Genomic DNA, 103,052 nt, shown 5'->3' with positions numbered 1-103,052 from the left:
CGCCCGCCCGGCGCAGCAGCACCGCGCACCCGGGCGCCGCCGCGATCATCAGCACCGCGAGCGGCAGGCTGAGCAGGGCGCTGCGGAGCGGGTCGAGGCCGAGGGCGCGCTGCAGGACGTAGGTGCCGACGAAGAGCGTGCCCGACAGGGCGGCGGACGCGGCGGTGAGCACACCGAGCGCGGCGGCGACGGGGGTGGAACCGATGACGTCCGGTGGGACGAGGGGTTGTGCGGTACGGCGCTCATGGCCGGCGAACGCCACGGCGGCGAGGGCCGCAACGACCGAGGTCGAGGGCGTCCGGGTGACCAGGGCGTGCACCAAGCAGGCCAGCGTCAGCGCGAGCAGCAGCGCGCCCGGAAGGTCCAGGCGGATGGCCGATGTGCGCTGTTCCTGCCCGCTCCCCTTGAGCGCGAGTACGCCGAGGACCAGCGCCGGGACGACGTTGACGAAGAACACGGCCCGCCAGCCGAAGGAGTGCACCAGCGCCCCGCCCACGACCGGACCCGCGGCGGCCGCGAGCCCGATGGCTGCCGTCCGCGCTGCGAGGGGTCTGCCCAGCCGGTCCGGCGGGAACGCGGCACGCAGCATGCCGAGCGTGGCGGGCTGGAGCAGCGCGCCGAATACACCCTGCGCGAGGCGCGACCCGATCACCCAGTCGACGTCGGCCGCCCCACCGATTCCGGCCGACGTGGCGCCGAAGCCGAGCATGCCGAGGGCGAACAGGCGCCGGTGGCCGTACCGGTCGCCGAGGCGTCCGGCGAACACCAGCAGTGCGGCCACCGCGATCAGATAGCCGGTGCTGGTCCACTGGACCTGCGCGTAGGACGCGTCCAGGTCCCGTTGCAGGGTGGGCTGCGCGATGGTGAGCACGGTGCCGTCGAGCGCGACGACCACGGCACCGGCCACGCTGCTCGTCAGGGTCAGCCGGTGGTTCACCGCCCGCCCTCGGGGCCTAGGTGGGCGTCGAGCGCGGTGTGCAGGAGGGGAGTGAAGTCGTCGGCGCCGGTGGCGAGTTGGAGGCTGCCCCAGGTCCACAGCTGGGCGATGCCGTGCAGCTGCGCCCAGAGGGCCCCGGCGAGGGCCCGGGCGTCGGTGTCGGGGCGGACCTGGCCGACCAGCTCCACCAGGACGCCGAAGAGGGGGAGGCTGGTGTTCCGCAGCCCCAAGTGGCCGCTCTCCAGCAGGTCGTGGCGGAACATCAGCTCGTACATGCCGGGGTTGTCCAGGGCGAACTCCAGGTAGATCCTGGCCAGTCGGCTGATCCGTGTGCGAGGGGTGTCGCCGGTCGCCGTCGCCGTCCGGGCGGCCAGTTCGGCGAAGCCGCGCCGCGCGATGGCCGACAGCAGCTCCAGGTGGGTGGGGAAGTAGCGGCGCGGGGCCCCGTGCGAGACGCCGGCCCGGCGGGCGATCTCGCGCAGGGTGAGCGCCTGGGCGCCCTCGCGGGTCACCAGGTCGACGCCGACGTCGATGAGGCGGTCGCGCAGGCCGGTCGCGGGTTCACTGGTCTCGGGTTCTCGCATAGACAGTGTCTACCAGCTAGCCGTAGACACTGTCTACTCCCGCCGGTACGGGAATGTAACGACATCAGGCAGAGGTTGAGCGAGTCATGAGCGACGACGCACTGCTGAAGCTGCTCTCCCAAACCCACAGCGGGGTGCTGGTCACCCTCCGGCGCGACGGCCGACCTCAGCTGTCGAACGTCATGCACGCCTACTACCCCGACGAGCGGACCATCCGGATCTCCGTCACCGACGACCGCGCCAAGACCCGCAACCTGCGCCGCGACCCCCGCGCCTCGTACCACGTCACCACCGCCGACCGCTGGGCCTACACCGTCGTCGACGGCACGGCCGACCTCACACCGGTGGCCGCGGACCCGCACGACGACACGGTCGAGGAACTCGTCCGCCTCTATCGCGACATCAGCGGTGAACACTCCGACTGGGACGACTACCGCGCCGCCATGGTCCGCGACCGCCGCGTCGTGGTCCGGCTACGGGTGGAGCGGGCGTACGGCGCCCCGCAGAGCTAGTTTTCGGGGAGCGGCACGTCTCAGCCCTGCCCGGCGTGCGTGGGGCTGTGCGCGACCTCATCGGGGCAGCCCCGTCCGTCGCGCTCGCGGTCGCGCAGCCAGTCGCGCACGGCCAGTACGAGCGCGCCCAGCACCGGCAGGATGCCGCAGCCCACGGCGAGTGCGACGGCGGAACGGTAGTGGGTGTGGTCGCCGCCGCCGAGAGCCATGTAGAAGAGGCCGGGCAGCGCCGCCGTGCCCACGGCACCACCCAGGCGCTGACCTGTCTGCAGGGCACCCCCTGCTGCGCCCGCCATCCGCACCGGGACGTCCCGCAGGGTCATGGTGATGTTGGGCGAGATGACACAGCCGCTGCCGAGACCGCCGAGGAGCAGCGCCGGGGTCTGGAGCCACACCGCGATGTCGTCGGGCGCCCACCGAAGGGTGAGGACGGTCCCACCCAGGCCCGCGGCGACGGCGGCCAGCCCGCACACCGTCAGCAGCCGTCCCAGCCGCTCCACCAGCCGTCCGGCCACCGCCGCGGCCACGGCGGAACCGATGGCGAACGGCGTCACGGCGAGCCCGGAACTCAGGGGTGAGTAACCCAGCCCGTTCTGGAAGAACAGCGCGAACACCAGCCACACCCCGCTGAAGCCCACGAAGTACAGCGTGGCGATGGCGGCGCCCGTGACGTACCCGCGCGTCGACGTGACCAGCCGGGGATCGAGGAGCGGCTGACCGTGCCGCGCGGCGACACGCCGTTCCCAGCGGGCGAAGACCACAAGGAGGGCCGCCCCAACGGCGAACAGCCACCACAGCGCGCCTACCCCGCCCGATTCCGCCAGCACCAGGGGAAGCATCAGAGCCAGTACGCCCGCGCCGAGCAGTGCGACGCCGGGAAGGTCCAGCCGCCGGCCGTCGGAGGGCGCCGTCCTGGGCAGCAGGCGTATGCCGAGCGCCAGCGCGATCAGTCCGACCGGCACGTTGACGTAGAAGATCCAGCGCCAGCCCTCGGGGCCGTCCGCGAGGGTCAGGATCAGTCCGCCGACCACCGGGCCGACGGCGCTGGAGACGCCGACCGTGGCACCGAACAGACCGAAGGCCCGGCCTCGCTCGGCGCCCCGGAACATCTGCTGGATGAGAGCGGAGTTCTGCGGCGCCAGGCAGCCCGCGCACACGCCCTGCGCGATGCGGGCCACGACGAGCGGCACGATGGACGGCGCCGCTCCGGCGCAGGCGCTGCAGAGCACGAAGCCGCCGAGAGCGATCAGGAAGATGCGTCGTCTGCCGATCGTGTCACCGAGGCGGCCCGCCGTGACCAGGACCAGGGCGAAGGCGAGGGCGTATCCGGAGACGACCCACTGGATCGCGGGAGCGGACGTGTGCAGGTCGCGCTGCATGGACGGCAGCGCGACCGCGACGATCGTGACGTCGAGCAGGCTCATGAAGCCGGCCACCAACGTGACCCAGAGCGCGCTCCATCGCCTCGGATCGGCTTCGCCGACCGCCCCTGCGGACGGTCCGCCGCTCCCCTCGCGCCGCGCCTGCGCCGACATCACCACTCCCTCCTGTTTCCGGACTGCGGGTCGGGCACACCGTCCATGGTCCGGTGATCGGCCAGGTGGCGGCTAGCCCTGACTGACACCCGGGGCCGATGCGAGTGACGCAGATCACATCCTCGGCGGGGAACTCACCCGCGCCACTCTCCGACTCCCTGAGGAAACCGCTCCTGTCACCCGTCGCCTCCCGCACCCACCACCACTCGGAGTCCGTTGTGCACCGTCCCGGCAGAGCGCGCCTCGCGCGCCGTCTCACCACCGTCAGTGCGACCCTCGCGGCGGCCGTCCTCCTCGTCGCCGGTCCAGCCTTCGCACACACCGAGGTCGAGGCGGACAACGCCCGGGCTCTCGCCCAGAACGTCACCCTGACCTTCTCCGCGGCGTCCGAGTCCTCCTCCGCCGGCATCACCGGCCTGGAGGTGTTCCTCCCCGACGGGATCACCCCCACCGACGTCACCTATGAAGACGGGCCGAAGGACTGGAAGTTCGCCACCACCGGCCGCGGCTACAAGGTGTCGGGCCCCCAGCTCGCCGTCGGTGAGGACGCCGAATTCTCCGTCACCGTCCGCCAGTTGCCGGACGCCGAGGAACTCGTCTTCAAGACCCTCCAGAGCTACAGCGACGGCCGTGTCGACCGCTGGATCGAACTTGAGGACTCGGGCGACGGGCACGGCCACGGGCACCCGGCGCCGAAGCTGGAGCTGGGGCCCGCCGAGCCGGGCGCGAAGCCCGTGAGCCCGACCCCCACCGAGACCGCCACGCCCGAGGCCCCGCCCAGCACCGCATCGGCCGACGCGGCGGCGGAGCCGACGGCCACCCCGTCGCCGAAGGAGGCCGCCGACGAGGACGACGGGATCTCCCCGGTCGTGCTGACCGCCGGGGGTGCCGTCGTGCTGCTGGGTGTCGGCGCCGGCGTGTGGTGGTTCAGACGCCGTACGAACGCCTGACGCGGGTGCCCCTACGACGAAAGCCCCCGGAGCCTCGGCATCCGGGGGCAGGGCGTGTGGGTCAGGCCGTCACCGTCTCCCGCTGGGCGGCCTCGTGGGGGTTCCGTACGCCCAACGCCTCGGTCGGCACCTTGTGCGTCTCCCGGGCCGACAGCGCCGCGATGACCGGCGGGACGCACAGCGCCGCGGTGAACAGGGCCACCGAGGACCAGTCGTCGCCGTTCGGCCCGGCGATCTGCGCGGCGAAGGTCACCGCGAAACCGGCGACCGCGAACCCGATCTGTGTGCCGATCGCCATGCCGGACAGCCTGACGCGGGTGGAGAACATCTCGCCGTAGAAGGCGGGCCACACCCCGTTCGCGGCGCTGTAGACGACACCAAAGGCGAGGATGCCCAGCAGCAGGGTCAGCGGGTAGGAGCCGGCGGAGATCGACCACAGGTACAGGAACATCGTCACCGCGCTGCCGGTCGCGCCGATCAGAAATACCGGGCGGCGGCCGATGCGGTCCGACAGCGTCGCCCACAGCGGGATCGCGGCCAGCGCGACGAGGTTCGCGAGGGCGCCCACCCACAGCATGGACGAGCGGCTCATGCCGACCGAGTCGCTGGTGGCGTACGACAGCGCCCACACCGTGAAGATCGTGCTGACCGAGGCGATCAGCGCGCCCGCGATCACCCGCAGGACGTCCGCCCAGTGCTCCCGCACCAGCACTGCCAGCGGCAGCTTCACGACCCCCTCGGTGGCGGCCTGCTGCTCGAACGCCGGGGTCTCCTCCAGCTTGCGGCGGATGACATAGCCGACGACCGCGACGGCGACGCTCAGCCAGAACGGCACGCGCCAGCCCCAGGACATCAGCTGCTCCTCGGGCAGCGCGGCGACCGGGATGAAGACCAGCGTGGCCAGCAGCTGGCCGCCCTGTGTGCCGCTGAGGGTGAAGCTGGTGAAGAAGCCCCGCCGGTGCGGTGGCGCGTGTTCCAGCGTCATGGAGTTGGCGCTGGCCTGCTCACCGGCCGCCGAGATGCCCTGCAACACACGGCACAGCACCAGCAGGACGGGCGCGAGCGTGCCGACCTGGGCGCGGCTGGGCAGACAGCCGATGAGGAACGTCGAGATGCCCATCAGCATCAGCGTGAACACCATGATCTTCTTACGGCCGACCCGGTCGCCGAAGTGGCCCAGGAACAGCGCGCCGATCGGGCGGGCGGCGTAGGCGACGCCGAAGGTGGCCAGCGACAGCAGGGTCGCCGTGGCCGGGTCGGACTCGTCGAAGAACACCTCGGGGAAGATCAGCGCGGCCGCGCTGCCGTAGATGAAGAAGTCGTAGTACTCCAGGGCGCTGCCGATCCAGGCGGCGGTCGCGGCTTTCTTCGGCTGCCCGGGCGGGGCGGCGGGGGCGGGGACGGACACGGCGGCTCCTTTGAGGGAACTCCAACTTAGGTGGAGTGAGCGGCGGGGAGAAGGGCCGGATCTTCGGCTAATTAACCCACTGGATAGTTAGTCCGGTGGGTAGGGATGTTGCGCGCGCGTTTCCCCGCTGTCAAGGGGTTGTGCCGTGCTGCGTTCAGTTAGCCGCGCGGTCCGCCGTGAGGTAGGCGATCACCATGTCGCCGAGCATCGTCCGGTAGTGCTCGCGCTGTGCGGGGTCGACCAGGTCGCGGCCGAACAGGGCGCCGAAGGTGTGCCGGTTGGCCACCCGGAAGAAGCAGAACGAGCTGATCATCGCGTGCAGGTCGACCGCGTCCACGTCGGCCGTGAACAGGCCGGACTTCTGGCCCGCTTGGAGGATCCGGCGGATCACCTCCAGCGCCGGTGAGCCGATCCTCCCCAGCTTCTCGGAGGCCGCGATGTGCTCGGCGCCGTGGATGTTCTCGATGCTGACCAGGCGGATGAAGTCGGGGTGCGCCTCATGGTGGTCGAAGGTCAGCTCGGCCAGCCGACGGATCGCCGCGACCGGGTCCAGATGCTCGACGTCCAGCTGCTGCTCGGCCTCGCGGATCACGCCGTACGCCCGCTCCAGCACGGCCGTGAACAGCTGCTCCTTGCCGCCGAAGTAGTAGTAGATCATCCGCTTGGTGGTGCGGGTGCGGGCGGCGATCTCGTCGACCCGGGCGCCGTCGTAGCCGGCCCGGGCGAACTCCTGCGTCGCCACGTCGAGGATCTCGGCCTGGGTGCGGGCGGCGTCACGGATGCGCCCGTTCGGTCGTGCCGGTTCGTCGACGCTGGTCATCGGGCTCCTTCGGGCGATGGGCAGGTGCCGAGATTGTAGAGCGGGCGGTCATGAAAGCGGTTCGGAAGCCTTCCGCTGCTCGACGCGACCTGCTATGACTAACGTACTAGTTCGTACATTAGCTTCCTGGAGGTCCCTGGTGGCCAAGGACTCGTATCTCGTCGGACTGATCGGCTCCGGCATCGGACCCTCGCTCAGTCCGGCCCTGCACGAGCGGGAGGCCGACCGCCAGGGACTGCGCTACCTGTACCGGCTGATCGACATCGACACCCTCGGCGTCCCACCGGAGGCGGTCGGCGATCTCGTGCGGGCCGCCCGGGATCTGGGCTTCGACGGGCTGAACATCACCCACCCCTGCAAGCAGCTCGTCATCGGGCACCTCGACGCGCTCGCCCCGCAGGCCGAGGCGCTCGGCGCGGTCAACACCGTGGTCTTCGACGACGGCCGGGCCGTCGGCCACAACACGGACGCCACCGGTTTCGCCGCCTCCTTCGCGCGCGGCCTGCCGGACGCCCCGCTGGACCGGGTCGTACAGCTCGGCGCCGGAGGGGCGGGCGCGGCCGTCGCGCACGCCACGCTCACCCTCGGCGCCGGACGGGTCACCCTCGTCGACGCGCTGCCCGACCGGGCCGCCGCCCTCGCCGGATCGCTGAACCGGCACTTCGGCGACGGCCGCGCCACCACGGCCGCCCTCGCCGAGCTGCCCGGCCTGCTGAAGCGGGCCCACGGCCTGGTCCACGCCACCCCCACCGGCATGGCCGCCCACCCCGGCATGCCCCTCCCCGCCGAGCTGCTGCACCCGGGACTGTGGATCGCCGAGGTGGTCTACCGCCCGCTTCAGACCGAACTGCTGCGCACCGCACGCGAGTTGGGTTGCGCCACCCTCGACGGCGGCGGCATGGCCGTCTTCCAGGCCGCGGACGCGTTCCGCCTGTTCACCGGCCGGGAACCCGACAGCGCGCGGATGCTCGCGGACATCGCCGAGTTGGCCGACACCGTTCCGGCCGCAAACGTGAAGCAGGAAGTGCGGACATGAGGACCTCCATCGCCACCGTCTCCCTCAGCGGATCCCTCACCGAGAAGCTCACGGCCGCCTCCCGGGCCGGTTTCGACGGCGTCGAGATCTTCGAGAACGACCTGCTCGCCAGCCCCCTCACCCCCGAGGAGATCCGCACCCGCTGCGCCGACCTCGGCCTGCGGATCGACCTCTACCAGCCGATGCGGGACATCGAGGCCGTACCGGCGGACGAGTTCGCCCGCAATCTGCGCCGCGCCCGGCACAAGTTGGAGCTGATGCGCAGGCTCGGCGCCGACACGGTCCTCGTCTGCTCCAGCGTCTCCCCGCTCGCCGTGGACGACGACGCCCTCGCCGCCCAGCAGCTGAGCCGACTCGCCGATCTCGCCCAGGACTTCGGCATCCGCGTCGCCTACGAGGCGCTCGCCTGGGGACGGCACGTCAATACCTACGACCACGCCTGGCGCATCGTCGAGACAGCGGACCACCCCGCTCTCGGCACCTGCCTGGACAGCTTCCACATCCTCTCCCGCGGCTCGGACCCCAAGGGCATCGAGGACATCCCCGGCGAGAAGATCTTCTACCTTCAGCTCGCCGACGCCCCGTTGCTGGCCATGGACGTCCTGCAGTGGAGCCGCCACTACCGCTGCTTCCCGGGGCAGGGTGGTTTCGACGTCACCGGGCTGGTCCGTCATGTGCTGCGCACCGGGTACGACGGTCCGCTCTCCCTCGAAGTCTTCAACGACGTCTTCCGGCAGGCCGAGGCCGGCCCGACCGCCGTCGACGCCCGCCGCTCCCTGCTGGTGCTCCAGGAGGCCGTCGGCGCGGCCGAGCTGCCCGCCCCCGTCGTGCCCACCGGCGTCGCCTTCGCCGAGCTGGTCACACCCGACACCGAACCCGTCTCCGCCCTGCTCGCCGCACTCGGCTTCGCCCGGGCCGCACGCCACCGCACCAAGCCGGTCGACCTCTGGCAGCAGGGCGAGGCCCGGATCCTGGTCAACACCGGACCGGCCGTCCGCCGCGGCGGCACCCAGCTCGCCGCCATCGGCCTTCAGTCACCCGACCCGGCGGCCGCGGCCGACCGCGCCGAGGCGCTCCTCGCCCCCGTACTGCCCCGCCGCCGCGCCCCGCAGGACGCCCCGCTGGACGCGGTCGCCGCCCCCGACGGCACCGAACTCTTCTTCTGCGGAGCCGACGGCTGGCGCGCCGACTTCGAACACGTCGCCCACACCCCCGCCGCCACCCATGTCCGCCACATCGACCACCTCGCCCTCACCCAGCCCTGGCACCACTTCGACGAGGCGACCCTCTTCCACCGCAGCGTGCTCGGTCTGCACGCGCAGGAGAGCGTCGACGTCGCCGACCCCTACGGGCTGCTGCGCAGCCGCGCCGTCACCAACGCCGACGGCAGTGTCCGCATCGCGCTCACCGTCGGCGCGGCGCCCATCGACGACACGGTCCGCGCCCAGCACATCGCGCTGGCCACCGACGACGTGGTGGCCGCCGCCCGGCGTTTCCGGGAGGCCGGGGGCCGCCTGCTCCCCGTCCCCGCGAACTACTACGACGACCTCGCGGCCCGGTACGACCTCACGGACGAGGAGCTGGCGACGTACCGCGAGCTCGGCATCCTCTACGACCGTGACCCGCACGGCGTCTTCCGCCACTGCTACACGCGGACCGTCGGCCGGGTCTTCTTCGAGCTGGTCCAGCGCGACGACGGCTACCGCGGCTACGGCGCCCAGAACGCCCCGGTGCGGCTGGCCGCGCAGCACGCCGTGCAGGCGGTCACTGGCGGCTGATCATCCGGGTCACGCCCGCGGCCACCGTCGTCGCCAGGATCCAGCCGGTGAGGACAAGGACGTAGGCCAGCGCCTGGTACCAGCCCTTCGGGGCGAACGCGGGCTCCTGGCCGAAGGAGATCACCGGCAGCAGCAGGTCCAGTGTGTAGAACACCGGGTTGAAGTCGGGCGCCTCGGAGGGCTTCAGCGCGGGCGGGTGGCGCAGGGCGTACACGACGGAGCCGACGCAGAGCAGCGACAGCAGCCAGCCCGCCGCCCGCAGCGGGCGGTAGCCGTAGCCGACCGTGGCGTCCTGGAGGTGGCCCCACAGCCGGCCGATGCCGGAGAGCGTGCTGCGGTGGCGGCGCTGTTTGGCGAGCTGGACCTGCCGGGCGGCACGGTCGTCGCCGATGCGCTGGTAGGCGGCGGTCAACTGCTCGTAGGCGTGCGGGACATAGCCGTCGCCGTCGCGTTCCAGCATGGGCAGGCGGCGTTCGGCGGGCTCGTGCGGGGTGAGCGAGGTGTAGGTGAGGCTGTTGAGGAGGACCCGGTCCGGCACTGTCTCCGGTTCCAGGAAGAGGACTTCGAGCTGTGCGCGCCGCAGGTTGAGGGTGCCCTCCATGGGCGGGCTCCTGCGCAGCCAGAGTTCGCCGATCGCGCTGCTGCTCACCCGCAGCGCCGACTTGCCGGGGTTCGACAGGTGGGAGTACGACAGGTCGAGGCGCCCCGCGACCCGGGCGCCGCGCAGTCCGATCCAGCCCTGTACGTGCGCGTGCCGCACGAGGAGATGGCCGCCGACGCTGAGCGTCTCCGCGTCGAGGGCGGGGAGTTGGGGATGGCTGAGCCGGGCCTCGTTGAGGTTGACCGTCCCGCCGACGTCCGCGCCGTTGAGCCGGATCTCACCCTGGACGCGTAGCCCGGGCGCCCACAGGTCGTCGCCCACGGTGACCTGGTTGAGCTGGAGCGCCGGTTCCGTCGCGTCCGGCGCGCTGATGTCCGCGCCCTCCAGGTACAGGCTCCCGGCGATCTGCGCCCCGCCGAGCCGTACCACGCCCCGGAACCGGGCGCGTGTCATGCGCAGTACGCCCTCCACGTGCACGCCGTGGGAGACCAGCCCGGGCAGCACGGATTCGCTGAGGTTCAGCTCGCGCAGCCGGCAGCCGTAGAAGCGGGGCACCTCGTCGAAGTAGCAGTGCCGCAGCCGGGCGGGGTGGTCGAAGGTGGCGTACTGGAGATCGAGCATTCCCGTGACGCGGGCGCCCGCCAGGCTGAGGGAGGCTATCTCGCCGTCCTCCTGGGGGCCGTTGAGGAGCAGCGACCGCAACACGGTGGCGCGGACGGTGCGTTCCGGCCCCCAGTCGGCCCCGGCTGTCGGGTCCTCGTCCTGCGTGGTGCGGAATTCCACGGACTCCCCGCGCGCAAAGGCCTGCCACACCCGAAGTTCGGCCGGTGTCAGATCGTTGATCTCCATCGCGGGCGACTCTGACCCGACCGAACCCCGAGTGTCAACACAGGCCTTACGGCCGTACGTTCCACGCTGCGACGACCGGCCGGCCGTGCTCCGTCGACAACCGGCTCACCGTCCCCGTCGCCAGCTGGAACAACCGCCCGTCGGCGGGCGCCAGCCCGAGCCGACGGGCCGTCAGAACGCGCAGGAAGTGGGCGTGCGCCACCAGGATCACATCACCGTCGGCGAGCGCGTCCCCGACCCGGGCGAGGACCCGGTCGGCGCGGGCGCCGACCTCGGCCGGGGACTCGCCCGGATGTCCCTCCGTGCCCGGCGGCACGCCGTCCGTCCACAGGTTCCAGTCGGGACGGGTGCGGTGGATCTCGCGGGTGGTGACACCCTCGTAGCCGCCGTAGTCCCATTCGTGCAGGTCGGGGTCGGGTATGAGCCCGGTCAGGCCCGCCAGTTCGGCGGTGCGGATCGCGCGGGCCAGCGGGCTGGTCAGCGCGAGAGCGAAGGTCCGGCCGGTCAGGAGTGGAGCGAGGGACTTGGCCTGTTCCTCGCCGTGCCCGGTCAGGGGCAGGTCGGTCCAGCTGGTGTGCTGTCCCGTGACGCTCCACTCCGTCTCACCGTGCCGGACCAGCAGGAGATCCCCCATGGCCCGTTACTTCTCCGCCGCCTCGACGGCGTGCCCGCCGAACTGGTTGCGCAGGGCGGCGACCATCTTCATCTGCGGCGAGTCCTCCTGCCGGGACGCGAACCGGGCGAAGAGCGAGGCCGTGATCGCGGGCAGCGGCACGGCGTTGTCGATCGCCGCCTCCACCGTCCAGCGGCCCTCGCCGGAGTCCTCCGCGTACCCGCGCAGCTTCTGCAGGTGCTCGTCCGCGTCGAGCGCGTGGACCGCGAGGTCCAGCAGCCAGGAGCGGATGACCGTGCCCTCCTGCCAGGAGCGGAAGACCTCCCGGACGTCGGTCACGGAGTCGACCTTCTCCAGCAGCTCCCAGCCCTCGGCGTAGGCCTGCATCATGGCGTACTCGATGCCGTTGTGGACCATCTTCGCGAAGTGCCCGGCGCCCACCTTGCCCGCGTGGACATAGCCGTAGGGGCCCTCCGGCTTGAGCGCGTCGAAGATCGGCTTCAGGGGGTCGACGTGCTCCTTCTCGCCGCCGACCATCAGCGCGTAGCCGTTCTGCAGGCCCCACACGCCGCCCGAGACGCCGGCGTCGACGAACCGGATGCCGTGCTTGCCGAGTTCCTCGGCGTGCTTCTCGTCGTCCGTCCAGCGGGAGTTGCCGCCGTCGATGACCGTGTCGCCGGGCTTGAGCACGCTCGTCAGCTGGTCGATGACGCTCTGCGTGACGGCACCGGCCGGGACCATGACCCACACCACGCGCGGCGCGGCGAGCCGGTCGGCGAGCTCGACCAGGTTCTTGACGTCGGAGAGTTCGGGGTTGGTGTCGTACCCGACGACCTCGTGGCCGGCATTGCGCAGGCGCTCGCGCATGTTGCCGCCCATCTTGCCGAGACCAACAAGACCGATCTGCATGTCAGCTCACTTTCCTCAGTACGCGGTAGGCGGCCACCAGCGCGGCCGTGGAGGGGTCCAGACCGGGGACTTCGGTGCCCTCGGTCAGGGCGGGTTCTACGCGCTTGGCGAGGACCTTGCCGAGTTCCACGCCCCATTGGTCGAAGGAGTCGATGTTCCAGACGGCGCCCTGGACGAAGACCTTGTGCTCGTAGAGGGCGATCAGCTGGCCGAGGACCGAGGGGGTCAGCTCGGGCGCCAGGACGGTCGTGGTGGGGTGGTTGCCGCGGAAGGTGCGGTGCGGGACCTGCTCCTCGGGCACGCCCTCGGCCCGCACCTCCTCGGCCGTCCTGCCGAAGGCGAGCGCCTGGCCCTGCGCGAACAGGTTGGCCATCAGCAGGTCGTGCTGCGCCTTCAGCCGGTCGTCCAGCTCGTCGACGGGGCGGGCGAAGCCGATCAGGTCGGCCGGGATCAGCTTGGTGCCCTGGTGGATGAGCTGGTAGTAGGCGTGCTGCCCATTGGTGCCGGGCGTGCCCCACACCACCGGCCCGGTCTGCCACTCCACCGGCCGGCCCTCGCGGTCCACCGACTTGCCGTTGGACTCCATGTCCAGCTGCTGCAGATACGCGGTGAACTTCGACAGGTAGTGGCTGTACGGCAGCACCGCGTGCGACTGGGCGTCGAAGAAGTCGCCGTACCAGATGCCCAGCAGGCCCAGGAGCAGCGGGGCGTTGGACTCGGCGGGGGCGCTTTTGAAGTGCTCGTCGACGATCCGGAAACCGTCGAGCATCTCCCTGAACCGCTCCGGGCCGATGGCGATCATCAGGGACAGGCCGATCGCCGAGTCGTAGGAGTAGCGGCCGCCGACCCAGTCCCAGAACTCGAACATGTTCTCGGGGTCGATACCGAACTCGGTGACCTTCCCGGCGTTCGTGGACAGGGCGACGAAGTGCTTCGCGACCGCCTTCTCCTCGCCGCCGAGACCGGCGAGCAGCCAGGTGCGGGCCGAGGTGGCGTTCGTGATCGTCTCGATGGTGGTGAAGGTCTTGGAGGCGACGATGAACAGGGTCTCCGCCGGGTCCAGGTCGCGCGTCGCCTCGTGCAGGTCGGCGCCGTCCACGTTCGACACGAAACGGAACGCCAGATCCCGTGCCGTGTACGGCCGCAGCGTCTCGTACGCCATCGCCGGGCCGAGGTCGGAGCCGCCGATGCCGATGTTGACGACGGTGCGGATCCGCTTGCCGGTGTGGCCGGTCCACTCGCCGGAGCGGACGCGGTCGGCGAAGGCGCTCATCTTGTCGAGCACGGCGTGCACCTGGGGCACCACGTTCTCGCCGTCCACCTCGATCACCGCGTCCCGTGGTGCGCGCAGCGCGGTGTGCAGGACGGCGCGGTCCTCGGTGAGGTTGATGCGCTCCCCGCGGAACATGGCGTCGCGCAGCCCGAACACATCGGTGGCGGTGGCCAGTTCCTGGAGCAGGGCGAGGGTCTCATCGGTGATCAGATGCTTGGAGTAGTCGATGCGCAGATCGCCGACGGTGACGACGTACCGCTCCGCACGCCCCGGATCCGCCGCGAACAGCTCACGCAGGTGCGCCCTCCACTGGGCGCGATGATCCTCCAGCGCGGTCCATTCCGGCCGCCGCGTGAGCAGCGGAGTGTCAGACATGAGACACCCCCTCGCCCCGCAGGGCGACGGCGTACATCTCGTCCGCGTCGAGGCGCCTGAGCTCCTCGGCGATGAGCTCGGAGGTGGGGCGCACCTTCAGCGCGAGGGTGCGGGGCGGCTGGCCCGGGAGGGACAGCGTGGCCAGCGGGCCCTCGGGGCGGTCGATGACGATCTCGCCGTTCTCCGTACCCAGCCGGACGCCGGTCACGACCGGGCCCGCGGTCTCCACCCGGTCGACCGTGACGTGCAGCCGGGCCTGAAGCCAGCGGGCCAGCAGCTCTGCGCTGGGGTTGTCGGCCTCGCTCTCCACGGCCGCCGTGGTGATCCGCATCCTGGCCTGGTCCAGGGCCGCCGCCAGCATCGAGCGCCAGGGGGTCAGGCGGGTCCAGGCGAGGTCGGTGTCGCCGGGCGCGTAGGACCTTGCGCGGGTCTCCAGCGCGGCCAGCGGTGCCTCCACGGCGTACATGTCGGTGATCCGGCGCTGGGCGAGCGCCCCGAGCGGGTCCTTGGCAGGCACCTCGGGCGCGTCCACCGGCCACCACACGACGACCGGCGCGTCCGGCAGCAGCAGCGGCAGCACCACGGAGTCGGCGTGGTCGGACACCTCGCCGTAGGTGCGCAGCACGACCGTCTCGCCGGTGCCGGCGTCGGCGCCCACCCGGACCTCGGCGTCCAGGCGGGACTGCTGGCGGTCGCGCGGGGTGCGGGCGTGCCGCTTGATGACGACCAGGGTGCGCGAGGGGTGCTCGTGCGAGGCCTCCTCGGCCGCCTTGATCGAGTCGTAGGCGTTCTCCTCGTCCGTGACGATGACCATCGTCAGGACCATGCCCACGGCGGGTGTGCCGATGGCGCGGCGACCCTGCACCAGCGCCTTGTTGATCTTGCTTGCCGTGGTGTCGGTCAGGTCGATCTTCATGGCCTGCGCCAGCTCCGTCCGTCTCGTGCGAGCATCTCGTCGGCTTCCGCGGGACCCCAGCTGCCCGCGACGTATTGCGCGGGCCTGCCGTGGGCGGCCCAGTACTCCTCGATCGGGTCGAGGATCTTCCAGGACTCTTCCACTTCCTGGTGACGGGGGAACAAATTGGCGTCCCCGAGGAGGACGTCCAGGATCAGCCGCTCGTACGCCTCCGGACTCGACTCCGTGAAGGACTCGCCGTAGGCGAAGTCCATCGTCACGTCCCGGATCTCCATCGACGTGCCCGGCACCTTGGAGCCGAACCGCACGGTCATGCCCTCGTCGGGCTGGACGCGGATGACGATCGCGTTCTGGCCGAGCTCCTCGGTGGCCGTCGAGTCGAAGGGGGAGTGCGGCGCCCGCTGGAAGACCACCGCGATCTCCGTGACCCGGCGGCCGAGCCGCTTGCCGGTGCGCAGATAGAAGGGCACGCCCGCCCAGCGGCGGTTGTCGACGTTCAGCTTGATCGCGGCGTAGGTGTCCGTGGTGGACGCCGGATCGATGCCGTCCTCCTCCAGATAGCCGCGCACCTTCTCGCCGCCCTGCCAGGCGGCCCCGTACTGGGCGCGCACGGTGTGCTTGCCGAGGTCCTCGGGCAGCTTCACCGCCTTCAGCACCTTCAGCTTCTCCATCAGCAGCGAGGACGCGTCGAAGGAGGCGGGTTCCTCCATCGCGGTGAGCGCCATCAGCTGAAGGAGGTGGTTCTGGATGACGTCACGCGCCGAGCCGATGCCGTCGTAGTAACCGGCGCGGCCGCCGATGCCGATGTCCTCTGCCATCGTGATCTGCACATGGTCGACGTACGACCGGTTCCAGATCGGCTCGAACATCTGGTTGGCGAAGCGCAGCGCCAGGATGTTCTGCACGGTCTCCTTGCCGAGGTAGTGGTCGATCCGGAACACCTGCTCCGGGTCGAACACGTCGTGCACGATCGCGTTGAGCTCCACGGCCGACTTCAGGTCGTGGCCGAACGGCTTCTCGATCACCGCGCGCCGCCAGGAGCCCTCCGGAGCGTCGGTCAGCCCGTGCTTCTTCAGCTGCTGGACGACCTTCGGGAAGAACTTCGGCGGGACGGACAGGTAGAAGGCGTAGTTGCCGCTGGTGCCCCGGGAGGCGTCCAGCTCCTCGACGGCCGACCTGAGCTGCTTGAACGCGTCGTCGTCGTCGAAGTCGCCGGGGACGAACCGCATGCCCTCGGCGAGCTGCTGCCAGACCTCCTCACGGAACGGCGTCCGCGCGTGCTCGCGCACCGCCTCGTGCACGACCTGCGCGAAGTCCTGGTCCTCCCAGTCCCGGCGGGCGAACCCGACCAGCGAGAAGCCCGGCGGCAGCAGGCCACGGTTGGCCAGGTCGTACACGGCCGGCATCAGCTTCTTGCGGGACAGGTCGCCGGTGACGCCGAAGATGACCAGCCCGGAGGGGCCTGCGATCCGGGGCAGGCGACGGTCCCGGGCGTCGCGCAGCGGGTTGCTCCAGTCGGGGGAGGGGGCGACGGCCGCGGACGCCTCCTCGGCGGCCCGTTCCTCAGTGGTCGGCTTGCTGCTCATTCCCCGTCAACTCCCTTGCCGGTCAGCGACTTCGTCACGGCGTCCAGCAGCTCCTGCCAGGCCACCTCGAACTTGGCGACGCCCTCGTCCTCCAGCTGCCGCACCACCTCGTCGTAGGAGATCCCCAGCCGCTCCACGGCGGCCAGGTCGGCCCGCGCCTGCGCGTAGCCGCCGCTGACCGTGTCGCCGTGGATGTTCCCGTGGTCGGCGGTGGCGTTCAGCGTGGCCTCCGGCATCGTGTTGACCGTGCCGGGCGCCACCAGGTCCTCTACATACAGGGTGTCCTTGTACGCCGGATCCTTCACGCCGGTCGAGGCCCACAGCGGGCGCTGCTTGTTCGCCCGCGACCCGGCCAGGGCGGTCCACCGGTCACCGGAGAAGACCTCCTCGTACGCCTCGTAGGCGAGCCGCGCGTTGGCGAGCGCCGCCCGGCCCTTCAGCGCGAGGGCCTCGTCCGTGCCCAGCACCGACAGCCGCTTGTCGATCTCGGTGTCGACGCGGGAGACGAAGAAGGACGCCACGGAGTGGATGCCGGCCGGCTCGATCCCCGCCGCCTGCGCCTTCTCCAGGCCGGCCAGGTAGGCGTCCATGACCTCGCGGTACCGCTCCAGCGAGAAGATCAGCGTGACGTTGACGCTGATACCGGCGCCGATCACCTCGGTGATCGCCGGGAGGCCCGCCTTCGTCGCCGGAATCTTGATCATCACGTTGGGCCGGTCGACGAGCCAGGCCAGCTGCCGGGCCTCGGCGATCGTGGCCGCCGTGTGGTGGGCGAGGCGCGGGTCGACCTCGATGGAGACCCGGCCGTCCCGGCCGCCGGTGGTGTCGTACACCGGCCGCAGGATGTCCGCGGCGGCCCGGACATCGGCGGTGGTCATCATGCGCACGGCCTCGTCGACCGTGACGCCCCGCACGGCCAGGTCGGCGAGCTGCTCCTCGTAGCCCTCGCCGGAGCCGATGGCCGCCTGGAAGATGGACGGATTGGTGGTGACGCCGACGACGTTCTTGGTGGCGATGAGTTCGGCGAGATTGCCGGACGTGATCCGCCCCCGCGACAGGTCGTCCAGCCAGATCGACACGCCCTCGTCGGACAGGCGCTTGAGTGCTCCCGCGGTGGCGGATGCTTCGGTCACAGTGATCATCTTCTTTCTGGCGATCGGATCAACCACGCGCGGCAGCCAGCGATTCCCTGGCGGCTGCGACGACGTTCTCGGCGGTGAAGCCGAACTCGGCGAACAGGGTCTTCGCGTCGGCGGAGGCCCCGAAGTGTTCGAGGGAGACGATGCGTCCTGCGTCACCTACGAAGCGGTACCACGTCAGACCCACCCCCGCCTCGACAGCGACACGCGCCTTCACGGACGGCGGAAGCACCCGCTCGCGGTACTCGCGCGGCTGCTCCTCGAACCACTCCACGGACAGCATCGACACCACCCGGGTCGGCACCCCGGCCTCCTGGAGCCGCTCGCGCGCCTCGACGGCCAGATGCACCTCGGAACCGGTGGCGATGAGGACGACCTGGGGCGTGCCGCCCTCGGCCTCGAACATCACGTAACCGCCGCGCGCCGCGTCCTCGTTCGGCTCGTACGTCGGCACGCCCTGCCGGGTGAGGGCGAGGCCGTGCGGGGCGGGGTTCGTGGTGTGCCGGCGGAGGATCTCGCGCCAGGCGACGGCGGTCTCGTTGGCGTCGGCCGGACGGACGATGTTCAGCCCCGGGATGGCGCGCAGGGCGGCGAGGTGCTCGACGGGCTGGTGGGTGGGACCGTCCTCGCCGAGGCCGATGGAGTCGTGCGTCCAGACGTACGTCACCGGCAGCTGCATCAGCGCGGACATGCGCACGGCGTTGCGCATGTAGTCGGAGAACACCAGGAACGTGCCGCCGTAGACACGGGTGTTGCCGTGCAGGGCGATGCCGTTCATCTCCGCGGCCATCGAGAACTCGCGGATGCCGAAGTGGATCGTACGGCCGTACGGGTCGGCCTCCGGCAGCGGATTGCCCTTCGGCAGGAACGACGAGGTCTTGTCGATGGTGGTGTTGTTCGAGCCGGCCAGGTCGGCGGAGCCGCCCCACAGCTCGGGGATCACCGGGCCGAGCGCCTGGAGCACCTTGCCGGACGCGGCCCGCGTGGCGACTGCCTTGCCCGCCTCGAAGACCGGGATCTTCTCCTCCCAGCCGGTGGGCAGCTCGCCCTTGCTGATCCGGTCGAACTCGGCGGCCCGCTCCGGGCTCGCGTCCCGCCAGGCGGCGATCCGCTTGTCCCACGCGGCGTGCGCCTCGGCGCCCCGGTCCAGGGCCTGGCGGGCGTGGGCGAGCACCTCGTCGGCGACCTCGAAGGTCCGCTCCGGGTCGAAGCCCAGCACCCGCTTGGTGGCGGCGACCTCGTCCTCGCCCAGCGCGGAGCCGTGCGAGGCCTCGGTGTTCCGGGCGTTGGGCGCGGGCCAGGCGATGATCGTGCGCAGCGCGATGATGGACGGGCGCTCGGTCTCGGCCTGCGCCGCCTTCAGCGCCGAGTACAGCGCGTGGACGTCGATGTCGCCGCTCTCGGCGGGCTCGACGCGCTGGGTGTGCCAGCCGTAGGCCTCGTACCGCTTCAGCACGTCCTCGGAGAAGGCGGTCGCGGTGTCGCCCTCGATGGAGATGTGGTTGTCGTCGTAGAGGAAGACGAGGTTGCCGAGCTTCTGATGGCCCGCCAGGGAGGAGGCCTCGGCGGAGACGCCCTCCTCCAGATCGCCGTCGGAGACGATCGCCCAGACGGTGTGGTCGAAGGGCGAAGTGCCCTCGGGGGCGTCCGGGTCGAACAGGCCGCGCTCGTAACGGGCGGCCATCGCCATGCCGACGGCATTGGCGACGCCCTGACCCAGCGGCCCGGTCGTGGTTTCCACGCCAGCCGTGTGCCCGTACTCGGGGTGACCCGGCGTCTTGGACGCGTGTGTGCGGAAGGCCTTCAGATCGTCGAGCTCCAGCTCGTACCCGGCGAGGTACAGCTGGGTGTAGAGGGTGAGCGAGGTGTGGCCGGGGGAGAGGACGAAGCGGTCCCGGCCGGTCCACTCCGGGTCGGCCGGGTCGTGCCGCATCACCTTCTGAAAGATCGTGTAGGCCGCCGGGGCGAGGCTCATCGCGGTGCCGGGGTGGCCGTTGCCGACCTGTTGTACGGCATCGGCCGCCAGCAGGCGGGCGGTGTCGACGGCACGCCGGTCGAGGTCGGTCCACTCGAAGCTGCCGGTGCCGTCGGGCGTCTGCGTGCTCATCTGTAGGCAGTCCTCTTCAAAAGGTCATTGAAACCAGCGTTGTTGCTGGTCCGACGCGTTCGACCTTAAAAGTCTGACTTTTTCGCCGGAAGGTTGGGGTGTGCCAGCCTGTGGTGAAAGTGGGACACGCCCACGCACGTCAAGGCGGTATGAGAAGGACATGGCGGACAGAACCATCCAAGGTGGCGACAGTCGGGACGGCATCCGGACGTTCGCCTTCCCGGTCGAGCTCAGCGTCTGCGGCGTCGGCATGCAGGTCGGCCCGATGGACCCCGACCACGTCTGGCACTCCGACGCTCCGCTGGACCGCATCCACCGCATCGACTTCCATGTCGTGATGGTTTTCAGCGGCGGACCCGTACGGCACATGATCGACTTCACCGAGTACGAGGCGAAGGCCGGCGATGTGCTGTGGATCCGCCCGGGACAGGTGCACCGCTTCACGGCCATGAGCGAGTACCGCGGAACCGTCCTGACCATGCAGCCCGGCTTCCTGCCCCGCGCCACGGTCGAGGCCACCGGCCTGTACCGCTACGACCTGCCGCCCCTGCTCCACCCCGACCCCGCCCAGCTCGCGGCCCTGAGGGCGTCCCTGTCCCATCTCCAGCGCGAGTACGAGGACGCGGCGACGCTGCCCCTGAGCCTGCACACCGCGGTACTGCGCCACTCCCTCAGCGCGTTCCTGCTGCGCCTCGCCCATCTGGCGGCCAGCTCGGCAGAGGCGGCGGAGCAGCAGGCGGACACCACCTTCACCCTCTTCCGGGACGCGGTCGAGCGGGACTTCGCGACCAACCACAGCGTCAGCGCCTACGCCGATGCCCTCGGCTACTCCCGCCGCACCCTTGTCCGCGCGGTCCGCGCCGCCACCGGCGACACTCCCAAGGCCTTCATCGACAAACGCGTCGTGCTGGAGGCCAAACGCCTCCTCGCCCACACCGACCTGCCCATCGGCCGCGTCGGCGCGGCGGTCGGCTTCCCGGACGCGGCCAACTTCTCCAAGTTCTTCCACCAGCACACGGAGATGACGCCGGCGGCGTTCCGTGCGGAGCTGCGCTGATACGGCGGACCGTGACACGGCAACGGGGCCCACGCGCGCGTGGGCCCCGCTCAGGTTGAAAGAACCGCTCAAGCAGTCACTCAGCGACCGAAGTTGAACCAATTCACATTCACGAAGTCGGCCGGCTGGCCGCTGGTGAAGGTCAGATAGACGTCGTGGGTGCCCGTGACGGAGGAGATATTGGCCGGAACCGTCCGCCAGGACTGCCAGCCGCCCGTGTTGCCGATCGCGAAGCTCCCGATGGGCGCGCTGCTACGGCTGTCCAGGCGCACCTCGACCAGCCCGCTCACGCCCGATCCGGCGCCGCTCGCGACCCGGGCGTAGAACTGCCTGGCGGGCGTGGAGCCGAAGTTGACGCCCCGATAGAGCGCCCAGTCGCCATTGGCGAGGGCGCCGATGTTCTGGCCGCCGCCCGTGTCGGAGGTCGACTCGGTCATCGTGCCGGACTGGCCGTCGTGCGACTCGGCCTGGATGGCGCTGTAGGCGTCCCGGTTGCCGGTCGGCGGAGGTGTGGTACCGCTCCCACCGGCCGACAGCACCTGGACGTAGTCGACGACCATCGGGTGACCCGGCACCGTGGCCGCGTCCGGGCCGCCGCCGAAGGCGTCCACGAAGCCGCCGCCCATCGCCACGTTGAGGATGATGAAGAAGCCGTGGTCCGTGGCGTTCGCCCACGTGGTCGCGTCGACCTGGTTCTCCCGCACGGTGTGGAAGTGGGTGCTGTCGACGTAGAAGCGGATCTCCTCGACGTCGGTCGAGCGGTCCCACTCCATGCGGTACGTGTGGAAGCCGGACTGGCAGGTGGCGCCGGGGCAGGCGGTGGAACCGCCGATGCCGGTGGTCTCGTTGCACGGGCCGCCGGGAGAGGTGCCGCAGTGCATCGTCGCCCAGACGGTGTTGAGGCCCTGGACGTTCTCCATGATGTCCAGCTCGCCGACGCCCGGCCAGTTCCAGTAGTTGCCGCGGTACGGGGCGCCCAGCATCCAGAAGGCGGGCCAGTAGCCGCGGGCGGCGGCGCCGGTGACGTTCGGCATCTGGATGCGCGCCTCGACGCGCAGCTTGCCGCCGGCCGGGGGCTGGAAGTCGGTGCGGTTGGTCTCGATCCGGCCCGACGTCCAGTTGCCGGCCGCGTCGCGGCGCGGGGTGATACGGAGGTTGCCGCTGCCGTCGAGGGCGACGTTGCTGGTGCTGGACGTCATCGTCTCGACCTCGCCGGTGCCCCAGTTGGCGGGGCCGCCCGGGTAGCCCTTCCCGGTCGCGTACTGCCAGTTGGCCGTGTTGACGCCGGAGCCGGCGGCGCCGTTGAAGTCGTCGACGAAGACCTGCGTCCAGCCCGACGGGGGCGGTGGCGCGGCCGCGGTCGCGGTCGGCGTCACGGTCGTGGCGGCGAGCGCGGCGAGGCCCAGCGTGCTCAGCACGGCGACGAGGGCCCGCCGGTAGGGCCGGCGTCTGCCGGGGGTGCCGGAGGTTTCACTCATGGGTTGCCTCTCGGTACGGAGTGGGGATGCGCGGGTGCCTGTCGGAGAGCGCCCGTGGGGGGTTCTTGAGAGCGCTCTCAGACAGTGGCTGCGCGGCCAATGTGCTCCCGGGCACTCCAGCCGTCAAGAGGTGCAACCGAGAAAGTCCTTGGGCAGCCGGGGAGTTCAAGTGATGAAGGCGGACATGCTCGGCATCTCCGCCCGGTGCGGGGGAATTCGGGACCGGTCCCGCACGGGCCGGGCTAGCGTGCGCGTCATCGGCACGGCCGTCGGGATAGGAGGGGGAGGCATGGATCCGGTGATGGTGCACCGCCTGGTTGTCGCCGTCGTGGTGCTGGCGGGTGTCGTCGTCGCGGTCCGTGCCTGGCGACGCCGCCGGTCCGGCGGTGCTGTCGGCGTGCCGCGGCAGCGGACCGCCGACACCCGCGTGCGGTCGGGGAAGGGTTTCTCCATCACGTTCTTCGACCGGGCGACCGGCGCCCGGGTGGCGAGCGACCCCGGACTGGTCGAGGCGTTGCTGGCCAAGCACGGCCGGTACGACCTGGTGGGCGCCCGCTACTACGGACGCCCGACCGAGGACGGCTACGAGATCAGGTTCGACTGACCGGCCCCGCGACCTCGGAGCCGCTACCGGTGACGTCCGTCCCCGGGGTGGCCGAGGTCGTACGGTCGTGGATACGGCGTCGGCCGATACGTCACGTACCGCGGCCGCGTCGTCGGTTCCTCCTGTCGTGCACGGGCGTTGAGGGCTCCCGCCGAGGTGTCCCAGTGGCCGGTGGTCAGGCGGTGCTCCAGGGTGTGCAGGGCGGCGAGCATCTCGCCGGTGGTGAAGGTGCAGTGGCCGGGGCCGTCGACGTACGCCTGGGCGAGGCGGCGGTCCGGGCCGGTGGCCCGGCGGTAGGCGCTCTCCGCCTGCACCGGGATCAGCGCGTCGCCCGTGGTGTGGATGTTCAGCTGTGGGTCGGTCAGGCGGCCGGTGAGGACGCTGGTGTCGCGCATCCACCGTACGGCGGCGGGGTCGGCGGAGATGCGGGGTGCGCGGTTCAGCGCCGCGAGGTCGGCGCGCAGGGAAGCTCCCGCCTCCTTGTAGAGCTCGGTGACCTCCTTGTAGAGCGGCGAGCGGCGCAGCATCGCCGTGTAGTCGACGCCGGTGTTCCACGACGGGTTGCCGCCCGCCCGTTGCTCGGCCTCCTGGCGCCAGCTGAAGGCGGGCAGTTGGAGGAGCCCGGTGACGGCGGCGTACTGGTTGGCCTGCTGGGCGTCCCAGTCGGTCGGCGCCGGTTCCGGCTGGGCGGGGTCGTTGTGGCCGGGGATGTTGTGCAGGGCGGCGGCGAGGGCGATCCGGGCGCGGCCCTCGGGGGTCTGCTGGGCGGCGGTGACCTTCGCGGTGAGCGCCTGAGCGGCGTTCTGCGCGGCCGCCTGGTCGGCGAAGCCGGTGAGCGGGATGTCCGCCCCGGGAGCGAGCAGCGTCCTGAGCGCGAACACCGGGTCCAGCGTGCTGTTCCAGTTGGCGATCCCGCCCTGCACCAGCCCGCACATCGACAGCGACCCGTCGAACCGGTCCGCGTGCCGCTCGGCGAGGGTCGTGGTGACGAGCCCGCCGTAGGAGGTGCCCCAGGCGAGGGTGCGCCGGGCGGTGCCGAAGCGGGACGTGAACAGGTCCAGGGTGGCCAGTTGGTCGGGGACGGCGTCCGTGACGGCCCAGCCGGTCGTCGCGTACGAGGAGCCGATGAGGGCGTAGCCGTCGGCGAGGAGTTCGGCCCGGGTCTCGGAACTGGGCGCGTTCTCGGCCGGGTTGGGCCAGCCGGAGGCGCGGTAGCCGTGGCTGTAGAGGAGGACGGTGCCGTTCCAGTCGGCGGGTACGTCCATCAAGTACGTGGCGCCGGAGGGGAGTCGGCCCTCGATGTGCGCGTCCGTGGCGGCCTGTGCGGGCAGTGCGGTCACCGCACACAGGGACACGGCCAGTAGTGCGATCCGGGTCCTCAACGGGGCATCCCTTCCGGGGTCGGCGCGGCGGCTCGGGCGGTGGGGGACTCCAGGGCGTCGGCGTGCGTCTCGCGCAGCCGCCACACCGTGAGCGCGGTGATCGCCGCGCCCGCGCACAGCAGCAGCGACACCGGGGCGCTGCCGCCGCCGAAGGAGGCGAGGAGGCTGCCCGCGATCAGTGGGGAGAATCCGGCGCCGATCAGGGTCGCTCCCTGGTAGCCGAGGGAGGCGCCGGTGTAGCGGACGCGGGTGCCGAACATCTCGGTGAGCAGGGCGCCGAGCGGCCCGTACATCGTGGACTGGGCGACGCCGTGGCCGAGGGCGAGGGCGAGGATGAGCAGGCCGGGCGAGCCGGAGTCGACCAGGGCGAGCACGGGGAAGGCGAGCGCCGCCGAGGCGATCGCACCGGCGAGCACGACGGGTCGGCGGCCGACCCGGTCGGACAGCGCGGACGCGGCGGGCAGCACGGCGAGGGCCACGCAGGAGGCGACGGTCACCGCGGTCAGCACCTGCGGGCGGGTGTACCCCTGGTCGACGGCGTAGGAGATCATGAAGCTCGTCAGCAGCGACTGGGCGGTGAACGCGCCGATGCCGACACAGGCGGCCAGCAGCACGGGCTTCGGGCGGCGCAGCACCTCCAGGATCGGCGGCTTGTCCACCGGCTCCCGCTTGACCTGCGCGAACAGCGGGCTCTCCGCGACCTTCAGACGCACGAACAGGCCGACGGCCAGCAGCACGATGCTCAGCAGGAACGGCACCCGCCAGCCCCAGCTGCGGAACTCGTCGTCCGGCAGGGCGGCGACGAGCGTGACCACACCGGCCGACAGTACGGAGCCGAGCGGGGCGCCGAGCTGGGTGAAGCTGGACCACAGGCCGCGCCGGGAGCCCTGCGCGTGCTCGGCGTGCTCGACGACCATCAGCATGGCGCCGCCCCACTCGCCGCCGATCGCGAGGCCCTGCACGACGCGCAGGGCGACGAGCAGCACGGGCGCCCAGACCCCGATCGCGTCGTACGTCGGCAGCAGGCCGATGAGGAAGCTGCCGCAGCCCATCAGGACCATGGTCAGCAACATCATCGACTTGCGGCCGAGCCGGTCGCCGAAGTGCCCGAAGACGATGCCGCCGAGCGGACGGGCGACATAGCCGGCGGCGAACGTGCCGAACGCCGCGATGGTGCCGACCGCCGGGTCGGCCTGCGGGAAGAACAGGTCACCGAAGACGAGCGCGGCGACCGTGCCGTAGACGAGGAAGTCGTAGAACTCGACGGTGGTGCCGAGCAGGCCGGACACGGCGACGCGGCGCAACTGCCGGGAATCGGGGGAGGGTTGGGCGACTGAGGGGGACGGCTGCACGGTGAGCTCCCTGGGGACGGGGCGCGGCTGGTGCCGTGAAGTTAGGCAGTCATCGTGCGGCCGTCAATCCTTTGCACAACATCAGTTCAGGCCGTCCTCGGCGATCCGTAGCAGCAGCGCGTGCAGCGACTCCCGCTCGGCCGGGTCCAGCGGGCCGAGCAACTCGCTGGTCACGCGCAGGCCGGCCTCGTCGGTGTCGCGCAGGAACGCCCGGCCGCTCTCGGTGAGGACGACGATCCGGCTGCGGCGGTCGTCCGGGGAGGGGCGGCGCTCGGCGAAGCCCAGCTTCTCCAGGTCGTCGACCAGGCCGACGATCGCGCTCGGGTCATAGCCGAGCCGGGCGCTCAGCTCGCGCTGGAGGGCGCCCTCCGTGGTGGCGAGGAAGCGCAGCACCGCGTAGTGGCGCAGGCGCAGGCCCGACTCCTGCAGGCAGGCGTTGAACAGCTGACCCGAGCGCAGGCCCAGGCGGTACAGCAGGTAGCCCGTGTCGGCGTGCAGCCCTCGCATCCACGGCTCGTCCGCGTCGATGGGCTTCGGGGTGACGTTCTGGCGTGTGATGGCTGGCTCCCTGTGCTCGGTGCGTCCTGGAGATTCCAGCATCCCGCACCCGTGGGTCACAACAACTATTGACGCCAACAATTATTGCTCTTAGCTTCGATCTCGAAGTCGCACCCCCATACGACTCGAAGTCGAACCCGTGCGACTCGAAGTCGAACCCGTGTGAAGGGACCCACCCGTGCCCAGCATCGATCTCTCCGGCAAGGTCGCCGTCGTCACCGGCAGCGGCCGGGGCCTCGGCCTCGCCTACGCGCACGCCCTGGCCGCCCACGGCGCGTCCGTAGTGGTCAACGACGTCGACGAGGCCGTGGCCGAGGCGGCCGTGAAGTCCATCAAGGAAGCGGGCGGCAGGGCCGTGGCCGAGGTGGTCCCGGTCGGTACGTCCGAGGCGGCGGACCGGCTCGTCAACCGCGCGGTCGAGGAGTTCGGGCGGCTCGACGTCCTGGTCACCAACGCGGGCATCCTGCGCGACAAGGTGCTGTGGAAGATGACCGACGACGACTTCGACGCCGTGCTCACCACGCACCTGAAGGGCACGTTCACCTGCGCCCGAGCCGCCGCCGTCCGGATGCGCGAGCAGGGCGAGGGCGGCAGCCTGATCCTGGTCGGCTCCCCGGCCGGACAGCGCGGCAACTTCGGGCAGACCAACTACGCCGCCGCCAAGGCCGGCATCGCCGCCATGGCCCGCACCTGGTCCATGGAGCTGGGCCGGGCGAACATCACCGTCAACGCCATCGTGCCGGTCGCCGCGACCGCGATGACCGAGACCATCCCCGCCTTCGCCCCGTACATCGAGGCGATGCGCAACGGCGAGCCGCTGCCGGACTTCCTGCGCAAGGGCGAGGGCTTCGGCACCCCCGAGGACTGCGCGGCCCTGGTCCCGTTCCTGGCCTCCGAGGCCGCGCGCGGCGTGACCGGTCAGTGCATCGGCATCGGCGGCGACAAGGTGGCACTCTGGTCGCATCCGCAGGAGATCAGGACGGCGTACGCCGACGGCGGCTGGACCCCCGACACCCTGGCCGACGTCTGGCCCACCTCGGTCGGCGCCGAACTCCAGTCGGTCGGCATTCCGGCGCCCAAGTTCCCGGAGGCGTGATGGACCTGGACGAGCTGGTCGCGATCGACGTCCACACCCACGCGGAGGTGTCCTCCAAGGGCCACTCCTCCCTGGACGACGACCTGCACGACGCCTCCTCCGCCTACTTCAAGGTCGAGGGCAAGCGGAAACCGACCCTGGAGGAGACCGCCCAGTACTACCGCGAGCGGAAGATGGCCGCCGTGATCTTCACGGTCGACGCCGAATCCGCCACCGGCACCCCGCCGGTCCCCAACGAGGAGGTCGCCGAGGCCGCCGCCGCCAACTCGGACGTCCTCATCCCCTTCGCCTCCATCGACCCCTACCGGGGAAAGGCGGGCGTGCGGCAGGCCCGGCGCCTGGTCGAGGAGTACGGGGTGAAGGGCTTCAAGTTTCACCCCAGCATCCAGGGCTTCTTCCCCAACGACCGCTCGGTGGCGTACGAGTTGTACGAGGTGATCGAGGAGACCGGCACCATCGCGCTGTTCCACACAGGCCAGACCGGCATCGGCGCCGGTGTGCCCGGTGGCGGCGGGATCCGCCTGAAGTACTCGAACCCCCTCCACGTCGACGACGTGGCCGCCGACTTCCCGCATCTGAAGATCATCCTGGCGCACCCGTCCTTCCCCTGGCAGGACGAGGCCCTGGCCGTCGCCACGCACAAGCCGGGCGTGCACATCGACCTGTCCGGCTGGTCGCCGAAGTACTTCCCGCCGCAGCTGGTGCAGTACGCCAACACGCTGCTGAAGGACAAGGTCCTGTTCGGCTCCGACTTCCCCGTCCTCACCCCCGACCGCTGGCTCGCCGACTTCGCCAAGCTGTCGATCAAGGACGAGGTCAGGCCGAAGATCCTCAAGGAGAACGCCGCCCGCCTGCTCGGGCTGACGAAACCGTAAAGGGGCGTGCCGATGCGCAACGAGGGACTGGGGTCGTGGCCCGCACGCCGGGCCCGCAAGACACCCCACCGCACCGCCCTGATCCACGGCGAGACGTCGACCGACTACCGCACGCTGTACGTACGTGTCACCCGCCTCGCCCACGCCCTGCGCGCCCGCGGCGTCCGGCGCGGCGACCGCATCGCCTACCTCGGCCCGAACCACCCCTCCTACCTGGAGACACTGTTCGCGGCGGGCACGCTCGGCGCGGTCTTCGTCCCCCTCAACATTCGCCTGGCCGGTCCCGAGCTCGCCTACCAACTCGCCGACTCCGGGGCCAAGGCGCTGGTCTACGGTCCCTCCTACGCGGGGCTCGTCGCAGGGTTGCCCGGCAGCACGGACGTACGCGCGTACGTCGAGGTGGGCGCCGAGTACGAGGCCGCGGTCGCGGAGGCGTGCGAGGACCCGATCGACGAACCGGTCGGCGCCGACGACACCTGCATCATCATGTACACCTCGGGGACGACCGGCCGCCCCAAGGGCGCGATGCTCACCCACGGCAATCTGACCTGGAACGCGCTCAACGTCCTGGTCGACACCGACCTGATCGCCGACGAACGCGCCCTGGTCTCCGCCCCGTTGTTCCACACCGCCGGCCTGAACATGCTGACCCTGCCGGTGCTGCTCAAGGGCGGCACCTGCGTGCTGGTCGAGGCCTTCGACCCGGCGGCCACCTTCGACCTGATCGAACGGCACCGGATCACCTTCATGTTCGGGGTGCCGACGATGTTCGACCAGGTGGCCCGGCATCCGCGCTGGCCGGACGCCGACCTGTCCTCCCTGCGCATCCTGACCTGCGGCGGCTCCCCGGTCCCGACCCCGCTGATCGCGGCGTACCAAGAGCGCGGTCTGACCTTCCTCCAGGGCTACGGCATGACCGAGGCCGCCCCCGGCACGCTCTTCCTCGACGCCGAGCACGCCGTCGGCAAGGCCGGTTCGGCCGGGGTGCCGCACTTCTTCAGCGACGTACGGGTGGTACGGCCCGACCTCGCGCCGGTGGACGTCGGCGAGGTGGGCGAGATCGTGGTGCGCGGGCCGCATGTCATGCCCGGCTACTGGGGGCTGCCCGAAGAGACGGCCGCGTCCTTCGCCGACGGCTGGTTCCGCAGCGGCGACGCCGCCCAGGTCGACGAGGACGGTTACGTGTTCATCGTCGACCGCATCAAGGACATGATCATCTCCGGTGGGGAGAACATCTACCCCGCCGAGATCGAGGACCAGCTGCTCGCCCACCCGGACATCGTCGAGTGCGCGGTGATAGGCATAGCGGACGACAAGTGGGGCGAGGTGCCGCGCGCGGTCGTCGTCCCGCGCGAGGGCGCCGCGCTGGACCCCGACGAGGTGCTGGCGTCCCTGGCCGGACGGCTCGCCAAGTACAAGATCCCCAAGTCCGTGGTGATCGCGGACGAACTGCCGCGCACCGCCTCCGGAAAGCTCCTGAAGTCCCGGGTCCGCAAGGCCTACGGCAACTCCTAGTGAAGGGCAGCTACATGAGCATCACCGTCAACGGCCTCGACGAACTGAAGAAGCTCGCGGGCAGCGACCTGGGCACCAGTGAGTGGATCGAGGTCACCCAGGAGCGGATCGACACCTTCGCCGACGCGACCGGCGACCACCAGTGGATCCATGTGGACCCCGAGCGCGCCAAGGACGGCCCCTTCGGCGCCCCCATCGCCCACGGCTACCTCACCCTCTCCCTCTTCATCCCGCTGTTCACCGAGCTGCTGGACGTCCAGGGCGTCACCACCAAGGTCAACTACGGCCTGAACAAGGTGCGCTTCCCGGCACCCGTGAAGGTCGGGTCGCGGATCCGGCTGGTGGGCAAGCTGGCGGAGGTGGAAGAGGTGCCGGGTGGGGTGCAGATCACCGTCGACGGCACGATCGAGATCGAGGGCGGTGCCAAGCCCGCCGCCGTGCTGCAGAGCCTGTCGCGGTTCTACGCCTGATCGGGGCGGACCGGCAGGAGGTCGAGCAGGCGTTCCGCCGAGGCGTCCGCGAGCGGGGTGAGCCGCTCGTGCACCCTCCGGAACGTCTTCTCGGCTCCCTCCGCCGGCCAGTCGTCCGGCAGATGCACGACCGGCAGCCGGGGATCGCGCCGGATGATCCGCAGCCACTCGGCCTGCAACAGCAGCCGCAGCGCGAGCGCGTCGTCCGCGTCCGGCAGTTCCGTCTCCCACGGCTGCCAGCGCCGGACGAATGCCTCGTAGCGCGCCGCCAGTTCGGTGAGCTCCCAGGTCTCCTCGATCATCGCGGCGATGTCCGTGCCGGTGTCGGCGTGCGCCCGGAACACCTTCACATGGGCGGCCAGGCCCAACTCGGCCACCAGCTCGGACACGTCGACCTCGCCGGGCGCGATCCACAGCCCGCTGAACAGCGGGCCGAAGCCGCTCCAGGTGAGTTTGGAGCGCAGGTCGTGGCGCTGGCGCTGCCAGGACTCCGGCAGCGAGAACCCGAGCAGCGTCCAGGTGCCGTCCCACTGCCGGTTGACCGCGCCGGTCTGCCAGATGCGCCGCTCGCCGTCGCGCAGCACGGCCGCCGAGTGCTCGGTCAGCCCGAAGTACATCCGGCGGCCCTCACGCTGGCGGCGCAGCAGACCGCGCTGCACCATCCGGGTCAGCGTCGACCGCGTCGCCTGCTCGCCGACACCGGCGCGGGCGAAGACGTCGATGACGCTGCCCGAGTACACGCACACGTCCCGGCCGAGCACCTGGTCGCCCAGGAACGTCAGCATCAGGGACTGGGGCCGCAGCGACTCTTCCATGGTCACGCGGCCCACCGTACGCCCCCGCGGGGCGAGGTGATCAGGCCCCTGCCACGTCCACGAAGATCGGGTTCGAGTAGAACCACGTGTCCGCCCACGGGTCGCCGTCGCCCGGCGCGTGGGTGATCGGCCCGTGCGGGTCGACGGACGTGCCGAGGTAGCCGGCGCCGTGCCGGTTGCCGTCGCTGCCGCGCAGCCGGACGTAGAACGACTCGTCCCCGGCGATGAGCGGAATGCGCAGGGTGTACGTCCCCTTGCGGCCGCCCACGTCCCGGCTGTGCACGACCTTGGTGTCGGGGGCGCGCCAGTTGTCCCGGTCGGCGGCCGGGCCGCGCACCGCGCCGCGGATGACGTCGACGTGTGCCAGCTCGGGCAGGATCCCGGCGGGGTTGCGGCGCGAGGCGGTCGTCACCGTGACGTACAGCGTGAGCCGCTCGCCCTTGCGGACCCGCAGCCGGCCGCCCAGCGTGACGCCCCGGGAGTGGTCGCGGTCGCGCTTCAGGCGCACCTCCAGGCCGTCGAGCAGATGCCCGTGGTCCAGCCAGACGCGGCCCGCGCGCAGGCCCGCCATCACCGCGCGGTAGCCGTAGCGGGTGACGCCGACGTGGGTGCGGCTGAACTGGCCGGGCCAGAAGTCGCTGCCGGGCTGCGGGGTGTCGGTGTTCACCGGGTCGGGCAGCCTGCCGGTGTTGTCGAAGGTCTGGCCCGGCTTCCAGTCGCCGTTCTTCCAGGTGTCGAAGACGATCCGGTGGGCGTCGGAGTTGGTGGTGACCGAGAACAGCTTGCCCTCGGAGAGCATCGCGTCCCACAGGCCGCCGACCGTCGCGGTCGCCCAGTCGAAGCCGCCGTAGGTGAGGTAGGCGTCCGCCGGGTAGCCCGGCCAGGACTGGTCGGACGGCTTGTTCTCGTACTCACCCCGGATTGAGTTGGTACCGCGCCAGCCGGGGATCGCCGCGCCCTGGGCGCCGGGCGCGCCCTCCATGCCGATCATGACCTCGGGGGCGGCGTCCCGCCAGGCGCGTATCTCGTGCGGGGAGTCGATGCCGAGGCGCATCGGGTGGTTGGCGAGCACGAGCACGTCGTCGACGTAGCCGGTGCGGCGCTGCTCGGCCAGCCACTGGATGGCCCTGACCGCGTGCCGCTCGTTGCGGGCGGTGTCGGCGTCGGCGGCGCCGCCCTTGTCGTAGCCGAGCAGCTTGCCGTCGTAGGCGCGCTCGAAGCGGGTGAGCAGGTCGACCTCGTTCGGGCCGGGCGCGGTGAACACCGTGCAGTGCTCGGCGGCCGGGATGTACCACTCCAGGCCCTGGAAGATCAGCCGGCGCGGGTTCTCGGCGCGGGCCCTGCGGATCTCCTCGTGCTCCAACGTGGCGCCGAAGTCGGCGTGCCCGAAGTTGGAGTGCTCGGTGAACACCATCCAGTCCAGGCCGTACTGGGCGCCCGCCTTGGCCAGCTGCGAGAAGGTGTACTTCGCGTCGTGGCTGTAGACGGTGTGGATGTGGTGGTCGCCGACGAGGTAGGCGAGGCGGGGGTCGCTGCCGCCGAGGCGGCGCTCACCGGCGGCCGCGGGGGAGGCGGCGGCCCCCAGGGCGAAGGTCGTGCCGAACAGACCTGCGGTCGCGAGGAGTTGGCGGCGGGACAGACCCTGCGGGTCGAGGTCGGCGGGCGGGACGGACGGGTCGGCCCACTCGGGCAGCTGCTGCTCGGTCATGACGTTCCTCAGGAGTCTCAGTGGTTCATGAACTGGGAGACGGGCAGAGCGCGTTCGACGATCCGGACATCGCCGAGCCACCCGTTGTGGATCTGGTCGATCCGGCCCCCGTACTCGTAGCCGCCGAGCAGCCAGGGCAGCCCGAGCGAGGTCAGCCCGACCGAGCGGGCGGTGGGGTTGCGCACGACGGGGCAGCCCTCGACGTACATCGTGGTGTGCCGCCCGTCGTTGACGACGGCGACATGCCACCAGGTCTCCCGGGCCGTCTCGTGGCCCCAGTTGGTGGCGATGCCCTGCTGGTTGACCGGCCGCACGGCCCACTGCGGGCCGGGCCCGTCGGACAGCGACAGCGTGGCGAGCGGCTCGTCCGGGTCGCCCTCGGTCTTGCCCGCGGCACCGCCCGTGCCGGTCCGGCTCACCAGCCCGCCCCAGGCGTTGCGGGAGGCGGTCCAGGTGCTCGGCACCTTGTAGAAGGCCTCGACGGTGTAACCGCGCTCGAAGGTCGCCGAGTTGAGCGGCGCGCCGTCCACCGTGCGCAGATATGCGCCCACCAGCGGCGACTTGTCCCCACGGAACCGCAGGCTGCCGTGCCCCGGCTGGTCCGGGTGGTGGTCGGCCGACCAGGTGAGGGTGCCGGCGCCCACCCGTACCACGGTCAGGTCGTTGCCCCGCCCGGACAGATCACGGACCGTGCCGTCGACGGCCGCACCCTCGCCGTGTCCGTCGAAGCGCCAGTACGCGACCGTGCCCCGCACCAGCAGCTCCGACGCCGGGCGCGCGGGCCGTGCGGGCACCGGGGCGAAGCCCGCGAAACGCCGCTCGAAGTCGATCGCCACCGAGAACCGGTCCTCCGGGCCGGTCAGTTCGATCTCCTGCCGCTCCAGCGCGTTGAGCCCCTTGGCGGCCCGGCCCAGGATCCACGGGGAGATCGTCTCCACGTCGATGGTGTTCCGGTCGAGATCGAAACGGTAGAGGCGGATCATCGCCGCGCCGCCGTAGTAGCGGTTCTGGTAGTTCGTCAGGTGCAGGTGTACGTCGTTCCCGGCGGCGTTCTTGCGGGTGGCGCGGGCGGCGGGCCAGAAGTGGCCGTTCAGGGTCAGGAAGATCTGGTCGTGGTCCTCGATCAGCTGGTCCCAGAGCTTCTGCCCGTACGAGGAGAGCGCGTCGTCGCCGTACACCAGTTCGTGCGTGGTGAGGATGACGGGCGCCTTCGGGTGCCGGGCGATGACCTCCTTCGCCCAGGCGAATCCTTTCGCCGACAGCCGCCAGTCCAGGGAGAGCACCAGCCACTCCCGCCCGGCCGCCTCGAAGAGGTGGAAGGTGTTGTAGCCGTCGGGCGAGGCCCCGCCGAAGGTGCCCTTGCCCTCGAAACGCTCCGGCCCGAAGGCCTCCAGATACGGCGTCGGCCCGCGCTGGTCGTCCGTGGACGAGCGGACGTCGTGGTTGCCGGCCAGCACGCTGTACCCGACGCCGTACCGGTCCAGGATCCGGAACGCCCGGCTCGCCGCTTCGACCTCGGCCGCGGTGCCGTTCTCGGTGAGGTCGCCCAGGTGGGACAGGAAAACGATGTTCTCCTCCCGGCCCTGCTCCAGCAGATAACGCAGCGAGGCCTCGATCGGCTTCGGATCGATGCTGGGCCCGTCGAACAGGTACTGCGTGTCCGGCATCACGACGAACGTGAAGCGCCGGCTCTCCCGATCCGGCCGCCACCCGCCCTGCCCGGCGGCCTCGGCGGCGGTGGCCGGGAGCGCGACCCCGGCGGTGGCGGCGGCGCCGATCAGCGCGGTGGCACGCAGAAAGGTGCGTCTGCCGGCGTCGGCCTGCGGGGCCTCGCCCCGGTCGTGGTCATGCGAAGTGCACACGGGAGCTCCGTAAAGGGGAAACGAGGGGGAAAGAGGGGTTCAGAGAACGCGCAGGATCCAGCCCCAACGGTGGGTGCCGGTCGGGACGAGGTACGCCGGTGAGGTGTCGGGCCCGCAGGAGGCGGTGCCCAGGCCGCGGTGGGCGGCGTCGATGTGCACGACGCAGCCGGCGCGCGGGACGAGTTCGTCGTGGTGGGCGGCCGCGGCGAGGTCCGCGGCACGGTAACGGGTGACGGAGATCTGGCTGGGCCGCCCCAGCTCCACCGCGAGACCGGTGGCGTCCGGCGCGGACAGCGTGAAGTGCCGTACGCCGTGCCGACCACCGCTCTCCTGCGGCCGCAGATACGGAGTGAACAGCTCGTCGACGGGGAGCGCGTGATGTCCGACGGGAGCGCCCGCACTGCGGTCCGGGTACGACTCCCAGGGACCCGGCCCGAACCACTCCAGCAGGTTCAGCCCGGCCACCGTCTCGAACACCGACCCCACCCGGGCCACGTCGTTCAGCGTCTCGGGCAGCTGAGCCGACTCCTCGACGCGGATGCCGCCCTCGACGGCCGTGAACACCTGCTCGTGCCGGACCACCCCGGCGTCACAGACGTACTCGGCGAGCACGCCGACACTCGCGCCCGCCCGGCGTACGGCGACCAGCTTGCGGACGGGCGCGTCGAGCCCCCACTCCCGCCAGCGGTCCGCCATGCCGCCCAGCTCGTCGTTGTCGGTGGGCGCCCGCCACAGCGACAGCGTGGGAGCGGCGATCAGCAGCGGGTGGACCAGCAGTCCGTCCGCGTCGACCTCGACGGTGCGGTCGGCCACCGGGAGGGTCCGCTGCACGGGAGTCGCCCGGAGCCGCACCTGCGGCAGGCACACGACCGTGCCGCGCGGCGCCCACGGCTCGTCCCGCGCGGTCATCACCTTCAGCGTCAGCCAGGCCTCACCCCCGCCCTCCGGCAGCTCGAACGGCAACGGCACCGCCGCCGTCTCACCCGGCCGCAGCTCGGGCAGCTCGGCCGGGGCGGTCAGCGTCCGGCCGTCCGCGAGCGACAGCTGCCACTCGGCGGTCAGCCAGTCCAGGCCCCGGAAGTGCTGGTGGTTGGCGATGACCGGCCCCTCGTGCCGGAGGCACTCCAGCCGCACCGGCGCCGCGATCTCCCGGTGCTCGTACAGCACCGGCTTGGGCGTCCGGTCCGGAAAGACCACACCGTCCGCGATGAAGGCGCCGTCGTGGGGCACCTCGCCGAAGTCGCCGCCGTACGCCCAGCGGTGGCCGGGCCCGGCGACGCCTCGCTCGTACAGCCCGGCGCCCGCGCGCCCGGCCGGTCTTCCGTCACTCACGCGCTGGAGAATGCCGTGGTCCCAGAACTCCCAGATGAAGCCACCCTGAAGACCCGGGGTGGCCTCGATGGCGGCCCAGTGGTCGGCCAGCGTGCCATTGCTGTTGCCCATGGCGTGCGAGTACTCGCACTGGATGAGCGGCTTCGTCTGCTTCCCCGACAGTGCGTGCGCAACGCACTCCTCGATCGGCGCGTACATCGGGCAGGCGATGTCGGAGGCCACCTCCGGATCCGCCCAGCCCCGCTTGGCCGCGCCCTCGTACTGCACCGGCCGCGTCGGATCGTGCCGCCGCACCCAGCCCGCCGCCGCGTCATGGTTCGCCCCGTAGTCCGACTCGTTGCCCAGCGACCAGATGATGACCGACGGGTGGTTCTTGTCGCGGAGCACCATGCGGGAGACCCGGTCCACGAAGGCGTTCAGATAGCGCGGGTCGTCGGCGATCTCGTGGGCGTGGTCGTGCGACTCGATGTCCGCCTCGTCGACGACGTAGAAGCCGAGCTCGTCGGCGAGGTCGTACAACGCGGGATCATTGGGGTAGTGGGCGGTGCGGATCGCGTTGAAGCCGAACCGCTTCAGCAGCACGAGGTCCGCGCGCATGTCGTCGTACGACACCGTGCGCCCGGTCAGCGGATGGAAGTCGTGCCGGTTCACGCCCCGGATGAACACCCGCTCGCCGTTGATCAGCAGATCCCGGCCGACGATCTCGACGTCACGGAAGCCGACGCGGTGGTACGAGGTGTCGGCGACCGTTCCGTCGGGGCGGTGCAGCCGGACGGTCAGGCCGTACAGCTCCGGTGTCTCGGCGGTCCAGGCGCGCACATCGGGGACTCTTGCCAGCAGCCGCGCCTCGCCCAGGAACTCGGACACCCGCTCGTCCTCGGCGTTGGCCCGGTCGAACTCCGTGTCCTGCGCGAGGAGCTGCCCGTCGAGGTCGCCGGTGACATACCAGCCCTCGGGGAGCGGGCCTCGTACCTGGCAATCAACGCGCAGCTCACCGCTGCGCCGCGCCTGCACGGTCACGTCCGCCAGATGCAGCGGGTCCGTGGCGTACAGCAGCACCGACCGGGTGATCCCGCCGTGCCACCACTGGTCCTGGTCCTCGATGTGCGAGGCGTCCGACCACTTCACGACGGTCAGCCGTACGACGGCCCGCGCACCGGCGCGCACCACATCCGTCAGATCGAACTCGGCCGCCAGATGCGAGTCCTTGGAGATCCCCACCGGCCGCCCGTCCACCTGCACGAGCAGCACGCTCTCGGCCGCCCCCACCTGGAGCACGATGCGCCGCCCGGCCCACTCGCCCGGCACGTCCACCGCACGCTCGTACACCCCGGTGGGGTTGGCGGCGGGCACGTGGGGCGGGAACTCGGGGAACGGCATCTGGACATTCGTGTACTGCGGGGGGTCGTCGGTGTCCTGGAGGGTCCAGGCGCCGGGGACGTACGACGATCCCCACTCGTCGGTCGCAGCCGCCTCCGGCGACGGCAGGAGCTGGAAGCGCCACTCGCCGTCCAGACAGACGGCCTGGTGACGCCGGTCCACGGCACACATCGGCAGCCGCCCCCAGGAGGTCACCTCGGGTGCCTCCCAGGGGCGGAGCCAGGCAAAGGGCGCGGTCATCCGCGGACGGCCCCCTTGGCGAGGTCGCCGATGATCTGCCGGGCGCCGATCGCGAAGACGATCAGGAGCGGGACGAGGGCGAGCAGGGCGCCGGTCATCACCATGCCGTAGTCGGTGGTGCCGTGGTTGCCGTTGAGCTGGGAGAGGGCGACCTGGAGGGTCACGTTGTCGGGGTTGGTGAGGGCGATCAGGGGCCAGGCGTAGTCGTTCCACTGGGCCATGAACGTGAAGATGCCCAGGAAGGCCAGTCCGGGCCGGACCACGGGGAGCGCCACGTGCCAGTACTGGCGCAGGAATCCGGCGCCGTCCAGCTTGGCGGCGTCCAGCAGCTCGTCGTGGATCGCGCCCTTCATGTACTGGCGCATCCAGAAGATGCCGAAGGCGTTGGCCGCCGCCGGGACGATCAGGGCGGTCATCGAGCCGATCCAGCCGAGCTTCGCCATGATCACGAACTGGGGGATGGCTGCCAGCTGCGCCGGCACCATGAAGATGGCCATCAGCAGCGCGAACAGCAGCTTGCGGCCCGGGAACTCGAACTTCGCGAAGACGAACGCCGCCAGCGAGTCGAAGAACAGCACCAGCACCGTCACCGAGACGGCGACAAGGAGCGAGTTGAGCATCGACCCGAAGAAGTCGATGTTGTCGAAGAGATGGCGGACGTTCTCGAAGAAGTGCGAGCCGGGCAGCAGCTTCGGCGGGTAGGAGAAGATCTCGGTCGACGTGTGCGTCGACATGATCACGGCCCAGTAGAAGGGGAAGGCCGACAGCAGCAGGCCGATGACGAGGACCGCGTGGAGGGCGATGCCCCGGCGCCGGGAGCCCTTGATGGTGGATGCCATGGTGACCGGCCTCCCTATGCTTCGCCCCGGCGCTGCACCAGGCGCCAGTTGATGATCGAGAAGAGGACGACGACCAGGAAGATGCCCCACGCGACGGCGGCGCCGTAACCGAAGTCGTTGTTGTCGAAGGTCTGCTGGAAGAAGTAGAGGACCATGGTCCGGCCGGCGTGGTCGGGGCCGCCCGAGAACGTCGACTCGTTCGCAGTGGTCTGGAGGAGCACCTGCGGCTCGGCGAAGCTCTGCAGTCCGGTCACCGTCGAGACGACCAGCACGAACAGCAGTACCGGCCGCATCAGCGGCAGCGTGATCCGGAAGAACGTCTGCACCGGCCCGGCGCCGTCGATGCGCGCCGCCTCGTACAGATCGCTCGGGATGGTCTGGAGCCCGGCGAGGAAGATGATCGCGTTGTAGCCGGTCCACTGCCAGGTCATCAGCGTGGCGATGGCGACCTTGATGCCCCACGGCGTGTTCAGCCACGCCACCTGGTCCAGGCCGACCGCCTGCAACAGGGCATTCATCAGGCCGAAGTTGGTGGAGAAGACCGAACCGAAGATGATCGCGATCGCGACGATGGACGTCACGTTCGGCAGGAAGTACGCGAAACGGTAGACGTTCTTGAAGCGCACCGCCGAGTTGAGCATCACGGCCGTCACCATGGCGAGGAAGATCATGGGGAACGTGGCCAGCGCCCAGATGATGATCGTGTTCCCGATCGACTGCCAGAAGTCGCTGTCGGTCAGCAGGTACTGGTACTGCGCCAGGCCCGCCCACTCCATCGAGCCCAGGCCGTCCCAGCGGTGGAAGGAGAGGTAGAGCGAGAAGCCGACCGGGATCAGCCCGAAGGCGAGGAAGAGGAGATAGAAGGGGGAGATCGCGGCGTAGAGGTGCCAGTACCTGCGGAAGCCGGTCTTCGGCCGGGCGGCGGGTGTGTCCTGAAGCACCGTCGGGGGCTTCTCCACTGCGGGGAGGGTGGTCATCAGTAGCTCACCCCCAGGTGCTCGGCGATGCGTCGGCACTTGCTCATGGCGTCACTCCAGGCTTTCTCCGGGTCCTTGCCGAGGACGCCGACGTTCTTGATCTCGTCCCGGATCGGCTGCCCGAGCGCGATGTCGTACGGGCTGTTGAAGGCGACCGGGATCTTCTCGGCGGCCGGACCGAAGACGTCCATCGTGATCTGGTCGCCGAAGAACGGGTCGGGCTCGCGCAGCTTCTTCATCTCGTACGAGGCCGGGGTGGACGGGAAGAGCCCCGCCTCGACGAAGCCCTGCGCCTGGTTGTCGGCGTTGAGCATCCAGGTGATGATCTCGAAGGCGCGCTCGGGCTCCCGGCACGCCTTGGTGATCGACAGGAACGAGCCGCCCACGTTCGAGGGGCCGCCGGGGCAGTTCGCGACCCGCCACTTGCCCTCGGTCTTCGGATACTGCAGCTTGAGGTCGCCGGCCGCCCAGGAGGCGTTCAGCTGGCTGGGCAGTTGCCCCTTCTCGGTGGCCGAGATCGAGTCGGGCGTGCCGGTCACGATGTCCGACACGATCCCGCGCCGCTTGGCCTCCACGGCCCGGTCCCAGCAGGCGCGGACATGCTCGCCGTCGCCGATGAAGTGGCGGTCCCTGTCGACGAAGCGGGTGGTGCCCTGGCCGATCGACATCTCGAAGACGCTGCCGACGTCGGTCAGGATGTACGTCCCCGGTATTCGCCTCTTGAGCTGCTCGCCCGCCGCGAAGAACTTCTCCCAGGTGTCCAGCTCCTTCGAGACGTCGTCCGGCTCGTACGGCAGCCCGGCCTTCTCGAAGACCGCCTGCTGGTAGTAGTGCACGACCGGTCCCACGTCGATCGGGAACCCGATGAGGCTGCCGTCCGGGGCGACCGCCTGCTGCCACTTCCAGTCCAGGTACTGGCTCTTGAGCTTGTCCGCGCCGAGCGTGCGCAGATCCACGAACTGGCCGGCGTTCGGCAGGTACGAGGCCATGTCCTCGCCCTTGAGCCCCGCGATGTCGGGGATGTGGGCGCGGCCGGCCATGGTGGTGATCAGCTTGGACCGGTAGTAGCCGCCGATCTGCTGGGCCTTGAGACTGACGACGTTGTCATAGCGGGCCTTGGCCTCCTTGACGACGGTGTCACTCAGACCGCCGCTCCAGTACCACAGGACCATGTTCCGGCCGGTCGAACCGGTCGGAACGGCGCAGCCGGACGTCAGGCCGCCGAGCGCCGTGGCGGCCGTACCGGCCAGGCCCGCGCGCAGCAGGCCTCTTCGTGAGAGCCGCACAGCTCCCACCGCCTTTCGGATCTGTTCGGGACTTCGCATACGAGGGGCATGTGGGGGGTCAGTGTTGCCGTGCGGGCGGGGTCACGGGGGCGTACCGCACGGGCGGGCCGACGTCCGCCGGGATGCGGTCGGCGAGGAAGCCGTACGCCCGCCTGAGCTCGGGGTCGGTCAGCGAGCGCCACCAGCGCTCGACCCCGTACCAGCCGGGGGCGGCCAGGGCCCCGCCGTGGTGCCGTACGGACAGCCCGGCGGCCACCACCGCGAACCGCAGCCGCTCCTGAAGCGGCCAGCCACCGAGCGACGCGGCGACGAAGCTCGCCGCGAAGACGTCCCCGGCGCCGGTGGCGTCCAGGACTTCGATGTCCAGGGCGGGGACCTCGGCGTACTCGCCGGTGGTCTGGTCGACGGCGACGGCGCCGTCGCCTCCCCGGGTCACCACGGCCACCGGCACCAGCTCGGAGAGGATCCCGAGGGCCGCGACCGCGCTGTCGGTACGGGTGTAGGCCATCGCCTCGGTCTCGTTGGGGAGGAAGGCGTGGCACAGGGAGAGCTGGTCCAGGAGGTCCGCGGACCACTCCTGGGTGGGGTCCCAGCCCACGTCGGCGTAGATCTGCGTGCCGTTCGCGGCGGCCTTGGCGAGCCACGCGCGGGGCTGGGCCTCGATGTGCACGAGGGCCGTGCGCGCCTCGGGCGGGTCGCCCATCAGCACGTCCTGCGAGTACGGGGGCTCCTGGCCGTGGGTGACGAGGGCCCGGTCGGTGCCGTGCGCGAGCGAGACGGTGACGGGGGTGGCCCAGCCGTCCGCCGTACGCGAGAGGGACAGGTCGACGCCCTCCTGGCCCGCGAGGACGTCACGGCAGTGGGCACCGTAGAAGTCGTCGCCGAAGACGGTGGCCAGGGAGGTCTTCAGGCCGAAGCGGGACGCGGCGACCGCGAGGTTGGCGATGCCGCCGGGGCCGCAGCCCATGCCGGCGGTCCAGATCTCCTCGCCCGGCGTCGGCGGCTTCCCGAGCCCCGTGAGGACGAGGTCGTAGAAGAGCAGCCCGGTCAGCAGCACCTCGGGCCGGTCGTCGTCCACGGAAGCGTCCTCTCGTCAAAAGTCTTCATTTCGGTGAGCGGAATCGTGCGCCGCCTCGCGAGTTTGGTCAATAGCGCAGCAGAAGTGAGCATAGAAATGATTGAAGATGACGAGTACTGTTCACGACGTGCTGGCAGAACGACGACACCAACTCATCCTGCGGGCCCTGCGCTCCGGCGGCCCCGCGGCCGTGACCGATCTCTCCGAGCAGCTGGGCGTGAGCCCCGCCACCATCCGGCGTGACCTGGTGAAACTCGAAGAGGACGGCCTGCTCACGCGTGTGCACGGCGGCGCCGTGGTCGACGAGGGCGACCAGCCCTTCGCCGAGGTCGCGGAGGTGCGGGTGCCCGAGAAGGACGCCATAGCGGTGTGCGCGGCCGCGATGATCGAGGACGGTCAGTCGGTGCTCCTCGACATCGGCACCACCGCCTTCCGGCTGGCCCGCCAGCTGCACGGCCGCCGCCTCACGGTGATCACCAGCAACCTCGTGGTGTACGAGGAACTCGCCGACGACGAGGGCATCGAGCTGGTGCTGCTCGGCGGCATGGTCCGCCGCGAGTACCGCTCCCTGGTCGGCTTCCTCACCGAGGACAACCTGCGCCAGCTGCACGCCGACTGGCTCTTCCTCGGCACCAGCGGGGTGCGGCCGGGCGGGCAGGTGATGGACACGACCGTCGTCGAGGTACCGGTCAAGCGGGCCATGATCAAGGCCGGTGACAAGGTCGTCCTGCTCGCGGACGCGGCGAAGTTCCCGGGTACGGGCATGGCGAAGGTCTGCGGTCCCGAGGACCTGGACGTGGTGGTGACGAACGCGCCGGTGAACGCGGCGACGCGGTCCTCCCTGGAGGAGGCGGGCGTCGAGGTGGTCGTGGCGGGAAAGGTGCAAGCGTGAAGCTGACGATTCTGGGCGGCGGCGGATTCCGGGTGCCGCTCGTGTACGGGGCGCTCCTCGGGGACCATGCCGAGGGCCGGGTGACGCATGTCGTGCTGCATGATCTGGACGCCGGTCGTCTGAACGCGGTCACCCGTGTCCTGGCCGAACAGGCCGCCGGTGTCCCCGACGCGCCCGAGGTCACCGCCACCACCGACCTCGACGAGGCCCTGCGCGGCGCCGACTTCGTGTTCTCCGCGATCCGGGTCGGCGGCCTTCAGGGACGCGCCGACGACGAGCGGGTGGCGCTCGCGGAGGGTGTCCTGGGCCAGGAGACGGTCGGCGCGGGCGGCATCGCCTACGGTCTGCGGACCGTGCCGGTCGCGGTCGACATCGCCCGGCGTGTGGCCCGGCTCGCCCCCGACGCCTGGGTCATCAACTTCACCAACCCGGCCGGACTGGTCACCGAGGCCATGTCCCGCCACCTCGGCGACCGCGTCATCGGCATCTGCGACTCGCCGGTGGGCCTCGGCCGCCGTATCGCCCGCGTGCTCGGCGTGAAGAACCCGGGCGAGGCGTGGATCGACTACGTCGGCCTCAACCACCTCGGCTGGGTGCGCGGCCTGCGCGTGGCCGGACGCGACGAACTCCCGCGCCTGCTCGCGGACCCCGACCTGCTCGGCTCCTTCGAGGAGGGCAAGCTCTTCGGCGTCGACTGGCTGCAGTCGCTGGGCGCGATCCCCAACGAGTACCTGCACTACTACTACTTCAATCGGGAAGCCGTCCGCGCCTACCAGCAGGCCGAGCAGACCCGCGGCGCCTTCCTGCGCGACCAGCAGGCCCGTTTCTACGAGGAGATGCGCAACCCGGACGCCGCCGCGCTCCGGGCCTGGGACACCACCCGCGCCGAGCGCGAGGCCACGTACATGGCGGAGAACCGTCAGACGGCGGGCGCCGGTGAGCGCGACGCCGACGACCTGTCCGGCGGCTACGAGAAGGTGGCGCTGGCGCTGATGCGGGCCATCGCGCGGGACGAGCGCACGACGCTGATCCTCAACGTGCGCAACCGCAGCACGCTGTCGGTGCTCGACTCCGAGGCGGTGATCGAGGTCCCGTGCCTGGTCGACGCCAACGGCGCGCACCCCGTCGCCGTGAGCCCGCTGCCGAACCACGCGACCGGCCTGGTCTGCGCGGTGAAGGCGGTCGAACGTGAGGTGCTGTCGGCGGCGGAGTCCGGATCCCGGCGCACCGCCGTGAAGGCCTTCGCACTGCACCCGCTGGTTGACTCGGTCAACGTGGCCCGACGGCTCGTCGACGGTTACACGGCCGTCCACCCCGGCCTTTCGTACCTCAAGTAGCGCCCCGAGGAGAGCAGTTCCATGCACGACGAACGCCGCCGGATCGAGGAGCGCGTCGAGCGCGTCCACAACCAGCGCATCAAGCCCGCGATCTACGCGGCCACCGTCCCCCTCACCGTCGAGTCCTGGCAGGCACCGGGCGAGCCGGTCCCGTTCGCCGAGGCCGCAGCCGCAACGTACGAGCCCTTCGCCATGAACACCCCCTGGGGCCCGCCCTGGGGCACCACCTGGTTCCGCATGCGCGGCCAGGTCCCCACCGACTGGGCGGGCCGCCGCGTCGAGGCGGTCATCGACCTCGGTTTCGTCGGCGACTGGCCCGGCAACCAGGCCGAGGCCCTGGTCCACCTCGCGGACGGCACCCCGCTGAAGGCGGTCAACCCGCAGAACCAGTACGTGCCGATCGCGCACCCCGCCGCGGGCGGGGAGCCGGTCGACTATCTGGTCGAGGCGGCGTCGAACCCCGACATCCTGGCCAACGACTTCGCGGCGCCGACTCCCCTCGGCGACGTGCTCACCGCCGGGGACCAGCCCCTCTACACCTTCCGACGCGCCGATCTCGCGATCCTCGACGAGGAGGTCTGGCACCTCTCCCTCGACGTGCAGGTGCTGCGCGAACTGATGCTGGAGCTGGGCGAACACGACCCGCGCCGCCACGAGATCATGCACGCGCTGGACCGCGCGATGGACGCCCTGGACCTCGACGACATCTCGGGAACGGCGGCCGACGCCCGAGCGGTCCTCGCCCCCGTCCTGTCCAAGCCCGCGCACGCCAGCGCGCACACCCTCTCCGCCGTGGGTCACGCACACATCGACTCCGCCTGGCTGTGGCCGGTCCGCGAGACCAAGCGCAAGACCTCCCGCACCTTCTCCAACGTCACCGCGCTCGCCGAGGAGTACGAGGAGTTCGTCTTCGCCTGCTCACAGGCCCAGCAGTACGAGTGGGTGCGTGACAACTACCCGCAGGTGTGGGACCGGATCAAGAAGGCCGTCGCCGACGGCAGCTGGGCGCCGGTCGGCGGCATGTGGGTGGAGGCCGACGGCAATCTGCCCGGCGGTGAGGCCATGGCCCGCCAGCTGATCCACGGCAAGCGCTTCTTCATGGAGCACTTCGGCATCGAGACCAAGGGCGTGTGGCTGCCCGACTCCTTCGGCTACACCGCCGCCTACCCGCAGCTCGCCAAGCTCGCCGGCAACGAGTGGTTCCTCACCCAGAAGATCTCCTGGAACCAGACCAACAAGTTCCCGCACCACACCTTCTGGTGGGAGGGCATCGACGGCACCCGGATCTTCACCCACTTCCCGCCCGTCGACACCTACAACGCCGAGTTCTCCGGCAAGGAGATGGCCCACGCCGTCCGCAACTACCAGGACAAGGGCCGCGGTACGACATCCCTGGCGCCCTTCGGCCACGGCGACGGTGGCGGCGGTCCCACCCGCGAGATGCTGGAGCGCGCCCGGCGCCTGGCCGACCTGGAGGGCTCGGCGAAGGTCCGCATCGAACACCCGGACGCCTTCTTCGCCGCCGCCCGCGCCGAGTACCCGGACGCCCCGGTCTGGGTCGGCGAGCTCTACCTGGAGCTGCACCGCGCCACGTACACCACCCAGGCCCGCACCAAGCAGGGCAACCGGCGCAGCGAACACCGGTTGCGCGAGGCGGAGTTGTGGGCGACGACAGCGGCCCTGCACGCGCCGGGCTACTCCTACCCGTACGAGCGGCTCGACCGCCTGTGGAAGACGGTCCTGCTCCACCAGTTCCACGACATCCTGCCGGGCTCGTCGATCGCGTGGGTGCACCGGGAGGCGGAGGCGGAGTACGCGCGGGTGGCTGAGGAACTGGAGGCGCTGACGCGGGAGGCGTTGGCGGCGCTGGGGACGGGCGAGGCACGGGCCTTCAACACCAGCCCGTTCGACCGGCACGAGGTGGTCCGGAGTGCCGACGGCGAGGCCACCGTCGTGCAGGTCCCGGCGGGCGGCAGCGCGCCCCTGGACAACACCCCGACCCCCGACAGGGTGATCGTCACCGACCGCACCCTCGACAACGGCCTGGTCCGCGTGACCGTCGGAGACGACGGCACCCTCGCCTCCGTCTACGACCTCCGAGCGAACCGCGAGGTCCTCGCGGGCCCCGGCAACCTGCTCCGCCTCCACACGGACCTGCCCAACTACTGGGACGCCTGGGACATCGACAAGCACTACAGGAACCGCTACACCGACCTGCTGGACGCCGACTCCATCACCGTCGTGGAGCGTGACCCGCTGCTCGGCGCCCTGAAGGTCGAGCGTTCCTTCGGCCGGGGCTCGAAGATCACCCAGACGATCACCCTCCGCTCCGGCAGCCCCCGCATCGACATCGAGACCGAGATCGACTGGCACGAGGCCGAGAAGATCCTCAAGGCGGCCTTCCCCGTGGACCTCCGCGCACCCCACTCCTCCGCCGAGATCCAGTTCGGCCACGTCCAGCGCCCCACGCACACCAACACCAGCTGGGAGTCGGCCCGCTTCGAGGTCTCCGGCCACCGCTGGGTGCACATCGCCGAACCCGGCTACGGCGTCGCCGTCCTCAACGACTCGACCTACGGCCACGACGTCACCCGCACGGTCCGCGAGGACGGCGGTACGACCACCACCGTCGCCCTCAGCCTCGTCCGCGCCCCACGTGTCCCCGACCCCGAGGCCGACCAGGGCCGCCACCGCTTCACCTACGCCCTGCTGCCCGGAGCGACCGTCGAGGACGCGATCGCCGAGGGGTACGCCCTCAACCTCCCGCTGCGCGTGGCGGATTCCGCGGGCGCCCCGGAGCCCGTGCTCTCCGTGGACGGCGAGGGCGTCACCGTCGAGGCCGTGAAGCTCGCCGACGACCGCTCCGGTGACGTCGTCGTACGCCTCTACGAGTCCCGCGGCGGCCGCGCCACCGGCGTCCTGCGCACCGGCTTCCCCCTCGCAGGCGCCCAGGTGACGGACCTGCTGGAACGGCCGCTCCAGGACACGGAAATCAACGGTGACGGCGGCATCCCTGTCTCACTGCGGCCCTTTGAGATCCTGACCCTTCGACTGACCCGGAGCTAGCGTGCCCATGCAGCAGTGGTTCACCGACGCCAAGCTGGGGATCTTCATCCACTGGGGCATCTACGCCGTCGACGGCGTGCAGGAGTCCTGGTCGTTCTACGACGACATCGTGCCGTACGACCAGTACATGTCCCAGTTGGACCGCTTCACGGCCGCCCACTACGCCCCGCGTGACTGGGCGAAGCTCTTCGCGAGCGCCGGCGCCCGGTACGCCGTGCTGACCAGCCGCCACCACGACGGCGTCGCCCTGTGGGACACCGCCCACGGCGACCTGAACGTGGGTCGCGACCTGATCGGCGGGTACGCCGACGCACTGCGCGAGCAGGGCCTCAAGGTCGGCCTGTACTACTCGCACTCCGACTGGAGCCACCCCGACTACGCCTCCACCCGCAAGCCGGGGCGTCCTCCGGAGCTGGAGGACAACCGCTACTCGGAGGTCGCGGCCGAGGACGAGGACCTGGAGGCCTGGGAACGCTTCCTGGCCTACCGGGACGGTCAGATACGGGAGTTGACGTCACGCTACAAGCCGGACCTGATGTGGTTCGACGGCGAGTGGGACCGCAGCGAGGAGCAGTGGCGCATCCCCGAGCTGGCCGCGCTGATCCGCTCCGAGGTGCCGGACGTCGTCTTCAACGCCCGCATGCTCAGCGAGGGCGACTACGCCACGCCCGAACAGGGCGCCCCGGTCGTCCCGCCCGAGGGTCCCTGGGAGCTGTGCCTGACCATCAACGACTCCTGGGGCCATCAGCATCACGACCACAACCACAAGTCGGTCGACCAGCTGGTCCGCTACTTCACCGAGACGATCGGCGGCGGGGGCAATCTGCTGCTCAGCGTCGGCCCGCGCGAGGACGGCACCATACCCGTCGAACAGGCTGAACGGCTTCAGGGGCTCGGGGCCTGGATCCGCCGACACGCGGAGGCCGTGTACGGGACCGTGCGGGGCCTGCCCGCCGGGCACCACTACGGCCCGAGCACCCTCTCCCCGGACCGCCGCACCCTGTACCTGACCCTCTTCGACGCCCCGCGCGCCGAGATCAACGTGCGCGGACTGCTCAGCCGGGTGCGCCGGGTGACGGTGCTCGGCGCCGGCACCGAGCTGTCCCACCACGTCACCGGCGGCCTGCACGAGACCCCCGGGGTGCTGTGGATCGAGCCGCCCGCCGAGGCAGACCTCGACCCGCACGCCACCGTGCTCGCCGTCGAACTGGACGGCGAACTGGAGCTGTACCGCGGGTCGGGGCGGTTCTGACCCCCCGAACGCCCAGCCAGTTGACAGGAACTCCCAGGAAGTTTTAATGAAGCGGTAAAGCGCCAGGTCATGGGCGGAAAACGGGCGTCTGTGACCCCGGCGCTTTGCCCTTTGGACACCTGGAGTTCGCCTGCTGCCCCTGACATTCGGAGGCACGGCGGCAAGAGAGAGGTGTCAAGGTGCGAGACCCGCGTAAGTCTTCGATAGGCAAGGGGCTGAGGCGCCGAGGGAGGCTGATGATGCAGGCGGTGAGCCCGCCGCGCCGCACCCTCAACGCCATTCCCTCACCCCGGAGTGCCGGGCAGGAGCAGTCGTCGTACACCGCCCCGCGCGCCCCCCGGCTGGTGGACTCGCCGGTCTTCGTGCTCTCCTCGGTGCGCTCCGGCTCGACCCTCCTGCGGGTCCTGCTCAACAGCCACAGCCGCATCCGGGCCCCGCACGAGATGCACCTGCGCACGCTCCATGTGCAACTGACCCGCAGCTTCACCGCGGCCGCCATGCAGGAACTCCGGCTCGACAAGGAGGAGTTGGAGCACGTCCTGTGGGACCGCATCCTGCACCTGGAGCTGACCCGCAGCGGCAAGGACGTCATCGTCGACAAGACGCCGCCCAACACCCTCATCTGGCCCCGGCTGGAGCGATGCTGGCCGAACGCCCGCTACGTCCTCCTGCTGCGACACCCGGCCGCGATCATCGCGTCCCTGGCCGACCGCCGGGAGAACCCCGACCTCGATGCCATCCACGAAGAGGTGCTCGGGTACGCGGAGAAGCTGGAGGAGGCGCGCCGGAACCTCGACAGCGTGCACGTGATCACATACGAGGAACTCACCGCCGAGCCCGAGAAGACGACGCGCGGCGTGTGCGAGTACCTCGGCGTCGAGTGGGAGAGCAGCATGCTCGACTACGGCAGCCGCGACCACGGCACGTTCCGCCCCCAACTCGGCGACTGGAGCAGCACCATCAAGTCGGGCCGCATCCAACCGGCCCGCCCCGCCGACCCCACGGCCGAACTTCCCCCACAGCTGGCGGAGTTGGCAAAGACATGGGGCTACCCGACCTAGCCACTGAAGCAGTCGGCAAGGGCAGCGCCGGGTCAGGGGCGCGGGGAACTGCGCGACCAGCCCCCACACCCCCGCACCCGGCACACAACCTAAAGCGGCAGTACCTCCGCCGCAGCCTGAACCGGCGCCGACTCCGCAACGGCCTTTGGCAACACCGCGGCCTCCTCCACCCGCTGCGCCGGAACGGACACCCCCCGCAGCGGCCGCGGAGCGGACACCACCGTGTAGTCCTGGCCGAGGAACGGCGGCTCGATCACCCCCGGGTCATCGCCCAGCGCCAACCGCACAGCGGCCCAAGGCGCATTGACCCCGCACAGCGACAGCTGATGCAACCCACCGGCCGGACGCGCATTGACATCCATCAGCACCGGCTGCTCACCGAACATCCGGAACTGGATGTTGGACAGATGGTGCAGCCCGAACCCCTCGGCGATCCGCCGCGCCGGCTCCACGAACCGCTCGTCCAGCGTGAACCCGCGACGACGCCCGCACTTCGTCCGCCCGACGGCCAGCCGGACCACGTTGTCGCGCCCGGTGAGGCAGTCGACGGACACCTCCGGCTGCTCCAGCCGCGGCATCACCAGCCAGTCCACCGGCTCCTCGGCCTCGCGCAGCGCCCGCAGCACCAGATCGAGCTGGACGTACGGCGTCGGGAACCCGTTGAGGTGCAGCAGCGAGAAGGGGGCGCGCGTGATCACGCGGAAGCCCACCCCACCCGCACCGGACGCCGGCTTGAAGCAGGCCTTGTGCCCACCCGCCTCCAACTCCTCGACGGCGGCGAGGAGTTCGTCGGCGCTGCGCACCCGCCACCACGGCGGCACCGGCACGCCGATCGCCTGGACCGCCTCGTAGGCGATCACCTTGTCCCGGAAGACGGCCACGGCCTCCGGCGGCGGCGCCAGCAGCGCCGTACCGACCGCCTCGAAGTCGGCGCGGTGCGCCACGATCGCCGCCTGGTGCAGACGCGGCACGAACACGTCGATCGAGCGCTTGGCGCACACCGCCAGGGCGAACTCGACGTACGCGGCGGGGGACAGGCCCTCGGGCTCCAGATCGGCGGTGTCGGCGGCGGCGAGGACGGGCGAGTCGGGGTCGCCGTGGGTGGCATGGATCTCGACGGCCCGGTCGCTGGGATTTCTCCGCAGCTGATCCATGAAGAACACGTTCTCCGCGTACGTGCGGTTGAGCCAGACGCGTACGCGAGAGACCATGCAGGCCGCCTTTCACGGTTCGCGGGCACGGCGGAGCGGGGCCGGCCCGGCCTGGGGGTGGTTGGAGGGACACCGAACCGCCCCGTGTGAAGGGAGGTAGTGGGCGGTGGTGTTGGGGCGATCATACGGCTTCACCGGGCCGCCGCGTGCAACGCGCGTGTTACGGAATTCACGATCACACCCACCTGTTGCGGGGGTTCCTGATATCCCCCGGTACACTCCGGTCGCGCTTGCCGACCGAGGCGCGCATGTGTTCTCGTGGTCCCGACCGTGTGATCGTGAGGGGGCGACAGGTGACATCGACGGCCGGTGGTGCCGGACAGCTGCTGGCCATCAGCGACCTGCACATCGGGTACGCGGAGAACCGCGAACTGGTCGAGAAGATGCGCCCCGAGACCGATTACGACTGGCTGCTGGTGGCCGGGGACGTGGCGGAGAGCGTGTCCCGCATCCGCTGGGCGCTTGAGACCCTCGCGGGCCGCTTCCGCAAGGTGATCTGGGCCCCCGGCAACCACGAGCTGTGGACCCACCCGTCCGACCCCGTCACCCTGCGCGGCGTCGCCCGCTACGAGCACCTGGTCGAGATGTGCCGTGAGCTGGGCGTGACGACACCCGAGGACCCGTACCCCATCTGGGAGGGCCCCGGCGGCCCGGTGGCCGTGGCGCCACTGTTCCTGCTGTACGACTACTCGTTCCTGCCGACCGGCTGTACGACCAAGGACGAGGGCCTGGCGTACGCGCACTCGACCGGGATCGTGTGCAACGACGAGCATCTGCTGCACCCCGACCCCTATCCCACGCGCGAGGCCTGGTGCCGGGCGCGGGTCGCGGAGACCGAGCGGCGGCTCGCCGAGATCCCGGAGGACCTGCCGACCGTGCTGGTCAACCACTATCCGCTGGACCGTCACCCGACCGAGGTCCTGTGGTACCCGGAGTTCGCCATGTGGTGCGGCACTCGGCTGACCGCCGACTGGCACCGCCGGTTCCGGGTCGAGACGATGGTCTACGGCCATCTGCACATCCCACGCACCACGTACCACGAGGGTGTCCGCTTCGAGGAGGTGTCGGTGGGCTATCCGCGCGAGTGGCGCAAGCGCAAGGAGCCGCCGGGTCGGCTGCGCCGTATTCTGCCGAGCGAGGTCACCACGCCGTGATCGAGGAGCTGCTGCCCGATCCGGTGGTGTCCGTCGAGGTGCACGGCAGCGACGGGACGGAGCCCGCGCCGCTGTACCCCGAGGAGGCGGCGATCGTCGCGCAGGCCGTCGCCAAACGGCAGCGCGAGTTCGCCGTCGTACGCGCCTGTGCCCGCCGCGCCATGGAGAAGCTCGGCGTGCCCCCGCAGGCCGTCCTGCCCGGCGAGCGCGGCGCGCCCGGCTGGCCGGCCGGGCTGGTCGGCAGCATGACCCACTGCGACGGCTACGCCGCCGCCGCTCTGGTCCGCGCCACCGACCTGGCCTCCCTCGGCATCGACGCCGAACCGCACGCGCCGCTCCCGGCCGGTGTGCTGGAGGCCGTGGCCCTGCCGAGCGAGCAGGACCGGCTGCGGGGGCTCACCGCGCGCCACCCGGGCGTCCATTGGGAGCGCCTGCTGTTCAGCGCCAAGGAGTCCGTCTACAAGGCGTGGTTCCCGCTCACCCGGAAGTGGCTGGACTTCGCGGAGGCCGACATAGAGATCGTCGTCGGCCCCGACGGGGCGCAGCACGGCCGGTTCCATGCCGAACTGCTCGTGCCCGGGCCCGTGGTCGACGGCCGCCGCCTCGGCTCCTTCGACGGCCGCTGGACGGTCCAGCGGGGGCTGGTGGCCACGTCGGTGACGGTGCCGCACGCCTGACGGCGTGCGGCGGTCGTCCCCTCCCTCAGCGCTCCGGGCACCAGCTCTGCAGCAGACGGAAGAACGCCTCCTCATTGCCCGTCAGGCCCGCCTCCGCCAGGGCCTGTTCCGCCTCGGCGAGGACGGCGGGCGCGACCACGGGTGGTCGACGGGCGTCCGGCGGGCCGGCCGCGATGTCGAACGCCGCTCGTACGGTGTGCAGCAGGCGCAGATAGGCCTGTACGGCGGTGCGTTCCCGGTCGGTCAGTACGGCAGTGGGCATCGGTCGGCTCTCCCGCCCTCGTCGTCGCAACACGTGCCCGGACGGCACGTACGCCCCCACATTCGACGGCGCACTTCCAGCTTGCCGTCCACCACTGACAATCCGGCTCGGCCGCGCCTCGGTTCGCCCGCTCGGCGGACGTTAGTGCTGCGGTCCGACGTACCCCAGCGACGCCTCGATCCGCCCCGCCAGATGATCCCGCTGCACCGGCCCGCGCAGCGCCGAACCGGCCAGCCACGTGCGGCACTTGCTGGCGAGCAGCAGTCCGAAGCTCTCCGCCTCCTTCTCGTCGGCGAGGTCGAAGCGGGTGCGGGCCGCGACCTTCAGGACGGTCGCCTGGAGGTCGGCGTTGTCGTCGAGTAAGCGGGCCGCGACCGCGGCGCCCTCGACGTGATGGCTGCAGTGCCCGGCCTTCATGTGCCACAGCTCGTGCCCGAGGATCACCAACTGGTGGTCGGGGGCGGTGCGTTCCTCGATGACCACGAGGTCCTGGTCGGCCATGTCGAGCCACAGCCCGCTGGCCGTGCCGGGCGGGAAGGCGGCCGTGCGGAAGTGGACGGGGCGGCCGCGGCGCCTGCTCATCGCGTCGCACAGCGCGGCGTACAGATCGGCGGGCCGGGCCGGCGCGGGCAGCGCCAGCTCCGTGACCAGCTCGCCGCACAGGCGGCGCATTTCCTTACCGATGCCCACAGTTCTCTCCCGGATCACGACTCGGGCCGCTTGACGCTCTCCAGGAGCATGTCCAGCCACTCGGCGACCTTGTCGCGGTGCTGGTCGGTGGGCAGTTGGGCGGCCCGCCAGGCGATCCCGCGCACCCCGTGGTCCTGGAGCAGCCGCTCCAGCGGGTCGTCGGCCGCCGCGGCCGCCTCCCGCTCGCGGTCGGCGAGCTTCTGCAGCAGCTCCTGCTCGGTGCGCTGGAGGGTGTCCGCGAGCGCCTCGGGGTCCTCGGCCGTGAGGAAACCGGCGCGCACCCGGAAGAAACGCTGGATGGCGTCGCAGTGCTCCATGGTGGGGCGCCGGTCGCCGTTGATGAGGGCACCGGCCTGCTGCCGCGACATCCCGGCGCCGTCGGCGATCTCCTGCTGGGTGTACTTGCGCCCGTTGGGTTTCAGCCGAGTGCGGCGCAACAGGTCCAGGCGTTGCAAGAACCGTGCCTGCACATCGGGCTCGCCGGCGGGGCGGCCGCGCAGCAGGTCCTTGACGACGGGCTCGGGGACACCGCAGGCAACGGAGAGCCGGGCGGTGTCGAAGACCTCCGCGTGCGGCACGCCGAGCCGGTCGGCGAGCGCGGTGACGCGGGCGATCACGGCCGGCAGGGTGGCCGTCGCCGTGGCGCCGGGAACCTCGTAGCCATCCGTCACCGACAGGTCTCCTACGTCTCTCACGTACTTCTCGCGAGCGGTTGCCGTGAACTTCCCGGAGAGTAGCCGGTGCTTCGAACTCACATCCAGGTCTCGCCACAACTGTGGCCAATTTCAGCCGTCAACCGGCACGAAATGCCACGATAGTTGACACAGAAAGCTTCGGGGCAGCAGGATCGGGGCGCCGCGTGAAGGCCGCATAGGCAAGAGGGGTGACCTCCCGATGGCACAGCAGGCAGGAGGGCAGCGGTCCGCGTTGCGGTCCGTCCCCGAGGATCCCGAGGCCCAGTCGTATCTCCAGGACTACGCCACCTTCATGGAGGCCGTGCCCTTTCCGTCCGTGGTCGTCGACCACCGCTGGGACGTCGTCCTGGCCAACAGCGCTTTCGCGTCACTCTTCCGCGGCATCGCGCCGCATCCGACGGCCATGCCGGGCGACAACTTCCTGAGGTTCGTGCTGTTCCACCCGGACGCCTCCAGTGTGCTCGGCGAGCACGAGTCGCGCTGGTGTCTGCCGATGCTTGCGCACTTCGCCGCCGCCGTGGAGCGGCACGGCCACGACCACGGCTTGCAGGCCATCCGTCGGGAGATCGCACAGGACCCAATCATGGAGGCCGCCTACCGGCACGGGCTGCCGCACTGGGTGCGCGCGGTCGGCGAGGCGGCCGTCGAGCACGACGGGGCCGTCCGTCCGCTGCTGCACCCCGACCCGCGCTGGGGCGCCACCGACTGCCGGATCGTCGCCGAGACGCCCAGGACCCTGCAGGGCATGGGCTGCACCCGGCTCACGATGGTGCTGCGCGAGCCCCGTCGGCCCGCCCCCGCCCCGCGCCGCCGCTCCCGCGACCGCAGTACCGCGAGCCATCTCACGGTGGTACCCACCCCCGAGGCCTGACCGGGCACCGTCGGCGTTCAGGTCGCCGACGGCGCCACGGTCGGGCCGGGGTGCGACTGCCGACGGGACCTCTCCCGTACGCAAGCCAGTTGTGTGACTTGACGCAAGCCACTTGCATCGCTTGCGCTATTCTTGCGCGCATGACACGACGACTTGCGGAAGTGGCGAAGAAGGTCGGGGTCAGCGAGGCCACAGTCAGCCGGGTGCTCAACGGCAAGCCCGGGGTCTCCGAAGCCACCCGGCAGGCCGTGCTGTCCGCGCTCGACGTCCTCGGCTACGAGCGCCCCACCCAGCTGCGCGGCGAACGCGCCCGCCTCGTCGGCCTGGTCCTGCCCGAGCTGCAGAACCCCATCTTCCCGGCGTTCGCCGAGGTCATCGGCGGTGCGCTCGCCCAGCTCGGCCTGACGCCGGTGCTGTGCACGCAGACCAAGGGCGGTGTCTCCGAGGCCGACTACGTGGCGCTGCTGCTGCAACAGCAGGTTTCCGGCGTCGTGTTCGCCGGCGGCCTGTACGCCCAGGCCGACGCCCCGCACGACCACTACCGGCTGCTCGCCGACCGCAACATCCCGGTCGTCCTGGTGAACGCCGCCATCGAGCACCTCGGCTTCCCCGGTGTCTCCTGCGACGACGCGGTCGCCGTCGAACAGGCCTGGCGGCATCTGGCCTCCCTCGGCCACGAGCGGATCGGCCTGGTCCTGGGCCCCGGCGACCATGTGCCGTCGGCGCGCAAACTGGCCGCCGCCCGGGCGATCGCCGGTGACCTGCCGGACGAGCACGTGGCGCGGGCCATCTTCTCCATCGAGGGCGGCCACGCCGCCGCCGCCCGGCTCATCGACCGCGGGGTCACGGGCTTCATCTGCGCCAGCGACCCCCTCGCGCTCGGCGTCGTACGCGCCGCCCGTCGCAAGGGACTCGACGTACCGTCACAGATCTCCGTCGTCGGCTACGACGACTCCGCGCTGATGAACTGCACCGAGCCGCCGCTGACCACCGTGCGCCAGCCCATCGAGTCCATGGGGCGGGCGGTCGTGGAGCTGCTGAACGCGCAGATCGGTGGTAGTGCCGTAGCGGCCGAAGAGCTGCTGTTCGAGCCGGAGTTGGTGGTGCGGGGCTCGACCGCGCAAGCGCCACGTGACTGAGATCCAGTCTGCTGTCGAATAATTGCAATCTCTGCGCGACATCTTGCGTGGCGATGTCGGCGGTGCTTGAGTGTGCGGCGCCCACCGCTCCTGCCCGAAGGGGTCCACCGATGAGACGCACCGGGTTCCGCCGTACCCTGCTCACGCTCCTGGCCTGTTCCTCCCTCGCCCTGTCTGCCTGCGGATCGGGCGGCGAGGACGACTCGGCGAGCGGCAAGACCCGCATCACGGTCAACTGCATGCCGCCCAAGAGCGCCAAGGTCGACCGGCAGTTCTTCGAGGAGGACGTCGCCGCGTTCGAGAAACGGAACCCGGACATCGACGTCGTCCCGCACGACGCGTTCCCCTGCCAGGACCCCAAGACGTTCGACGCCAAGCTCGCCGGCGGGCAGATGGAGGACGTCTTCTACACGTACTTCACCGACGCCAGGCACGTCGTCGACATCAACCAGGCGGCCGATCTCACGCCGTACGTCAAGGAGCTGAAGAGCTACGAGACCATCCAGCAGCAGCTGCGCGACATCTACACCGTCGACGGGAAGATCTACGGCATCCCGCGCACCGGCTACTCGATGGGCCTGATCTACCACCGCGAGCTCTTCGAGAAGGCGGGCCTCGACCCCGACCAGCCGCCCACCACCTGGGACGAGGTGCGGACAGCCGCCAAGAAGATCGCCGCCCTCGGCGACGGCATCGTCGGCTACGCCGACTACAGCGCGCAGAACCAGGGCGGCTGGCACTTCACCGCCGAGCTGTACTCCCAGGGCGGCGACGTCGTCAGCGCCGACGGCAAGAAGGCCACCGTCGACACCCCCGAGGGCCGCGCGGTCCTCACGACCCTGCACGACATGCGCTGGGAGGACGACTCGATGGGCAGCAAGCAGTTGCTCGTCATCAACGACGTCCAGCAGATGATGGGCTCCGGCAAGCTCGGCATGTACCTCGCCGCCCCCGACAACATCCCCATCCTGGTCAAGGAGAAGGGCGCCGACTACGAGGACATCGCCATCGCGCCCATGCCCGGCGGCCGGGCCACCCTCATCGGCGGTGACGGCTACATGTTCAACAAGAGGGCCACGCCCGAGCAGATCCGAGCGGGTCTGAAGTGGCTCGACCACATGTTCCTCACCCCCGGCGACGGCTTCCTAGGCGACTACGCCCGCGCCAAGCAGCACGACGCGCCGGTCGGCCTGCCCGAGCCGCGCCTGTTCACCGGCGCCGCCGACGAGAAGGACCAGCAGGTCAAGCAGGCCAACGCCAATGTGCCCGTGGAGAACTACGAGGCCTTCCTCGACGGCAACCAGAGCCTGGAGATGAAGATCGAGCCGCCGAACGCCCAGCAGATCTACTCCGTCCTCGACGGCGTGGTCTCGGCCGTCCTCACCAACGAGGACGCCGACATCGACCAACTCCTCAAGGACGCCTCCGGCAAGATCGACGGCATCCTGGCCCGGGGCTGACCGGCGATGACGCGCCGCCTGGCCGACCAGGCCCGCGCCTACGCCTTCCTGCTCGGCGGCCTGATCTGCTTCGGCCTGTTCTCCTGGTACCCGGCGATCCGCGCCATCGTGATCGCCTTCCAGAAGTACACGCCCGGCGCCCCGCCCGAGTGGGTCGGCACCGCCAACTTCACCCGCGTCCTCGACGACCCGGAGTTCGCCGCCGCCTGGCGCAACACCCTCACCTTCACCCTGCTCGCGCTGCTGATCGGCTTCGCGATCCCGTTCGTACTGGCCCTGGTGCTCAACGAGTTGAGGCACGCGAAGTCGTTCTTCCGGATCGTCGTCTACCTGCCGGTGATGATCCCGCCGGTGGTCAGCGCCCTGCTGTGGAAGTGGTTCTACGACCCCGGCACCGGCCTCGCCAACGAGGTGCTGCGCTTTGCGCACCTGCCCACCTCGAACTGGTCCAACGGCGCCGACACCGCCCTGGTCTCCCTCGTCATCGTCGCCACCTGGGCCAACATGGGCGGCACCGTCCTGATCTACCTGGCCGCCCTGCAGTCCATCCCCGGCGAGCTGTACGAGGCGGCCGAACTGGACGGCGCCAACCTGCTGCAACGCGTCCGGCACGTCACGATCCCGCAGACCCGGTTCGTGATCCTGATGCTGATGCTCCTCCAGGTCATCGCCACCATGCAGGTCTTCACCGAGCCGTTCGTCATCACCGGCGGCGGCCCGGAGAACGCCACGGTCACCGTCCTCTACCTCATCTACAAGTACGCCTTCCTCTACAACGACTTCGGCGGCGCCTGCGCCCTCAGCGTGATGCTGCTCGTCGTCCTCGGTCTCTTCTCCGCGCTCTATCTGCGGCTCACCCGCTCCGAAGGGGAGGACGCATGAGCAGCACCCGCACCCTTGTCTCCCCGGCCGCCCTGGCCCGCCCGCGCGGCAGGGCCGTCTACTGGACCGTCTTCACCTCCGTCGTACTGCTCTTCGCGCTCGCCTTCCTGTTCCCCGTCTACTGGATGGTGACCGGCGCGATGAAGTCACCGGACGAGGTGGCGCAGACCCCGCCCACCCTCGTCCCGAAGCAGTGGCAGCTCAGCGGCTACACCGACGCCTGGGACCTGATGCAGCTGCCGACCCACCTGTGGAACACGGTCGTCCAGGCGGCCGGCGCCTGGCTGTTCCAGCTGGTGCTGTGCACGGCCGCCGCCTACGCCCTGTCCAGGCTGAGGCCGGTCTTCGGCAAGGTGATCCTCGGCGGCATCCTGGCCACCCTGATGGTCCCGGCCCAGGCCCTCGTCGTACCGAAGTACCTGACGGTCGCCGACCTGGGCCTGCTCAACGACCCGCTCGCCATCTGGCTGCCGGCGGTCGCCAACGCCTTCAACCTCTACCTCCTCAAACGGTTCTTCGACCAGATCCCGCCTGACGTGCTGGAGGCCGCCGAGATCGACGGCGCCGGGAAGCTGCGCATCCTGTGGTCGATCGTGCTGCCCATGTCGCGGCCGGTGCTCGGCGTCGTGTCGATCTTCGCGCTGGTCGCGGTCTGGCAGGACTTCCTGTGGCCGCTGATGGTCTTCTCGGACACCGACAGGATGCCGATCAGCGTGGCGCTCGTGCAGCTGTCGCAGAACATCCAGCTGACCGTGCTCATCGCCGCGATGGTCATCGCCAGCATCCCGATGGTCGCGATGTTCCTGATCTTCCAGCGGCACATCATCGCCGGCATCAGCGCGGGCAGCACGAAGGGCTGACACCGCCCCTCACCGACATACGAAAGGCAGGCACCGTGGGACAACCCACCCATGCCCTCCCGCAGACCGACTGGTGGCGGACGGCCGTCATCTACCAGGTGTACGTCCGCAGCTTCGCGGACGGCGACGGCGACGGCACCGGCGACCTCGCGGGCGTCCGCGCCCGGCTGCCGTACCTCGCCGAACTCGGCGTGGACGCCCTGTGGTTCACGCCCTGGTATCTGTCACCGCTCAAGGACGGCGGCTACGACGTCGCCGACTATCGCGCCATCGACCCCGCCTTCGGCACCCTCGCGGAGGCGGAGAAGTTGATCGCCGAGGCCCGCTCGTACGGCATCCGCACCCTCGTCGACATCGTGCCCAACCATGTCTCGGACCAGCACCCGTGGTTCCGGGCGGCCCTCAGGGGCGGCTCCGAGCGGGAGCTGTTCCACTTCCGTGCAGGCCGGGGCGACCTGGCGCCCAATGACTGGCGCTCCCAGTTCGGCGGACCCGCCTGGACCCGGCTGCCCGACGGCGACTGGTACCTCCACCTCTTCGCCCCCGAACAGCCCGACCTCAACTGGTCCCACCCGGCCGTCCGCCAGGAACATGAGGACATCCTGCGCTTCTGGTTCGAGCGCGGGGTCGCCGGCGTCCGTATCGACTCCGCCGCCCTCCTCGTCAAGGACCCCCGGCTGCCGAACTTCGTCGAGGGCCGCGACCGGCACCCGTACGTCGACCGCGACGAACTCCACGACGTCTACCGCTCCTGGCGGCGGATCGCCGACGAGTACGACGGCATCTTCGTCGGCGAGGTCTGGCTCCCCGACACCGAACGCTTCGCCCGCTATCTGCGCCCCGACGAACTCCACACCGCCTTCAACTTCTCCTTCATGACCTGCCCCTGGGACGCCGACCGCCTCCGCACGTCGATCGACGAGACGCTCGCCGAGCACGCGCCGGTCGGCGCGCCCGCCACCTGGGTGCTGTGCAACCACGACGTCACCCGCACGGTCACCCGCTACGGCCGCGAGGACACCGCCTTCGACTTCGCCACCAAGGCCTTCGGCACCCCCACCGACCTGTCCCTCGGCACCCGCCGCGCCCGCGCCGCCGCCCTGCTCTCGCTGGCGCTGCCCGGCGCTGTCTACGTCTACCAGGGCGAGGAACTGGGCCTGCCCGAGGCCGACATCCCGCGCGACAGCATCGAGGACCCGATGCACTTCCGCTCCGGCGGCACCGACCCGGGTCGGGACGGCTGCCGGGTGCCGCTGCCGTGGGTCGCCGAGGCACCGCACGCCGGTTTCGGCGGAGAACCCTGGCTGCCCCAGCCCGCGGACTGGCCGTCGTACGCCGCCGACCGCCAGGCCCAGGACCCCGCCTCGATGCTCACCCTCTACCGCCAAGCGATCCGCATCCGCCCCGTCTTCGGCGACGGCCCCCTGGCCTGGCTGCCCGCCCCGGACGGCGTCCTCGCCTTCACCCGCGCGGACGGCGTGATGTGCCTGGTGAACCTCGCCGACACCCCCGGGGACCTGCCCGCGCACACAGAACTCCTGCTCGGCAGCGGCCCGCTGGACGACCGGGGCCGACTGCCGAAGGACACCGCGGTGTGGCTGCGCGCCTGACACCGCGAGGCGCTATCCCCGAAACCCCCACCGAGAAGGGATCAGCACATGCACAGGCACACCCTGAGATCACCGGCCATCGCGACGACCGTCGCCCTGGCCGCCGGCATGCTCGTCGCCCTCGGCGCACCCACCGCCCACGCCGCCGCGGGCGCCACCCTGCCGTTCACCTCCGTCGAGGCCGAGTCCGCCACCACCACCGGCGCGAAGATCGGCCCCGACTACACCCAGGGCACCCTCGCCTCCGAGGCCTCCGGCCGCCAGGCGGTACGCCTCGACGCGGGCCAGCGCGTCGAGTTCACCGTGCCCCGTGCGGCCAACGCCGTGAACGTCGCCTACAGCGTCCCCGACGGCCAGTCCGGCACACTGAACGTCTACGTCAACGGCACCCGGCTCGCGAAGACCATCGCCGTCACCTCCAAGTACTCGTACGTCGACACCCCCTGGATCCCCGGCGCCAAGACCCACCACTTCTACGACAACGCCCGGCTGTTGCTCGGCCAGAACGTGCAGGCGGGCGACAAGGTGGCCGTCGAGGCGACCGGCACACAGGTCACCGTCGACGTCGCCGACTTCGAGCAGGCGGACGGGCCCGCCGCGCAGCCCGCCGGGTCGGTGTCCGTCGTATCGCACGGCGCCGACCCGACCGGCGAGGGCGACTCCACCCAGGCCTTCCGCAACGCCATCGCCGCCGCACAGGGCGGGGTCGTGTGGATCCCGCCGGGCGAGTACCGGCTGACGTCGTCCCTGAACGGCGTACAGAACGTCACCCTCCAGGGCGCCGGTCACTGGCACTCGGTGGTGCGCACCTCCCGCTTCATCGACCAGTCGAGCAGCTCCGGCAACGTGCACATCAAGAACTTCGCGGTCATCGGTGAGGTGACGGAGCGCGTCGACTCCAACCCGGACAACTTCGTCAACGGGTCGCTCGGCCCGGGGAGTTCCGTCTCGGGGATGTGGCTGCAGCACCTCAAGGTCGGCCTGTGGCTGATGGGCAACAACGACAACCTGGTCGTCGAGAACAACCGCTTCCTCGACATGACCGCCGACGGCCTCAACCTCAACGGCAACGCGCGCGGGGTCACCGTCCGCAACAACTTCCTGCGCAACCAGGGCGACGACGCGCTCGCCATGTGGTCGTTGTACTCGCCCGACACCAACAGCAGCTTCGAGAACAACACCATCACCCAGCCGAACCTCGCCAACGGCATCGCGATCTACGGCGGCACCGACATCAGCGTGAAGAACAACCTGATCTCGGACACCAACGCCCTCGGCAGCGGCATCGCGATCTCCAACCAGAAGTTCCTCGACCCCTTCCACCCGCTGGCCGGCACCATCGCGGTCGACGGCAACACGCTCGTCCGCACCGGCGCGATGAACCCCAACTGGAACCATCCGATGGGCGCGCTGCGCGTCGACTCGTACGACAGCGCCATCGAGGCGAACGTCCGTATCACCGACACGACGATCACCGACAGCCCGTACAGCGCCTTCGAGTTCGTCTCGGGCAGCGGGCGCGGCTACGCGGCGAAGAACATCACCGTCGACGGCGCCACCGTGCACAACACCGGCACGGTCGTCGTCCAGGCCGAGACCCAGGGCGCCGCCACCTTCCGCAACGTCACCGCCACCCAAGTCGGCGCGGCCGGTATCTACAACTGCCCCTACCCGAGCGGCTCCGGCACCTTCACCCTCACCGACGGCGGCGGCAACTCCGGCTGGAGCAGCACCTGGTCGGACTGCTCCACCTGGCCCCAGCCCGACCAGGGCAACCCGGACCCCGACCCCACCCGCAACCTCGCCAAGGGCCGCCCGGTCACCGCGACCGGCCACCAGGACGTGTACACGCCCGGCAAGGCGGTCGACGGCGACGCGAACAGCTACTGGGAGTCGGCGAACCACGCCTTCCCGCAGTCGCTGACGGTCGACCTCGGCTCCACGCAGGCCGTCCGCCGACTCGTCCTCAAGCTGCCGCCTTCCTCGGCCTGGGGCGCCCGCACCCAGACGTTCTCCGTGCAGGGCAGCACCGACGGCTCGTCGTACTCCACGGTGGTCGGCTCGCAAGGCCACCGCTTCGACCCGGCGACCGGCAACACGGTCACCGTCTCCCTGCCGGACGGCACGAACCTGCGCTATCTGCGGCTGCACGTGACCGCCAACACCGGCTGGCCGGCGGGCCAGTTCAGTGAAGTGGAGGCGTATCTGTCTTGAGTACGGTCTCCCCGCGCTTCGCCGCCTGGATCTGCTCGTACACCTGGGTGCGCAGGTCGGCGAAGCGCGGGGACACCCGTGTGTGCACCTGGTCGCGGGCGTCCGGCAAGTCGACCTTCAGCTGGTCCTGTACGACGGTGGGGGAGGCGGACAGGACGATCACCCGTTGGCCGAGGTACACGGCCTCGTCGATGTCGTGGGTGACGAACAGGATCGTCATCGCGCGCTCCCGCCACAGCCGCCGTACCAGATCCTCCAGGTCGGCGCGGGTCTGCGCGTCCACCGCGGCGAACGGCTCGTCCATCAGCAGCACGTCCGGCTCGTAGGCCAGCGCCCGGGCGATGGCCACCCGCTGCTGCATGCCGCCGGACAGCTGCCAGGGGTACGCCCCGGCCGCGTCCGTGAGCCCGACCGCGTCGAGCGCGTCCGCGACCAGGGCGCGACGGTGCTGCTTGCTCAAGCCCTTCTGTTTCAGGGGCAGTTCGACGTTGTCACCGACCCGCATCCAGGGGAACAGGCTCCGCCCGTACTCCTGGAACACGAACGCCATCCCGGGCGGCGGCCCGCTCACCGCCCGCCCCGCCAGCCGCACCTCACCGGCCGTCGGCCTGAGCAGCCCGCCGACGCACTTCAGTAGGGTCGTCTTGCCGCAGCCGGACGGGCCGACCAGGCAGACCAGTTCCCTGGCCTCGACGGTGAAGGTGAGGTCGCGCACCGCCTCCGTCCGCCGACCGGACCCCTCGTACACCTTCTTCAGGCCGCGTACGTCGAGCATGGCCCGCCCTTTCGGATACGTCACCGGGACCGCCGGGTGGATGCGCGCAGCCCGTGGTACCAGCCGAGCGCCCGCCGCTCGACCAGCCGGAACACCACGGAGAGCACAAAGCCGAGCAGCCCGAGCAGCAGGATCCCGGTCCACATGTCGGGGATCGCGAAGCCGCGCTGGAACTGCACGATGGTGAAGCCGAGCCCGTTGCTGGCGGCGAACATCTCGCTGATCACCATCAGGATGATCCCGATGGACAGCGCCTGCCGCAGTCCCGCGAAGATCTGCGGGCTCGCCGAGCGCAGCACCACGTGCCGCAGCCGGGCGACACCGGTGATGCCGTACGAGCGGGCCGTCTCCGCCATCACCGCGTCCACCGCCCGCACGCCCTCCACCGTGTTGAGCAGCACCGGCCAGACACAGCCGCTCGCGATGACCGCGACCTTCATGGTGTCGCCGATGCCCGCGAACAGCATGATCACCGGCACGAGCACGGGCGGCGGCACCGCCCGCAGAAACTCCAGGACCGGCTCGCACACCGCCCGCACCCGCGGGGACGAACCGATCAGCGTGCCGAGCGCCACGCCGACCACGGCCGCCATGGCGTAACCGCCAGCCAGCCGCAGCAGGCTGGGCAGTACGTCGGAGCGCAGGCGGTCGGCGGTCCACACGTCCGGGAACGCCTGAAGGATCGTGCGCAGCGGCGGCCAGTACACGTTCGTACTCCCGGCCGAGGCCAGCCACCACACCGTGACGAGGACGGCGGGCAGGGCGAGCAGCAGGACCAGCCGCAGCAGGACACGGCTCACACCGCCACCTCCCCGCGCACCGACTGGTGCCAGGACAGCGCCCGTCGCTCGATCGTCCGCGCGCCCACGTTGATCAGCAGCCCGAGCAGACCGGTGACCACGATCAGCGCGTACATCTCGGGCACGGCCTGCGAAGTCTGGGCGATCGCGATGCGCGCGCCCAGCCCCGGGGCGCCGATGACGAGTTCGGCGGTGACGGCGAGGATCAGCGCGACGGCCGCGGCAAGGCGTACGCCGGTCATGACGTACGGCAGTGCGCTCGGCCACAGCACGTGCCGGACGCGGGCCCAGGTGCCGAGGCCGTACGACCGTGCCGTCTCGTCGGCGACGGGGTCGACGTCCTGGACGCCGTACAGGACCTGGATCAGTACCTGCCAGAAGGCGGCGTAGACGACGAGGAGGAGGACCGAGCGGAGTTCCGTGCCGTAGAGCAGGACGGCGAGCGGGATCAGGGCGACGGACGGGATCGGGCGCAGGAACTCGATCGTCGAGGCCGTCGCCTCGCGGAGATACGGCACGATCGAGATCACCACCCCGGCCAGGATTCCGGCGCTCACCGCGATCGCGAGGCCGAGCGCCCAGCCGGTGAGGGTGTCGCCGAGGGCGGTCCAGAAGGCGGCCTGAGCGAGTTCCGCGCCGAGGGCGTCGGCGATGCGGCTGGTGGGCGGGAAGTAGGCGTCGTCGACCAGGCCGAGGCGCGGCACCGCCTCGCCCAGGGCGAGGAAGGCGGCGAGCCCGGCCGCGCCGAGTGCGGCGTTCACGCCCTTCACGGCAGCAGTTGCTCCAGGTTGGGCGAGGTCTTGAACAGGCCGTCCTCGTAGCCCAGCTTCATCAGGTCCATGATGGAGTCGCGGTTTGCCTCGGCGGGCCACTTCGGCAGGGTCACCTGCTCCAGCACGTCCGGCGAGATCTTGGTGTACGTGGTGACGATCTCGCGGACCTCGTCCGGGTGGGAGTCGGCGTACGCAAGGGACTCCTCGGTGGCGTCCCGGAACTTCTTCACCACGTCCGGGTTCTGCTCCGCGTACCGCGTGGACGTGAAGTACATCGCGATGGTGAGGCCCGGGGCGATGTCGACGAACGGCGAGGCGATCTCCCGGCCGCCCTGGCTCTTGACGGTGGCGAGCGCGGGCTCGACCACCATGGCGGCGTCGATCCGCCCGCCGTCGAGGGCGGCGGGCATCTGGTCGAAGGCCAGCTCGACGAACTCCACCTGGTCCGGGTCGCCGCCCGCCTTGCTCACCGAGGCCCGCACCGCGGTCTCGTTGATGTTCTTCAGGGTGTTGATGGCGACCTTCTTGCCCTCCAGGTCCTTCGCCGTCCTGACGGCGCTGTCCTCCTTGACCGTGAGGGCGCCGAAGTCCTTGCCCTGCACGCCGGTCGAGGCGATGCCGTTGACGACGGCCTGCACGGGCACGTTGTTGGTCTCGGCGATCATCAAGGAGGTCACGTTGGAGAACCCGAACTGGAACTGGCCGCTGACCACCCCGGGCACGATCGCGGCACCGCCCTGCGCCGGGCTCATCTCCAGTTTCAGGCCGTGCTTGGCGAAGATGCCCTTGCGCTGGCCGAGGTAGAGCGGGGCCACGTCGACGATGGGGATCAGCCCCACCTTGACCGTGGTGGTGCCGCCGGAGCCCGAACCCCCGGGGGACGCGGAGTTGCCGGACGAGTCACAGGCCGCCGTGACGAGCAGCAGGACGCCGGTGATGAGACCGGCGAGGGGACGACGCAAGGCTCCTCCTGTACGGGCAACGCACGGACAACGGTGTTCCGACAGGCTGTGCGTACGGCGCACAGTGGTGCTCATTCGGTGCTCAGCCGGAACCTAGAACCCCCCGACCGCCGGGTCAATGCCCATACCGGGCAAGGCGGTTGACCATCCAGCCCGCGCCGTCAGCGAGACCACCCGCGCTGCGGACCGACCCGGGGGCGCACCCCCCGTACTCGCGACTTTCACAACGGCGCCACCAGACCCTTCCCTGACGTTTGGTGCTCTTGGAACACTCCTTTCGCGCGCATTCCGTCATCACCCGGCCGGTAGAACTCCCTCAGGACGAGAGGTCCCTCACTCATGCCCGAAGTCAACCGGCGCAGATTCCTCCAGATAGCGGGGGCCACCACGGCCTTCACCGCACTGGCGAGCAGCATCGAGCGGGCCGCCGCACTGCCGGCCAACCACCGCAAGGGGACGATCGAGGACGTCGAGCACATCGTCGTCCTGATGCAGGAGAACCGCTCCTTCGACCACTACTTCGGCAAGCTGCGCGGCGTCCGCGGCTTCGGCGACCCGCGGCCGGTGACGCTCGACAACGGCAAGTCGATCTGGCACCAGGCGGACGGCGGCAAGGAAGTGCTGCCCTTCCACCCGGACGCCGACGACCTCGGCATGCAGTTCCTGGAGGGCCTGCCGCACGGCTGGAACGACGGGCAGCAGGCCTACAACGGGGGCAAGTACGACCAGTGGCTGCCCGCCAAGGGCACCACGACCATGGCGTACCTGACCCGCGAGGACATCCCGTTCCACTACGCCCTCGCCGACGCCTTCACGGTCTGCGACGCCTACCACTGCTCGTTCATCGGCTCCACCGACCCGAACCGCTACTACATGTGGTCCGGCTACACGGGCAACGACGGCAAGGGCGGCGGCCCGGTCCTCGGCAACGACGAACTGGGCTACGACTGGACGACGTACCCCGAGCGCCTGGAGCAGGCCGGCGTCTCCTGGAAGATCTACCAGGACATCGGCGACGGCCTGGACGCGGCGGGCTCGTGGGGCTGGATCAACGACGCCTATCGCGGCAACTACGGCGACAACTCGCTGCTGTACTTCAACAAGTACCGCAACGCCAAGCCCGGCGAGCCCTGGTACGACAAGGCCCGCACCGGCACCGACGTCAAGAACGGCGACGGCTACTTCGACAAGCTGAAGGCCGACGTCCAGGCCGACCGGCTGCCGCAGATCTCCTGGATCGCCGCCCCCGAGGCCTTCTCCGAGCACTCCAACTGGCCCTCGAACTACGGTGCCTGGTACATCGCGCAGGTCCTGGACGCCCTCACCTCCAACCCCGAGGTCTGGTCGAAGACGGCCCTGTTCATCACCTACGACGAGAACGACGGCTTCTTCGACCACGTGGTGCCGCCGCTGCCGCCGAAGTCCGCCGCGCAGGGCAAGTCCACGGTCGACGTCTCCTTGGACCTCTACCCGGGCGACAGCAACCGCCCGGCCGGTCCGTACGGCCTCGGCCCGCGCGTGCCGATGCTGGTCGTCTCGCCGTGGAGCAAGGGCGGCTACGTCTGCTCGGAGACCCTCGACCACACCTCGATCCTCCAGTTCATGGAGCGCCGCTTCGGCGTCGAGGAGCCGAACATCTCGCCCTGGCGCCGCGCCATCTGCGGTGACCTGACCTCGGCGTTCGACTTCTCCCGCAAGGACACCAAGCCGGCCGCGCTGCCCGACACCGACGGCTATGAGCCGCCGGACCGCGAGCGTCACCCCGACTACCGTCCGACGCCGCCGGCCGACCCGGACATGCCGAAGCAGGAGCGGGGCCTGCGCCCGGCCCGCCCGCTGAAGTACGCCCCGCTGGTGGACGGCTCGGTGGACGCGGCCGCCGGGAAGTTCACGCTGACCTTCGCCTCCGGCGCCAAGGCCGGTGCCGCGTTCCTGGTCACCTCCGGCAACCGCACCGACGGACCGTGGCAGTACACCACCGAGGCCGGGAAGAGCGTCTCCGACACCTGGAACTCGGTGTACTCGAACGGCTCCTACGACCTGACCGTGCACGGCCCCAACGGCTTTGTGCGCGTCTTCCATGGCCCGAACAAGGTGACCGGCCCTGAGGTCACCGCCCGGCACTTCGGTGACGACATCGTGCTGAGCTTCACCAACAACGGCTCCGGCACCGCGCACCTGAAGCTGGCCAACGCCTACACGGGCCGGACGAAGACCCTGAAGGTGCGGCCCGGTTCGACGGTGAAGCACGTCGTCGACCTGTCGGCGAGCCGTCGCTGGTACGACCTGACGGTCACGTCCGACCCCGACCCGGCGTACCTGCGGCGCTTCGCGGGGCACGTCGAGAACGGGCGTCCGGGTGTGAGCGACCCGGCGATCGTCACCGAGTAGCTCTCACAGCGGCGTGAGGTGCCCCGGCTGTCGCTGCCGGGGCACCAGCCTTTCCGGGTCGGGCATCGCCGGGCGGTTCTCCGGTGCCGTCCGGGACAGCAACACCACGCCCCAGGACGCCAGCAGCGCCCCCGCGAGCGCCACCAGCACCCCCGCCAGTCCGCCCTGCAGCCGTTCGCCCAGCAGGGAGAGACCGATCACCCCGGCCGCCACCGGATTGCTGAGGGTGACCACCGCGAGCGGGGCGCCGAGGCCACCCCGGTAGGCGGTCTGGGACAGCAGCAGGCCGCCGGTGGCGAACACCGCGACCAGTAGCGCCACGCCGACGACCTGGCCGCTGAGCAACGGCCCCGAGTCGTCCGTCGCGGCCACCGTCACCGTCTGGGTGAGGGCGGAGCCGACGCCGGAGGCGACGCCGGACGCGGTGGCGTGCCGCAGGCCGGGCCGGGTGCCGGGCCAGGCCAGCGCGCCGATCAGCACGGCCGCCGATCCCGCCACCGCCAGCGCCTCTGTTACGCCGAGCACGTCGTCGGGCGCGGGCCCGGACGCCGTCACGAGCAGCGCGCCCAACCCGACCAGGGTGAAGGCGGTGCCGCGCCACTCCACAGCGCTGACCCGTCGCCCCGCGAGCCGCGCCCCCATCGGCACCGCCGCGACCAGCGTCAGCGCCCCCAGCGGCTGCACCACCGTCAACGGCCCGTACTTCAGGGCGACGACATGCAGCAGCGCCCCGGAGGCGTTCAGCGCTACCGACACCCACCACGCCGCGCGGCCCAGCAGCCGCACCATGCCCGAGCCGGAGGTACGGGCGGCGAGCCGTTCCTGGGCGACGGCGGCGGCCGCGTAGGCGACGGCGGAGAACAGCGACAGGACGACGGCGAGCATCGCGCTCATCGACCCGCCTCCACGAGCGCCGGTTCCTGCGCCGGGACGTCCTTGGCCGGTGCTTCCCTCGCCAGTACTTCCTTCCCCGGTACGACGGCCTTGGCGTCCGGAGCGGACGCGCGCACCGTCGGCCGGATCGCCGCGAGCGCCACGCCCAGCAGCGCGGCCACGGCGATCGAGTCGAGCCAGTAGTGGTTCGCCGTCCCCACGATCACCAGCAGGGTCAGCAGCGGGTGCAGCAGCCACAGCCACCGCCAACGCGAACGGGTCGTCACGATCAGGCCGATCGCCACCATCAGGGCCCAGCCGAAGTGCAGCGAGGGCATCGCCGCGAACTGGTTCGACAACTGGTCCGTCTGCGGGGAGCCGTACACCGACGGCCCGTACACCCGCCCGGTGTCCACGAGCCCCGTCGCCGCGAGCATCCGCGGCGGCGCCAGCGGGAACGCCAGATGCAGCACCAGCGCGGCGGCGGTGACCGCGGCGAGCACCCGGCGGGCCCAGACGTAGTGGCCCGGGCGCCGTAGGTACAGCCAGACGAGGAAGGCCGCCGTCGCCGGGAAGTGGACGGTGGCGTAGTAGGTGTTGGCGAGGTGCACCAAGCCCTCGCTGTGCAGCAGCAGGGACTGCACCACGCCTTCGCCGGGGAGGCGGAGGGTCCGTTCCAGGTCCCACACCTGGTGTGCGTTGCGGAACGCCTCGTGGGTGTGGTCGGTCGCCAGCAGCCGGCCGAACTTGTAGACGAGGAAGAGTCCCGCGACCAGCAGGAACTCCCGGACGAGAGGGGGCCGCGCTATCGCGGCGTCCTCCTCGGCAGGCTCGGTGCGGGCATTCATCCCCCGGCCCCTTCGCTGACGGTGGTGCACAAGCTACTCATCGATACGGTGTCGTACCGATACGCCAGTGTACCGATACGTGCGAGTACCGGTACACTGGCGTATCGATTGCGTACGACACACTGGACTGCGGGCCCTTTGGCCGCCGGACGGGAACGAGGAGACGGACCGATGACGTCGCAGGCCGCGGACCGACCGGAGACGGTCGGCGCCTCGCGCCGCTCCAAGCTGACGCGCCAGCGTGAGCAGGAGTTCTTCGACGCGGTGATCGAGCAGATCCGCGAGTGCGGCTATGACGCCGTGACCATGGACGGCGTCGCCACCAGCACGCGGTGCAGCAAGTCCACGCTGTACCGGCAGTGGAAGACCAAGCCGCAGTTCGTAGCGGCGGCACTGCGCTCCCGGCGCCGGGTGAGCTTCGCCGGGATCGACTCCGGTTCGCTGGCCGAGGACCTGCGGCAGGCCGCGCGGGCGGTGGGGGAGTGGTCCGGCCGGGACAACCGGCTGGTCCAGGCGCTCGGTCACGCGGTCATGGAGGACAAGGAGCTGGCGCAGGCGCTGCGTGAGGCGCTCGTCGAGCCGGAGATCGCCGCGATCGAGGAGATCCTGCGGCGCGGGGTGGAGCGCGGGGAACTCGCCGCCGACCATCCGGCGCTGCCGTACGTGGCCGCGCAGATGTTCGGCGTACTGCGGGTGCGGCCCATGCTGGAGGGCCGGGACGCCGACCCGGACTATCTGCTGAAGTTCGTCGAGGCCGCGGTGCTGCCGGCACTAGGGCTTGTCCGGCGGATCAGGTCGCAGGAAAGTGACGGTGTCTGATCAGTGCCGGTGAGCGGGGTCTGGCGCGTGCAGCTGCAAGGCGGAGGAGGGAGTCGACGCGGCGCGTCGGCGACCGACGACAACGCGGCAGATGCGCGTGCCAGACCCCGCGTCTGCGGCATGATCCGCCGGACAAGCCCTAGGTCTCAAGTGAAGACCCAGGCCGCGCCGTCCCAGGGATGACGGGGCGACCGGCCTGCTCGCGCCGCACCGTGGGGACGGGGGCGGCGCGCACCCCGGCCGGGTGGGGTACCTCTGGAGCGGAGAGGCACCCCACCCGGCCGCACCTCAGACGTTCTGCCCGTTGCCGCCGCCGGACGAGGCCTTGATGCCCTTGGTGATCTCGTCGATGAGGGACGCCTTCTGGTCGGCGTCGATGCCGAAGCGGACCACGACCAGTCGGTCGGAGTTGGCGGGCGAGGGGAAGACGAGCGACTCGACCAGGCCGTCGGCGCCCTTGCTGGTGATCGCCTTCCAGCGGACCATGTAGCCCTTCTGTCCGGCCACCGTCACCGCCTTGGACGCCAGCACCTCGTGCGAGGTGATCTTTCCGTAGCTGTTGCCGCCGTACGACTCCTCGGCGTTCGCCGCGATGTCCGCCTTGGCGACCTCCTCCGGCGTGCTGCCCTCGGTGCCCACCAGCTCGACGGGCGCCGAGTACGCGCCGCCCTTCGTGCACGACTTGGACGTGTCGCCCGGGCACTTGTAGCTGTCGTCGGACGTCATCTGCGCGCCAACGTTGAAGGACTGACCGGTCCAGCCCTCCGGCACCGGCATGCTGATCCCGTTCACCGGGTCGGACAGCGTGCCGCCGCCCTCGACCTCCGGCGCCTGAGGTGCCTCGGGCGCGGCAGACTCCCCGCCGGACCCGCCAGACCCACCGGACCCGCCCGAGTCGCCGAACGGCCCGCCCTGCCCGCCGCCGGGACCGCCGTCCTGCCCGCCCTGCCCCTGCTGCGAGTCGGCGCGGCTCGCACCGCCGCCGTCGTCCTTGGTCAGCGCGTACACGCCGATGCCGATGCTGGCGAGGACCGCGGCCGCCACCGCGACGGCTATCCCGTTCCGCAGCGCACGTCGCCGCCCGCCCGGCGGCTGGACCGGATACCCGGGGTACCCCGGATGCCCCGGAAACGCCTGGTACCCCGGCTGGGCCGGAGCTCCCGCTCCCCCCGGATACGCGGGATACACCGGCTGGGCCTGCTGCGCGTCGGCGACCGGCGGAGGTCCCGCCGGGGGACCCCAGCCCGCGGCCGACCCCGCCGGACGGGTCTGGTCCGTCCATGCCTTGCCGTCCCACCAGCGCTCGGTGGCGGGACCGTCACTTGTCTGCCCGGGGTCGGGGTACCACCCGGGAGGAGTCACCTGCGTCATGCCCCCACCGTATGAGGCCTCGGTGAAAGCGGGATGAGAGGGCTCCCTCCCACACCCGATCATTTCAGCACCAGCCGCACCGAACCCTCCCGGGCAGCCGCAGCCCGTGCTGCCCTGGCATCACCGACCGCAGATGCTCGGATGTCGGGCCCCCTGCTCGCCGGGACCGTGCTGGGCAGGCGGTGCACATGCGTGACACAGTCTGATGCCGGTTATTCCAGAACCAGCCGCACCGGACCCTCCCCGGGGGGCCGTGGGCAGCCGCAGCCCGTGCCGCCCCGGCGTCACCGATCCCAGCATGCTCGGGTGCCGGACCGCCGTGCTCGTCGGGATTGTGCGGGGCAGGCGGTGCACATGCGCGACGCAGTCTGATGCCGGTTTACTCCAGGACCAGTCGCGTGGGGCCCTTGCGGGCCGCCGTGGGCAGCCGCAGCCCGTGCCGCCCCGGCGTCACCGACCCCAGCACGCTCGGATGCCGGGCCCCCGTGCTCGTCGGGACCGTGCCGGGCAGGCTGTGCGCCGTCAGGAAGCCCAGCACCGCGAACGCGTACGCCTCCTTCGCGTCCGACGGCAGCCCGAGTTCGTCGGAGCGGCGCACGGGCACGCCCGGCAACAGCTCGCCGAGCATCCGCAGCAGCACCGGATTGCGGGTGCCGCCGCCGGACGCGACGACCTCCGTGGCGCCCACCGTCCGCACGGCGTCGGCGACTGTGCACGCGGTGAGGTGGGTGAGCGTCGCGATCACGTCCTCGGCGGGCAGCGTGCCGACCCCGGCCAGCGCCTCGTGCAGATATCCGACGTGGAACAGCTCCTTGCCGGTCGTCTTGGGCGCGGGCAGCGCGTAGTACGGCTCCGCCAGCAGCCGCTCCAGCAGCGCCGGACGGATCCGGCCGCGGGCGGCCAGGGCGCCGTCCACGTCGTAGGCCAGCCGCCCGCCGCTGAAACCGTGGGCCGCCGCGTCGATCAGCGCACACCCCGGCCCGGTGTCGAAGGCGGTCCCGTCGGGCGCGGTGAGGTTGGCGATCCCACCGAGGTTGAGGGCGACCGGCGTGCCAGGGCGGCCGCGCAGCCACAGCAGGTCGACCAGGCTGACCAGCGGTGCGCCCTGCCCCCCGGCGGCGATGTCCCGGGGCCGGAAGTCGGCGACCACGGTCAGCCCGGTCGCCTCGGCGATCCACGCGGGCTGCCCGAGCTGCAGGGTGCCGTGCACCCGGCCCTCCTCCACCCAGTGGTACACCGTCTGCCCGTGCGAGGCCACCAACTCCGCCCGCCCGCCGCACAGTTCACGGTCTGCCCGTACGGCCGCCGCCGCGAAGGCCTGCCCGATCAGGGTGTCGAGCCGGCACACCTCCGCCAGGGACGTCGTCCCCGGTGGCAGCGCCGCCGCGAGCGCCGCCCGAAGTGCGTCGTCGTACGGCTCGCTCACCATGCCGAGCGGCTTCAGTACGAGGCTGTCACCGACGAGGCTCAGCTCGGCCGCCGCCGCGTCGATGGCGTCGTACGACGTGCCGGACATCAGCCCGATCACCCGCATCCGTTCACCTCGCCTTCCTTGCAGCGCCCTTCGCCGGGAGCGTGGCGAGGGCCAGCACACTGACCGCGCAGGTGGCCGCCGCGTAGTACGCGGGGATGTCCACGTCGCCGGTCCGTTCGATGGTCTCCGTGATGATGAGCCCGGCGCAGCCCGAGAACACCGCATTGGACAGGGCGTAGGCGAGTCCCAGGCCGGTGTAGCGCACGGTCGTCGGGAACATCTCCGACAGCATCGCCGGTCCCGGCCCCGCCATCAGCCCCACCACGGCGCCCGCCCCGAACACGGCCAGGCCCTTGACGGCGTTGGACGTGCCCGGGTCCTGGAGCAGGTTCAGCAGCGGCACCGCGAGGACCACCACCAGCAGCGCCCCGGTCAGCATCACGGCCCGCCGCCCCAGCCGGTCGCTGAGCAGTCCCGCCGGGATGATCGTTACCGCGAAGCCGAGGTTGGCCAGCACGGTGGCGATCAGCGCCTGCTGGAAGCTCGCGTCGAGGCTGCTCTGCAGATAGGACGGCAGCACGACCAGGAAGGTGTACCCGGCCGCCGCCCAGCCCATGATCCGCCCGGCGCCCAGCGCGATGGCCCGCACGACCTCACCCGAGGGCGGGCGCTGAAGCTCCCGCTCCTGGCTGAACGCCGGTGTCTCCTCCAGCCGCAGCCGCAGCCACAGCGCGCCCAGCCCCATCGGCAGCGTCAGCAGGAACGGCAGCCGCCAGCCCCAGTCGCCGAGCTGATCCTCCGTCAGCACGGTGGCCAGCAGCGCGGCCGCCCCCGCCCCGCCGAGCAGCCCCAACGCGACGGTGAACGACTGCCACGAGCCGTACAGCCCGCGCTTGCCCGGCGGCGCGAACTCCGTCATCAACGACACCGCCCCACCGAACTCACCGCCCGCCGAGAGACCCTGAAGCACCCTCAGAAGGGTGAGCAGCCAGGGCGCGAGAGCACCCACCGTCTGGTACGTCGGCAGCACACCGATCAGCGTGGTCGCGCCCGTCATCAGCCCGATCACCAGGATCAGCACCGGACGCCGGCCGATCCGGTCGCCCAGCCGCCCGAACAGGGCCGCCCCGACCGGCCGGAAGAAGAAGGCCAGGGCGAAGGAGGCGTACGTCTTCACCAGCGCCTCGACCTCGCTGCCGCCCTCGGGCGTGAAGAAGCGGGCGGCGATCACGGTGGCGAAGTAGCCGTAGACGCCGAACTCGTACCACTCGATGAAGTTGCCCACCGAGCCCGCGACCAGCGCCCGGCGGGACCGCTCAGGCCTGGTACCGGTCACCTTCGCAGGCGCGTTCATCGCGTGCCTCCCGTCCGGCCGCCGCTGTTGGGCCGCGCTGGTTGGAAAATTAGCGTCAGTTCACGACTGTTGACTGTCAATAACTTTCACGAGGACGTCACCCATGACGGCAACAACCCTCCGACCACCCACCGCCGGACCTGCCGTGGGGCTACGCTCGCCCTGTACGTCGTTCGGGCGACTTGGGGAGGTAGCGGGATGACGGAGGTACCCCCGGCGGCGGGCGCCTCGGCTTCCCTGTGGGAGCGCGACGAGGAGGTCGCCGCGGTCGTCCAGGCGATCGACGCCCTGTGCGCGGACCGCTCGTCGTCGGTCGGCCTGCTGGTGTTCCGGGGCGAGGCCGGACTCGGCAAGACCGCGCTGCTCGCCGAGACCCGCCGGCTGGCCGAGGAACGCGGCTGCATGGTGTGGTCGGCACGCGGCGGCGAGACCCTCAGGTCCGTCCCCTTCAACGTCGTACGCCAACTGCTGCAACCCGCCCTCGTGTCGCTGCTGCCCGAGGAGGCCCGGGAGTACCTCGGCGACTGGTACGACATCGCCGGCCCCGCCCTCGGCATCGCCGACCCCGGCGAGCGGCGGGCCGACCCGCAGGGCGTGTGCGACGGGCTGGTCGCCGCCGTGCGCCGGCTGGCCAAACGGGACTGGCCGCTGGTGCTGCTCGTCGACGACGCGCACTGGGCCGACCAGGAGACGCTGCGCTGGCTGGCCGCGTTCGCCGAGCGGCTGCACGACCTGTCCGTGCTGGTCGTGGTGGCCCGCAGACCGGGCGAGGTGACCGGCGAGAGCGCCCGCCACCTGGACGCGGTCGCCGCCGCCGCGGGCCGCCCGGCGACGACGCTGAGCGCACTCACCCCTGACGCCACCGCCGGGCTCACCCGCGCGACCGTCGGCCGGCACGCCGACGACCCGTTCTGCCGCGAGGTCTGGGCCGTCACCGGCGGCAACCCCTACGAGACCGTCGAACTCCTCGCCAAGGTCCAGGACAGCGAGCTGGAGCCGGTCGAGTCCTCGGCCGGTGAACTGCGCGCCCTGAACCGCTCGGCGCGCGGCGGCGGACTCGTCGCCCGCCTCGAAGGTCTCGGCATCGACGCGACTCGCTTCGCCTGGGCGGCCGCCATACTCGGCACCGGCATCTCCGTCGGCCTGGTCGCCCGGCTCACCACGATGCGCCCCGAACAGGCGGTGCGCTGCGCCGAGTTACTGTGCACGGCCCGTATCCTCACCGCCCCCGACCCGGCGGGCGCGCAGGCCGACGACGGCGACCTGGAGTTCGTCCACCCGCTGATCGCCACCGCCGTCTACAACTCCATCCCCGACGCACTGCGCACCGCCATGCACGGCATCGCCGCGCAGATCGTCACCGACTCCGGCCGCGGCGCCGCGGCCGCCTCCCGGCATCTGCTCCAGGTCCACCCCGACGACGACGCCGAACTCGTCGAGCAGCTGCGCGAGGCCGCCCGCGAACACCTCGCCGTCGGCGCCCCCGACGCCGCCCGCCGCTGCCTCGAACGCGCCCTGAAGGAACCACCCCGGCCCGACGTCCACGCGCGCGTCCTCTACGAACTGGGCTGCGCCACCCTGCTCACCGCGCCCGCGAGAACCATCGACCACCTCCAGACCGCGCTCGCCCTGCCCGGCCTCGACGGCCCCGCCCGCGTCGACGCGGTCTTCCGCCTCTCCCAGGCCCTGCTCCACAACGACCAGCTGGAACAGGCCGTCCGCACCGTCGAGGCCGAGGCCGCCCGACACGAGGAGGGTCCCGCCCGGCTGCGGCTGCGGGCCGTGCAGTACATGTGGGAGGGCATCTACGCCGGTGAGGCACCGGCCCCGGGACGCTCCGAGCGGCTCGCCGAACTCGCCCACACCTGCACCGGCCGCGACAACTCCGAGCGCGCGCTGCTCATCCTGCGCGGCTTCGACGCCATGACCCACGGCGAGAACGCCGAGGAGGTCGTCGAGGTGTGCGACCGCGCCCTCGTCAACGGGCGGCTCGCCCCCGGCCTCGGCTGGACCGACACCGAGTGGGGCATAGAACTGCTGATGATGCTCGGCAGCTCCTACGCCTACGCCGACCGCCTCGACCGCGCCGAGAACCTGTTCGCCGAGGCCCTGCGCACCTACACCACGGCCGGCTGGAGCGGCGGCCACCTCGCCCTCGCCAATGCCTTCCTGGGCCTCGCCTTCCGCCGGCAGGGCCGCCTGAAGGACGCCGAGACCGTACTGCGTGAGTCGCTGCGCCTCGCCGAGCGGGTCGGCCGCGGACTGCCGCTGTACTGGTCGGCGACCTGCGGCCTGGTCGACACCCTGCTCGCCCGCGGGCATGTCCAGCAGGCCTGGACGATCGCCGAGCAGTACGGCTTCACCCCGCCCTACCCGTCCACGATCGTCCTCCCCGACACGCGCTCGGTGCGCGGTCGGTTGCTGCTCGCCGTGGGCCGCACCGAGGACGGCATCAACGAACTGGAGGGTGCCGAGAAGGCCGCCGCCGCGCGGGGCGGCCACAATCCGGTGCTGGCCCCTTGGACCATCGACCTCGCCGGTGCCCTCGCCACCCAGGACCCGACCCGCGCCGCCCGGCTGGCCGCCGACGCCCGCCGCCAGGCCGAGCGGTTCGGCACCGACACCGCGATCGGCGAGGCCCTGCGCTGCGCCGCCCGCCTGGAGACCGGCCAGCGCAAGGTACGCCTCGCCGCGCAGGCCGTCACCTACCTGGAGGCCTCACCCTGCCAGTACGAACACGCCGCCGCCCGCATCGAGTACGGCCTCGCCGCCCGCTCCACGACGGAACTCAACCGGGGCCTGACGCTGGCCCGTTCGTGCGGCGCGGACGGCCTGGCCCGGCAGGCACGGGAGGGGCTGGCGGAACTGGAGGCGTAGGCCTGTGACGACAGGGCCCAGCGAGGCGGCACGTCACATGCCGAGCAACTGCTCGGTCACCGCCGCCAGCCGCTTGCGTACCCGCGGGTCGTACGCCGTCTCGTGCGCCCGGGCCTGCGTGGTGCCGTCGAAGTAGCCGCCGGAGCCCATGTCCCGCGTGGCCAGGGCCAGCACGCCGGGTGCGCCGTCGGCGACCGAGTTCCACGGGGTGATACCGCCCTCGCGGACCATCGCCGTGTCCATGAAGGTCGCCGGGTGCAGCACGTTCACGGCGACGCCGGTGCCGGCCAGCTCCTCGGCCAGGGTGAACGTCCACGTGGCGAGCGCCAGCTTGCTGCGGCAGTACGCCGAGAAGCCCTCGTACCCCCGGGCGAACTCGGGGTCGTCGAAGTCGAGCGGCTCCTGACCGGCCGAGCCGACGTTCACGATCCGCGCGGGCGCGTTCGCGCGCAGCACCGGCAGCAGGGCACGGGTGAGCACGACCGGCGCGAGATAGTTCACTGCCAGCCGCAGCTCGTGCCCGTCGGCGCTCAGCTCACGCCCCGCACCGCGCGGACCGCCGCCCACCCCGGCGTTGTTGATCAGCACGTCCAGCTCGGGATGTGCCTCGGCGACCCGGGAGCCCAGCTCCCGCACCTCGGCCAGCGAGGACAGATCGGCGACGAACCCCTCGGCCGCACCCTCGGCGCTCAGCTCGGCGACGAGCAGCTCGGTACGGCCCGGATCGCGCCCGTGCGCGAGGACGCGATGCCCGGAGCGCACCAGCTCGAAGGCGACGTACCGGCCGAGCCCCGAGGTGGCGCCGGTGATCAGAACAGTGGCCATGCCCCCACCCTAGGCACGCCGCCCACACCGCAGCGAGGTGCTGCTGAGGCTACGACCAGCAGGGTCACCCTCCGCTGTCGTCCTCCTCGGCGAGCACCCGCTGGGCCGCCGCGAACGCCGAGTTCGCCGCCGGGACCCCGCAGTACACGGCCGTCTGGAGCAACACCGCCCCGATCTCCTCGGGCGTGAGCCCGTTGCGCCGCGCCGCGCGGACATGCATGGCCAGCTCCTCGTAGTGGCCGTGCGCCACCAGCGCGGTCAGCGTGATCATGCTGCGTTCCCGGCGGGAGAGCGTCGGGTCGGTCCAGATCTCGCCCCAGGCGTAGCGCGAGATGAAGTCCTGGAAGCGGGCCGTGAAGGGGGTCTGGCGCGCCTGGGCCCGGTCGACGTGCGCGTCACCGAGCACCTGTCGCCGTACCTCCATGCCCCGCAGTGCGGGACCGTCGAAGTGTGCCCGCACAGCGGTGAGCACCGCCTCGGGGCACTGTGCGGGCGCCAGATGCGAAGCGCCGGGAAGCTCCACCAGCGCCGCCCGCGGCACCGCGTCCGCGATCTCCCGCAGATGCGCGGGCGGCGTCGCCGGGTCCTCACGGCCCGCTATCAGCAGCGTCGGCACGGAGATCTCCGCGAGCCGCTCCCGCAGATCGAACGCGGCGAGCGCGTCACAGCAGGCCGCGTACGCCTCCGGGTCGGCTTCCCGGTGGTCCCGCACCAGCCGGGGCACGGTGAACCCGGGCGTGAACCAGCGGGCGTCCGCGCTCGCGGCGAGCGAGTCCAGCCCCTCGCGCCGCACCTGCGCGGCCCGCTCCTGCCAGGGCTTGGCCCCGTTGAAGTGGGCCGACGAGCAGATCACCGCGAGGGACGACACCCGCTGGGGGTGATGCACGGCGAGGTGCAGCCCCACCGCTCCGCCCAGCGACACCCCGGCGTACGCGAACCGCTGCACGCCCAGCGAGTCGGCGAGCGCGAGTACCAGGTCGGCGAGGTCACCGACGGTGGCCCCGGCCCCGATCAGCTCGGCCGCCGAGCCGCCGTGTCCCGGCAGATCCCAGCGGATCACCCGGTGGGTGACGGACAGCTCGGGCGCGACCTTGTCCCACAGGGCGTACGAGGTGCCCAGCGAGGGCCCGAGGAGCAGCGGGGGCGCGGAAGCGGCCCCCTCGGCACGGTGGTTGAGCAGCTTCAACGTCGCTCCAGAGCACGATCGACGAGCGTTCCGGCACAACCGGTGTAATGGGCGGGGTCGAGGTCGACGTCCTTCAGCTCCGGCGCGTCCGACAGGGGGCGCCCGTCGGCGGCCAGCCGGGTGAGCAGCTCCTTGGCGCGGGCCCGGCCCAGCACGGGCGCGAGTTCGGCGGACAGCCGCTCCGAGACGATCAACCCCTGGGTGAGACCGAGGTGTTCGCGCATGAGGTCCGGGTGGACCCGGAGCCCCTCGGCCAGTTCGGCGGCATCCCGGGCGGCCCCGCCGGTCAGGCGCAGCAGCTCCCGCAGCGGCTCCCACTCCGCGTGCCAGGCCCCGGCCGGCCGCTCGTCCTCCGCGACCAGACAGGCGTACAGCGTGGCGGCGAGCTGAGGCGCCCGCCGGGCCGCCGCGACGATCAGGGTGGACCGTACGGGATTGGCCTTGTGCGGCATCGCGGACGAAGCCCCGCCACTGCCCTCCGTGACCTCGGCGATCTCGGTCCGGGACAGGGTGAGGACATCGGCGGCCAGCTTGCCGAGCGCCCCGGCCGTCAGCGCCAGACACCCCGCGAGGTCCGCGACGGGCGTCCGCAGCGTGTGCCAGGGCAGCTCCGGCGTCTGCAGGCCGAGTTCGAGCGCGTACGCCGTCGGCAGGGCGGTGGGATCGCTCGCTCCGTACGCCCCGAACGCCGCCAACGTCCCGGCCGCGCCCCCGAGTTGGGCGGGCAGCACGTCCCGTACGGCCGCCACCCGGTCCCGCGCGTCAAGTACCAGGGACCGCCATCCGGCCGCCTTCAGGCCGAAGGTGATCGGTACGGCGTGCTGGGTGAGCGTGCGCCCCGGCATCGCCGTGTCGCGGTGCTCGGCGGCCAGCCGGGCCAGGGCCCGCTCGGTGCGGGCGAGGTCGGTCAGGATCAGGTTCAGGGTGCGCGCGGCGATCAGCATGGTCGCCGTGTCCATGATGTCCTGACTGGTAGCACCCCGATGGACGTACGGACCGTACTCCGCACCGACCGCCTTCGTCAGATCGGCCACCAGCGGGATGACCGGATTGCCACCGCCACGGGCACGCTCCGCCAGGGACCGTACGTCGTACCGCCCGGCGTCGGCCGCTTCGGTGACCGCCGTCGCCGCCTCGGCCGGGGCCAGCCCGAGCGAGGCCTGCGCGCGGGTGAGGGCCGCTTCCGCGTCGAGCAGGGCCTGCAGACAGGCGGTGTCGCTCGTCGCGGACGCGGCGGGGGAGCCTGCCCACCCGGGGGCGAGCAGGCCGGTGTCGGGAACCGCAGAAGTCACTGGAACTCCAGGAAGACCGTCTCGCCTTCGCCCTGAAGGCGGATGTCGAAACGGTAGGTGCTCGTGGTGCCGTCGCTCTCCGGGCGCGCGATCAGCGTGTCGCGGCGCGCCTGAGGCAGCCGGGACAGGAGTGGGTCCGCCGCCAGCGCGGCCGCGTCGCCCGGCAGATAGATCCGCGTGAACAGATGCACCAGCAGCCCACGCGCGAAGACGCACACGCTGAGGTACGGGGCGCTGCTCCCGCGTGCGCCCGGGCGGAGCGTACGGGCGTACCAGTGGCCGTTCGCGTCGGTCTGGACGCGTCCCCAGCCGGTGAACTCCACTCCGTTGCGGCCGAGGAAGCCCCCGGACGCCGGGTCGCGGCGCATCGAGCCGTCCACCTGGGGCAGTCTGCCGTCCGGGTCCGGGCCCCACAGCTCCACGAAGGCGTCGGGCAGCGGCTTGCCCTCGCCGTCCGTGATGTACCCGTGCAGGGTGATCGTGTCCGGGTGCCCGGCGGGCGCGATGTCCTCGCCGCCGGGGAAGGGCAGCGCGTAGCCGTAGAACGGGCCCACCGTGTGCGACGGGGTGGGCAGCACGTTCTCCGGGCTGCTCGTGTCGATCTTCGTCATGGCGGTCAGCGTCCCTCTTCCATCCAGGTGGCGTTCGGGCCGTCGAGCACGATGTCCCAGTGGTAGCCCAGCGAGAACTCCGGCACGGACAGGCTGTGGTCGTAGGTGGCGACCAGACGCTGCCGGGCGGCGTCGTCCGTCACGGACTGCAGGATCGGGTCGTAGGCGAAGAGCGGGTCGTTCGGGAAGTACATCTGTGTCACCAGCCGCTGGGTGAACGCCGTACCGAAGACCGAGAAGTGGATGTGCGCCGGGCGCCAGGCGTTGACGTGGTTGCGCCACGGGTAGGGGCCGGGCTGGATGGTGGTGAACCGGTAGAAGCCGTCGGCGTCGGTGAGGGTGCGGCCCACGCCGGTGAAGTTGGGATCCAGCGGGGCGTCGTGCTGCTCACGCTGGTGGGCGTAGCGGCCGGCCGAGTTGGCCTGCCAGATCTCGACGAGCTGACCGCGGATCGGCCGCCCGGCGCGGTCCAGCAGGCGGCCGGAGACGGTGATGCGCTCGCCGATGGGCTCGCCGGTGTGCTGGCGGGTCAGGTCGTTGTCGATCTCGGTGATGTCGCGCTCGCCGAATGCGGGGGAGGCGAGTTCCACCAGCTCCGGGTCCTGGGCCACGTCGATCGGAACCAGCGGCTGTTTCGGGTGGCGCAGCAGCGAGGAGCGGTACGGGGCGTAGTCGCGGCGCGGGTGGTGCTCGATGGGCCCGCCGTCGGCGACGCGCTTTTCGTAGGCGGCGTGCTCGGCCGCGATCTCCTGATCGATGTCGTGCTGAGTGAGAGTCATGGGGGTCCCTGAGGGTTCCTAGCGTTCGAGGACGAGGGCGAGGCCCTGGCCCACGCCGATGCAGAGGGTGGCGACGCCGGTGCCGGTGCCCTTGCGGGCGAGCTGGTGGGCGACCGTGCCGGCGAGGCGGGCGCCGGATGCGCCGAGGGGATGACCGAGGGCGATGGCGCCGCCCTGGGGGTTGAGGATCGCCGGGTCGAACTCGGGCCATTCGGCGACGCAGCCGAGCACCTGGGCGGCGAAGGCCTCGTTCAGTTCCAGGACCGACAGGTCGTCGAACCCCTTGCCCGCCTTGGCGAGCGCCCGGTTCACCGCCTCGACGGGGGCGAGGCCGAAGTAGTGCGGGTCGAGTGCGGAGACGCCGGTGGCGCCGACGCGGGCGAGAGGCTCACGGCCGATGGCCTTCAGCCCTTCCTCGTCCACGAGCAGCAGCGCGGCGGCACCGTCGTTGAGCGGGGAGGCATTGCCCGCGGTGACCGTGCCGTCGTCGTTGCGGAACGACGGCTTGAGCCTGGCCATCGCCTCCAGTGAGGCATCCGGGCGTACGCATTCGTCGGCGGCGAAGACGACGGGGTCGCCCTTGCGCTGCGCAATGGCCACGGGGGCGAGTTCGGCGTCGAAGAGGCCCTGGCTCTGGGCGTCGGCGGCCTTCTGGTGGCTGTGCAGGGCGAACTCGTCCTGCTGCTCGCGGGTGATCTTGTGCTTCTCGGCGATCAACTCCGCGCTTTCGCCCAGGGGGACCGTCCACTGCGGGTCCATCTTCGGGTTGACCATGCGCCAGCCCAGGGTGGTGGAGTACAGCTCGGTGTGGGCCGCCGGGAACGGCTTGTCGTTCTTGGGCAGGACATACGGCGCCCGGGTCATCGACTCCACTCCACCGGCCACGGCGACGGAGGCGTCCCCGCACGCGATGCCACGGGCCGCCTGGATCACCGCCTCCAGGCCGGAGGCGCACAGGCGGTTGACGGTCACGCCGGGCACGGAGGTGGGCAGACCGGCGAGCAGGGCGGCCATGCGGGCGACGTTGCGGTTCTCCTCGCCGGCGCCGTTGGCGTTGCCGAAGTAGACGTCCTCGATCCGGGACGGGTCCAACGCCGGGGTGCGGGCGAGGAGTTCCCGGATGGCGTGGGCGGCCAGGTCGTCCGGGCGGACGGTGGCGAGGCCGCCGTTGTAGCGGCCGATCGGGGTGCGGACGGCGTCGACGACGTAGACGTCCCTCATGACCGCCCCTCCTCGCCGACCCGCACCTTCGCCGCGGTCTTCGCGGTGATCTCCTCGGCGGTGACGCCCGGCGCGCACTCGGTCAACACCAGCCCGCCGTCGGTCACATCAAACACCCCCAGGTCGGTGATGACCCGGTTCACACACGCCTTGCCCGTGAGCGGGAGCGTGCACTCGTCGACGATTTTCGGGCTGCCGTCCTTGGCGGTGTGGGTCATCACGACGATGACGGTACGGGCCCCGTGCACCAGGTCCATCGCCCCGCCGATGCCGGTGACCAGCTTGCCCGGGACGGCCCAGTTCGCCAGGTCGCCGTTCTCCGACACCTGCATCGCGCCCAGCACGGCGACATCGATGTGCCCGCCGCGGATCATCCCGAAGGACAGCGCCGAGTCGAAGAAGGACGCGCCCGGCAGGACGGTGACGGTCTCCTTGCCCGCATTGATCAGGTCCGGGTCGATCTGCTCCTCGGTCGGGTAGGGGCCGGTGCCGAGGATGCCGTTCTCCGACTCCAGCACCACCTCGACTCCTGGCGGGAGGTGATTGGGGATCAGGGTCGGCAGACCGATGCCCAGATTGACGTACTGCCCGTCCTTCAGCTCACGCGCGGCCCGCGCGGCCATCTCCTCGCGTGTCCAGGCCATCAGTTGCTCACCGTCCGCTGCTCGATCCGCTTGTCGGCGGCCTGCTCCGGGGTCAGCGCCACCACCCGCTGCACGAAGATGCCGGGCACGTGCACGGCGTCCGGGTCGAGGTCACCCGGCTCGACCAGCTCCTCCACCTCCGCGATGGTCACCCGACCGGCCATCGCCGCAAGGGGGTTGAAGTTGCGGGCGGACTTGTTGAAGACCAGGTTGCCGTGCCGGTCGCCCCGCGCGGCGCGTACGAGGGCGAAGTCGGTGCGGATGCCGTGCTCCAGCACGTACTCCACGCCGTCGAACTCCCGTACCTCCTTGGGCGGTGAGGCCACCGCGACCCCGCCCCGACCGTCGTAGCGCCACGGGAGCCCGCCCTCGGCGACCTGCGTGCCCACTCCGGCCGGTGTGTAGAAGGCCGGGATACCGGCCCCGCCCGCCCGCAGCCGCTCGGCCAGCGTGCCCTGGGGGATCAGCTCCAGCTCCAGCTCACCGGCCAGGTACTGGCGGGCGAACTCCTTGTTGCCGCCGATGTAGGAGCCGGTCACCCGGACGATCCGCCCGGCCGCGAGCAGCACCGCCAGGCCGGACTCCATCGCGCCGCAGTTGTTCGACACCACCGACAGCCCGCCGACGCCGCGCTCGTAGAGCGCCTCGATCAGTACGTTCGGGACACCGCTCAGCCCGAAGCCGCCCACCGCGAGCGACGCGCCGTCGCCCACATCGGCCACCGCCTCCAGGGCCGTGGCGACCACCTTGTCCATCCGAGAAGCCCCATCTCTCCCGAGGGTGATTACTCAGGGCACTGATTAATCCAGTGAAGTTTCCTTCACGCTGCCACTCGGGTGCGCGCACCGTCAAGACCCGGCCGGGATCGGCGACAGGTCCGTGCTCTCGGAGGTATCGTTCAGTGCACTGACGTACACAGGATTTCGGAGAGCGGACATGGCGGCGGTGGATCTCACCAACCATCCCGGGCATCTCGCCCGGCGGCTCCAGCAGGCGCACTACCTGCTGTGGAACGCGATGGTGTCCGAGGAGATCACCTCACCGCAGTTCGCCGTGCTCAACGCGCTCGTCGACGAGCCGGGGCTGGACCAGCGCACGGTGGGGGAGCGGGTCGGGCTCGACCGTTCCACCGTCGCGGAGGTGATCAGCCGGCTCGGTCGTCGGGGACTGCTGGACAAGGTCCGCGATCCGGGCGACGGCCGCCGCTTCTTGCTGCGCTTGACCGAGGACGGCGTGCGCACCCATCGCAAGCTGGCGCTGCGCACCGCCCGGATGAACCAGGTGTTCCTCGCGCCCCTGTCGGCCGCGGAGCAGACGCAGTTCCTGGACCTCATCCGGCGGGTCGCGGACGCGGCGGAGGGGCTCCGCAACCCGGGCGATCCGGGCACCCCGGTGGAGCCCCTCGCGGCCCCGACCTGACTCAGTCCTCAGCCCTCAGTCCTCCGACGTCAGTCCTCTGTTCTCAGGCCTCAGTCCCGGCTCGCGGCGCGGGTGAGCACCACCCACACCTGCCCGTCGGCGAAGTTCACCGGCTCGCCGTCCACCGTGGTGAACCGGGTGCCGTCGCCCGGCTCGGGGCGCTTCCAGAGCGCCTCGTACGACTTCCCGTCGCGCAGCACCTGTGCGGTCCCCGAGCCGACGGTCTCGGTGTACGGCGAGTTGTTGCCCCGGGAGTCGAAGTAGCCGGACGGGCGCATCCGTACGTACTGCACGACGACCGTCGCGGGTGCCACCGGCTGCCCGTCGGTCGTCACGGCGGCCGTTCCGTCCATCGCGACCCGGTAGCGGTCCCGGCTGTCGTCCCAGGTGAAGGTGAAGCGGGCCGCCGGGTAGCGGACGGTGCGGGTGGTCTCCGGCTCGCCGCCCTCGGGGGCGGCGCCGTAGGTGAAGCCGGTGGTGGTGAGGGCGGCCTTGCCCGGGGCGGAGGGCACGAGGTGGTGCGGGCGCAGGTAGAGGTTGTGCGGGGCGGCCTGATCGGCGGCGCGGTAGTAGGCGCCGGGGGTCCGGCCGGGCGGCTCGGCGTGCAACGGGGCACGGTCGATCAGCGGCAGCAGCTTGGTCTGAGCGCCGGAGAAGGCGAGGGTCGGGCGGTCGAACTGGCGCAACAGCTCCAGATCGGTCTCACGGGCACTGCGCACGGGTCCGACGGCCGTCGGCAACTCGCTCGCGTACACCGCGAGCAGGCGGCTCAGGCCGCCCTCGACCTGCTCGACATAGATGATGTCCGCCGCGTCGAGTCCGGTGTGGGGCCGGGCGCTGGGCGCGTTGTCGACCTTCACGGCGAGCACCGAGGCCGTGCGCTCCCCGCTCAGGGTGGGTGACGGTGTCGGCTTCGGCTCGGGCGCCCGCCCGTCGTCGACCGGCTTGCCCCCGCCCGTACAGCCCGCGGTGAGCGAGCCCGCCGTCACGACGCCCACCACCACGGCCGCCACGGCGACCCGCCGCAGGCGCGTTCTTCGTCCCGTGCTTTTGCCCACCGCTGCCACCCGACCAGTCCTGTGCCATCGATTGTGCGCTTATCTGTTCATCGCTGGCCATACCCGATCGGATCCGCTCTTTACTAGGAATACGCCGATCGCACACACCGACTAGCCCACCCGGCCCAGCGGCTCGACGGCCCTCCGGCGGCGGGGCGGGGCGGAGCCCGCAAGTCGCGGCGGCCCGACCGGACAACCGGCCGGAGCGACCACCCACCACCTACGGTTCGCCCCCGGCCCCCTCGGGTACCCGGCCCCCGCCGCAGTACCGGCAGGTGTGGTTGTGACGGAGGGAGTGCGGTGATGAGGGCTGTGACGTGGCAGGGGAAGCGGGACGTGCGGGTGGAGAGCGTGCCCGATCCGCGGATCGAGGAGCCGACCGACGCCGTCATCCGCGTCACCTCGACCGGGCTGTGCGGTTCCGACCTGCATCTGTACGAGGTGCTCACCCCCTTCATGACGCCGGGCGACATCCTCGGTCACGAGCCCATCGGCATCGTCGAGGAGGTCGGCCCCGGCGTACCGGACCTGGCGGTGGGCGACCGCGTCGTCGTGCCGTTCCAGATCGCGTGCGGCAACTGCTGGATGTGCCTCAACTCGCTGCCCACCCAGTGCGAGACCACCCAGGTCACCGGCGAGGGCATGGGCGCCGCCCTGTTCGGCTACACCCGTCTGTACGGTGCCGTACCGGGCGGCCAGGCCGAGTATCTGCGCGTCCCGCAGGCCCAGTACGGACCCATCAAGGTGCCGGAGGGCCCGCCCGACGACCGTTTCCTGTACCTCTCCGACGTGCTGCCCACCGCCTGGCAGGCAGTCGCGTACGCCGACGTCCCCCAGGGCGGCTCCATCGCCGTCCTCGGGCTCGGCCCGATCGGCGACATGGCCTGCCGGGTCGCCCAGGTCCGCGGCGCCGGACGGGTGTTCGGGGTCGACCTGGTCACCGAGCGGCTGCGCCGGGCACAGGTGCGCGGAGTGGAGACGTACGACCTGCGGGAATTCGACCACGAGAAGGAACTCGTCGCCGCGATCCGCGACGAGACCGACGGCCGCGGCCCCGACGCCGTGATCGACGCGGTCGGCACCGAGGCGCACGGCAGCCTCGTGGCCCGCCTCGCCCAGCAGGCCTCCAGCATGCTGCCCCGCAAGATCGGCGGCCCCCTCGCCGAACGCTTCAGCGTCGACCGGCTCGCCGCCCTGCACACCGCCATCGAGCTGGTACGCCGCGGCGGCACCCTCTCACTCGTCGGCGTCTACGGCGGCACCGCCGACCCACTACCGATGCTCACCATGTTCGACAAGCAACTCCAGATCCGCATGGGCCAGGCCAACGTCCGCCGCTGGACCGACGAGATCCTGCCCTACCTGACCGACGAGGACCCGCTCGGCGTCGACGACTTCGCCACCCACCGGCTGCGGCTGGAGGAGGCGCCCGAGGCGTACGAGATGTTCCAGCACAAGCGGGACGGCGCCGTGAAGATCCTGATGCAGCCCTGACTCACGCACTCACGCCTGCGGCGCGAAGATCTCCGCCAGGTCGTACCGCACCGGCTCCTCCAACTGCGCGTACGTGCAGCTCTGCGGCGTCCGGTCCGGCCGCCAGCGGCGGAAGCGGGCCGTGTGCCGGAACCGCGCGCCGTTCTCCATGTGGTCGTACGCCACCTCGCACACCCGCTCCGGCCGAAGCGGCACCCACGACAGGTCCTTCTTGCCGGACCAGCGGCTCGGCGCCCCGGGCAGCCGCGCCGTCTCGTGCGCCGACTCCTCGGCCCACGCCGCCCACGGATGCCCCGTCACGTCGTCCATGCGCAGCGGCTCCAGCTCCTCCACCAGCTCGGCACGGCGCGCCATGGAGAAGGCGGCGGACACGCCGACGTGCTGCAGGGCGCCCCCGTCGTCGTACAGACCGAGCAGCAGCGAGCCGACCACGGGCCCGCTCTTGTGCAGCCGGTAGCCCGCCACGACGACGTCCGCCGTGCGCTCGTGCTTGACCTTGAACATCGCCCGCTCGTCCTGGAGATAGCGCAGCGCGAGCGGCTTGGCGATCACCCCGTCCAGCCCCGCCCCTTCGTACTGCTCGAACCACTGCCGCGCCACCTCGATATCGGTCGTCGCCGGCGCCACATGCACCGGGGCCGTCACCCCGGACAGCGCCATGACCAGCAGCGCACGGCGATCGGCGAGCGGCACGTCCAGCAGCGACTGGTCGGCCAGCGCCAGCAGGTCGAAGGCGACGAACGAGGACGGCGTCTTCTCGGCCAGCATCCGCACCCGCGAGTCGGCCGGGTGGATCCGCTCGGTGAGCGCGTCGAAGTCCAGCCGCCCCTCCCGTGCGATCACGATCTCGCCGTCCAGCACACAGCGCTCCGGCAGCCGCTCTTTCAGCGCCGCCACCAGCTCCGGGAAGTACCTGGTCAGCGGCTTGGTGGTACGGCTGCCGAGCTCGACCTCGTCGCCGTCGCGGAACACGATCGCCCGGAAGCCGTCCCACTTCGCCTCGTAGTGCATACCGGGCGGGATCTTCGCCACGGACTTGGCGAGCATCGGCTTCACGGGCGGCATCACCGGCAGGTCCATGGTTAGATTCTGCGCCCCTCGGATGTCGTTCGCCCGGTGTGCGAGACGGGTGCGGTGCGCCTACCGTGGCTCGCATGGGTGACGCGGTGGAACTGGAAGCGGGCGGCCGGACCGTACGGCTGTCCAGTCCCGGCAAGGTGTTCTTCCCGGAGCGCGGCTTCACCAAGCTGGACCTCGCCCGGTACTACATCGCCGTCGGCCCCGGCATCCTGCGCGCCCTGCGCAACCGGCCCACCACGCTGGAGCGCTACCCGGACGGCGTGACCGGCGAGTCCTTCTTCCAGAAACGGGCCCCCAAGAGCATGCCCGACTGGATCCCCACCGCCCACATCACCTTCCCCAGCGGCCGCAGCGCCGACGAGATGTGCCCCACCGAGGAGGCCGCCGTGCTGTGGGCCGCCCAGTACGGCACGCTCACCTTCCACCCGTGGCCGGTGCGCCGCGACGACGTCGACAGCCCCGACGAACTGCGCATCGACCTCGACCCGCAGCCCGGCACCGACTACGACGACGCCGTCCGCGCGGCCCACGAACTGCGCGCCGTCCTCGACGAGTTCGGCGGCCTGCGCGGCTTCCCCAAGACCTCCGGCGGCCGTGGCCTGCACGTCTTCGTGCCCATCGAGCCCCGCTGGACCTTCACCCAGGTCCGCCGCGCCGCCATCGCCGTGGGCCGGGAGATGGAACGCCGGATGCCGGAGCACGTCACGATCAAATGGTGGAAGGAGGAGCGGGGCGAGAAGATCTTCATCGACTACAACCAGACCGCACGGGACCGCACGATCGCCTCCGCCTACTCCGTACGCCCCCGCCCGCACGCCCCCGTCTCGGCGCCCCTGCGATGGGAAGAGGTCGGCGTCGCGCACCCGCAGGACTTCGACCTCGCGACCATGCCCGCGCGCTTCGCCGAACTCGGCGATGTGCACGCGGACATGGACGACCATCGTTATTCGCTGGAGGCGCTGCTGGAGCTGGCCGACCAGGACGAGCGCGACCACGGGCTCGGCGATCTGCCGTACCCGCCCGAGTACCCCAAGATGCCGGGGGAGCCCAAGCGGGTACAGCCGAGCCGCGCGAAGAAGAAGGCGCCCGAGGCGGGGCCTACAACTCCTTGATCCGGATGTCCCGGTACGAGACCACATCCGTCGTGCCGTGCACCTGGAGCCCGATGTAGCCGGAGGCGAACCGCCGCCCGTCCGTGCCCGGGTCGTCCGAGCGGGGCGGGTAGAAGTCCTGGCCGCCGATGTTGTCGAACTCGTTGATCAGCACGCCGTTGCGGTAGACCGAGTAGTGCTGGTCGACCACCCGGATCTCGTAGTCGTTCCACGTGCCCTTCTCGGTGACGCCCGCACCCGCGAGCCCCACCCGGTCGAAGCCGTAGACCGACCCCGTCTTGTACATGTCGCCGTCGGGCCGGTCGAGCACCTGCACCTCGTGCCCGTACTTGATGGCGACCCACTCCGGCCGTGACTCCTCCGGGTGGTCATGGACGTACGGGAACCGCACGAACACCCCGGAGTTGGCGTTGCCGGTGCCGGGAGCGTCGTCGCGCCACTGGAGCTTCAGCGAGAAGTCGCCGTACTTGCGCTGCGGGAACCACAGCATGCCCAGGCCCGGCTCGGTGGTGCCGCTGGTCATCGTCCCGTCGGCGTTCAGCGCGAAGGAACCGCCGCCCACGTGCTGCCACTTGGCGAAGGAGTCCGCGGTGCCGTCGAACAGCGAGCGGTAGCCCTCGGTCTGGCCGGGCTTGCCGATGCCGGACTGCCGGGCGGCCCGGGTGATCCGGTTGTACTCGCGCTGGTCGATCACGCCCTCCGTGCGGAGCTTGTCGAGGACCGCCTTCACGTGCTTGAGGAACAGCGCGTGGGACGTCCACTCCTTCTCGTCCTCGATCAGCTCGTTGATCCGGCACCGGTTGTTGGTGAGCCGGTTCGGCACACCCGAGTCGACCGTGCCGACGATCACCGTCAACCGCTCGTCGTACTCCGGGCAGGGCGGCGCGGGCACTCCGCCCGCCACCACCGTGAAGCTCACGGTCTGCGCCGCGGAGGTGTTGCCCGCCTTGTCCGTCGCGCGGTACGCCACGGTGTGCGCACCCGCCCGGTCGACGACCACGGGCGCGGTGTACGTGAGGTAGGGCCCGCCGTCGAGCGAGTACTCGATGCTCGCGACCTCACCGCCGTGATCGGTGGCGCTGACAGTGACCTTGGCGTTGCCCACGTACGCCCCGTCGGAGTTCCGCGATCCCTCGACGGTCACACCCGTCACCGGCGGGGTCGTGTCCTGCGGCGGCGCGGCGACCACCGTGAACTCGACGCTCTTCTCCGCCGCCACGTTCCCCGCCTTGTCGATGGCGCGGTAGCGGACGGTGTGGGTGCCCACCTGATGCACCATCACCGGCTGGGTGTACGGCTGCCAGGCCCCGGACGCGCCGATGGCGTACTCGATCGCGTTGACCCCGGACCCGGTGTCGGACGCGGTGACGGTGACCGTCGCCATGTCGATATAGGTACCGTCCGGATTCTTCTCACCGCTCACCGTCGCCGAGGTCTCCGGCGGTGTCGTGTCGTCCGTCGGCGGCGCCACCACCGTGAACTCGGTGCTCTTCTCGGCGGAGACATTGCCCGCCTTGTCGAACGCCCGGTAGCGCACCTTGTGACTGCCGACCTGGTCGACGACGACCGGAGTCGTGTACGGCTGCCAGGCGCCGGCGTCGCCGATGGCGTACTCGATCCGGTCGACGCCGGAGCCACCGGTGTTGTCGGTCGCGTGCAGCGTCACGCTCGCCGAGCCGACGTACTGGCCCTGCTGGTTCTGCGTGCCGCTGACATGCGCCGACGCCTCCGGCGCGGTGGTGTCCTCGCCACTGCCCTCGGTCACCGTCAGAATGCCCTGCATCTGGCCGTGGCCGGGGATCGTGCAGTGGTAGAAGTACCGGCCCGGGGTGAGCGTGACCTCGGCGGTGTGGCGGCCGCCCTGGTCGTCGCCCGGGTTGGCGAGGATGTTGAGCTGGACGTCGCTGTTGAACTCAGGGTCGTTGGTGACGAACGTCAGCGTGTGCGGCATGCCGGTGGTGTTGCCGGTGGCCTCGCTGTTCTCGAAGACGATGGTGGCCTGACCGGCCACCGCCGTCGTGGGCGCCGAGAGGTACTTGTCGATGTCGTTGCCCGCCGTCCAGGTCAGCACCTGGGCGGCATCGGCCCGCTCCGGCTCGCCCACCGCCGTGGTGGTCTGCAGCCCGAGCATCATCAGTACGGCGGCCAGCAGGGCCGTCCAGATTCTTCGTTGGCGTATCACTGTGCCCCCCTCGCCAGCTGGTCGGCGGCCGGCGTCGGACCGCCGCCCTCGTATGTCACGCGCCACAGCGCGGACTTGGCGTCCGAGGTGAAGAAGCCGCGCCCGTAGTCGAGGACGTACAGCGCGCCGTCCGGACCGAACTTCCAGTCCATGAGGTTCTTGATGCCGTCGTTGCCGATCGGCACGATCTTCTTCAGCGACTCCGAGTGCACCGGCAGCCCGCCGTCACCCAGGGTCTTCGGATCCATGAGCACGGCGTTGCGCGGCTGGTCGGCGTCGTAGAAGTCACCGACGAACCACTTGCCGTCCCAGTACGCGGGCCACTTGATGTCGCTGGTGGCCGACACGTCGTCGTACCGGTACACCGGCCCGTTCATCGCGGCCTGCCCGCCGCCCTTCAGCCACGGCAGCCGGTAGGTGGCCTCGTCCTGCTGGTAGGAGGGGACGCCGTTCGCGTCGCGCGGGAAGTCGGGGGCGCCGCCCTGGGGCGAGTACCAGATGTTGTTGCCGGTGACCGGCGGAAGGTTGACCAGACCGTCGTTGTTCGGGGACTCGTTCTTCGGGTGGTCGCAGTCGTACCAGCCGAGCGGCTGCGACGGATCCGGCAGATTGCGGTCCCGGTAGGGCTGCTTGTTGCCCATGCAGTACGGCCAGCCCCGGTTGCTCGCCTTGGTGATGGCGGCGAAGGTGTCGTACTTGGCGGGGCCCCAGGTCGTGGACGGCTGCCCGGCATCCGGGCCGACCCAGCCCGCGTACAGGATGTCGGTCGTTTTGTCGACGAAGATGCGGGCCGGGTTCCTGACCCCCATCACATAGATCTCGCCGCGCGTCTTCCCGCCGCCCTCGTCGGTCTCCTTGCCGGTGAAGAGGTTGCCGTCGGGGAGGGTGTACGTCCCGTCGGGTTCCGGGTGGATGCGCAGGATCTTGCCGTTGAGGTTGTTGGTGTTGCCGGCGGTGCGGCGCGCGTCGGCGAAGGAGACGCCCTTGTAGTTCGGCTCCGGGTTGTTGCCCGAGTAACCGTCGCTGAAGCGGCTGGAGTTGTTGTCGCCGGTCGCGATGTACAGGTTGCCCTTGGAGTCCCAGGCCATCCCGCCGCCCGCGTGGCAGCAGCTGTGGATCTGCACCGGCCACTTGAGCAGCACCTTCTCGCTGCTCAGGTCGAGCTTGTTGGTGGCGAGGTCGAGGGTGAAGCGGGAGACGCGCCGCTCGGCCATCCGCGTGTCACGGTTGATCTGCGAGTGCGGTGTGTAGTGCAGATACACCCACCCGTTTTGCTCGAAGCGCGGGTCGAGCTCGATGCCGAGCAGGCCCTCCTCGACCTTGACCAGCTCGTCGCCGCCGCCCTTGTTGCCGAAGACGGTGAGCGCGCCGGCCAGCGTGACCTGCTTGGTCTTCGGGTCGTAGACGTGGATCTCGCCCTTGCCCTTGCCGATGTCCGGGTTGTTCCAGTCGGTGATCACCGGCTGGGAGGAGTCGGCGCCGCCGCGTCCGATGTAGAGAACGCGGCCGTCCGGGGCGGTGACCAGGCCGTGCGGTTCGCCGATCTGGTCGTTCTGGCCGGGCTGATTGGGCTTGGTCAGCCGCTCGGCCTTGTAGTTGCCGTTGATCGTCGCCTTGCAGTCGGCCTGGACGAGCCGGGTGGTCCACAGCAGGGCGCCGCGCAGATGGGTGCGGAAGTCGGTCTCGTCGTACGACGACACCGTGCCGCCCATGCCGGTGTAGAAGGAACGGCCGCCGTCGTAGTCGCGGCACCAGCTGATCGGATGGTCCCAGCCGTTGGCGCTCGCGCCGGGCTGGTACGTCGACTCGCGCACCCGCGCCACCGTGTGCACCTCGCCGGACGGGTTCTTCACCCAGTTCGGCCACTGGTCGGGGCGCTTCCATTGGACCGGCAGGTCCTTGGTGGCCGGATGCCGCCGGTCGCCGACCTCGACGGTCGCCCGCTGGACGGCCGTCGGGCTGTTCGGCGCCGGACGGGCACCGACGAGGCCGGTGAACCAGTCGGAGTACGGCTCCGCGCGGGCCGCGTCATGGATGCCGACGAAACCGCCGCCCGCCTCCATGTAGGCCTCCAGGCCCGCCTCCTGCTCCGGCTCCAGGACGTCGCCGCCGCCGGTCAGGAACACGATCGCGTTGTAACGGCCCAGCCTGGTCTCGTTGGTGAAGACCGAGGCATTGTCCGTGGCCTCGACCTTGAAGCGCTGCTTAGCGGGGCCGGACAGGCCGATCTGCTCGATCGCCTCGATACCGGCGTTCACCACCGGCGACTCGTCGCCGGGCGCCGCGGACCCGTAGAAAATGAGTACGCGGACGTTCGCGCCGCCGGGCGGCGACTTGACGGACATCGTTGTCAGGGAGGGATCCGGGGCCGGGAGCGCGCCCGCGGCGGGGCCGGAGAGCAGACCCGCGGTGACGAATCCGGCCGTCAAGACGGCCGTCCAGGCCCGCTTTCCGGCTCTTTTCCGGCTCAACTCCCTTGAGGTCATGGGTCTGTGGTGCGATGTGGACCGCATGTGGTCATCCACCCCTCGTCGGTCACAGCAACAGCGCCTAGGAAGCTAGACCTCTTTGCGTCGTTCGCCAATAGGTATGACCGCGATGGAACGAACTTTGTCCTGGGTGTGGATAAACGCCGCCTGCCCCGCTACCGTCTCGAATCCCGTACCGGAGTGGGGAGTTCGGCATGGACAGACGTGGGTTCAACCGGCGGGTCCTCCTGGGTGGCGCCGCCGTCGCGACATCGTTGTCCCTGGGATCCGAGGCGACCGGCGCCGGCCAGGCGGCGGGCAGTGGCGCGGCGGCGCGTACGGCCCCGGCCGGGGGCGCGGTCAGGCACATCAAGCTCTACGCCGAGAAGCTCGCCGACGGGCAGATGGGCTACGGCTTCGAGAAGGGCAAGGCGACGATTCCCGGCCCGCTGATCGAGCTCAACGAGGGCGACACCCTGCACATCGAGTTCGAGAACACCACGGACGTGGCGGTGAGCCTGCACGTGCACGGCCTGGACTACGAAATCACCAGCGACGGCACCAAGTTGAACAAGAGCGATGTGGAGCCGGGCGCGACCCGCACCTATACCTGGCGCACCCACGCCCCCGGCCGCCGCAAGGACGGCACCTGGCGGGCGGGCAGCGCGGGCTACTGGCACTACCACGACCATGTGGTGGGCACGGAACACGGCACCGGCGGTCTCAGGAAGGGTCTGTACGGCCCGGTGATCGTCCGCAGGAAGGGCGACATCCTGCCGGACCGCACCCACACGGTCGTCTTCAACGACCTGCTGATCAACAACAGGGCCCCGCACACCGGCCCCAACTTCGAGGCGACGGTGGGGGATCGCGTCGAGTTCGTCGTGATCACCCACGGCGAGTACTACCACACCTTCCACATGCACGGTCACCGCTGGGCCGACAACCGCACCGGCATGCTGACCGGCCCCGACGACCCCAGCCAGGTCATCGACAACAAGATCACGGGCCCGGCCGACTCCTTCGGCTTCCAGGTGATCGCGGGGGAGGGGGTGGGCGCCGGGGCGTGGATGTACCACTGCCATGTGCAGAGCCACTCGGACATGGGGATGGTGGGGCTGTTCCTGGTGAAGAAGGCCGATGGGACGATTCCGGGGTATGAGCCGCACGAGCCTCATGAACCGCATCAAGGAGCTCACCAGCACTGACAGGAGGCGAGCTGCTGCCGAGAGCGCTCTCTCCAACCTCCTGGCGTGCGGTTATCCTGATCGGCAAGCGCCGGTGAGGAGTCCCGAAGTGTCCGAGGCAGTGTCGCGTCCCACGCTGGAGGCCGTGGCCGCCCGGGCGGGGGTGTCGCGGGCCACCGTCTCACGGGTGGTCAACGGCGGGGACGGGGTGCGTGAACCGCTGGTCGAGCGCGTCCGGCGGGCCGTCGAGGAACTCGGGTACGTCCCCAACCAGGCGGCCCGCAGCCTGGTGACCAAGCGGCACGACGCGGTCGCCGTCGTCATCGCCGAGCCGGAGACCCGCGTCTTCGCCGACCCGTTCTTCGCCCTCCAACTCCGCGGCATCAGCAAGGAGCTGACCGCCCACGACAATCAACTCGTGCTGCTGCTCACCGAGGGCCGCGACGACCACGCCCGCGTCGGCCGCTATCTCGCCGGCGGACACGTCGACGGCGCGCTGGTGTTCTCCCTGCACCTCGACGACGCCCTGCCCGGACTGATCCAGGGCGCCGGCGTGCCGACCGTGTTCGGCGGGCGGCCCGGCTGGAGCGACGGCAACCTCCCGCAGACTCTCGGCTCCGCTCCATCAGGGCAGGACTCCACCGCGGTGTACGTCGACAGCGACAACCGGGGCGGTGCCCGCGATGCCGTACGCCATCTCGTCGGCCTGGGCCGCAGACGCGTCGCGCACATCGCCGGGGCCCTCGACCAGACGTCCGCGGTGGACCGCCTCGACGGCTTCCGGGACGTCATGGCCGACGCCGACCCGCGGCTGATCGCCGAGGGCGACTTCACCCCGGCCGGGGGTGAGCGGGCGATGCGTGAACTCCTCGACCGCTGCCCCGACCTGGACGCCGTATTCGCCGCCAACGACCTCATGGCCTCAGGCGCCCTGCGCGTGCTGCGGGAACACGGGCGGCGGGTGCCCGACGACGTCGCCGTGGTCGGCTTCGACGACATGCTGCCCGTAGCCGAACAGACCGACCCGCCGCTCACCACGATCCGTCAGGACATCGAGGAGATGGGCCGCCTGATGGCCCGCCTCCTGCTCCGCCGCCTACGCCGGAACCCCACCGAGGCAGACCAAGACACGACGACCGGCGTCGTCCTGCCGACGACCCTCGTACGCCGCGCCTCCGCCTAGGTCTTCTGCCCGAGGCGCGGTCAGTCGGCCGCGGCCTCGATGAGGACCGGTGCGGCCTCGTTCGCGCGGGGAGACCCCCAGTTCGATGACGACGATCACGGCAGGCTGCAGGAGCACCTGCAGGTCCAGCCCGGCAGCCACCCGGTCCGAGTGGGACTGCTCCGGAAGACGCGCCCTGGAGGCCCTGTGCCGGTTCCTGCGGGCCTCCAGGGACGCCGGGGTTCAGCGGGGCCGCCGGGCTCACCCCTGCGGCTGGGCGCTCCTGATCACCGCGAAGCGGGCGCCGAACGGGTCGGCCAGCTTGGCGATACGGCCCACGTCCGGGATGTCCATGGCCTCCATCCGGACCGTCCCGCCCAGCTCCCGCGCCTTGCTCACCGCGGCGTCGGCGTCGGTGACCTCGAAGTACGGCAGCCAGTAGGCGGCATCCTCCGCGGGGTCGTCGGCCAGCGGGACCAGGCCGCCGAACATGGCGTCCTCACCCTCCCCGGCCGGGTTTACGCACGTGTAGGAACCGCCCGGGAAGTCCACCGACGACGTCTCCCAGCCGAGCAGCGCGTGGTAGTAGCCGGCGGCCGACGCGATGTCCGGCGTGTACAGCTCCAGCCAGCACAGCGTGCCCGGCTCGTTCATCACGTCCACGCCCTTGTGCAGCACCGGCTGCCAGATGCCGAACGGCACGCCCTGCTGGTCGGCCAGGATCGCCATGTGGCCCTGCCCCATCACGTCCATGGGCTCCACGAGCACCCGTCCGTGCGCCTGCTCGGCCGCCTTGGCCGTGGCCTGCGCGTCCGGGCTCTGGAAGTACACCGTCCAGGACGGCGGGCCCTGCTCATCGGTGGTCTGCATCCCCCCGGCGACGGTCCTGCCGTCCAACTGGAAGAAGCCGTAGCCGCCGGCCTCGGGTCCCGCCGACTGGAACTGCCAGCCGAAGAGACCGCCGTAGAAGTGGATGGCGCCGTCGATGTCGGAAGTGCCGACGTCGATCCAGTTCGGAGCGCCGTTGACGAAACGGGTGGTGAGCATCTTTGCCTCCCGGAAGGGCCCGTTGCCTGCAGTGCCGAGTCTTGCATCGCCCACTGACAATCGCGTGCCCAACGCCCCGTGAACAGTCACCGTCAGTGACAGACGGGATTCTCCTCGTTTCAACCGCTCCCGCGCGCCGCCGTGCGCCGCGCACCGCCGCGCGGGCATCATCGGGCGGGCCGGAGGCCGTGAACCCGCGCGTTGAGCGGACGTTGATCGAACGTTTTTCACGCTTCGGCACGCTCGGAGGCATGCACTTCGAAACCATCACCCCCGCGGACACCGCCTGGCAGGCCCAGGCGCTGTGCGCACAGACCGGGGCCGACTTCTTCTTTCCCGAGCCGGGCAGCTCGGTGCGTGAGGCGAAGCGCATCTGCGGCCTGTGCGAGATGCGCACCGCCTGCCTCGACTACGCCCTGGCGAACGACGAACGCTTCGGCGTCTGGGGCGGCCTGTCCGAGAAGGAACGGCTCCAGCTGCGCCGTACCTCCTACTGACCTTCTCAGGGCGGATACGCCGGTTCGCGTACCCGCTCTCAGCCCTCCCGCCCCCGCCCGGCCTCGGTCACACCGCCCCGCGTGCCGCCATCCGGGCCTTGCGGGCCGCGAGCTTCTCGTCGAACTTCGCGGCCTCCGTGTCCAGTCCGTTCATGAACAGGCCGAGCTCCTCCTGGGCCTTGAGGCCCTCGGGGCCGAGGCCGTCGATCTCCAGGACCTTCAAGAAGCGCAGTACGGGCTGGAGTACGTCGTCGTGGTGGATGCGCAGGTTGTAGACCTCGCCGATGGCCATCTGCGCCGCCGCCCGCTCGAAGCCGGGGATGCCGTGCCCGGGCATCCGGAAGTTGACGACGACGTCCCGCACCGCCTGCATCGTCAGGTCGGGCGCGAGCTCGAAGGCCGCCTTGAGCAGGTTCCGGTAGAAGACCATGTGCAGGTTCTCGTCGGTCGCGATGCGGGCCAGCATGCGGTCGCAGATGGGGTCGCCCGACTGGTGACCGGTGTTGCGGTGCGAGATACGGGTCGCGAGCTCCTGGAAGGCGACGTAGGCGATCGAGTGCAGCATCGAGTGCCGGTTGTCCGACTCGAAGCCCTCGCTCATGTGCGCCATACGGAACTGCTCCAGCTTGTCCGGGTCCACCGCGCGCGAGGTCAGCAGATAGTCCCGCATCACGATGCCGTGCCGGCCCTCCTCGGCGGTCCAGCGGTGCACCCATGTGCCCCAGGCGCCGTCGCGGCCGAACAGGCTGGCGATCTCGTGGTGGTAGCTGGGGAGGTTGTCCTCGGTCAGCAGATTCACCACCAGCGCGATCCGGCCGATCTCGGTGACCTTGGACTGCTCCTTGTCCCAGGCCTCGCCGTCCTCGAAGAGGCCGGGGAAGTTACGGCCGTCGGACCACGGCACGTACTCGTGCGGCATCCAGTCCTTGGCGACCTTCAGATGGCGGTTGAGTTCCTTCTCGACCACTTCCTCCAGGGCGTACAGCAGCCGGGCGTCGGTCCAGACGGAGGGGCTGCCGAGGTGCGGAGAGGTGATCGTCACGGGTACTCCAGGGGGACGTGGAACAAAGGGAGTCGGGCCGGCGGGCGGCGCCGGAACCTACGGGATCGTAGGCTACGAATCCGTAGGTTACGAAGCCGTAGGTTAAGAGCGCTGTAAAGACCGCTGTTCAGGCCCTCTTCCCACGGCCGCACGGGTGTGCGGCAAAGCCCCGGGACTCCCAGGTCCCGGGACCGGAACTGCCGTGGCGGCACCGATCAGGCGTACAGCTCCCGCAGCCGTACCGAGAGACATGTCACACAGCCTTCCAGCTTCTCGAACTCGCTGATGTCCACGATGACCGGCGTGTAGCCCAGGTCGGTGAACAGCTCGGCGGTCTTCGGGGCGCTGGCCGCCATGAGCAGCTTGTCTCCACCGAGCAGCACCACATGCGAGCCGGACGCCTCCGGCACGTGCAGGAAACGCCCGAACAGGGACGGCGTGTCCATCAGCGGGATGTGCCCGATCACGGTCCCGTCCGGCAGCGCCGTGACCGCGGACTTCAGATGCAGCACCTTGCTGACGGGTACGGCGACCACGCGCGCCCCCAGCGGCTCGAACGCGGCCCGCAGCTGCTGGACGCCGGCGGCGTTGGTGCGGCCGCCGCGGCCGACGTAGATCGTGTCGCCGATCTTCAGCACGTCACCGCCGTCCAGCGTGCCCGGCTCCCAGATCCAGTTCACCGAGCAGCCCAGACGGGCGACGACCTCCTCGACGCCCGCGGCCTCGTCCCGCCGGGACTCGGCGCCCGAGCGCGCTATCAGGGCAACGTTCTTGTACATGACCACGGTGTCCTCGACGAACACGGAGTCCGGGCAGTCGTCGGCCGGATCGACCTCGATGGTCTCCCAGCCGTGCGTGCGCAGCGCCTCCGCGTACGCCTCCCACTGCCGGACCGCGAGCTCGACATCGGCCTTCTCCCGCTGGATGTGCGTCACCAGACCTTCGGCGAGGCGCGGGCCGGGGCGACGGATGAGGGCCTTCTTGCTGGGCACGTGCGGTCTCCGTATCGGATGGGGCGTTCTTGCTGGTCCGGTTACCCGGGTGGTGTGGCCGGAACGGGTCGGGGCCGGCCGACATCATGCAGGGACATTGTCGGAGACGGCAGCCCCGTCAGCCCGAACGGGTCGATCACCCGCCGACCCCGGTCACCCTCCGCAAGTGCTTCCCCGTCCAGGACCTTTCGAAGCCCAGCAGGTCACCCGGCTTCCCCTCGAAGATCACCCGTCCGCCGTCCCGTCCCCCACCGGGGCCCAGGTCGATCACCCAGTCGGCGTGCGCCACCACGTCCAGGTTGTGCTCCACGACCACCACCGTGTTCCCGGCGTCCACCAACCGATCCAGCAGCGCAAGCAGCCCATCGACGTCCGACATGTGCAGTCCGGTGGTCGGCTCATCGAGGACGTACACCGTGCCGGTACGGTGCAGCCGCGTCGCCAGCTTGATCCGCTGCCGCTCCCCGCCCGAGAGCGTGGACAGCGGCTGCCCCAGGGTGAGGTAGGTGAGCCCGACATCCTGCAGGGCGCGCAGCCGGCGCCGTACCCCCGAATCCGTGAGGAACCCCAGCGCCTGGTCGGCCGTCATCTCCAGCACGTCGGCGATCGAGTGGCCGCCGACCGTCAGCCGCAGCACCTCCTCCCGGAACCGCCGCCCCTCGCAGTCCTGGCACGTCGTCGTCACCGGATCCATGAAGGCCAGGTCGGTGTGGAGGAGCCCGCGCCCCTCACACGTCCCGCAGGCACCCGCAGAGTTGAAACTGAACAGCCCCGGCTCGACACCCGTCTCGCGCGCGAAGATCCGCCGTACGGCGTCCATCACGCCGAGATACGTCGCCGGGGTCGACCGAGCCGAGATGCCGATGGACGACTGGTCCACGACCACGGCCTCCGGGTGGGCGGCCGTGAACTCGGCGACCAGCGTGCTCTTCCCGGACCCGGCGACCCCGGTGACGGCGGTCAGCACCCCGGTCGGGAACTGCACGGTCACCTCCCGCAGGTTGTGCCGGTCGGCGCCCTTCACCCACAGCCCGCCGGTCGCCGCCCGGGTGGAAGCCTTGACCGCCGTACGACGCCCCAGGGACCGCCCCGTCAGCGTGCCCGAGGCCTCCAGCTCGCCCGGCGTCCCCTCGAACACCACGCGTCCGCCGTGCGCGCCCGCGCCCGGCCCCATGTCGACGACATGGTCGGCCAGCGCGATGACGTCGGGGTCGTGCTCGACGACCAGCACGGTGTTCCCCTTGTCCCGCAGCCGCAGCAGCAGATCGCCCA

Annotated in this window: 86 protein-coding genes and 1 pseudogene (1 of these 87 cut by a window edge); 33 read left to right on the top strand and 54 right to left on the bottom strand. The window is 70.9% G+C overall.

Annotated features, from left to right (window positions below):
- Together SSP24_RS04150 and SSP24_RS04145 are read right to left on the bottom strand one after the other, a co-directional pair.
- On the bottom strand, positions 1-937 hold a 937-nt coding region (locus tag SSP24_RS04150; protein WP_141307365.1), incomplete at its 3' end, for an MFS transporter.
- Positions 934-1,521 carry a TetR/AcrR family transcriptional regulator gene (locus tag SSP24_RS04145; protein ID WP_141307364.1) on the bottom strand — a complete coding sequence of 196 codons (588 nt, stop codon included), beginning with the start codon at positions 1,519-1,521 and terminating at the stop codon, positions 934-936. The genes SSP24_RS04150 and SSP24_RS04145, both read right to left, overlap by 4 nt.
- Before the next feature lie 86 nt (positions 1,522-1,607).
- Between SSP24_RS04145 and SSP24_RS04140 the strand changes: the two genes are divergently transcribed.
- On the top strand, positions 1,608-2,033 hold the full coding sequence (locus SSP24_RS04140; protein WP_141307363.1) for a PPOX class F420-dependent oxidoreductase: 426 nt from the start codon (positions 1,608-1,610) through the stop codon (positions 2,031-2,033).
- A gap of 20 nt (positions 2,034-2,053) precedes the next feature.
- Here the strand turns inward: SSP24_RS04140 and SSP24_RS04135 are convergent, their stop codons facing one another.
- Positions 2,054-3,568, bottom strand: a complete 1,515-nt coding sequence (locus SSP24_RS04135; protein WP_141307362.1) for an MFS transporter — start codon at positions 3,566-3,568, stop codon at positions 2,054-2,056.
- A 218-nt stretch (positions 3,569-3,786) separates the two neighbouring features.
- Between SSP24_RS04135 and SSP24_RS04130 the strand changes: the two genes are divergently transcribed.
- Positions 3,787-4,518 carry a DUF1775 domain-containing protein gene (locus tag SSP24_RS04130; RefSeq protein ID WP_229864775.1) on the top strand — a complete coding sequence of 244 codons (732 nt, stop codon included), beginning with the start codon at positions 3,787-3,789 and terminating at the stop codon, positions 4,516-4,518.
- A gap of 61 nt (positions 4,519-4,579) precedes the next feature.
- Here the strand turns inward: SSP24_RS04130 and SSP24_RS04125 are convergent, their stop codons facing one another.
- Together SSP24_RS04125 and SSP24_RS04120 are read right to left on the bottom strand one after the other, a co-directional pair.
- On the bottom strand, positions 4,580-5,926 hold the full coding sequence (locus tag SSP24_RS04125) for an MFS transporter (protein WP_141307360.1): 1,347 nt from the start codon (positions 5,924-5,926) through the stop codon (positions 4,580-4,582).
- A 154-nt stretch (positions 5,927-6,080) separates the two neighbouring features.
- On the bottom strand, positions 6,081-6,746 hold the full coding sequence (locus tag SSP24_RS04120) for a TetR/AcrR family transcriptional regulator (RefSeq protein WP_141307359.1): 666 nt from the start codon (positions 6,744-6,746) through the stop codon (positions 6,081-6,083).
- Between the two features lie 139 nt (positions 6,747-6,885).
- On the opposite strand from SSP24_RS04120, the gene SSP24_RS04115 reads away from it, so the two are divergent.
- Both SSP24_RS04115 and SSP24_RS04110 read left to right on the top strand, forming a co-directional pair.
- A complete protein-coding gene (locus tag SSP24_RS04115; protein WP_141307358.1) occupies positions 6,886-7,782 on the top strand; it encodes a shikimate dehydrogenase in 897 nt (298 codons plus the stop codon).
- Positions 7,779-9,560, top strand: coding sequence for a bifunctional sugar phosphate isomerase/epimerase/4-hydroxyphenylpyruvate dioxygenase family protein (locus SSP24_RS04110; RefSeq protein WP_141307357.1), 1,782 nt, complete (start codon positions 7,779-7,781; stop codon positions 9,558-9,560). The genes SSP24_RS04115 and SSP24_RS04110 overlap by 4 nt, the downstream gene beginning before the upstream one ends.
- Here SSP24_RS04110 and SSP24_RS04105 read toward each other — a convergent pair.
- From SSP24_RS04105 to tkt, 8 genes are read right to left on the bottom strand one after another with little or no spacing between them, the layout of a single operon-like run.
- Positions 9,547-11,010, bottom strand: a complete 1,464-nt coding sequence (locus SSP24_RS04105; RefSeq protein ID WP_141307356.1) for a VHS/ENTH/ANTH domain-containing protein — start codon at positions 11,008-11,010, stop codon at positions 9,547-9,549. The genes SSP24_RS04110 and SSP24_RS04105 overlap by 14 nt on opposite strands.
- Before the next feature lie 46 nt (positions 11,011-11,056).
- Positions 11,057-11,644: a histidine phosphatase family protein gene (locus SSP24_RS04100; protein ID WP_141307355.1), complete on the bottom strand. Its 588-nt coding sequence runs from the start codon at positions 11,642-11,644 to the stop codon at positions 11,057-11,059.
- Between the two features lie 6 nt (positions 11,645-11,650).
- Positions 11,651-12,532, bottom strand: a complete 882-nt coding sequence (gene gnd, locus SSP24_RS04095; protein ID WP_141307354.1) for a phosphogluconate dehydrogenase (NAD(+)-dependent, decarboxylating) — start codon at positions 12,530-12,532, stop codon at positions 11,651-11,653.
- A gap of 1 nt (position 12,533) precedes the next feature.
- Positions 12,534-14,180 carry a glucose-6-phosphate isomerase gene (pgi, locus tag SSP24_RS04090; RefSeq protein WP_141307353.1) on the bottom strand — a complete coding sequence of 549 codons (1,647 nt, stop codon included), beginning with the start codon at positions 14,178-14,180 and terminating at the stop codon, positions 12,534-12,536.
- On the bottom strand, positions 14,173-15,096 hold the full coding sequence (gene opcA / locus SSP24_RS04085; RefSeq protein WP_141307352.1) for a glucose-6-phosphate dehydrogenase assembly protein OpcA: 924 nt from the start codon (positions 15,094-15,096) through the stop codon (positions 14,173-14,175). The genes pgi and opcA overlap by 8 nt, the downstream gene beginning before the upstream one ends.
- Positions 15,093-16,682, bottom strand: a complete 1,590-nt coding sequence (zwf, locus tag SSP24_RS04080; protein ID WP_141307351.1) for a glucose-6-phosphate dehydrogenase — start codon at positions 16,680-16,682, stop codon at positions 15,093-15,095. The genes opcA and zwf overlap by 4 nt, the downstream gene beginning before the upstream one ends.
- Positions 16,679-17,824, bottom strand: coding sequence for a transaldolase (tal, locus tag SSP24_RS04075; RefSeq protein WP_141307350.1), 1,146 nt, complete (start codon positions 17,822-17,824; stop codon positions 16,679-16,681). Before tal ends, zwf begins: the two co-directional genes overlap by 4 nt.
- 19 nt (positions 17,825-17,843) lie before the next feature.
- Positions 17,844-19,928: a transketolase gene (tkt, locus tag SSP24_RS04070; RefSeq protein ID WP_141307349.1), complete on the bottom strand. Its 2,085-nt coding sequence runs from the start codon at positions 19,926-19,928 to the stop codon at positions 17,844-17,846.
- Between the two features lie 160 nt (positions 19,929-20,088).
- Between tkt and SSP24_RS04065 the strand changes: the two genes are divergently transcribed.
- Entirely contained in the window at positions 20,089-20,985 is an 897-nt protein-coding gene (locus tag SSP24_RS04065) for a helix-turn-helix domain-containing protein (protein ID WP_141307348.1), read from the top strand.
- A gap of 80 nt (positions 20,986-21,065) precedes the next feature.
- Here SSP24_RS04065 and SSP24_RS04060 read toward each other — a convergent pair whose 3' ends face one another.
- Positions 21,066-22,463, bottom strand: coding sequence for a glycoside hydrolase family 16 protein (locus tag SSP24_RS04060; protein ID WP_141307347.1), 1,398 nt, complete (start codon positions 22,461-22,463; stop codon positions 21,066-21,068).
- A gap of 289 nt (positions 22,464-22,752) precedes the next feature.
- On the opposite strand from SSP24_RS04060, the gene SSP24_RS04055 reads away from it, so the two are divergent.
- The gene (locus SSP24_RS04055) at positions 22,753-23,067 is read left to right on the top strand and encodes a hypothetical protein (protein WP_141307346.1); all 315 of its coding nucleotides are present in this window, start codon (positions 22,753-22,755) and stop codon (positions 23,065-23,067) included.
- Between the two features lie 23 nt (positions 23,068-23,090).
- Here the strand turns inward: SSP24_RS04055 and SSP24_RS04050 are convergent, their stop codons facing one another.
- From SSP24_RS04050 to SSP24_RS04040, 3 genes are all read right to left on the bottom strand, one after another.
- Entirely contained in the window at positions 23,091-24,449 is a 1,359-nt protein-coding gene (locus tag SSP24_RS04050) for a prolyl oligopeptidase family serine peptidase (RefSeq protein ID WP_141307345.1), read from the bottom strand.
- Complete coding sequence (locus SSP24_RS04045; protein WP_141307344.1) at positions 24,446-25,801, bottom strand: MFS transporter; 1,356 nt, start codon at positions 25,799-25,801, stop codon at positions 24,446-24,448. The genes SSP24_RS04050 and SSP24_RS04045 overlap by 4 nt, the downstream gene beginning before the upstream one ends.
- Before the next feature lie 81 nt (positions 25,802-25,882).
- Complete coding sequence (locus SSP24_RS04040; RefSeq protein WP_174864585.1) at positions 25,883-26,401, bottom strand: MarR family winged helix-turn-helix transcriptional regulator; 519 nt, start codon at positions 26,399-26,401, stop codon at positions 25,883-25,885.
- A gap of 136 nt (positions 26,402-26,537) precedes the next feature.
- Between SSP24_RS04040 and SSP24_RS04035 the strand changes: the two genes are divergently transcribed.
- From SSP24_RS04035 to SSP24_RS04020, 4 genes are read left to right on the top strand one after another with little or no spacing between them, the layout of a single operon-like run.
- Positions 26,538-27,455 (top strand): SDR family NAD(P)-dependent oxidoreductase, encoded by a 918-nt coding sequence (locus SSP24_RS04035; RefSeq protein WP_141307343.1) that lies wholly within the window; start codon positions 26,538-26,540, stop codon positions 27,453-27,455.
- Complete coding sequence (locus SSP24_RS04030) at positions 27,455-28,330, top strand: amidohydrolase family protein (protein ID WP_141307342.1); 876 nt, start codon at positions 27,455-27,457, stop codon at positions 28,328-28,330. Before SSP24_RS04035 ends, SSP24_RS04030 begins: the two co-directional genes overlap by 1 nt.
- Before the next feature lie 12 nt (positions 28,331-28,342).
- On the top strand, positions 28,343-29,845 hold the full coding sequence (locus SSP24_RS04025) for an acyl-CoA synthetase (RefSeq protein WP_141307341.1): 1,503 nt from the start codon (positions 28,343-28,345) through the stop codon (positions 29,843-29,845).
- Between the two features lie 14 nt (positions 29,846-29,859).
- Positions 29,860-30,315 (top strand): MaoC family dehydratase, encoded by a 456-nt coding sequence (locus SSP24_RS04020; protein ID WP_141307340.1) that lies wholly within the window; start codon positions 29,860-29,862, stop codon positions 30,313-30,315.
- Here the strand turns inward: SSP24_RS04020 and SSP24_RS04015 are convergent.
- The 8 genes from SSP24_RS04015 to SSP24_RS03980 are packed head-to-tail and all read right to left on the bottom strand — an operon-like array spanning position 30,306 to position 41,832.
- Positions 30,306-31,130 carry a PaaX family transcriptional regulator gene (locus SSP24_RS04015; protein ID WP_141307388.1) on the bottom strand — a complete coding sequence of 275 codons (825 nt, stop codon included), beginning with the start codon at positions 31,128-31,130 and terminating at the stop codon, positions 30,306-30,308. The two genes, SSP24_RS04020 and SSP24_RS04015, sit on opposite strands and share 10 nt — an antisense overlap.
- A gap of 40 nt (positions 31,131-31,170) precedes the next feature.
- Positions 31,171-32,838 carry a PHP domain-containing protein gene (locus SSP24_RS04010; protein WP_141307339.1) on the bottom strand — a complete coding sequence of 556 codons (1,668 nt, stop codon included), beginning with the start codon at positions 32,836-32,838 and terminating at the stop codon, positions 31,171-31,173.
- Between the two features lie 17 nt (positions 32,839-32,855).
- Entirely contained in the window at positions 32,856-34,700 is a 1,845-nt protein-coding gene (locus SSP24_RS04005) for a LamG-like jellyroll fold domain-containing protein (protein WP_141307338.1), read from the bottom strand.
- 39 nt (positions 34,701-34,739) lie between these two features.
- Entirely contained in the window at positions 34,740-37,652 is a 2,913-nt protein-coding gene (locus SSP24_RS04000; RefSeq protein WP_141307337.1) for a glycoside hydrolase family 2 TIM barrel-domain containing protein, read from the bottom strand.
- Positions 37,649-38,491, bottom strand: coding sequence for a carbohydrate ABC transporter permease (locus SSP24_RS03995; protein ID WP_141307336.1), 843 nt, complete (start codon positions 38,489-38,491; stop codon positions 37,649-37,651). Before SSP24_RS03995 ends, SSP24_RS04000 begins: the two co-directional genes overlap by 4 nt.
- A gap of 14 nt (positions 38,492-38,505) precedes the next feature.
- Positions 38,506-39,468 (bottom strand): carbohydrate ABC transporter permease, encoded by a 963-nt coding sequence (locus SSP24_RS03990; protein WP_141307335.1) that lies wholly within the window; start codon positions 39,466-39,468, stop codon positions 38,506-38,508.
- Complete coding sequence (locus tag SSP24_RS03985) at positions 39,468-40,754, bottom strand: extracellular solute-binding protein (protein ID WP_141307334.1); 1,287 nt, start codon at positions 40,752-40,754, stop codon at positions 39,468-39,470. Before SSP24_RS03985 ends, SSP24_RS03990 begins: the two co-directional genes overlap by 1 nt.
- 58 nt (positions 40,755-40,812) lie before the next feature.
- Positions 40,813-41,832 carry a carbohydrate kinase family protein gene (locus SSP24_RS03980; protein ID WP_141307333.1) on the bottom strand — a complete coding sequence of 340 codons (1,020 nt, stop codon included), beginning with the start codon at positions 41,830-41,832 and terminating at the stop codon, positions 40,813-40,815.
- A 127-nt stretch (positions 41,833-41,959) separates the two neighbouring features.
- Here SSP24_RS03980 and SSP24_RS03975 point away from each other — a divergent pair, with 127 nt between their 5' ends.
- The 5 genes from SSP24_RS03975 (at position 41,960) to SSP24_RS03955 (ending at position 49,440) form a co-directional block, all read left to right on the top strand.
- Positions 41,960-42,724: a DeoR/GlpR family DNA-binding transcription regulator gene (locus tag SSP24_RS03975; protein WP_141307387.1), complete on the top strand. Its 765-nt coding sequence runs from the start codon at positions 41,960-41,962 to the stop codon at positions 42,722-42,724.
- A complete protein-coding gene (locus SSP24_RS03970) occupies positions 42,721-44,061 on the top strand; it encodes a 6-phospho-beta-glucosidase (RefSeq protein ID WP_141307332.1) in 1,341 nt (446 codons plus the stop codon). The genes SSP24_RS03975 and SSP24_RS03970 overlap by 4 nt, the downstream gene beginning before the upstream one ends.
- 21 nt (positions 44,062-44,082) lie before the next feature.
- Positions 44,083-47,127, top strand: coding sequence for an alpha-mannosidase (locus SSP24_RS03965; protein WP_141307331.1), 3,045 nt, complete (start codon positions 44,083-44,085; stop codon positions 47,125-47,127).
- A 1-nt stretch (position 47,128) separates the two neighbouring features.
- Positions 47,129-48,379 (top strand): alpha-L-fucosidase, encoded by a 1,251-nt coding sequence (locus SSP24_RS03960; RefSeq protein WP_174864584.1) that lies wholly within the window; start codon positions 47,129-47,131, stop codon positions 48,377-48,379.
- A gap of 236 nt (positions 48,380-48,615) precedes the next feature.
- On the top strand, positions 48,616-49,440 hold the full coding sequence (locus SSP24_RS03955; protein WP_141307330.1) for a sulfotransferase family protein: 825 nt from the start codon (positions 48,616-48,618) through the stop codon (positions 49,438-49,440).
- An 89-nt stretch (positions 49,441-49,529) separates the two neighbouring features.
- Here the strand turns inward: SSP24_RS03955 and SSP24_RS03950 are convergent, their stop codons facing one another.
- Positions 49,530-50,651: an ATP-grasp domain-containing protein gene (locus tag SSP24_RS03950; RefSeq protein WP_141307329.1), complete on the bottom strand. Its 1,122-nt coding sequence runs from the start codon at positions 50,649-50,651 to the stop codon at positions 49,530-49,532.
- A 293-nt stretch (positions 50,652-50,944) separates the two neighbouring features.
- Between SSP24_RS03950 and SSP24_RS03945 the strand changes: the two genes are divergently transcribed.
- Positions 50,945-51,805, top strand: a complete 861-nt coding sequence (locus SSP24_RS03945) for a metallophosphoesterase family protein (protein WP_141307385.1) — start codon at positions 50,945-50,947, stop codon at positions 51,803-51,805.
- Positions 51,802-52,482 carry a 4'-phosphopantetheinyl transferase family protein gene (locus SSP24_RS03940; protein WP_141307328.1) on the top strand — a complete coding sequence of 227 codons (681 nt, stop codon included), beginning with the start codon at positions 51,802-51,804 and terminating at the stop codon, positions 52,480-52,482. Before SSP24_RS03945 ends, SSP24_RS03940 begins: the two co-directional genes overlap by 4 nt.
- 25 nt (positions 52,483-52,507) lie before the next feature.
- Here SSP24_RS03940 and SSP24_RS03935 read toward each other — a convergent pair whose 3' ends face one another.
- The 3 genes from SSP24_RS03935 to SSP24_RS03925 all read right to left on the bottom strand — a co-directional run bounded on the left by SSP24_RS03935 (position 52,508) and on the right by SSP24_RS03925 (position 54,105).
- Positions 52,508-52,744, bottom strand: coding sequence for a hypothetical protein (locus SSP24_RS03935; protein WP_141307327.1), 237 nt, complete (start codon positions 52,742-52,744; stop codon positions 52,508-52,510).
- 141 nt (positions 52,745-52,885) lie between these two features.
- The gene (locus tag SSP24_RS03930; RefSeq protein WP_141307384.1) at positions 52,886-53,416 is read right to left on the bottom strand and encodes a toxin-antitoxin system, toxin component; all 531 of its coding nucleotides are present in this window, start codon (positions 53,414-53,416) and stop codon (positions 52,886-52,888) included.
- 32 nt (positions 53,417-53,448) lie between these two features.
- On the bottom strand, positions 53,449-54,105 hold the full coding sequence (locus SSP24_RS03925) for a helix-turn-helix domain-containing protein (RefSeq protein WP_141307383.1): 657 nt from the start codon (positions 54,103-54,105) through the stop codon (positions 53,449-53,451).
- 223 nt (positions 54,106-54,328) lie between these two features.
- On the opposite strand from SSP24_RS03925, the gene SSP24_RS03920 reads away from it, so the two are divergent.
- The 7 genes and pseudogenes from SSP24_RS03920 to SSP24_RS03890 all read left to right on the top strand — a co-directional run bounded on the left by SSP24_RS03920 (position 54,329) and on the right by SSP24_RS03890 (position 63,165).
- Positions 54,329-55,000, top strand: a complete 672-nt coding sequence (locus SSP24_RS03920; protein WP_167529502.1) for an MmyB family transcriptional regulator — start codon at positions 54,329-54,331, stop codon at positions 54,998-55,000.
- Between the two features lie 140 nt (positions 55,001-55,140).
- Complete coding sequence (locus tag SSP24_RS03915; protein ID WP_174864583.1) at positions 55,141-56,139, top strand: LacI family DNA-binding transcriptional regulator; 999 nt, start codon at positions 55,141-55,143, stop codon at positions 56,137-56,139.
- Between the two features lie 110 nt (positions 56,140-56,249).
- Positions 56,250-57,599, top strand: a complete 1,350-nt coding sequence (locus SSP24_RS03910; RefSeq protein WP_141307325.1) for an ABC transporter substrate-binding protein — start codon at positions 56,250-56,252, stop codon at positions 57,597-57,599.
- Positions 57,592-58,481, top strand: a pseudogene (locus SSP24_RS03905) (carbohydrate ABC transporter permease); the annotation flags it as partial. The gene SSP24_RS03910 and the pseudogene SSP24_RS03905, both read left to right, overlap by 8 nt.
- On the top strand, positions 58,478-59,341 hold the full coding sequence (locus tag SSP24_RS03900) for a carbohydrate ABC transporter permease (protein ID WP_141307323.1): 864 nt from the start codon (positions 58,478-58,480) through the stop codon (positions 59,339-59,341). The pseudogene SSP24_RS03905 and the gene SSP24_RS03900, both read left to right, overlap by 4 nt.
- 35 nt (positions 59,342-59,376) lie before the next feature.
- A complete protein-coding gene (locus tag SSP24_RS03895; protein ID WP_141307322.1) occupies positions 59,377-60,951 on the top strand; it encodes a glycoside hydrolase family 13 protein in 1,575 nt (524 codons plus the stop codon).
- A gap of 48 nt (positions 60,952-60,999) precedes the next feature.
- Positions 61,000-63,165, top strand: coding sequence for a discoidin domain-containing protein (locus SSP24_RS03890; RefSeq protein WP_141307321.1), 2,166 nt, complete (start codon positions 61,000-61,002; stop codon positions 63,163-63,165).
- Here the strand turns inward: SSP24_RS03890 and SSP24_RS03885 are convergent.
- From SSP24_RS03885 to SSP24_RS03870, 4 genes are read right to left on the bottom strand one after another with little or no spacing between them, the layout of a single operon-like run.
- Positions 63,137-63,940 carry an ABC transporter ATP-binding protein gene (locus SSP24_RS03885; protein WP_141307320.1) on the bottom strand — a complete coding sequence of 268 codons (804 nt, stop codon included), beginning with the start codon at positions 63,938-63,940 and terminating at the stop codon, positions 63,137-63,139. The two genes, SSP24_RS03890 and SSP24_RS03885, sit on opposite strands and share 29 nt — an antisense overlap.
- Before the next feature lie 20 nt (positions 63,941-63,960).
- The gene (locus tag SSP24_RS03880; RefSeq protein ID WP_141307319.1) at positions 63,961-64,740 is read right to left on the bottom strand and encodes an ABC transporter permease; all 780 of its coding nucleotides are present in this window, start codon (positions 64,738-64,740) and stop codon (positions 63,961-63,963) included.
- Entirely contained in the window at positions 64,737-65,510 is a 774-nt protein-coding gene (locus tag SSP24_RS03875; protein WP_141307318.1) for an ABC transporter permease, read from the bottom strand. Before SSP24_RS03875 ends, SSP24_RS03880 begins: the two co-directional genes overlap by 4 nt.
- Positions 65,507-66,475, bottom strand: coding sequence for an ABC transporter substrate-binding protein (locus SSP24_RS03870; protein ID WP_141307317.1), 969 nt, complete (start codon positions 66,473-66,475; stop codon positions 65,507-65,509). Before SSP24_RS03870 ends, SSP24_RS03875 begins: the two co-directional genes overlap by 4 nt.
- A gap of 339 nt (positions 66,476-66,814) precedes the next feature.
- Between SSP24_RS03870 and SSP24_RS03865 the strand changes: the two genes are divergently transcribed.
- Entirely contained in the window at positions 66,815-68,866 is a 2,052-nt protein-coding gene (locus SSP24_RS03865; RefSeq protein ID WP_141307316.1) for a phosphocholine-specific phospholipase C, read from the top strand.
- 3 nt (positions 68,867-68,869) lie between these two features.
- Here SSP24_RS03865 and SSP24_RS03860 read toward each other — a convergent pair whose 3' ends face one another.
- Positions 68,870-69,760 carry a DMT family protein gene (locus tag SSP24_RS03860; RefSeq protein WP_141307315.1) on the bottom strand — a complete coding sequence of 297 codons (891 nt, stop codon included), beginning with the start codon at positions 69,758-69,760 and terminating at the stop codon, positions 68,870-68,872.
- Entirely contained in the window at positions 69,757-70,587 is an 831-nt protein-coding gene (locus tag SSP24_RS03855) for a phosphatase PAP2 family protein (protein ID WP_141307314.1), read from the bottom strand. Before SSP24_RS03855 ends, SSP24_RS03860 begins: the two co-directional genes overlap by 4 nt.
- Positions 70,588-70,758: 171 nt before the next feature.
- Here SSP24_RS03855 and SSP24_RS03850 point away from each other — a divergent pair, with 171 nt between their 5' ends.
- Positions 70,759-71,406 (top strand): TetR/AcrR family transcriptional regulator, encoded by a 648-nt coding sequence (locus SSP24_RS03850; protein WP_141307313.1) that lies wholly within the window; start codon positions 70,759-70,761, stop codon positions 71,404-71,406.
- Between the two features lie 288 nt (positions 71,407-71,694).
- Here SSP24_RS03850 and SSP24_RS03840 read toward each other — a convergent pair whose 3' ends face one another.
- From SSP24_RS03840 to SSP24_RS03830, 3 genes are all read right to left on the bottom strand, one after another.
- Complete coding sequence (locus SSP24_RS03840) at positions 71,695-72,777, bottom strand: DUF2510 domain-containing protein (protein ID WP_141307311.1); 1,083 nt, start codon at positions 72,775-72,777, stop codon at positions 71,695-71,697.
- 379 nt (positions 72,778-73,156) lie between these two features.
- Positions 73,157-74,311 (bottom strand): anhydro-N-acetylmuramic acid kinase, encoded by a 1,155-nt coding sequence (locus SSP24_RS03835; protein ID WP_141307310.1) that lies wholly within the window; start codon positions 74,309-74,311, stop codon positions 73,157-73,159.
- A 4-nt stretch (positions 74,312-74,315) separates the two neighbouring features.
- Positions 74,316-75,605 carry an MFS transporter gene (locus tag SSP24_RS03830; protein ID WP_141307309.1) on the bottom strand — a complete coding sequence of 430 codons (1,290 nt, stop codon included), beginning with the start codon at positions 75,603-75,605 and terminating at the stop codon, positions 74,316-74,318.
- Positions 75,606-75,803: 198 nt separating this feature from the next.
- On the opposite strand from SSP24_RS03830, the gene SSP24_RS03825 reads away from it, so the two are divergent.
- Entirely contained in the window at positions 75,804-78,482 is a 2,679-nt protein-coding gene (locus SSP24_RS03825) for an ATP-binding protein (protein ID WP_141307308.1), read from the top strand.
- A 33-nt stretch (positions 78,483-78,515) separates the two neighbouring features.
- On the opposite strand, the gene SSP24_RS03820 is transcribed toward SSP24_RS03825, so the two are convergent.
- From SSP24_RS03820 to SSP24_RS03785, 8 genes are all read right to left on the bottom strand, one after another.
- Positions 78,516-79,307 (bottom strand): SDR family NAD(P)-dependent oxidoreductase, encoded by a 792-nt coding sequence (locus tag SSP24_RS03820; protein ID WP_141307307.1) that lies wholly within the window; start codon positions 79,305-79,307, stop codon positions 78,516-78,518.
- Between the two features lie 64 nt (positions 79,308-79,371).
- Positions 79,372-80,493, bottom strand: coding sequence for a bifunctional 3-oxoadipate enol-lactonase/4-carboxymuconolactone decarboxylase PcaDC (gene pcaDC, locus SSP24_RS03815; protein WP_141307306.1), 1,122 nt, complete (start codon positions 80,491-80,493; stop codon positions 79,372-79,374).
- Entirely contained in the window at positions 80,490-81,785 is a 1,296-nt protein-coding gene (gene pcaB / locus SSP24_RS03810) for a 3-carboxy-cis,cis-muconate cycloisomerase (RefSeq protein ID WP_141307305.1), read from the bottom strand. The genes pcaDC and pcaB overlap by 4 nt, the downstream gene beginning before the upstream one ends.
- Positions 81,782-82,396, bottom strand: coding sequence for a protocatechuate 3,4-dioxygenase subunit alpha (pcaG, locus tag SSP24_RS03805; RefSeq protein ID WP_141307304.1), 615 nt, complete (start codon positions 82,394-82,396; stop codon positions 81,782-81,784). Before pcaG ends, pcaB begins: the two co-directional genes overlap by 4 nt.
- Before the next feature lie 5 nt (positions 82,397-82,401).
- Positions 82,402-83,175 carry a protocatechuate 3,4-dioxygenase subunit beta gene (gene pcaH / locus SSP24_RS03800; protein WP_141307303.1) on the bottom strand — a complete coding sequence of 258 codons (774 nt, stop codon included), beginning with the start codon at positions 83,173-83,175 and terminating at the stop codon, positions 82,402-82,404.
- 18 nt (positions 83,176-83,193) lie between these two features.
- Positions 83,194-84,396 carry a thiolase family protein gene (locus SSP24_RS03795; RefSeq protein WP_141307302.1) on the bottom strand — a complete coding sequence of 401 codons (1,203 nt, stop codon included), beginning with the start codon at positions 84,394-84,396 and terminating at the stop codon, positions 83,194-83,196.
- Complete coding sequence (locus SSP24_RS03790; protein ID WP_141307301.1) at positions 84,393-85,040, bottom strand: CoA transferase subunit B; 648 nt, start codon at positions 85,038-85,040, stop codon at positions 84,393-84,395. Before SSP24_RS03790 ends, SSP24_RS03795 begins: the two co-directional genes overlap by 4 nt.
- Positions 85,040-85,795 (bottom strand): CoA transferase subunit A, encoded by a 756-nt coding sequence (locus SSP24_RS03785; protein ID WP_141307300.1) that lies wholly within the window; start codon positions 85,793-85,795, stop codon positions 85,040-85,042. The genes SSP24_RS03790 and SSP24_RS03785 overlap by 1 nt, the downstream gene beginning before the upstream one ends.
- A 181-nt stretch (positions 85,796-85,976) precedes the next feature.
- Here SSP24_RS03785 and SSP24_RS03780 point away from each other — a divergent pair, with 181 nt between their 5' ends.
- A complete protein-coding gene (locus tag SSP24_RS03780; protein ID WP_141307299.1) occupies positions 85,977-86,459 on the top strand; it encodes a MarR family winged helix-turn-helix transcriptional regulator in 483 nt (160 codons plus the stop codon).
- A 50-nt stretch (positions 86,460-86,509) separates the two neighbouring features.
- Here SSP24_RS03780 and SSP24_RS03775 read toward each other — a convergent pair whose 3' ends face one another.
- Positions 86,510-87,526, bottom strand: coding sequence for a DUF3048 domain-containing protein (locus SSP24_RS03775; RefSeq protein ID WP_229864776.1), 1,017 nt, complete (start codon positions 87,524-87,526; stop codon positions 86,510-86,512).
- A 294-nt stretch (positions 87,527-87,820) separates the two neighbouring features.
- Here SSP24_RS03775 and SSP24_RS03770 point away from each other — a divergent pair, with 294 nt between their 5' ends.
- Entirely contained in the window at positions 87,821-89,011 is a 1,191-nt protein-coding gene (locus SSP24_RS03770) for a zinc-dependent alcohol dehydrogenase (protein ID WP_141307298.1), read from the top strand.
- 9 nt (positions 89,012-89,020) lie between these two features.
- Here SSP24_RS03770 and SSP24_RS03765 read toward each other — a convergent pair whose 3' ends face one another.
- Entirely contained in the window at positions 89,021-90,091 is a 1,071-nt protein-coding gene (locus SSP24_RS03765) for an ATP-dependent DNA ligase (protein WP_141307297.1), read from the bottom strand.
- A gap of 74 nt (positions 90,092-90,165) precedes the next feature.
- On the opposite strand from SSP24_RS03765, the gene ligD reads away from it, so the two are divergent.
- A complete protein-coding gene (ligD, locus tag SSP24_RS03760; RefSeq protein WP_141307296.1) occupies positions 90,166-91,203 on the top strand; it encodes a non-homologous end-joining DNA ligase in 1,038 nt (345 codons plus the stop codon).
- Here ligD and SSP24_RS03755 read toward each other — a convergent pair.
- Both SSP24_RS03755 and SSP24_RS03750 read right to left on the bottom strand, forming a co-directional pair.
- Complete coding sequence (locus tag SSP24_RS03755) at positions 91,190-93,337, bottom strand: OmpL47-type beta-barrel domain-containing protein (protein WP_174864586.1); 2,148 nt, start codon at positions 93,335-93,337, stop codon at positions 91,190-91,192. The genes ligD and SSP24_RS03755 overlap by 14 nt on opposite strands.
- A gap of 44 nt (positions 93,338-93,381) precedes the next feature.
- Positions 93,382-95,871 carry a ThuA domain-containing protein gene (locus SSP24_RS03750; RefSeq protein ID WP_174864582.1) on the bottom strand — a complete coding sequence of 830 codons (2,490 nt, stop codon included), beginning with the start codon at positions 95,869-95,871 and terminating at the stop codon, positions 93,382-93,384.
- A gap of 197 nt (positions 95,872-96,068) precedes the next feature.
- Here SSP24_RS03750 and SSP24_RS03745 point away from each other — a divergent pair, with 197 nt between their 5' ends.
- Both SSP24_RS03745 and SSP24_RS03740 read left to right on the top strand, forming a co-directional pair.
- On the top strand, positions 96,069-97,061 hold the full coding sequence (locus tag SSP24_RS03745; RefSeq protein WP_141307294.1) for a multicopper oxidase domain-containing protein: 993 nt from the start codon (positions 96,069-96,071) through the stop codon (positions 97,059-97,061).
- An 88-nt stretch (positions 97,062-97,149) separates the two neighbouring features.
- Entirely contained in the window at positions 97,150-98,223 is a 1,074-nt protein-coding gene (locus SSP24_RS03740) for a LacI family DNA-binding transcriptional regulator (RefSeq protein ID WP_141307293.1), read from the top strand.
- A gap of 240 nt (positions 98,224-98,463) precedes the next feature.
- Here the strand turns inward: SSP24_RS03740 and SSP24_RS03730 are convergent, their stop codons facing one another.
- Positions 98,464-99,249 carry a VOC family protein gene (locus SSP24_RS03730; protein WP_141307292.1) on the bottom strand — a complete coding sequence of 262 codons (786 nt, stop codon included), beginning with the start codon at positions 99,247-99,249 and terminating at the stop codon, positions 98,464-98,466.
- 251 nt (positions 99,250-99,500) lie between these two features.
- Here SSP24_RS03730 and SSP24_RS03725 point away from each other — a divergent pair, with 251 nt between their 5' ends.
- Complete coding sequence (locus SSP24_RS03725) at positions 99,501-99,746, top strand: WhiB family transcriptional regulator (protein WP_141307291.1); 246 nt, start codon at positions 99,501-99,503, stop codon at positions 99,744-99,746.
- Between the two features lie 67 nt (positions 99,747-99,813).
- Here the strand turns inward: SSP24_RS03725 and SSP24_RS03720 are convergent, their stop codons facing one another.
- From SSP24_RS03720 to SSP24_RS03710, 3 genes are all read right to left on the bottom strand, one after another.
- Positions 99,814-100,788, bottom strand: coding sequence for an acyl-ACP desaturase (locus SSP24_RS03720; protein ID WP_141307290.1), 975 nt, complete (start codon positions 100,786-100,788; stop codon positions 99,814-99,816).
- Between the two features lie 215 nt (positions 100,789-101,003).
- Positions 101,004-101,780, bottom strand: a complete 777-nt coding sequence (ddaH, locus tag SSP24_RS03715; RefSeq protein WP_141307289.1) for a dimethylargininase — start codon at positions 101,778-101,780, stop codon at positions 101,004-101,006.
- 136 nt (positions 101,781-101,916) lie between these two features.
- Positions 101,917-103,052 carry the 3' portion of an ATP-binding cassette domain-containing protein gene (locus tag SSP24_RS03710; RefSeq protein WP_141307288.1) on the bottom strand. The gene runs 1,129 nt beyond the window's last position, so the window shows 1,136 of its 2,265 coding nt (coding positions 1,130-2,265); its start codon lies beyond the right edge, outside the window — the gene reads right to left on this strand; it ends in the stop codon at positions 101,917-101,919.

Origin of the sequence: Streptomyces spinoverrucosus (assembly GCF_006539505.1) — a bacterium.
Lineage (GTDB): Bacteria > Actinomycetota > Actinomycetes > Streptomycetales > Streptomycetaceae > Streptomyces > Streptomyces spinoverrucosus.
Note: the sequence above shows the minus strand (reverse complement) of the source record. Positions and strands in the feature narration are given on the sequence as shown.

Coding starts and splice junctions, on each gene's coding strand:
- SSP24_RS04110 (WP_141307357.1), top strand. CDS start 7,779: ATGAGGACCTCCATCGCCACCGTCTCCCTCAGCGGATCCCTCACCGAG.
- SSP24_RS03730 (WP_141307292.1), bottom strand. CDS start 99,249: ATGCTCACCACCCGTTTCGTCAACGGCGCTCCGAACTGGATCGACGTC.
- SSP24_RS03955 (WP_141307330.1), top strand. CDS start 48,616: ATGATGCAGGCGGTGAGCCCGCCGCGCCGCACCCTCAACGCCATTCCC.
- SSP24_RS03900 (WP_141307323.1), top strand. CDS start 58,478: ATGAGCAGCACCCGCACCCTTGTCTCCCCGGCCGCCCTGGCCCGCCCG.
- SSP24_RS03860 (WP_141307315.1), bottom strand. CDS start 69,760: ATGAGCGCGATGCTCGCCGTCGTCCTGTCGCTGTTCTCCGCCGTCGCC.
- SSP24_RS04105 (WP_141307356.1), bottom strand. CDS start 11,010: ATGGAGATCAACGATCTGACACCGGCCGAACTTCGGGTGTGGCAGGCC.
- SSP24_RS03855 (WP_141307314.1), bottom strand. CDS start 70,587: ATGAATGCCCGCACCGAGCCTGCCGAGGAGGACGCCGCGATAGCGCGG.
- SSP24_RS03820 (WP_141307307.1), bottom strand. CDS start 79,307: ATGGCCACTGTTCTGATCACCGGCGCCACCTCGGGGCTCGGCCGGTAC.
- SSP24_RS03920 (WP_167529502.1), top strand. CDS start 54,329: ATGGCACAGCAGGCAGGAGGGCAGCGGTCCGCGTTGCGGTCCGTCCCC.
- SSP24_RS04010 (WP_141307339.1), bottom strand. CDS start 32,838: ATGACCGAGCAGCAGCTGCCCGAGTGGGCCGACCCGTCCGTCCCGCCC.
- SSP24_RS03770 (WP_141307298.1), top strand. CDS start 87,821: ATGAGGGCTGTGACGTGGCAGGGGAAGCGGGACGTGCGGGTGGAGAGC.
- SSP24_RS03750 (WP_174864582.1), bottom strand. CDS start 95,871: ATGACCTCAAGGGAGTTGAGCCGGAAAAGAGCCGGAAAGCGGGCCTGG.
- SSP24_RS04055 (WP_141307346.1), top strand. CDS start 22,753: ATGGATCCGGTGATGGTGCACCGCCTGGTTGTCGCCGTCGTGGTGCTG.
- SSP24_RS03780 (WP_141307299.1), top strand. CDS start 85,977: ATGGCGGCGGTGGATCTCACCAACCATCCCGGGCATCTCGCCCGGCGG.
- SSP24_RS03965 (WP_141307331.1), top strand. CDS start 44,083: ATGCACGACGAACGCCGCCGGATCGAGGAGCGCGTCGAGCGCGTCCAC.
- SSP24_RS04000 (WP_141307337.1), bottom strand. CDS start 37,652: ATGACCGCGCCCTTTGCCTGGCTCCGCCCCTGGGAGGCACCCGAGGTG.
- SSP24_RS04060 (WP_141307347.1), bottom strand. CDS start 22,463: ATGAGTGAAACCTCCGGCACCCCCGGCAGACGCCGGCCCTACCGGCGG.
- zwf (WP_141307351.1), bottom strand. CDS start 16,682: ATGAGCAGCAAGCCGACCACTGAGGAACGGGCCGCCGAGGAGGCGTCC.
- SSP24_RS03755 (WP_174864586.1), bottom strand. CDS start 93,337: ATGATGCTCGGGCTGCAGACCACCACGGCGGTGGGCGAGCCGGAGCGG.
- ligD (WP_141307296.1), top strand. CDS start 90,166: ATGGGTGACGCGGTGGAACTGGAAGCGGGCGGCCGGACCGTACGGCTG.
- SSP24_RS03935 (WP_141307327.1), bottom strand. CDS start 52,744: ATGCCCACTGCCGTACTGACCGACCGGGAACGCACCGCCGTACAGGCC.
- SSP24_RS03850 (WP_141307313.1), top strand. CDS start 70,759: ATGACGTCGCAGGCCGCGGACCGACCGGAGACGGTCGGCGCCTCGCGC.
- pgi (WP_141307353.1), bottom strand. CDS start 14,180: ATGTCTGACACTCCGCTGCTCACGCGGCGGCCGGAATGGACCGCGCTG.
- SSP24_RS04135 (WP_141307362.1), bottom strand. CDS start 3,568: ATGTCGGCGCAGGCGCGGCGCGAGGGGAGCGGCGGACCGTCCGCAGGG.
- gnd (WP_141307354.1), bottom strand. CDS start 12,532: ATGCAGATCGGTCTTGTTGGTCTCGGCAAGATGGGCGGCAACATGCGC.
- SSP24_RS03910 (WP_141307325.1), top strand. CDS start 56,250: ATGAGACGCACCGGGTTCCGCCGTACCCTGCTCACGCTCCTGGCCTGT.
- SSP24_RS04140 (WP_141307363.1), top strand. CDS start 1,608: ATGAGCGACGACGCACTGCTGAAGCTGCTCTCCCAAACCCACAGCGGG.
- opcA (WP_141307352.1), bottom strand. CDS start 15,096: ATGAAGATCGACCTGACCGACACCACGGCAAGCAAGATCAACAAGGCG.
- SSP24_RS04100 (WP_141307355.1), bottom strand. CDS start 11,644: ATGGGGGATCTCCTGCTGGTCCGGCACGGTGAGACGGAGTGGAGCGTC.
- SSP24_RS03725 (WP_141307291.1), top strand. CDS start 99,501: ATGCACTTCGAAACCATCACCCCCGCGGACACCGCCTGGCAGGCCCAG.
- SSP24_RS03950 (WP_141307329.1), bottom strand. CDS start 50,651: ATGGTCTCTCGCGTACGCGTCTGGCTCAACCGCACGTACGCGGAGAAC.
- SSP24_RS03840 (WP_141307311.1), bottom strand. CDS start 72,777: ATGACGCAGGTGACTCCTCCCGGGTGGTACCCCGACCCCGGGCAGACA.
- SSP24_RS03825 (WP_141307308.1), top strand. CDS start 75,804: ATGACGGAGGTACCCCCGGCGGCGGGCGCCTCGGCTTCCCTGTGGGAG.
- pcaG (WP_141307304.1), bottom strand. CDS start 82,396: ATGACGAAGATCGACACGAGCAGCCCGGAGAACGTGCTGCCCACCCCG.
- SSP24_RS04020 (WP_141307340.1), top strand. CDS start 29,860: ATGAGCATCACCGTCAACGGCCTCGACGAACTGAAGAAGCTCGCGGGC.
- SSP24_RS03795 (WP_141307302.1), bottom strand. CDS start 84,396: ATGAGGGACGTCTACGTCGTCGACGCCGTCCGCACCCCGATCGGCCGC.
- SSP24_RS04015 (WP_141307388.1), bottom strand. CDS start 31,130: ATGGAAGAGTCGCTGCGGCCCCAGTCCCTGATGCTGACGTTCCTGGGC.
- SSP24_RS03745 (WP_141307294.1), top strand. CDS start 96,069: ATGGACAGACGTGGGTTCAACCGGCGGGTCCTCCTGGGTGGCGCCGCC.
- SSP24_RS04040 (WP_174864585.1), bottom strand. CDS start 26,401: ATGCTGGAATCTCCAGGACGCACCGAGCACAGGGAGCCAGCCATCACA.
- SSP24_RS03785 (WP_141307300.1), bottom strand. CDS start 85,795: ATGGACAAGGTGGTCGCCACGGCCCTGGAGGCGGTGGCCGATGTGGGC.
- SSP24_RS03765 (WP_141307297.1), bottom strand. CDS start 90,091: ATGGACCTGCCGGTGATGCCGCCCGTGAAGCCGATGCTCGCCAAGTCC.
- pcaH (WP_141307303.1), bottom strand. CDS start 83,175: ATGACTCTCACTCAGCACGACATCGATCAGGAGATCGCGGCCGAGCAC.
- SSP24_RS03830 (WP_141307309.1), bottom strand. CDS start 75,605: ATGAACGCGCCTGCGAAGGTGACCGGTACCAGGCCTGAGCGGTCCCGC.
- SSP24_RS03835 (WP_141307310.1), bottom strand. CDS start 74,311: ATGCGGGTGATCGGGCTGATGTCCGGCACGTCGTACGACGCCATCGAC.
- SSP24_RS04025 (WP_141307341.1), top strand. CDS start 28,343: ATGCGCAACGAGGGACTGGGGTCGTGGCCCGCACGCCGGGCCCGCAAG.
- SSP24_RS04120 (WP_141307359.1), bottom strand. CDS start 6,746: ATGACCAGCGTCGACGAACCGGCACGACCGAACGGGCGCATCCGTGAC.
- SSP24_RS03865 (WP_141307316.1), top strand. CDS start 66,815: ATGCCCGAAGTCAACCGGCGCAGATTCCTCCAGATAGCGGGGGCCACC.
- SSP24_RS04065 (WP_141307348.1), top strand. CDS start 20,089: ATGGCGGACAGAACCATCCAAGGTGGCGACAGTCGGGACGGCATCCGG.
- SSP24_RS04145 (WP_141307364.1), bottom strand. CDS start 1,521: ATGCGAGAACCCGAGACCAGTGAACCCGCGACCGGCCTGCGCGACCGC.
- tal (WP_141307350.1), bottom strand. CDS start 17,824: ATGATCACTGTGACCGAAGCATCCGCCACCGCGGGAGCACTCAAGCGC.
- SSP24_RS03990 (WP_141307335.1), bottom strand. CDS start 39,468: ATGACCACCCTCCCCGCAGTGGAGAAGCCCCCGACGGTGCTTCAGGAC.
- SSP24_RS03885 (WP_141307320.1), bottom strand. CDS start 63,940: ATGCTCGACGTACGCGGCCTGAAGAAGGTGTACGAGGGGTCCGGTCGG.
- SSP24_RS03930 (WP_141307384.1), bottom strand. CDS start 53,416: ATGCGCCGCCTGTGCGGCGAGCTGGTCACGGAGCTGGCGCTGCCCGCG.
- SSP24_RS03790 (WP_141307301.1), bottom strand. CDS start 85,040: ATGGCCTGGACACGCGAGGAGATGGCCGCGCGGGCCGCGCGTGAGCTG.
- tkt (WP_141307349.1), bottom strand. CDS start 19,928: ATGAGCACGCAGACGCCCGACGGCACCGGCAGCTTCGAGTGGACCGAC.
- SSP24_RS04030 (WP_141307342.1), top strand. CDS start 27,455: ATGGACCTGGACGAGCTGGTCGCGATCGACGTCCACACCCACGCGGAG.
- SSP24_RS03890 (WP_141307321.1), top strand. CDS start 61,000: ATGCACAGGCACACCCTGAGATCACCGGCCATCGCGACGACCGTCGCC.
- SSP24_RS03995 (WP_141307336.1), bottom strand. CDS start 38,491: ATGGCATCCACCATCAAGGGCTCCCGGCGCCGGGGCATCGCCCTCCAC.
- SSP24_RS03915 (WP_174864583.1), top strand. CDS start 55,141: ATGACACGACGACTTGCGGAAGTGGCGAAGAAGGTCGGGGTCAGCGAG.